Annotated in this window: 107 protein-coding genes, 3 tRNA genes, 1 other RNA gene, 1 pseudogene and 1 riboswitch (2 of these 113 only partly in view); of the genes and pseudogenes, 59 read left to right on the top strand and 53 right to left on the bottom strand. The window is 74.6% G+C overall.

The genetic code is table 11. The annotated features are described in order from the left end of the window. From J1G43_RS08485 to J1G43_RS19010, 6 genes and pseudogenes are all read left to right on the top strand, one after another. Window positions 1-1,992: the final stretch of an Ig-like domain-containing protein gene (locus J1G43_RS08485; protein ID WP_207378325.1), read on the top strand. Its footprint begins 4,176 nt before the window's first position; only the last 1,992 of its 6,168 coding nucleotides appear in the window; its start codon lies beyond the left edge, outside the window; its stop codon occupies window positions 1,990-1,992. 49 nt (window positions 1,993-2,041) lie between these two features. After that, on the top strand, window positions 2,042-2,998 hold the full coding sequence (locus J1G43_RS08490) for a MoxR family ATPase (protein ID WP_207341058.1): 957 nt from the start codon (window positions 2,042-2,044) through the stop codon (window positions 2,996-2,998). Between the two features lie 3 nt (window positions 2,999-3,001). After that, the gene (locus J1G43_RS08495; protein WP_207378326.1) at window positions 3,002-4,150 is read left to right on the top strand and encodes a DUF58 domain-containing protein; all 1,149 of its coding nucleotides are present in this window, start codon (window positions 3,002-3,004) and stop codon (window positions 4,148-4,150) included. 19 nt (window positions 4,151-4,169) lie between these two features. Beyond that, window positions 4,170-6,614 (top strand): transglutaminase domain-containing protein, encoded by a 2,445-nt coding sequence (locus tag J1G43_RS08500; RefSeq protein WP_207378327.1) that lies wholly within the window; start codon window positions 4,170-4,172, stop codon window positions 6,612-6,614. Further along, entirely contained in the window at window positions 6,611-7,852 is a 1,242-nt protein-coding gene (locus J1G43_RS08505) for an RDD family protein (RefSeq protein ID WP_207378328.1), read from the top strand. Before J1G43_RS08500 ends, J1G43_RS08505 begins: the two co-directional genes overlap by 4 nt. A 76-nt stretch (window positions 7,853-7,928) precedes the next feature. Further along, window positions 7,929-8,138, top strand: a pseudogene (locus tag J1G43_RS19010) (transposase); the annotation flags it as partial. A gap of 12 nt (window positions 8,139-8,150) precedes the next feature. Here the strand turns inward: J1G43_RS19010 and J1G43_RS08515 are convergent. Together J1G43_RS08515 and J1G43_RS08520 are read right to left on the bottom strand one after the other, a co-directional pair. Beyond that, the gene (locus J1G43_RS08515; protein ID WP_307859528.1) at window positions 8,151-8,687 is read right to left on the bottom strand and encodes a phosphoribosyltransferase family protein; all 537 of its coding nucleotides are present in this window, start codon (window positions 8,685-8,687) and stop codon (window positions 8,151-8,153) included. 44 nt (window positions 8,688-8,731) lie between these two features. Beyond that, complete coding sequence (locus J1G43_RS08520; RefSeq protein WP_207370583.1) at window positions 8,732-9,514, bottom strand: TetR/AcrR family transcriptional regulator; 783 nt, start codon at window positions 9,512-9,514, stop codon at window positions 8,732-8,734. A gap of 97 nt (window positions 9,515-9,611) precedes the next feature. Between J1G43_RS08520 and J1G43_RS08525 the strand changes: the two genes are divergently transcribed. From J1G43_RS08525 to J1G43_RS08550, 6 genes are all read left to right on the top strand, one after another. After that, window positions 9,612-9,989, top strand: a complete 378-nt coding sequence (locus tag J1G43_RS08525; protein WP_207370582.1) for a glyoxalase/bleomycin resistance/extradiol dioxygenase family protein — start codon at window positions 9,612-9,614, stop codon at window positions 9,987-9,989. A 44-nt stretch (window positions 9,990-10,033) separates the two neighbouring features. Next, window positions 10,034-11,509 carry a PQQ-binding-like beta-propeller repeat protein gene (locus J1G43_RS08530; protein ID WP_207370581.1) on the top strand — a complete coding sequence of 492 codons (1,476 nt, stop codon included), beginning with the start codon at window positions 10,034-10,036 and terminating at the stop codon, window positions 11,507-11,509. Window positions 11,510-11,744: 235 nt separating this feature from the next. After that, window positions 11,745-13,541 carry a 2-isopropylmalate synthase gene (gene leuA / locus J1G43_RS08535; RefSeq protein ID WP_372434902.1) on the top strand — a complete coding sequence of 599 codons (1,797 nt, stop codon included), beginning with the start codon at window positions 11,745-11,747 and terminating at the stop codon, window positions 13,539-13,541. Between the two features lie 126 nt (window positions 13,542-13,667). After that, complete coding sequence (recO, locus tag J1G43_RS08540; RefSeq protein ID WP_207341066.1) at window positions 13,668-14,399, top strand: DNA repair protein RecO; 732 nt, start codon at window positions 13,668-13,670, stop codon at window positions 14,397-14,399. A 56-nt stretch (window positions 14,400-14,455) separates the two neighbouring features. Beyond that, on the top strand, window positions 14,456-15,241 hold the full coding sequence (locus J1G43_RS08545; RefSeq protein WP_207341067.1) for an isoprenyl transferase: 786 nt from the start codon (window positions 14,456-14,458) through the stop codon (window positions 15,239-15,241). 31 nt (window positions 15,242-15,272) lie between these two features. Further along, a complete protein-coding gene (locus J1G43_RS08550; RefSeq protein ID WP_207370580.1) occupies window positions 15,273-15,632 on the top strand; it encodes a VOC family protein in 360 nt (119 codons plus the stop codon). A 41-nt stretch (window positions 15,633-15,673) separates the two neighbouring features. On the opposite strand, the gene J1G43_RS08555 is transcribed toward J1G43_RS08550, so the two are convergent. Genes J1G43_RS08555 through J1G43_RS08570 form a run of 4 tightly spaced genes read right to left on the bottom strand, consistent with a single transcriptional unit; the run spans window position 15,674 to window position 18,996 of the window. Further along, window positions 15,674-16,270: a DedA family protein gene (locus tag J1G43_RS08555; protein WP_207341069.1), complete on the bottom strand. Its 597-nt coding sequence runs from the start codon at window positions 16,268-16,270 to the stop codon at window positions 15,674-15,676. 31 nt (window positions 16,271-16,301) lie between these two features. Beyond that, on the bottom strand, window positions 16,302-17,267 hold the full coding sequence (locus tag J1G43_RS08560) for a metal ABC transporter permease (RefSeq protein WP_249670555.1): 966 nt from the start codon (window positions 17,265-17,267) through the stop codon (window positions 16,302-16,304). Beyond that, the gene (locus J1G43_RS08565; RefSeq protein WP_207341070.1) at window positions 17,264-18,034 is read right to left on the bottom strand and encodes a metal ABC transporter ATP-binding protein; all 771 of its coding nucleotides are present in this window, start codon (window positions 18,032-18,034) and stop codon (window positions 17,264-17,266) included. Before J1G43_RS08565 ends, J1G43_RS08560 begins: the two co-directional genes overlap by 4 nt. Continuing rightward, window positions 18,031-18,996, bottom strand: coding sequence for a metal ABC transporter substrate-binding protein (locus tag J1G43_RS08570; RefSeq protein ID WP_207341071.1), 966 nt, complete (start codon window positions 18,994-18,996; stop codon window positions 18,031-18,033). The genes J1G43_RS08565 and J1G43_RS08570 overlap by 4 nt, the downstream gene beginning before the upstream one ends. A 151-nt stretch (window positions 18,997-19,147) precedes the next feature. Here J1G43_RS08570 and J1G43_RS08575 point away from each other — a divergent pair, with 151 nt between their 5' ends. Continuing rightward, a complete protein-coding gene (locus J1G43_RS08575) occupies window positions 19,148-20,536 on the top strand; it encodes a glycine--tRNA ligase (protein ID WP_207341072.1) in 1,389 nt (462 codons plus the stop codon). 117 nt (window positions 20,537-20,653) lie between these two features. On the opposite strand, the gene J1G43_RS08580 is transcribed toward J1G43_RS08575, so the two are convergent. Together J1G43_RS08580 and J1G43_RS08585 are read right to left on the bottom strand one after the other, a co-directional pair. Beyond that, window positions 20,654-21,595, bottom strand: coding sequence for a hypothetical protein (locus J1G43_RS08580; protein WP_207378329.1), 942 nt, complete (start codon window positions 21,593-21,595; stop codon window positions 20,654-20,656). Then, window positions 21,592-22,215, bottom strand: coding sequence for a SigE family RNA polymerase sigma factor (locus J1G43_RS08585; RefSeq protein ID WP_207370578.1), 624 nt, complete (start codon window positions 22,213-22,215; stop codon window positions 21,592-21,594). The genes J1G43_RS08580 and J1G43_RS08585 overlap by 4 nt, the downstream gene beginning before the upstream one ends. A gap of 224 nt (window positions 22,216-22,439) precedes the next feature. On the opposite strand from J1G43_RS08585, the gene dusB reads away from it, so the two are divergent. Beyond that, the gene (gene dusB / locus J1G43_RS08590) at window positions 22,440-23,618 is read left to right on the top strand and encodes a tRNA dihydrouridine synthase DusB (protein WP_207378454.1); all 1,179 of its coding nucleotides are present in this window, start codon (window positions 22,440-22,442) and stop codon (window positions 23,616-23,618) included. 67 nt (window positions 23,619-23,685) lie between these two features. Then, window positions 23,686-24,780: a glutamate--cysteine ligase gene (locus tag J1G43_RS08595; protein ID WP_207378455.1), complete on the top strand. Its 1,095-nt coding sequence runs from the start codon at window positions 23,686-23,688 to the stop codon at window positions 24,778-24,780. Window positions 24,781-24,832: 52 nt separating this feature from the next. On the opposite strand, the gene J1G43_RS08600 is transcribed toward J1G43_RS08595, so the two are convergent. Together J1G43_RS08600 and J1G43_RS08605 are read right to left on the bottom strand one after the other, a co-directional pair. Further along, complete coding sequence (locus tag J1G43_RS08600; RefSeq protein ID WP_207378330.1) at window positions 24,833-26,548, bottom strand: alpha-amylase family glycosyl hydrolase; 1,716 nt, start codon at window positions 26,546-26,548, stop codon at window positions 24,833-24,835. Window positions 26,549-26,652: 104 nt separating this feature from the next. Then, window positions 26,653-27,714 carry a LacI family DNA-binding transcriptional regulator gene (locus J1G43_RS08605; protein ID WP_249670554.1) on the bottom strand — a complete coding sequence of 354 codons (1,062 nt, stop codon included), beginning with the start codon at window positions 27,712-27,714 and terminating at the stop codon, window positions 26,653-26,655. Between the two features lie 201 nt (window positions 27,715-27,915). On the opposite strand from J1G43_RS08605, the gene J1G43_RS08610 reads away from it, so the two are divergent. The 4 genes from J1G43_RS08610 (at window position 27,916) to J1G43_RS08625 (ending at window position 33,140) form a co-directional block, all read left to right on the top strand. Further along, the gene (locus tag J1G43_RS08610; RefSeq protein WP_207341076.1) at window positions 27,916-29,142 is read left to right on the top strand and encodes an extracellular solute-binding protein; all 1,227 of its coding nucleotides are present in this window, start codon (window positions 27,916-27,918) and stop codon (window positions 29,140-29,142) included. Window positions 29,143-29,261: 119 nt separating this feature from the next. Further along, window positions 29,262-30,908 (top strand): ABC transporter permease subunit, encoded by a 1,647-nt coding sequence (locus J1G43_RS08615; RefSeq protein WP_207341077.1) that lies wholly within the window; start codon window positions 29,262-29,264, stop codon window positions 30,906-30,908. Between the two features lies 1 nt (window position 30,909). Continuing rightward, a complete protein-coding gene (locus tag J1G43_RS08620) occupies window positions 30,910-31,818 on the top strand; it encodes a sugar ABC transporter permease (RefSeq protein ID WP_207341078.1) in 909 nt (302 codons plus the stop codon). A gap of 32 nt (window positions 31,819-31,850) precedes the next feature. Beyond that, window positions 31,851-33,140 (top strand): deoxyguanosinetriphosphate triphosphohydrolase, encoded by a 1,290-nt coding sequence (locus tag J1G43_RS08625; protein ID WP_207341079.1) that lies wholly within the window; start codon window positions 31,851-31,853, stop codon window positions 33,138-33,140. 7 nt (window positions 33,141-33,147) lie between these two features. Here J1G43_RS08625 and J1G43_RS08630 read toward each other — a convergent pair whose 3' ends face one another. Next, entirely contained in the window at window positions 33,148-33,489 is a 342-nt protein-coding gene (locus J1G43_RS08630) for a YciI family protein (protein WP_207341080.1), read from the bottom strand. Between the two features lie 144 nt (window positions 33,490-33,633). On the opposite strand from J1G43_RS08630, the gene dnaG reads away from it, so the two are divergent. Then, on the top strand, window positions 33,634-35,583 hold the full coding sequence (dnaG, locus tag J1G43_RS08635; protein WP_207341081.1) for a DNA primase: 1,950 nt from the start codon (window positions 33,634-33,636) through the stop codon (window positions 35,581-35,583). A gap of 41 nt (window positions 35,584-35,624) precedes the next feature. On the opposite strand, the gene J1G43_RS08640 is transcribed toward dnaG, so the two are convergent. Further along, complete coding sequence (locus tag J1G43_RS08640) at window positions 35,625-36,419, bottom strand: transglutaminase family protein (protein ID WP_207341082.1); 795 nt, start codon at window positions 36,417-36,419, stop codon at window positions 35,625-35,627. Between the two features lie 308 nt (window positions 36,420-36,727). After that, window positions 36,728-37,153, bottom strand: coding sequence for a phage holin family protein (locus tag J1G43_RS08645; protein WP_207341083.1), 426 nt, complete (start codon window positions 37,151-37,153; stop codon window positions 36,728-36,730). Window positions 37,154-37,272: 119 nt separating this feature from the next. Here J1G43_RS08645 and J1G43_RS08650 point away from each other — a divergent pair, with 119 nt between their 5' ends. Continuing rightward, window positions 37,273-37,569, top strand: coding sequence for a hypothetical protein (locus J1G43_RS08650; RefSeq protein ID WP_207341084.1), 297 nt, complete (start codon window positions 37,273-37,275; stop codon window positions 37,567-37,569). Continuing rightward, on the top strand, window positions 37,566-38,129 hold the full coding sequence (locus J1G43_RS08655; RefSeq protein ID WP_307859529.1) for a YfcE family phosphodiesterase: 564 nt from the start codon (window positions 37,566-37,568) through the stop codon (window positions 38,127-38,129). Before J1G43_RS08650 ends, J1G43_RS08655 begins: the two co-directional genes overlap by 4 nt. A 24-nt stretch (window positions 38,130-38,153) precedes the next feature. Here J1G43_RS08655 and J1G43_RS08660 read toward each other — a convergent pair. The 5 genes from J1G43_RS08660 to J1G43_RS08680 form a co-directional block, all read right to left on the bottom strand. Next, a tRNA-Asn gene (locus J1G43_RS08660) sits at window positions 38,154-38,226 on the bottom strand. A gap of 69 nt (window positions 38,227-38,295) precedes the next feature. Continuing rightward, window positions 38,296-38,802 (bottom strand): hypothetical protein, encoded by a 507-nt coding sequence (locus J1G43_RS08665; RefSeq protein ID WP_207341085.1) that lies wholly within the window; start codon window positions 38,800-38,802, stop codon window positions 38,296-38,298. 4 nt (window positions 38,803-38,806) lie between these two features. Further along, window positions 38,807-39,544 carry a phosphatase PAP2 family protein gene (locus tag J1G43_RS08670; RefSeq protein WP_207341086.1) on the bottom strand — a complete coding sequence of 246 codons (738 nt, stop codon included), beginning with the start codon at window positions 39,542-39,544 and terminating at the stop codon, window positions 38,807-38,809. Between the two features lie 20 nt (window positions 39,545-39,564). Next, entirely contained in the window at window positions 39,565-40,305 is a 741-nt protein-coding gene (locus J1G43_RS08675; RefSeq protein WP_207378331.1) for a phosphatase PAP2 family protein, read from the bottom strand. 62 nt (window positions 40,306-40,367) lie between these two features. Further along, window positions 40,368-40,441 (bottom strand) — tRNA-Ile (locus tag J1G43_RS08680). A 155-nt stretch (window positions 40,442-40,596) separates the two neighbouring features. Between J1G43_RS08680 and J1G43_RS08685 the strand changes: the two genes are divergently transcribed. The 4 genes from J1G43_RS08685 to J1G43_RS08700 all read left to right on the top strand — a co-directional run bounded on the left by J1G43_RS08685 (window position 40,597) and on the right by J1G43_RS08700 (window position 43,067). Next, window positions 40,597-41,379 carry a DUF1206 domain-containing protein gene (locus J1G43_RS08685; RefSeq protein ID WP_207341088.1) on the top strand — a complete coding sequence of 261 codons (783 nt, stop codon included), beginning with the start codon at window positions 40,597-40,599 and terminating at the stop codon, window positions 41,377-41,379. Window positions 41,380-41,458: 79 nt separating this feature from the next. Continuing rightward, window positions 41,459-41,533, top strand: a riboswitch (cyclic di-GMP riboswitch). A gap of 19 nt (window positions 41,534-41,552) precedes the next feature. Further along, window positions 41,553-41,777 carry a BldC family transcriptional regulator gene (locus J1G43_RS08690; RefSeq protein WP_089799585.1) on the top strand — a complete coding sequence of 75 codons (225 nt, stop codon included), beginning with the start codon at window positions 41,553-41,555 and terminating at the stop codon, window positions 41,775-41,777. A 151-nt stretch (window positions 41,778-41,928) separates the two neighbouring features. Further along, a complete protein-coding gene (gene def / locus J1G43_RS08695) occupies window positions 41,929-42,417 on the top strand; it encodes a peptide deformylase (protein ID WP_207341089.1) in 489 nt (162 codons plus the stop codon). 149 nt (window positions 42,418-42,566) lie between these two features. After that, complete coding sequence (locus J1G43_RS08700; protein ID WP_207341090.1) at window positions 42,567-43,067, top strand: DUF3145 domain-containing protein; 501 nt, start codon at window positions 42,567-42,569, stop codon at window positions 43,065-43,067. 122 nt (window positions 43,068-43,189) lie between these two features. On the opposite strand, the gene J1G43_RS08705 is transcribed toward J1G43_RS08700, so the two are convergent. The 5 genes from J1G43_RS08705 to J1G43_RS08725 all read right to left on the bottom strand — a co-directional run bounded on the left by J1G43_RS08705 (window position 43,190) and on the right by J1G43_RS08725 (window position 48,172). Then, window positions 43,190-44,434: a beta-ketoacyl synthase gene (locus tag J1G43_RS08705; protein WP_207341091.1), complete on the bottom strand. Its 1,245-nt coding sequence runs from the start codon at window positions 44,432-44,434 to the stop codon at window positions 43,190-43,192. A gap of 83 nt (window positions 44,435-44,517) precedes the next feature. Next, window positions 44,518-44,766, bottom strand: a complete 249-nt coding sequence (locus tag J1G43_RS08710) for an acyl carrier protein (RefSeq protein WP_089799580.1) — start codon at window positions 44,764-44,766, stop codon at window positions 44,518-44,520. Between the two features lie 68 nt (window positions 44,767-44,834). After that, on the bottom strand, window positions 44,835-45,839 hold the full coding sequence (locus J1G43_RS08715) for a beta-ketoacyl-ACP synthase III (protein ID WP_207341092.1): 1,005 nt from the start codon (window positions 45,837-45,839) through the stop codon (window positions 44,835-44,837). Then, a complete protein-coding gene (locus tag J1G43_RS08720; protein ID WP_207370550.1) occupies window positions 45,836-46,813 on the bottom strand; it encodes an ACP S-malonyltransferase in 978 nt (325 codons plus the stop codon). Before J1G43_RS08720 ends, J1G43_RS08715 begins: the two co-directional genes overlap by 4 nt. 114 nt (window positions 46,814-46,927) lie before the next feature. Beyond that, on the bottom strand, window positions 46,928-48,172 hold the full coding sequence (locus J1G43_RS08725) for a CdaR family transcriptional regulator (protein WP_207378332.1): 1,245 nt from the start codon (window positions 48,170-48,172) through the stop codon (window positions 46,928-46,930). 114 nt (window positions 48,173-48,286) lie between these two features. Between J1G43_RS08725 and J1G43_RS08730 the strand changes: the two genes are divergently transcribed. Next, complete coding sequence (locus J1G43_RS08730) at window positions 48,287-48,973, top strand: hypothetical protein (protein ID WP_207341095.1); 687 nt, start codon at window positions 48,287-48,289, stop codon at window positions 48,971-48,973. Between the two features lie 100 nt (window positions 48,974-49,073). On the opposite strand, the gene aceE is transcribed toward J1G43_RS08730, so the two are convergent. Beyond that, window positions 49,074-51,818 (bottom strand): pyruvate dehydrogenase (acetyl-transferring), homodimeric type, encoded by a 2,745-nt coding sequence (gene aceE, locus J1G43_RS08735; protein ID WP_207341096.1) that lies wholly within the window; start codon window positions 51,816-51,818, stop codon window positions 49,074-49,076. 303 nt (window positions 51,819-52,121) lie between these two features. Between aceE and J1G43_RS08740 the strand changes: the two genes are divergently transcribed. Further along, window positions 52,122-52,544: a DUF3052 domain-containing protein gene (locus tag J1G43_RS08740; RefSeq protein ID WP_207341097.1), complete on the top strand. Its 423-nt coding sequence runs from the start codon at window positions 52,122-52,124 to the stop codon at window positions 52,542-52,544. Then, on the top strand, window positions 52,541-53,014 hold the full coding sequence (locus J1G43_RS08745) for a peroxiredoxin (RefSeq protein ID WP_207341098.1): 474 nt from the start codon (window positions 52,541-52,543) through the stop codon (window positions 53,012-53,014). Before J1G43_RS08740 ends, J1G43_RS08745 begins: the two co-directional genes overlap by 4 nt. 63 nt (window positions 53,015-53,077) lie before the next feature. On the opposite strand, the gene J1G43_RS08750 is transcribed toward J1G43_RS08745, so the two are convergent. Further along, window positions 53,078-53,151: transfer RNA gene (locus J1G43_RS08750), tRNA-Val, on the bottom strand. A gap of 98 nt (window positions 53,152-53,249) precedes the next feature. Here J1G43_RS08750 and J1G43_RS08755 point away from each other — a divergent pair. Genes J1G43_RS08755 through J1G43_RS08770 form a run of 4 tightly spaced genes read left to right on the top strand, consistent with a single transcriptional unit; the run spans window position 53,250 to window position 57,130 of the window. Next, the gene (locus J1G43_RS08755) at window positions 53,250-54,299 is read left to right on the top strand and encodes a zinc-dependent alcohol dehydrogenase family protein (protein WP_207341099.1); all 1,050 of its coding nucleotides are present in this window, start codon (window positions 53,250-53,252) and stop codon (window positions 54,297-54,299) included. Next, entirely contained in the window at window positions 54,296-55,483 is a 1,188-nt protein-coding gene (locus tag J1G43_RS08760) for a Nif3-like dinuclear metal center hexameric protein (RefSeq protein WP_207370546.1), read from the top strand. The genes J1G43_RS08755 and J1G43_RS08760 overlap by 4 nt, the downstream gene beginning before the upstream one ends. Next, entirely contained in the window at window positions 55,480-56,217 is a 738-nt protein-coding gene (locus J1G43_RS08765; protein WP_207341101.1) for a zinc ribbon domain-containing protein, read from the top strand. The genes J1G43_RS08760 and J1G43_RS08765 overlap by 4 nt, the downstream gene beginning before the upstream one ends. A 58-nt stretch (window positions 56,218-56,275) precedes the next feature. Next, window positions 56,276-57,130, top strand: a complete 855-nt coding sequence (locus J1G43_RS08770; protein ID WP_307859530.1) for a histidine phosphatase family protein — start codon at window positions 56,276-56,278, stop codon at window positions 57,128-57,130. A 20-nt stretch (window positions 57,131-57,150) separates the two neighbouring features. On the opposite strand, the gene J1G43_RS08775 is transcribed toward J1G43_RS08770, so the two are convergent. Further along, the gene (locus J1G43_RS08775) at window positions 57,151-57,933 is read right to left on the bottom strand and encodes a YaaA family protein (RefSeq protein WP_207370545.1); all 783 of its coding nucleotides are present in this window, start codon (window positions 57,931-57,933) and stop codon (window positions 57,151-57,153) included. A 52-nt stretch (window positions 57,934-57,985) separates the two neighbouring features. On the opposite strand from J1G43_RS08775, the gene J1G43_RS08780 reads away from it, so the two are divergent. The 3 genes from J1G43_RS08780 to J1G43_RS08790 all read left to right on the top strand — a co-directional run bounded on the left by J1G43_RS08780 (window position 57,986) and on the right by J1G43_RS08790 (window position 59,488). Then, the gene (locus tag J1G43_RS08780; RefSeq protein ID WP_207341103.1) at window positions 57,986-58,369 is read left to right on the top strand and encodes a tautomerase family protein; all 384 of its coding nucleotides are present in this window, start codon (window positions 57,986-57,988) and stop codon (window positions 58,367-58,369) included. Between the two features lie 23 nt (window positions 58,370-58,392). Continuing rightward, window positions 58,393-58,783, top strand: an RNA gene (gene rnpB, locus J1G43_RS08785) — RNase P RNA component class A. Between the two features lie 105 nt (window positions 58,784-58,888). Then, window positions 58,889-59,488 (top strand): PilZ domain-containing protein, encoded by a 600-nt coding sequence (locus J1G43_RS08790; RefSeq protein ID WP_207341104.1) that lies wholly within the window; start codon window positions 58,889-58,891, stop codon window positions 59,486-59,488. Between the two features lie 19 nt (window positions 59,489-59,507). Here J1G43_RS08790 and J1G43_RS08795 read toward each other — a convergent pair whose 3' ends face one another. The 7 genes from J1G43_RS08795 to J1G43_RS08825 are packed head-to-tail and all read right to left on the bottom strand — an operon-like array spanning window position 59,508 to window position 67,018. Beyond that, a complete protein-coding gene (locus J1G43_RS08795; RefSeq protein WP_207370544.1) occupies window positions 59,508-60,812 on the bottom strand; it encodes a HAMP domain-containing sensor histidine kinase in 1,305 nt (434 codons plus the stop codon). Continuing rightward, window positions 60,809-61,477, bottom strand: coding sequence for a response regulator transcription factor (locus J1G43_RS08800; protein ID WP_207341106.1), 669 nt, complete (start codon window positions 61,475-61,477; stop codon window positions 60,809-60,811). Before J1G43_RS08800 ends, J1G43_RS08795 begins: the two co-directional genes overlap by 4 nt. Window positions 61,478-61,524: 47 nt before the next feature. After that, on the bottom strand, window positions 61,525-62,790 hold the full coding sequence (locus J1G43_RS08805; RefSeq protein WP_207370543.1) for a cation:proton antiporter: 1,266 nt from the start codon (window positions 62,788-62,790) through the stop codon (window positions 61,525-61,527). After that, a complete protein-coding gene (locus J1G43_RS08810; RefSeq protein WP_207378333.1) occupies window positions 62,787-64,118 on the bottom strand; it encodes a cytochrome P450 in 1,332 nt (443 codons plus the stop codon). The genes J1G43_RS08805 and J1G43_RS08810 overlap by 4 nt, the downstream gene beginning before the upstream one ends. Further along, window positions 64,115-65,149 carry an alpha-hydroxy acid oxidase gene (locus J1G43_RS08815; protein ID WP_307859531.1) on the bottom strand — a complete coding sequence of 345 codons (1,035 nt, stop codon included), beginning with the start codon at window positions 65,147-65,149 and terminating at the stop codon, window positions 64,115-64,117. Before J1G43_RS08815 ends, J1G43_RS08810 begins: the two co-directional genes overlap by 4 nt. 1 nt (window position 65,150) lies before the next feature. After that, the gene (locus J1G43_RS08820; RefSeq protein WP_207378334.1) at window positions 65,151-66,704 is read right to left on the bottom strand and encodes an NAD(P)-binding domain-containing protein; all 1,554 of its coding nucleotides are present in this window, start codon (window positions 66,702-66,704) and stop codon (window positions 65,151-65,153) included. Continuing rightward, window positions 66,701-67,018, bottom strand: coding sequence for an aromatic amino acid lyase (locus tag J1G43_RS08825; RefSeq protein WP_207370540.1), 318 nt, complete (start codon window positions 67,016-67,018; stop codon window positions 66,701-66,703). The genes J1G43_RS08820 and J1G43_RS08825 overlap by 4 nt, the downstream gene beginning before the upstream one ends. Window positions 67,019-67,080: 62 nt before the next feature. Between J1G43_RS08825 and J1G43_RS08830 the strand changes: the two genes are divergently transcribed. Beyond that, window positions 67,081-68,529: a class I adenylate-forming enzyme family protein gene (locus J1G43_RS08830; RefSeq protein WP_207378335.1), complete on the top strand. Its 1,449-nt coding sequence runs from the start codon at window positions 67,081-67,083 to the stop codon at window positions 68,527-68,529. Here the strand turns inward: J1G43_RS08830 and J1G43_RS08835 are convergent. The 4 genes from J1G43_RS08835 to map all read right to left on the bottom strand — a co-directional run bounded on the left by J1G43_RS08835 (window position 68,519) and on the right by map (window position 72,539). Then, window positions 68,519-69,427 carry a DUF817 domain-containing protein gene (locus J1G43_RS08835; RefSeq protein ID WP_307859532.1) on the bottom strand — a complete coding sequence of 303 codons (909 nt, stop codon included), beginning with the start codon at window positions 69,425-69,427 and terminating at the stop codon, window positions 68,519-68,521. The genes J1G43_RS08830 and J1G43_RS08835 overlap by 11 nt on opposite strands. A gap of 127 nt (window positions 69,428-69,554) precedes the next feature. Continuing rightward, window positions 69,555-70,652 (bottom strand): acyl-CoA desaturase, encoded by a 1,098-nt coding sequence (locus tag J1G43_RS08840; RefSeq protein WP_207341113.1) that lies wholly within the window; start codon window positions 70,650-70,652, stop codon window positions 69,555-69,557. A 175-nt stretch (window positions 70,653-70,827) separates the two neighbouring features. Beyond that, window positions 70,828-71,670, bottom strand: coding sequence for a polyphosphate--glucose phosphotransferase (gene ppgK / locus J1G43_RS08845; RefSeq protein ID WP_207370537.1), 843 nt, complete (start codon window positions 71,668-71,670; stop codon window positions 70,828-70,830). Then, window positions 71,667-72,539: a type I methionyl aminopeptidase gene (gene map / locus J1G43_RS08850; protein ID WP_207341115.1), complete on the bottom strand. Its 873-nt coding sequence runs from the start codon at window positions 72,537-72,539 to the stop codon at window positions 71,667-71,669. Before map ends, ppgK begins: the two co-directional genes overlap by 4 nt. Window positions 72,540-72,597: 58 nt before the next feature. On the opposite strand from map, the gene J1G43_RS08855 reads away from it, so the two are divergent. Further along, a complete protein-coding gene (locus J1G43_RS08855; protein ID WP_207341116.1) occupies window positions 72,598-72,783 on the top strand; it encodes an SPOR domain-containing protein in 186 nt (61 codons plus the stop codon). Window positions 72,784-72,841: 58 nt separating this feature from the next. Here J1G43_RS08855 and panB read toward each other — a convergent pair whose 3' ends face one another. Then, a complete protein-coding gene (panB, locus tag J1G43_RS08860) occupies window positions 72,842-73,666 on the bottom strand; it encodes a 3-methyl-2-oxobutanoate hydroxymethyltransferase (protein WP_207341117.1) in 825 nt (274 codons plus the stop codon). Between the two features lie 165 nt (window positions 73,667-73,831). On the opposite strand from panB, the gene J1G43_RS08865 reads away from it, so the two are divergent. The 3 genes from J1G43_RS08865 to J1G43_RS19620 are packed head-to-tail and all read left to right on the top strand — an operon-like array spanning window position 73,832 to window position 79,500. Then, entirely contained in the window at window positions 73,832-75,169 is a 1,338-nt protein-coding gene (locus J1G43_RS08865; protein ID WP_207341118.1) for a glutamine synthetase family protein, read from the top strand. A 4-nt stretch (window positions 75,170-75,173) separates the two neighbouring features. Beyond that, entirely contained in the window at window positions 75,174-78,215 is a 3,042-nt protein-coding gene (locus J1G43_RS08870; protein ID WP_207378337.1) for a bifunctional [glutamine synthetase] adenylyltransferase/[glutamine synthetase]-adenylyl-L-tyrosine phosphorylase, read from the top strand. Window positions 78,216-78,261: 46 nt separating this feature from the next. Then, the gene (locus J1G43_RS19620; RefSeq protein ID WP_207378338.1) at window positions 78,262-79,500 is read left to right on the top strand and encodes a cytochrome P450; all 1,239 of its coding nucleotides are present in this window, start codon (window positions 78,262-78,264) and stop codon (window positions 79,498-79,500) included. A 13-nt stretch (window positions 79,501-79,513) separates the two neighbouring features. On the opposite strand, the gene J1G43_RS08880 is transcribed toward J1G43_RS19620, so the two are convergent. Beyond that, window positions 79,514-80,566, bottom strand: coding sequence for a hypothetical protein (locus J1G43_RS08880; RefSeq protein WP_207378339.1), 1,053 nt, complete (start codon window positions 80,564-80,566; stop codon window positions 79,514-79,516). Window positions 80,567-80,687: 121 nt separating this feature from the next. On the opposite strand from J1G43_RS08880, the gene J1G43_RS08885 reads away from it, so the two are divergent. Beyond that, window positions 80,688-81,674, top strand: coding sequence for a TIGR03618 family F420-dependent PPOX class oxidoreductase (locus tag J1G43_RS08885; protein WP_207378340.1), 987 nt, complete (start codon window positions 80,688-80,690; stop codon window positions 81,672-81,674). Window positions 81,675-81,885: 211 nt separating this feature from the next. Here the strand turns inward: J1G43_RS08885 and glnA are convergent, their stop codons facing one another. After that, complete coding sequence (glnA, locus tag J1G43_RS08890; protein ID WP_089799516.1) at window positions 81,886-83,310, bottom strand: type I glutamate--ammonia ligase; 1,425 nt, start codon at window positions 83,308-83,310, stop codon at window positions 81,886-81,888. Between the two features lie 177 nt (window positions 83,311-83,487). Between glnA and J1G43_RS08895 the strand changes: the two genes are divergently transcribed. Next, window positions 83,488-83,991 (top strand): RDD family protein, encoded by a 504-nt coding sequence (locus J1G43_RS08895; protein WP_207341123.1) that lies wholly within the window; start codon window positions 83,488-83,490, stop codon window positions 83,989-83,991. 26 nt (window positions 83,992-84,017) lie between these two features. Here the strand turns inward: J1G43_RS08895 and J1G43_RS08900 are convergent, their stop codons facing one another. Beyond that, entirely contained in the window at window positions 84,018-84,758 is a 741-nt protein-coding gene (locus J1G43_RS08900) for a DUF4191 domain-containing protein (protein WP_207341124.1), read from the bottom strand. Window positions 84,759-84,845: 87 nt separating this feature from the next. Further along, entirely contained in the window at window positions 84,846-85,859 is a 1,014-nt protein-coding gene (gene lipA, locus J1G43_RS08905; RefSeq protein ID WP_207370532.1) for a lipoyl synthase, read from the bottom strand. A 168-nt stretch (window positions 85,860-86,027) separates the two neighbouring features. On the opposite strand from lipA, the gene J1G43_RS08910 reads away from it, so the two are divergent. Continuing rightward, window positions 86,028-86,531, top strand: coding sequence for a flavodoxin domain-containing protein (locus J1G43_RS08910; RefSeq protein ID WP_207341126.1), 504 nt, complete (start codon window positions 86,028-86,030; stop codon window positions 86,529-86,531). Between the two features lie 3 nt (window positions 86,532-86,534). On the opposite strand, the gene lipB is transcribed toward J1G43_RS08910, so the two are convergent. After that, window positions 86,535-87,224 (bottom strand): lipoyl(octanoyl) transferase LipB, encoded by a 690-nt coding sequence (gene lipB / locus J1G43_RS08915; protein ID WP_207378341.1) that lies wholly within the window; start codon window positions 87,222-87,224, stop codon window positions 86,535-86,537. 10 nt (window positions 87,225-87,234) lie between these two features. Then, complete coding sequence (locus J1G43_RS08920) at window positions 87,235-87,747, bottom strand: MarR family winged helix-turn-helix transcriptional regulator (protein WP_249670548.1); 513 nt, start codon at window positions 87,745-87,747, stop codon at window positions 87,235-87,237. 48 nt (window positions 87,748-87,795) lie between these two features. On the opposite strand from J1G43_RS08920, the gene J1G43_RS08925 reads away from it, so the two are divergent. Genes J1G43_RS08925 through J1G43_RS08935 form a run of 3 tightly spaced genes read left to right on the top strand, consistent with a single transcriptional unit; the run spans window position 87,796 to window position 92,546 of the window. After that, a complete protein-coding gene (locus tag J1G43_RS08925; RefSeq protein WP_242635525.1) occupies window positions 87,796-90,078 on the top strand; it encodes an MMPL family transporter in 2,283 nt (760 codons plus the stop codon). A 20-nt stretch (window positions 90,079-90,098) separates the two neighbouring features. Then, window positions 90,099-91,145: a Gfo/Idh/MocA family oxidoreductase gene (locus J1G43_RS08930; protein ID WP_207378343.1), complete on the top strand. Its 1,047-nt coding sequence runs from the start codon at window positions 90,099-90,101 to the stop codon at window positions 91,143-91,145. Between the two features lie 51 nt (window positions 91,146-91,196). Next, window positions 91,197-92,546, top strand: coding sequence for a hypothetical protein (locus J1G43_RS08935; RefSeq protein ID WP_207378344.1), 1,350 nt, complete (start codon window positions 91,197-91,199; stop codon window positions 92,544-92,546). Here the strand turns inward: J1G43_RS08935 and J1G43_RS08940 are convergent. The 3 genes from J1G43_RS08940 to lpdA all read right to left on the bottom strand — a co-directional run bounded on the left by J1G43_RS08940 (window position 92,518) and on the right by lpdA (window position 96,795). Next, on the bottom strand, window positions 92,518-93,435 hold the full coding sequence (locus J1G43_RS08940) for a TIGR01777 family oxidoreductase (protein ID WP_207378345.1): 918 nt from the start codon (window positions 93,433-93,435) through the stop codon (window positions 92,518-92,520). The genes J1G43_RS08935 and J1G43_RS08940 overlap by 29 nt on opposite strands. Window positions 93,436-93,562: 127 nt before the next feature. Then, window positions 93,563-95,383, bottom strand: a complete 1,821-nt coding sequence (gene sucB / locus J1G43_RS08945) for a 2-oxoglutarate dehydrogenase, E2 component, dihydrolipoamide succinyltransferase (protein ID WP_207341132.1) — start codon at window positions 95,381-95,383, stop codon at window positions 93,563-93,565. 29 nt (window positions 95,384-95,412) lie between these two features. Continuing rightward, entirely contained in the window at window positions 95,413-96,795 is a 1,383-nt protein-coding gene (gene lpdA, locus J1G43_RS08950) for a dihydrolipoyl dehydrogenase (RefSeq protein ID WP_207341133.1), read from the bottom strand. A 203-nt stretch (window positions 96,796-96,998) separates the two neighbouring features. Between lpdA and J1G43_RS08955 the strand changes: the two genes are divergently transcribed. Beyond that, the gene (locus J1G43_RS08955) at window positions 96,999-97,358 is read left to right on the top strand and encodes an oxidoreductase (protein ID WP_207370524.1); all 360 of its coding nucleotides are present in this window, start codon (window positions 96,999-97,001) and stop codon (window positions 97,356-97,358) included. Window positions 97,359-97,429: 71 nt separating this feature from the next. Here the strand turns inward: J1G43_RS08955 and J1G43_RS08960 are convergent, their stop codons facing one another. Continuing rightward, the gene (locus J1G43_RS08960; protein ID WP_207370523.1) at window positions 97,430-98,911 is read right to left on the bottom strand and encodes a leucyl aminopeptidase; all 1,482 of its coding nucleotides are present in this window, start codon (window positions 98,909-98,911) and stop codon (window positions 97,430-97,432) included. Between the two features lie 80 nt (window positions 98,912-98,991). Between J1G43_RS08960 and J1G43_RS08965 the strand changes: the two genes are divergently transcribed. From J1G43_RS08965 to J1G43_RS08980, 4 genes are read left to right on the top strand one after another with little or no spacing between them, the layout of a single operon-like run. Then, complete coding sequence (locus tag J1G43_RS08965; protein WP_207370522.1) at window positions 98,992-99,348, top strand: hypothetical protein; 357 nt, start codon at window positions 98,992-98,994, stop codon at window positions 99,346-99,348. A gap of 1 nt (window position 99,349) precedes the next feature. Continuing rightward, on the top strand, window positions 99,350-99,820 hold the full coding sequence (locus tag J1G43_RS08970; RefSeq protein ID WP_207341137.1) for a hypothetical protein: 471 nt from the start codon (window positions 99,350-99,352) through the stop codon (window positions 99,818-99,820). 5 nt (window positions 99,821-99,825) lie between these two features. Further along, the gene (locus J1G43_RS08975; RefSeq protein ID WP_207378346.1) at window positions 99,826-100,878 is read left to right on the top strand and encodes a quinone-dependent dihydroorotate dehydrogenase; all 1,053 of its coding nucleotides are present in this window, start codon (window positions 99,826-99,828) and stop codon (window positions 100,876-100,878) included. Beyond that, complete coding sequence (locus J1G43_RS08980; RefSeq protein ID WP_307859533.1) at window positions 100,875-101,090, top strand: hypothetical protein; 216 nt, start codon at window positions 100,875-100,877, stop codon at window positions 101,088-101,090. Before J1G43_RS08975 ends, J1G43_RS08980 begins: the two co-directional genes overlap by 4 nt. 3 nt (window positions 101,091-101,093) lie before the next feature. Here the strand turns inward: J1G43_RS08980 and J1G43_RS08985 are convergent, their stop codons facing one another. Then, the gene (locus tag J1G43_RS08985) at window positions 101,094-102,542 is read right to left on the bottom strand and encodes a PLP-dependent aminotransferase family protein (RefSeq protein WP_207378347.1); all 1,449 of its coding nucleotides are present in this window, start codon (window positions 102,540-102,542) and stop codon (window positions 101,094-101,096) included. A gap of 62 nt (window positions 102,543-102,604) precedes the next feature. On the opposite strand from J1G43_RS08985, the gene J1G43_RS08990 reads away from it, so the two are divergent. Next, the gene (locus tag J1G43_RS08990) at window positions 102,605-102,757 is read left to right on the top strand and encodes a hypothetical protein (protein ID WP_207370520.1); all 153 of its coding nucleotides are present in this window, start codon (window positions 102,605-102,607) and stop codon (window positions 102,755-102,757) included. Window positions 102,758-102,813: 56 nt separating this feature from the next. Next, window positions 102,814-103,638, top strand: a complete 825-nt coding sequence (locus J1G43_RS08995) for a hypothetical protein (RefSeq protein ID WP_207341141.1) — start codon at window positions 102,814-102,816, stop codon at window positions 103,636-103,638. Window positions 103,639-103,655: 17 nt separating this feature from the next. On the opposite strand, the gene J1G43_RS09000 is transcribed toward J1G43_RS08995, so the two are convergent. Continuing rightward, the gene (locus J1G43_RS09000) at window positions 103,656-104,255 is read right to left on the bottom strand and encodes a DUF3043 domain-containing protein (protein WP_207341142.1); all 600 of its coding nucleotides are present in this window, start codon (window positions 104,253-104,255) and stop codon (window positions 103,656-103,658) included. 32 nt (window positions 104,256-104,287) lie between these two features. On the opposite strand from J1G43_RS09000, the gene J1G43_RS09005 reads away from it, so the two are divergent. Beyond that, window positions 104,288-105,682 (top strand): dipeptidase, encoded by a 1,395-nt coding sequence (locus J1G43_RS09005; RefSeq protein WP_207341143.1) that lies wholly within the window; start codon window positions 104,288-104,290, stop codon window positions 105,680-105,682. Between the two features lie 43 nt (window positions 105,683-105,725). On the opposite strand, the gene J1G43_RS09010 is transcribed toward J1G43_RS09005, so the two are convergent. Together J1G43_RS09010 and nadA are read right to left on the bottom strand one after the other, a co-directional pair. Continuing rightward, window positions 105,726-106,244, bottom strand: a complete 519-nt coding sequence (locus J1G43_RS09010) for a thioesterase family protein (RefSeq protein WP_207341272.1) — start codon at window positions 106,242-106,244, stop codon at window positions 105,726-105,728. A gap of 102 nt (window positions 106,245-106,346) precedes the next feature. Next, the gene (gene nadA / locus J1G43_RS09015; RefSeq protein WP_207370517.1) at window positions 106,347-107,543 is read right to left on the bottom strand and encodes a quinolinate synthase NadA; all 1,197 of its coding nucleotides are present in this window, start codon (window positions 107,541-107,543) and stop codon (window positions 106,347-106,349) included. Between the two features lie 95 nt (window positions 107,544-107,638). Between nadA and J1G43_RS09020 the strand changes: the two genes are divergently transcribed. After that, window positions 107,639-108,847, top strand: a complete 1,209-nt coding sequence (locus tag J1G43_RS09020) for a glycerate kinase (RefSeq protein WP_307859534.1) — start codon at window positions 107,639-107,641, stop codon at window positions 108,845-108,847. A 73-nt stretch (window positions 108,848-108,920) separates the two neighbouring features. Beyond that, window positions 108,921-109,271, top strand: coding sequence for an iron-sulfur cluster insertion protein ErpA (gene erpA, locus J1G43_RS09025; protein WP_089799476.1), 351 nt, complete (start codon window positions 108,921-108,923; stop codon window positions 109,269-109,271). Window positions 109,272-109,402: 131 nt separating this feature from the next. Here erpA and J1G43_RS09030 read toward each other — a convergent pair whose 3' ends face one another. Further along, window positions 109,403-110,521, bottom strand: coding sequence for an aminotransferase class V-fold PLP-dependent enzyme (locus J1G43_RS09030; protein WP_207378459.1), 1,119 nt, complete (start codon window positions 110,519-110,521; stop codon window positions 109,403-109,405). Between the two features lie 374 nt (window positions 110,522-110,895). Between J1G43_RS09030 and coxB the strand changes: the two genes are divergently transcribed. Beyond that, the gene (gene coxB, locus J1G43_RS09035) at window positions 110,896-111,765 is read left to right on the top strand and encodes a cytochrome c oxidase subunit II (protein WP_207341145.1); all 870 of its coding nucleotides are present in this window, start codon (window positions 110,896-110,898) and stop codon (window positions 111,763-111,765) included. Then, on the top strand, window positions 111,765-113,294 hold the 5' portion of the coding sequence (gene ctaD / locus J1G43_RS09040) for a cytochrome c oxidase subunit I (RefSeq protein ID WP_207341146.1). Its footprint extends 294 nt past the window's final position; 1,530 of the gene's 1,824 nt are visible here — the first part of the coding sequence; it begins with the start codon at window positions 111,765-111,767; its stop codon lies off the right edge, out of view. Before coxB ends, ctaD begins: the two co-directional genes overlap by 1 nt.

A 113,294-nucleotide genomic window follows, 5' to 3' on the forward strand; every position in this document is an offset into this window, starting at 1 on the left:
AACCCGTTCCCGGAGAAGGGTCCGCTGACGGTCGTCGGTGCCGTCGTCGAGACCGCGGGTGCCGGGACGGCCGGCGCCTCGGCGGACTCGGTGACGATCCGGCCCGACAGCGACTTCATCGGGCCGATGGTGGTGCGGTTCCGGGTGCGCGACGTGACCGGCGACCCCGGCCGCGAGGTCGAGGGCCGCATCACGGTCCGCGTCAGCGGGGTCCCGCTGGCACCCGTGCCACCGCGCATCGGGGAGATCCGGGACCGGACTGTGGTGCTGTCGTGGACCGCGCCCGACAACCGGGGTGAGCCGATCACGGAGTACCGCGTGACCGCGTCCCCGGGCGGGATCACCCGCAGCTGCGTCAGCACCACCTGCACCGTCGACGGGCTGACGAACGACGTCGAGTACACGTTCACGGTGGCTGCGCGCAACCGCATCGGGTGGTCGGAGGAGTCGCCGGCCTCGGCGCCCGCGCGGCCCGACGCCGTGCCCGAGGTCCCCGCCGCGCCGCGCCTCGTCTTCGGCGACCAGTCCGTCACCGCGACCTGGGAGGCCCCGGCCTCGGTCGGGTCCGCCGTCTCGAGCTACACCCTCGAGATCAGCCCGGCGCCCGAGTCGGGCGCCGTGAGCCGCACGACGACCGCGACGTCGTACACGTTCGACCGGCTGCGCAACGGCGTCGCGTACGCGGTGCGCGTGCGTGCCCACAACAAGGCGCCCGAGCCGAGCGGGTGGAGCATGTGGTCGGCGACGGAGGTCCCGGCGGGTGTGCCGGACGCACCGGGCGACCTGAGGGCGACCCGGGAGGACACGCCCCTCGGTGGGCAGATCTCCGTGGCGTGGGGTGACACCCGGCCCAACGGCGACGCGATCCAGGGCTACCAGCTGGTCATCAGCGGCGGGTCGGGGGGTGGCACGTTCGCCCTGTCCGCCGACGCGCGCTCCTACCCGTTCGTCGGTGCGGCGAACGGCGTGGAGTACACGTTCGAGCTCCGGGCCCGCAACAAGGCGGGCCTCGGTGCGCCGGCCGTCGCACGTTCGATGACGTTCGGCGTGCCGGAGGGTGTGACGGGCGTCGTCGCGCGGGGCGCCGTCGGTGGCGACCCGGGCAACGGGTCCGTCGACGTCACCTGGTCCCGTGCCGGCGACCGCGGGTCGCCGGTCACGGACTACCGGGTCAAGGTCACCGTGAACGGGAACGTGAGCGAGAGCTCTGTGGGGACCGGCACATCGACCTCGGTGTCCGGCCTGCGCGGTGGTGACCCCGTCACTATCCAGGTCCAGGCCTGCAACGCCGCCGGGTGCGGTGACTGGAGCGCGGCGGTCCGCGCCGACCCGACACCGGTCACGCGCCCGACCGGTGTGAGCGGGCTGGGCGAGCCGGTGCCCGCGTGGAACGGCGACCGCCAGGTCACGTCGGTCAGCGCCTCGTGGACGGCCGTCACGTGGGGCGGCAGCGACGGCTCCTACCGCGTCGAGTTCTACGTCGACGACCGCCTCACCGAGACGCAGACGGTGACGGGCACCAGCGCAGCCTCGTCGGCGGGCATGCCCACGTTCAACATCGTCAACCGCCGGGCCACCTTCCGGGTCGTCGTCACACCCGTCAACCGCGCCGGGGAGGGCGGGCGTGCGGCGAGCGAGGTGCGCGTCACGCGTGCCAGCGCGCCGGACGACGTCCGTGGCGGGTTCGGCCTGACCGTCGCCGCCGACGGCTCCACGGTGAGCGCGACCTGGTCACCGCCCGACGACGGTGGCGCCGGCATCATCGGCTACGACGTGGAGGTGGCCGTGAACGGCACCTGGCGGTCCCTCGGGCGCGTCGCGCAGGCGTCGCTGCAGGGTGCCGTGCTGCAGACGCCCGCACCCGCGGACTCCCGCGTCAGTGTCCGCGTCAAGGCCGTGAACGAGATCGGGTCGTCGTCGCGGTGGGGCGAGTCCCAGCAGGTCACCGTCCCCGCCGCCCCCGCCCCGCCCGATCCCGGGGACGGCGGATGAGCCGCCGACCGTCCCGTCCGCACGCCACCCCCGACTGGAGCCTGAGCACATGACCCCCGAGCAGACCACCTGGTTCGCCGAGACGTTCGACGCCCTCGTGGCCAACGTGGGGCAGGCGCTCCTCGGCAAGGAGGAGACGGTCCGCCTCGTCCTGACGGCCATGCTGGCCGACGGGCACGTGCTGCTCGAGGACGCGCCGGGGACGGGCAAGACGTCGCTCGCCAAGGCGATCTCGGCGACGGTGCAGGGATCGCACCACCGGATCCAGTTCACGCCGGACCTGCTGCCGTCCGACGTCACGGGCGTGACGATCTACGACCAGTCCACGCAGCGGTTCGAGTTCCACCCGGGACCGATCTTCGCGTCCGTCGTGCTCGCGGACGAGATCAACCGCGCCTCGCCCAAGACCCAGGCTGCGCTGCTGGAGGTCATGGAGGAGGCCAACGTGACCGTCGACGGCGTCACCCACCCGGTCGGGCGGCCGTTCATGGTGATCGCCACGCAGAACCCGATCGAGCAGGCGGGCACGTACCGGCTGCCCGAGGCGCAGCTCGACCGGTTCCTGCTCAAGACCTCGCTCGGCTACCCCGACCGCGCCGCGGCGGTCGAGATCCTGGCCGGCGCCAAGGACCGGACCGCGGCCCTGCGCCCGCGCATCACGACGCAGGCCGTGGGCACCATGGCCGACCTCGCCCTCACGGTGCACGTCGACGACGTCGTGCTCGACTACATCGCGCGGCTCCTCGAGGCGACCCGGGACGACCCGCAGACCGCGCTCGGCGCGAGCGTGCGCGGCGGCCTCGCCCTCGTGCGGTGCTCCAAGGTGCGCGCCGCGGCGGACGGGCGCGACTACGTCCTGCCCGACGACGTCAAGGTGCTCGCACAGGCCGTCCTCGCGCACCGCCTCATGCTGGACTCCGAGGCGGAGTTCGCGGGCGTGACGGCCACGGAGGTGGTGGGCCGCGTCCTGGAGCAGGTCGCACCGCCCGCGCTGCGGCAGGGCTGAGGCGTGGGTCTGCGGGTCGCACCCCTCGGCTGGGGGGTGACCGTCCTGGCGCTCGGCGCCCTGGTGGCCGGGCGCCTGCTGGGGTGGGGTGAGCTCGCCGCCGTCGGGGTGGCGCTGCTCGGCGTCGTCGTGGCGTCCCTGCTGATGACGGTGGGCCGCACGCGGTACGCCGTGGTGCTGGACCTGGCCGACAACCGGGTGCGGATCGGGCAGCGCGCCGTGGGTCGCGTCGACGTGCGCAACGCCGCGCGGCGGCGGTCCCTGCCCTCGCAGGTCGACCTGCCGGTGGGGGAGCGTGTCGTCGAGCTGGCCGTCCCGAGCCTGCCCCCGGGCGGCGCGCACGACGACCTGTTCGCGGTGCCGACGGACCGACGGGCGGTCATCGTCGTCGGGCCCGTGGTGTCGCGGCGCGGCGACCCGCTGGGGCTGCTGCAGCGCCGGCTGCGCTGGACCGAGCCGGCCGAGCTGTTCGTCCACCCGGAGGTCGTGGCGCTGGGCGGGGCCAACGCGGGGCTGCTGCGCGACCTGGAGGGCCAGGCGACGCGCGACCTGTCCGACTCGGACCTGAACTTCCACGCGCTGCGCGACTACGTGGCCGGTGACGACCGGCGCTACATCCACTGGCGCACCACCGCCCGTCGCGGCGCGCTCATGGTCAAGCAGTTCGAGGACACCCGCCGCACGCTGACGTCGATCGCGCTGGCGACGGCGACCACCGACTACGCGCACCCCGACGAGCTCGAGCTGGCGGTCTCGGTGGCCGCGTCGATCGCCGTGCAGGCGATCCGCGACGAGCGTGACGTCGAGGTGCTCGCCGGCCCGGGACGGCTGCGCACCGCCACCCCGCCGTTGCTGCTCGACGACTGCTCGCGGCTGTCGTGGTCGCCGGCCGGGGCCGGTGCCGTGCTGCTCGGCCGGCGGGTCGTGCGCGAGACGCCCGACGCCTCCGTCGCGTTCCTCGTCACCGGCGGGACGCCCACGGACGCCGACCTGCGGCTCGGGGCCCGCGCACTGCCGGCGGGAACCCGCGCGGTCGTCGTGCGGTGCGCCCTGGGCCAGGAGGTCGCCGTGCGCACCCAGGGCACGCTGACGCTGGCGACCGTGGGCGCGCTCGCTGACCTGCCGCGCGCGCTGCGTCGGGTGGTCGGATGAGCCGCCACGGAGGACCGCGATGAGGCCCGGGCAGCGGATCGGGGTCCGGGAGCCCGCCGACGCCGTCCGCGACGTGCTCGTGCTGACCGTCGCGACCGCCCTCGCCCTGACGCCCCTGCTGCCGGCCTACGGCTCGTCCGCGGTGCTCCCGGCGCTCGTCGGCGGGGTCGTCCTGGGTGCGACGGTGACGGTCGTCGGTGCCCTGCGTCGGTGGTCCGCGGTCGTCGTGGTCGCCGCGCTGGTCGGTGCGTACGCGCTCGCGGGCGGTGCCCTGGCGGCCCCGACGACGACGGTCGGCGGGGTCGTGCCCACGCCGACCACCCTGCTCGCGCTCGCGCGCGGCGCCGCGTCGACCTGGAAGCAGGTGCTCACGCTGCAGCCACCGGTGGGCGCCGGCGGCACGCTGCTCGTCGCGGCCCACCTGCTGGCGCTCGTCGGCACCGCGGCCGCCCTCGCCCTGACGCTGCGCGTGCGACGGCCGGCGGTCGCGGCCCTCGCCGCTCTGGTGCCCGTGCTCGTGCTCGTCGGCGCGATCGTGCTGGGTACCCGCCAGCCGCCCGTCCCGCCCGCCGTGGCGGGTACCGCGCTGGCCGTGCTGGGGCTGACGTGGGCGTCGTGGCGGACCGGCCGGTGGCGGCCGCGACGTGTCGTCGCCACGGGCGCGCTGGCGGCCGTCGCGCTGACCGGGGGACTGCTCGGGGGGCCCCTCGTGGTCGCGGACGAGCCGCGCGTCGTCGTCCGCGACGAGATCGTGCCGCCGTTCGACCCCCGCGACTACCCGAGCCCGCTCGCCGCGTTCCGGCGCCTCGTCAAGCTCGACGAGACCGTGCTGCTGACCGTGGACGGGCTGCCCGAGGGGGCGCGTGTCCGGCTGGCCACGTTCGACCGGTACGACGGCGTGGTCTTCAACGTGGCGGGTGACGGGACCGCGCAGGCGTCCGGTGAGTTCCGGCGCGTCGGGGACCGGATCGAGGTGCCGGTCGACGGTGAGCGCGCGCGCGTCGAGGTGACCGTCGGGGCGCTGCAGGGGGTGTGGCTGCCGACCGTCGGGTACGCCGCTGCGATCGACCTGGGACGCGCCACGGGGGACCTGCGGTACAACGACGCGACCGGCGGGGCCGTGGTCACCTCGGGCCTGCGCGAGGGGATGACCTACGCGCTGGACGTCGTCGTGCCGCCGGTGCCCGGTGCGGACGACATCGGCGACGCCGGTGCCGGCCCGGTCGTGCAGCCCGCCTCGCGGGACGTGCAGGCGGTCTCCGTGGCCGCGACGGACATCGCGCGCGACGCCGGCACCGCCGTGCAGATCACCGAGGCCATCGCCGTGCACCTCGCGGAGCAGGGCTACTTCAGCCACGGCATCACCGACGCGGGCGACCACCCGTCGCTCTCGGGGCACGGGGCGGCACGACTGGCCGACCTGGTGGCCGGCGACCTCATGGTGGGTGACGGCGAGCAGTACGCCGCGGCCGCGGCGCTGATGATCCACGAGATGGGCCTGCCGGCTCGCGTCGTCCTGGGGTTCGTGCCGGGGTCGGGCGACGACGACGGCGAGGGCGTGGCGCCGACGGACGAGGACGGCGCCGTCGAGATCCGCGGGCGCGACGTCCAGGCGTGGGTCGAGGTCGCGTTCGCCGGTCACGGCTGGGTGCCGTTCGACGTGACGCCGCCGCGCTCGCGCACACCGGAGCAGGAGCAGGAGGAGACGGACACCGACCCGCAGCCGCAGGTCGTCCAGCCCCCCGCGCTCCCGCCCGACCGTGTCACGCCGCCCGACGACGACACCGAGCAGCCGCAGACGGAGGACCCCGCGCAGGACGACTCCGGGCTGGCCGTGTGGCTGCGCGTCGCGGCGTGGGTCGGCATCGGGCTCGGTGGGGTGCTGCTCCTGCTGTCGCCCGTGCTGGTGGTGCTCGCGCTGAAGTGGCGCCGCCGTCGTCGCCGTCGTCGCGCCGCGGACCCCGTGCGCCGGGTCGCCGGCGGCTGGGACGAGGTCGTCGACGCGGCGCGCGACATGGGAGGCGCCCCGCCGCCCGCCGCGACACGCCGCGAGGCGGCGCGCGCCTGGGCGCTCTCGCTCATGGCCGGGCACCCCGCGGTGGCGGCGCGCGTCGAGGCGCTCGCGCGGCGGGCCGACCGGGCGGTGTTCGCCGCCGGCACGCCGGAGCGCTCGGAGATCGAGGCCTACTGGGCGGACGTCGACGCCGCGGTCGCCGAGCTGCGCCGCACGCTCCCGTGGCGCGGGCGCGTGCGCTCGCAGGCGTCCCTCGCCTCGTTGCGCGCGGCCGGGGGCCGGCAGTCCCGCGGCCCCCGCACGCCACGGGGGGTCGACGGCCGGCCGGCGGAGGTCCCCGCCGGTGGCCGTGGGGCGGGTGGCCGTGCGTCGGCGCCGCCCGGCACCACGCGCCGCGCCACCCGTCACGGCCGTTCCCGCCGTACCCGCCGAGCCCGAGGTGAACGATGAGCCCCCGCCCCGCCCCCGCCGTCGACGACCGTCCCGCCGGCCTCGGCCGGAGGTTCCTCGCGGTCCTGGTGGACCAGGTGCTCGTCCTGGTGCTGGGCGGTGGTGCCGTGCTGGTCGCCGTGGTGCGCGCCGCGGCGACGCTGCAGGACGGCGGCGCGGTGCCGGACGGGCAGGCGGCGCCGCCCGCCGTCGCACCCGCGCTGGTGGTGACCGGTGCCGTGCTGGCGCTGGTCGTGACCGTGGTGCAGTGGCTGCTGCACGGCCGCCACGGCTGGACGCTGGGGCGCCGGCTGCTGGGCGTGCGCACGGTCGACGCGCACAGCCGACGGCCGATCGGCGCGGGCCGCGTGCTCGTGCGAGGGCTCGTCGTCGCCGCCGGCTCCCTGGTGCTCGGGATCGGCCAGTTCGTCGTGCTGCTCTCCCCGCTGTTGGACCGGACCGGCCGTGGCCGGGGCTGGCACGACCGGGCGGTGGGTGCGGAGGTGCTGCGCGCCGCCCCGGGCGGTGCGCACGTGGCGGGCGGCCGGAGCGTCCCGGCGCCGGCCGCGGCGCGCTCGGCCCGCCCGGTGTCCGCGACGCCCGACCGTGGCGGTGAGGTGCCGCGCCCGCACGGCGTGCCGGCAGCCTTCCGGGACGCGGGCGCGCGTGGCGGCGTCCCGGCCGCGCCGGACGCCGTCGCGGGACCGACCACTCCGGCGCCGCCGTCCGGGGGCCTCGTGCTCGCCCCGCTGCACCCGACGCGCTCGGCGCCCGACCTCGACACCCGGGCGATCCCGGCGGTGCGGTCCGCCCCCGCCCCCACCCTCGCCTTCGGCCTGGCGCCCGAGCTCGAGCTGACGCGCCCGGCGCCGCCGCGCACCGACGTGGTCCCGGAGCCGCGGCCGGGGACGTCGACCGGCCTGCGGATCGCGCTCGACGATGGCCGCCGGGTCACGGTCGAGCGCCTCGCGCTGGTCGGGCGCAACCCGTCACCGGGTCCGGGGCTGCAGGTGGTGCGCGTCGTCGACCCGTCGCGCTCCGTCTCCAAGACCCACCTGCAGCTCGCCGTCGACGCGTCCGGCGGCGCCTGGGTCGTCGACCGGGGCTCCACCAACGGCACCCTGGTGACGCTGCCGGACGGCGGGCAGGTGGTGTGCCCCGTCGACCACCCCGTGCGGCTGCGGCAGGGGGCCGTCGTGGTGTTCGGCGACATGTCGCTGCGCGTCGTGGCGATGCCGCCGGCGGCGGCCCGCGTCTAGGGTGTGTCTCCCATGTCTGCCGTGAGGCTCGCGGGGGTGTGTGAGGGTGACGGCGTCTTCGCGGTATCGGGTGCTCTCTGACGAGCAGTGGGCTCGCACACGGCGCGGAGCAGGCGGCGGACGGCCACGCGGACTCGACACGAACGCCTACCGCGGCCGCGACGTCGTCGAGCGCGACTTCGCCCTGACCAAGCAGTGGCGCGGCCTGGCCACCCGCTACGACAAGCTCGCCATGACCTACCGCGCCGCAGTCATCCTCGCCGCCTGCATCACCTGGTCACGGGTAGAGCCGGTCGCGCTACAGCTCACGAATGTGGAGCAGGCTGCGCAGATTCACCTTCCGTCTGACGTGGGCTCGCTCAGCGCCGTCGACGACGACGGCCGCTCCTAGCCACGTCGCCCCGCTGAGCTCGACCAGAGCATGCGCAGCCTCGACCTGAGCACCCGTCGCGACCCAGTCGTCGACGAAGAGCACCCGCTCTCCGGAGCTCAGCAGCGCCCGGCGCGCCCCTAGCCGAAGGTGCCGGTCGCGGTAGTCCGGCGGCGTCGTGACCTGCCACCACGCGTCCGAGTCGGCCGCCGAGGGGTGGTTCTTCAACAGCTCCACGAACCCGACACCAAGATGGATCGCCACCAGAGGCCCGAGGAGCGAACCTCGGGACTGAGGTCCGGCGATCACGGTCGGCGACACGTCCGAGAACAGACCGGCCAGCGCCGGGCCGAGCTGCGCCAGCAGCTCCGCATCCCGCCACCACCCCGTCATATCGGCACGGAAGTTCGGGTCCGTCCGATCACCCAGCCAACGAAACCGCTCCTGCAAGCGCTCCTGGATCACGACTGATCCTAGAAGCGGTCGAGCTCCTCATGTGTGCTCCACGCTCAGATGGGAGACACGCCCTCGCCGGCCCGGTCCGGCCCGGGCCGGTCCGGTCGGTCGTCGGCCGCGCCCACCAGGGCGTCGAGGGCGTCCAGGACCCGCGCCAGGCCGAAGCGCCACGCGTGCTCCGCGCTGGCGGGCCCGGCCATCGCCTCGCCCGCGACCGCACCGACCCGCCGCGCCAGGGCGTACCGGTCGCCGACGTACGTGGCGAGCCGGTCCGCCCACCGGGCCCACACGGCCGCGGTGGCACCTGCCGGCGGGTCCGTGCGTCGGGCGCGCGCGGACGCCCGCACGAAGTCGGCGACGAACGCCGCGGCCGCGTCGCGGTCCAGGTCGTCCAGCCCGGTGCCGTCGAACGCGTGCAGCCGGTGGTCGTAGGCGGCGACGGTGCCGGGGCCGAACGCGGTCCGCTGGTCGTCGACGTCGAGGAGCCACGGGTGCCGCCCGTACGTCGCGAGGTCGGCCTCCGCGACGGCGGTGACCCGTGCGCGCCAGCCCGTGTCCGGGTGCGCCGCGCGGTGCTGCCGGGCGTGCACGGCGTCGACCATCAGCACCAGCAGGTCGTCGCGGGCGCCGACGTGCGAGTACACGGCGTTCGGGGCGACGCCCAGCCGCGCGGCGAGCCGGCGCACCGTCACCGCGCCGACGCCCTCGGCGTCGGCCAGCGCGACGGCCGCGTCGACCACCTGGGAGGTGGTGACCCGGGACCGCGGCCCCCGGCTGCCCGCGCGGGGCGCGGCGGGGTGGTCGCGCCACAACAGGTCGAGCAGCTCGCGTGCCACGCACCCTCCGGGAACACCCGCGCGGACAGATACCTTGTACGGTGAACAAGGTAGCCGACCCGGGCCGCGACCCGGCCGCGACCCCGTGAGGAGAACCGTGCACATCACCGGATCCGCCCTGTCCCTGACCGTGGACGACGTCGAGGCGTCGGCCGACTTCGCGCGCCGGCACTTCGGGTTCACCGACGCGATGTCGGCCGACGGGTTCGTCGCGATCACCCACCCGGACCTGGGCTGGAACATCACCCTGCTGCGCACCGGCCTGCCCTCGTTCCGGCCCGAGCGGATCGCCGGACCCTCCGGGCAGGGCCTGCTGATCGTGTTCGTCGTGGACGACGTCGACGCCGAGTTCGCCCGCGTCGCGGCCGCCGGCGCCGAGGTCGTCACGCCGCCCGAGACGGAGCCGTGGGGCGAGCGCTACTGCCAGTTCGCCGACCCGAACGGGATCGTCTGGCAGCTCGTCACGTGGGTGTGACGGTCCGCCCCTCGTGCATGGCCCCCGTGGCCTAGTCTCGGCCCATGGGTGCCATGCGCCCGGCCTCGCGGATGCGGCCGGTCGAGCTGGTCGACGACGCGGACGACCGTGGTCCGCCGGCCGGTGGGTCGTCGCTGCACGGCGGCGGCCCGGGTGCGGCCGGTCCCGGGGACCCGCCGACCGGCACCGGGCCGCAGCCCCCGGGACGGCGCTGGTGGCCCTGGGCCCTCGGGGCCCTGGTCGCGGTGGTCGCCGCCGGGGCGCTCGCGACCGCGGCGACCGAGCGGGCCGCGACCGCACGCGCGGACGCCTTCGCCCGGTTCGAGGGCGTCGTCCGCCCGCTCGACGAGGCCCCCGTGGTCCGCTGGCGCACGGGGGCCGACGGGCCGACACCGGTCATGACCTCCGGCGGGGCGATCGTGACCGTGTCCGACGACGAGGGGCCCTGGGTCGTGCGCTCCTCGGACCCCGCGACGGGGGACCTGCGGTGGCGTGCCGAGGTGACCGAGACGCCCGGCGCGGGGTTCGAGTCCGTCGCCGTGGCCTGCGCGGGTGACCCCGACCCGACCGCCCTGCTGCTGTGCCTGTGGAACGAGCCGAACGTCGTGTACGGCAGTGCGGGGGAGTCGACGCCGTACGTCCCGCCCACGCACGTCCTCGCCCTGGCACCGGACGACGGCACGCGGCGCGGCACCTGGGAGGTGACGGGCCCGCTGCTCGGGGCCCTGCGCCACGAGGACGATCTCGTCGTGGCGACCGCCCTGCCCGACCGGCGGGTGCTCGTCGAGCGTCGCGCCGGCGCCGACGGCACGGTGCGCTGGTCCTGGACCTCGCCCGGCCCGCTGGTCGACGACGGCGGCGTGCGTGCCGCACCCGACCTGCGGCTCGCGGGCGACGTCGTCGCGCTGGTGGCCGTCTCGACCGTCCTGTTCGACGTCGACGACGGCCGGGTGCTCGAGGACGGCCCCCCGGGGCGGCAGATCCTCGTCAGCGCACTGCCCGACGGCGGCTTCGCGACCTGGACCTCCGGCCTCGCGGGGCAGCTGCGGGACGCGGACGGCGCGGTGCGGGCGAGCGCTCCCGGGCTGCCCGCGTCCCCCGTGGGGGACCGCTCGGTCGACGCGCTGCTGGTCGACGCGGGCAGCCGGGTCCTCGGCGTGCGGCCGACCGACGGCACCACCGTCTGGTCGCTGCCGACCTCGATGTCGCCCGTGGCCGTGGCCGACGGGGTGGTCGTGCTCGCCGGGGAGGCTTCCGTGGGGGCCGCCGACGGTGCCGACGGGCGGCTGCTGTGGGAGCGGGACCTGGTCGTCGCGCCGCGGTCGTCGCCCCTGACGGACGCGCTGCACGTGCTGGTCGCCGAGCACGAGGGCCCGGACAGCACGACGCTGGTGGCCCGTGGGCTGCGCGACGGCGTCGAGGCGTGGCGGGTGGTGCTGCCCGACGGGGTGCGCGCGGTGACGGCGGCCGGTGGGCACGTGGTCGCGCGCACCGCGTCCGAGGTGCTCGTGCTGGGCTGACGCTCGGTGCCGGACCTGATGGACCGGACGGACCGGTCGGACCCAGCGGCTCGGGTCGGGAGCCGACGGCGGGACGGGTTGCGGACCGGGGCGCCCCCGGGGGTAGGGTCGTCCCGTGCGCGCACGCTCGCTGCTTCTTCGTCGCCGCGACGGGGCCCTCTAGGCCGGCTCCTCGTCGCGGTGTGTGTCGTGCCCGGCTGACAGCCCGCCGAGACCCGCGATGAAGGACCACCCCATGAGCAGCCAGAGCCCCGCCGTGCCGATGCCCACCGCGGCCGTCGCACCGGCCCCCGCCGCCGGGCGCAACCCGCAGCAGCCCTCGGGCATGCCGGCGCACCGGTACCGCCCGTTCCACGAGCAGATCCGCGTCGATCTCCCCGACCGGACGTGGCCCGACAACCGGATCACCCGCGCACCGCGCTGGTGCGCCGTCGACCTGCGCGACGGCAACCAGGCGCTCATCGAGCCGATGAACCCCGCGCGCAAGCTCGAGATGTTCGAGCTGCTGGTGGACATGGGCTTCAAGGAGATCGAGGTCGGGTTCCCCTCGGCGTCGCAGACCGACTACGACTTCGTGCGGATGCTCATCGAGGAGGGGCGCATCCCGGACGACGTCGTCATCCAGGTGCTCACCCAGGCGCGCGAGCACCTCATCGAGCGCACGTACGAGGCCATCGCCGGTGCCAAGCAGGCGATCGTGCACCTGTACAACTCCACGTCGGTGCTGCAGCGCGAGGTCGTGTTCCGCAGCGACGAGGACGGCATCGCCGACATCGCCGTGTCGGGTGCACGGTTCTGCCGCAAGTACGAGGAGCTGATCCCGGACACCGAGGTGCTGTACGAGTACAGCCCCGAGTCGTACACCGGCACCGAGCTGGAGTACGCGGTGCGTGTGTGCAACGCGGTCCTCGACGTGCTGGAGCCCACGCCGGACCGGCCGGTCATCATCAACCTGCCCGCCACGGTCGAGATGGCCACGCCGAACGTGTACGCCGACTCGATCGAGTGGATGAGCCGGCACCTGCACCACCGCGAGTCGGTCGTGCTCTCGCTGCACCCGCACAACGACCGCGGCACGGCCGTGGCCGCCGCCGAGCTGGGCTACCTGGCCGGCGCGGACCGCATCGAGGGCTGCCTGTTCGGCAACGGCGAGCGCACGGGCAACGTCGACCTCGTCACCCTCGGCATGAACCTCTTCAGCCAGGGGATCGACCCGCAGATCGACTTCTCCGACATCGACCGGATCCGCCGCACCGTCGAGCGCTGCAACCAGATGCCGGTCGCCGAGCGGCACCCGTACGGCGGGGACCTGGTCTTCACGGCCTTCTCGGGGTCCCACCAGGACGCCATCAAGAAGGGCCTCGACGCGATGGAGGCCAAGGCCGCCCGCACGGGCCGCAGCGTCGACGAGGTCGAGTGGGCGGTGCCGTACCTGCCGATCGACCCGAAGGACGTCGGCCGCAGCTACGAGGCGATCATCCGCGTGAACTCCCAGTCCGGGAAGGGCGGGATCTCCTACCTGCTGAAGTCCGAGAAGGACCTGGACCTGCCGCGCCGGCTGCAGATCGAGTTCTCGCAGGTCGTGCAGCGCCACACCGACCAGCACGGCACCGAGGTCACGGCCGACGACCTCTGGTCCATCTTCAGCGACGAGTACCTGCCGGCCCTGCCCGAGGGCCCGTTGGAGCCGTGGGGCCGGTTCGCGCTGCGCGGGACGCGTGCCACGAGCACGGAGGGCGGCCAGGACACCCTCGAGGTGGACCTGGTCGACCGCGGCGTCGAGCGCACGCTGCGCGGCACGGGCAACGGCCCCGTCGCGGCGTTCGTGGCGGCGCTGCGCACGGCGGGCGTCGACGTGGCCGTGCTCGACTACGCCGAGCACGCGCTGTCGGCCGGTGGCGACGCCACCGCTGCCGCGTACGTCGAGTGCGCGATCGGCGACGACATCCTGTGGGGGGTGGGCATCGACCCGTCCATCACGACCGCGTCGCTCAAGGCGATCGTCTCGGCCGTCAACCGGCACGAGCGCTGACGCACCGGCGCGACGCCCGCCCGGTCCCCGCGCGGCGGGGCCCGGGCGGCGCGCGGGCGTGGCTGCCCACGACGTCACCTGCGCGCCGCGACCGGTCGTGTCGGCGACGCGGGGGACAATGACCTCGTGAGCCTCTACCGCGACGAGGCGATCGTCCTTCGTACCCACAAGCTGGGGGAGGCCGACCGCATCGTGACCCTCCTGACGCGCGAGCACGGCAAGGTGCGCGCGGTCGGCAAGGGCGTGCGCCGCACCACGTCGCGGTTCGGCTCGCGGCTCGAGCCGTTCATGCACGTCGACGTGCAGCTGAGCACCGGGCGCAACCTCGACGTGGTGACCCAGGTGGAGACGGTCGGGTCGTACGGGCGCCAGGTGTGCGAGGACTACTCCCTGTACACCGTCGGCACCGTGATGCTCGAGACGGCCGAGCGGCTGGTCGAGGCCGAGCGGGAGCCCTCGGTGCAGCAGTACCGGCTGCTGGTGGGGGCCGTGCGGGCGCTCGCGACGCGGGCGCACGCCCCCGGCCTGGTGCTCGACTCCTACCTGCTGCGCGCGCTCGCGGTGGCGGGCTGGGCGCCGAGCTTCACCGACTGCGCCCGCTGCGGTGCGCCGGGTCCGCACCACGCGTTCGCCCCGGCCGTGGGCGGCGCCGTGTGCGGCGCGTGCCGGCCGCCGGGCGCCGCGGCACCGGCCCCCGAGACGTTCGCGCTGCTCGCCGCGCTGCTGTCGGGCGACTGGGCGGTGGCCGACGCGAGCGCCGAGCGGCACCGGGCCGAGGGCAACGGTCTCGTGGCCGTGTTCTGCCAGTTCCACCTCGAGCGCCGGCTGCGTTCGCTGCCGATGGTCGAGCGGGTCTGACGCCACCGCCCGCCGCGGCGCACCGCGCCTCCGGTCGTGGGTGGCACGATGTGGACGTGCCTCGCGAGATCGTCCCGCCCTACCCGCACCCGTCCGGCGCCCGCCCGCCGCAGATCCCGCGGGAGCTGGTGCCGCGGCACGTCGCGGTCGTCATGGACGGCAACGGTCGCTGGGCCAACGCCCGCGGGCTGCCGCGCGTCGAGGGGCACCGCGCCGGGGAGGCCTCGCTGCTGGACGTCGTGGCGGGGGCGATCGAGATCGGCGTGCAGCACGTGTCGGCGTACGCGTTCTCGACCGAGAACTGGTCGCGCTCGCCCGACGAGGTGCGCTTCCTCATGGGCTTCAACCGCGACGTGCTGCGCCGCCGCCGGGACCTCATGGACTCCTGGGGCGTGCGCGTGCGGTGGGCGGGGCGTCGCCCCCGGCTGTGGCGGTCGGTGATCAACGAGCTGGAGACCGCGGAGCGGCAGACGGCGGGCAACTCGACCTGCACCCTGACGATGTGCGTCAACTACGGCGGGCGGGCCGAGATCGCCGACGCCGCGCGTGAGATCGCGCGTGAGGTCGCGGCGGGCCGGCTCAACCCCGAGCGGGTGACCGAGAGGACCGTTCAGCAGCACCTCGACGAGCCCGACCTGCCGGACGTCGACCTGTTCGTGCGGTCGTCGGGGGAGCAGCGCATCTCGAACTTCATGCTGTGGCAGTCGGCGTACGCCGAGCTGGTCTTCCTCGACGAGCCGTGGCCCGACGTGGACCGTCGGCACCTGTGGCGTGCGGTCGAGACGTACGCGCGCCGTGACCGACGGTACGGCGGCGCGGTGGACGCACCCGCCACGTCCTGACGTGTCGGTGGTCGGCCGTACCGTCGTCGCCATGGAGCTGACGATCGGGATGGTCACGGTGGACACGCACGACCCGCAGGCGCTCGCTGCCTGGTGGGCGCAGCGCACGGGCGGGAGCGTCCAGGCCCACGGCGACGACTTCGCGGTCGTCGTGCGCCCCGACGGCGGTCGTCCGGCACTCGGCTTCCAGAAGGTCGACGTCCCCACGCCGGGCAAGAACCGCGTGCACCTCGACCTCGAGGCGCCGGACGCGCAGGTCGCGGTGGCGGAGCTGGTCGCGGCGGGCGCGACGCGCGTCGCGGACCACGGAGAGCCCGACGGGTTCTCCTGGGCGGTGCTCGCCGACCCGCACGGCAACCAGTTCTGCGTGTCGACGGTGCACACCGGCTGACTGCCGGGTCCCGTGCGCGGCGCCCCGGTGGGGTGCTCGCCTCAGTGGTGCTCGGGGACGGCCGCCCGCTCGGTCTGGGCGATCTCGGGTGCCGTCGCAAGGTGCGGCTCGGCGCGCCGGCGACGGCCGACGACCACGGCGCGCGCCACCGCGAGCACGACGAGCGCCAGCGCCGCCACGCCCCACGGGGAGCCGGCGGCGAGCGACAAGGCGCCCCAGACCGCGCCGATCCCGACCGTGCCCCAGATGATCGCCCACATCACGGCCCCGGGGATGGACGCGAGCGTGAAGCGCAGGTAGGGCATGCGCAGGACCCCGGCGCCGACGAACACGGCGGTCTGGACGCCGACGGTGACGTACGCGAGCGTGACCGCGATCCACCCCCACCGGTGCACCAGGGCGACCCCACGACGGGCGGAGGGCGTCGAGGCCACACGGGCCGTGCGCTCGACCGTCCGCTGCCACCACCGCGGGCCGTGACGCCGCTCACCCTCGAAACGTGCACCGCGCTCGACACCGCGGCCCGCCCAGTACGTGAGGTGGGACCGCGCCATCACGATGCCGAAGAGGCACACGAGCGCGACGGCGACGGGCATCCCGTCGAGGCCGTACTCGGCCAGCACCTCGGTCGACGTCATCGTTCGATCGTACGTCCGGCGTCGGGCCGCCTCACCGGCCGGTGGTCCCGGTCCCGCGGGACGTCTCCGGCGCGCAGGCCGGGTCCGTCGCGGGCACGAGGACGTCGTCCGACACGTCCGGGTGCGGGTCGCGCCCGGCAGCCCGACGGCGGGCCACCAGGGGGTGCGCGACCGCCGCGGCCGCGTACAGGACGATCGCGAGCACGACGATCGTCGCGCCCGGCGGCACGTCGTTCCAGTAGGTGATCAGCAGGCCCACGACGCTCACCGTGACCCCGATGCCGCTCGCGAGCAGCATCGTGCGCCCGAACGACCGCGACAGGATCTGGGCCACCGCCACCGGCACGATCATCAGGGCGCTGACCAGCAGCAGCCCCACGACGCGCATCGAGATCGTGACCGTCAGCGCGGCGAGCGCGGCGACGACCATCGACAGCGCCCGCACGGGCAGCCCGCTGGCGCGCGCGAACTCCTCGTCGTGGCTCACCGCGAACAGCGCCCAGCGCAGGCCGACCCCGACCACCAGGACGAGCACCGCCAGCGCCGCGGTCCACCACAGGTCGCCCGTCGACACCGTGGAGATCGACCCGAACAGGTAGCTCATGAGGTTCGCGTTGGTACCGCCGGCGACCTTGATGAGCAGCACCCCGCCGGCGATGCCGCCGTAGAACATGATCGCGAGGGCCAGGTCGCCGCTGGTGCGGCCGCGCTCGCGGACCAGCTCGATGACGACGGACCCGACGAGCGCGGCGACGACCGCACCGGGCACCGCGAGGGCGTCGACGGGGGAGACCGCCGCCCAGCTGCCCACGAGCCAGCCGAGGGCCACCCCCGTGAGCGCGACGTGCCCGATGCCGTCACCCATGAGCGCCATGCGGCGCTGGACGAGGAACGTGCCCACGACGGGTGCCGCCGCACCGACGAGGACGGCCGCGAGGAGCGCACGCTGCATCAGCGGCGAGGCCAGCAGCGTGACCACCTGCTCCCACCCGGTCACGGCGTCATCTCCAGCGTCAGGTCGGGGCCGTCGGTGGGCGGCTCGGGGTCGGCGTGCGGGTGCGTGTGGTCGTGGCCGGCCTCGCCGTGCTCCCCGCGGGCGGGCGGCGGGGGGCCGTCGTGCACGACCCGCCCGTGCCGCAGCACGACCGAGCGGTCGATGAGCGGGGCGAACGGGCCGATCTCGTGCAGGACCACGACGACGGTGGTCCCCGTGTCCCGCAGCCGGGACAACGTGTCGACGAACGTGCGCTGCGTGGGCAGGTCGATGCCGGACGTGGGCTCGTCGAGCACCAGGAGCCGGGGCTCGCGCACCAGGGCGCGCGCGATGAGCACGCGCTGCTGCTGGCCGCCGGACAGCTCCTGCACCCGGCGGTCCCGCAGGTGCGCGACCCCGAGCGCGTCGAGCGCGGCGAGCGCCCGCGGTCGCCGGTCGCGGGGCGGGCGCAGCCGACGGCCGTGCAGCATCCCCGAGACGACGACCTCGAGGGCCGTGGTGGGCACGCCCCCGGCCGCGGCCATCCGCTGCGGCACGTACCCGACGCGGTCCCAGCTCACCTCCGGCCCGAGCGGTGCGCCGAGCAGCCGGATCGTCCCCGACACGTGCGGGACGACGCCCAGCAGCGCCCGGACCAGCGTCGACTTGCCGGACCCGTTGGCGCCCAGCAGTGCGAGCACCTGGCCGGTGGGCACCGCCAGGTCGACGCCGCGGACGATGGGCTGGCCGCCGAGGGTCACGTGGACGCCGGCGGCCTCGATCGCGTTCACGAGCAGGACAATGCCACGCGCAGGGCGTCGAGGTTGGCCTCGGCGATCGAGAAGTAGTCCTGCGAGTCGTCCGTCACACCCTCGATCGGGTCGAGCACGGCCGCCTCGACGCCGAGGTCCGCGGCGAGGGTCTGCGCGACCTTGGGCGACGCGAGCGTCTCGAAGAAGATCGTCGTCACACCCTCGTCGCGCACGACGTCGCCGACCTCCCGCAGCCGCGCCGGGGAGGGCTCGGCCTCCGGGTCGATGCCCGAGATGCCTACCTGCTCCAGGCCGTAGCGGTCCGCGAGGTAGCCGAAGGCCTCGTGCGAGGTGACCAGGACGCGGCGCTCGCAGCTGGCCAGGGCGGCGGCGTACTCCTCGTCGAGGGCGGTCAGACGGTCCACGAGCGCGTCGGCGTTGGCCCGGTAGGTCGCTGCACCGTCGGGGTCGATGTCCGACAGCGCGTCGGCGACCGGCCCGGCGAGGGCGGCCAGGCGTGTCGGGTCGAGCCAGAAGTGGGGGTCGAGGCCGTCGTGGTCGTGCCCGTCGTCCGCGTGCTCGTCATCGGCGTGCTCGTCGTCGGAGTGCCCGTCCTCCGCGTGCCCGTCGTCGTGCGTCGCGGCGCTGTCGAGGTCCGCCCGGTCCGCCGCGTCGACGACGTGCTCGGGCGAGGTCTGCGCGACGGCGTCGTCGACCGAGGGCTGGAAGCCGGACTGGAGGACGACGAGGTCCGCGGCGTCGAGCGCGGCGACCTGCGCGGGCGACAGCTCGACGTCGTGCGGCTCGGCGCCGGGAGGGGTCAGGGAGTCGACGTCGACCCGGTCGCCCCCGACCTCCTCGAGCACCATCTGCAGGGGGTAGAAGGACGCCAGCGCGTGCACCTTCCCGTCGTCCCCCGACGTCGACGCGCACGCCGACAGCGCGAGGACGGGCGCGACGAGCGCGGCGAGGAGGGCAGGGCGACGGTGGTGCGGGGACATGAGACCGATTCTCAATCCTGTCGAGAACCGTTGTCAAAACAGCGGCGCGACGGGAAACCGTGTGCGGCGCCCGGTCGGGCGACCGATAACCTGGGCTGCTGTGCCCCGCGGCACCCAGCCGCGGACGTCCTCGACCCAGGAGAAACCCACCGTGGCTGCCGCACCGTCCCGTCTCGAGTCCGTCGTCTCCCTCGCCAAGCGCCGGGGCTTCGTGTTCCCGAGCGGTGAGATCTATGGGGGCACCCGCTCCGCGTGGGACTACGGCCCGCTGGGCGTCGAGCTCAAGGAGAACATCAAGCGCCAGTGGTGGCGCGCGATGGTCACGAGCCGCGACGACATCGTCGGTCTCGACTCCTCGGTCATCCTGCCGCGCCAGGTCTGGGTCGCCTCGGGCCACGTCGGCGTCTTCACGGACCCGCTCACGGAGTGCCTGTCGTGCCACAAGCGGTTCCGTGAGGACCACCTCCTCGAGGAGTTCGAGGAGAAGAAGGGCCGCGCGCCCGAGAACGGCCTCGGCGACATCGCGTGCCCGAGCTGCGGCACCCGCGGGCAGTGGACCGAGCCGCGCGACTTCAACATGATGCTCAAGACCTACCTCGGCGCGGTGGAGGACGAGTCCGGCCTGCACTACCTGCGGCCCGAGACCGCGCAGGGCATCTTCGTGAACTTCAAGAACGTCTACACCGCCGCCCGCATGAAGCCCCCGTTCGGCATCGGGCAGATCGGCAAGTCGTTCCGCAACGAGATCACGCCCGGCAACTTCATCTTCCGCACGCGCGAGTTCGAGCAGATGGAGATGGAGTTCTTCGTCGAGCCCGGCACCGACGAGACGTGGCACCAGTACTGGATCGACACGCGCACCGACTGGTACGTCGACCTCGGCATCGCGCGCGAGAACCTGCGGCACTACGAGCACCCGGCCGAGAAGCTGTCGCACTACTCCAAGCGCACGGTCGACATCGAGTACAAGTTCGGCTTCACCGGCAGCGAGTGGGGCGAGCTCGAGGGCATCGCCAACCGCACCGACTTCGACCTCGGGACGCACTCCGAGCACTCGGGTCAGGACCTGTCGTTCTTCGACCAGGCCAAGAACGAGCGCTACGTGCCGTACGTCATCGAGCCGGCGGCCGGCCTGACGCGCTCGCTCATGGCGTTCCTCGTCGAGTCCTACACCGAGGACGAGGCGCCCAACACCAAGGGCGGGGTCGACAAGCGCACGGTCCTCAAGCTGGACCCGCGCCTCGCCCCGGTCAAGGCCGCGGTGCTGCCGCTGTCGCGCAACGAGCAGCTCAGCCCCAAGGCGCGTGACCTCGCTGCCGAGCTGCGCAAGAACTGGAACGTCGAGTTCGACGACGCCGGCGCGATCGGTCGCCGCTACCGCCGCCAGGACGAGATCGGCACGCCGTTCTGCATCACGGTCGACTTCGACACGCTCGACGACCAGGCGGTGACGATCCGCCACCGCGACGACATGTCGCAGCAGCGTGTCGCGCTCGACCAGGTCACCGGCTACCTGGCGCAGCGGCTCGTCGGGGCCTGACGCCGGCACGACACGACGGCGGTCCTCCCCGGAGGGCCGCCGTCGTCGTCCCCGCACCACCCGCGGACGACGCACCCCTGGCGATCGAGATGTGCGGTCTGCGCACGTCGTCCGTCCTCAGAGCGCGGCGCCCATCGCACGCAGCTCCGCGACGACCTCGTCCACCGCCGGCCCGCCGAGCCACACGCCCAGCTGGCCGGGCGTCACGGGCAGCCCGTTGACGTAGGTCGAGCCGTCGGCGCCGACGAACACCACCCAGGACGCACCCGAGACGGACCCGCCGCGCGGGACGGTCCCGGTCAGGTCGGGGAGCGACGGGTCGCCGGCCACCGCGTAGAGCTGCGCGCCGGTGCCCGAGGGGTCGGGGAACGTCGGGAGCTCGACCACGTGGCGGACCTCCCCGCCCGCGTCGGGGACGCCGTACGAGAAGGTCAGCGCCACCCGGGCTCCGGGCATCCAGGCCGGGACCGCCCCCATCGTGATCTCGAGCGCGTCGCCCGGCACCCCCAGGGACGTCGACGCCTGCGAGGGGTAGCCGTTGCCCGGGCCGTGGTCGCGCACGTCGGCCTGCGCGTCCCACTCGAGCTCCAGCGAGGCGACGCCCGCGTCGGACCCCGGGTCGCCCGCCGCGAACGGGACGCTCGTCCGGGTGCCCCACCGCACGGGCTCGTCCCCGACCACGAGGTGCTCGCCGCTCGCGGACAGGCCGGTGAGCCACCACGTCGTGCCGTCGGGCGCCGTGGTCGCGGCGGGGGACCGGGTGGCCCGGAGCGTCGGGGCGAGGGCGACGACGTCCGGGGTCGGCTGCGGGGCGGCCGTCGACGACGGGACGGGGCCGGTCGGGGCCGCGGGCAGGGCTGGTGCGCGGTCCGGCAGGGCGGTGGCCCCGACCGCGACGGCGACCACCAGCACCGCGGCGCCCCCCAGCACCCCGGCCCGCCGCGTGCGGGACCGGCGGCGCCCGAGCCGGACGGTCTCGACGGGGTCGAGCGACATGTGCGGCGCGCGGGACGCGGCCCGGTGCAGGGCGTCGGCGAGCTCGTCGGCGGCGCGGTTCATCGGTGGCTCCTCCGGGCGGCGGACGACACGGCGCCGTGCGCGCCGTCGTCGTGGGGGTCGAGGGTGCTGCGCAGGGACGCGAGCGCGCGGGACGACGTCGACTTGACGGTCCCGACGCTGATGCCGAGGTCGTCGGCGACCTCCTGCTCGCTCAGGCCGACGAGGTGACGCAGCACGACCACCCGCCGTTGCCGTGGTGTGAGTCCCGCGAGCGCCCGCACGACCTCGTCGCGGTCGTCCGGCCCCGGGTCGGGGGCTGCGCCCGCGTCGGGCAGGTCGACCGGGGAGGTGAGGACCTCACGGCGGCGCCGCCGCCACGTGTCGGTGCGCAGGTTGACGAGCGTCCGGCGTGCGTAGGCGGTGGGGTTGCCGCCGCGAACCCGCGGCCAGGCGACGTACGTGCGGACGAGCGCCTGCTGCGTCAGCTCCTCGGCACGGTGGGCGTCGCCGACCAGCAGCCACGCCGTGCGCAGCAGGTCGGGGCCCGCGGAGAGCATGAAGGCGGTGAACTCGTCGTCGTGGGCGGTGCGGACGCGTGCCGGGGACGCCGGGCGGGGCACCACCGGGATCGACTCGCCCGTCCGGTCGGCCGGGGCGGGGTCACCGGGTGGCTGGTGCACGCGTGTCGTCGTCACGACCGGTCAGACGCACGACCGGTACCGCAGGTTGCGTGGCGGGGCGCGCGGTCACCCGGACGGCTGCCGGACGCGGCGCTGGGGCATGCCCGGACGTTACCGTGCGCCCCGCGTGCGCCCCCGCGTGCGCAGCCGTGCGGACCGTACGGACGGTGCGGGCCCGCCCACGGCGGCGCGGCCTGTCGCCCGCGGGCGACAATGGTCGGGTGCTGCCCACCGAGACGACGTCCGACTCCCCGGCCTCCGTGCTCCCCCCGCTGCGGATCGGCCCGATCACCGTCGACACACCGGTCGTGCTCGCGCCCATGGCCGGCGTCACCAACGCGGCGTTCCGTCGCCTGTGCCGCGAGTCCGGCGCCGGGCTGTACGTCGCCGAGATGCTCACGAGCCGCGCGCTGGTCGAGCGCAGCCCGGAGTCGTTCCGCATCATCGCGTTCGAGCCGGACGAGGTGCCGCGCTCCGTGCAGGTGTACGGGGTCGACCCGGCCACCGTCGGTGCGGCCGTGCGCCTGCTCGTCGAGGAGGACCGCGCCGACCACGTCGACCTCAACTTCGGCTGCCCGGTGCCCAAGGTCACCCGTCGCGGCGGGGGAGCGGTGCTGCCCTGGAAGCGGGACCTGTTCGCGTCCATCGTCCGGGCCGCCGTCGACGCGGCCCGTCCCGCGGGCGTGCCCGTGACCGTCAAGATGCGCAAGGGCATCGACGAGGACCACCTGACGTACGTCGAGGCGGGCCTGACCGCGCAGGACGCGGGCGTCGCCGCCGTGGCCCTGCACGGGCGCACCGCGGCCGACTACTACTCCGGCACGGCTGACTGGGACGCGATCGCGACGCTCAAGCAGGCGGTGACGGACATCCCCGTGCTCGGCAACGGCGACATCTGGTCGGCCGAGGACGCCCTGGCGATGGTCGCCCACACCGGCTGCGACGGCGTGGTCGTCGGACGCGGCTGCCAGGGCCGGCCCTGGCTCTTCGCCGACCTCGCCGCGGCCTTCGCGGGCTCCGACGCCCGCGTGCGGCCGACGCTCGGTGAGGTCGCCCGCGTGCTGCGGCGTCACGCCGAGCTCATGGTCGACCACTTCGGCGAGGAGTCGAAGGCGCTGCGCGAGATGCGCAAGCACATGGCGTGGTACCTCAAGGGGTACGTGGTCGGCGGGGAGCTGCGCGCGCAGCTCGGGCTCGTGTCGTCGCTGGCCGAGCTCGACGACCTGCTCGCGCGGCTCGACCTCGACCAGCCGTACCCCGGCGACGCGGCCGAGGGGCCGCGTGGTCGTGCGGGCTCGCCCAAGCGCCCGATCCTCCCGTACGGGTGGCTCGACTCCCGCGAGCTGTCCGACGAGTTCCGTCGTGACCTGCACGAGGCCGAGCTGTCCGTCTCGGGCGGCTGACCCACCCCCGACACCTCTCGACGCGCGCGGAGCCGTGCAGGCCTGCAGACTGCAGCCCGTGCGGACCATGGGTGTGGAGGAGGAGTACCTGCTGGTGGACGCCGACGGCGTGCCCACCGGTGTGGCCGAGGCGGCGGTGCGCGCCCACGAGCAGGGCGGCGGGGAGGCCGCCGACGAAGGGCCCCCGGGCGGTGGCCTCGAGAAGGAGCTGCAGGAGCAGCAGGTGGAGACGGGCACGCACCCGTGCCTCGAGCTCGACGAGCTGGCGGCCGAGGTCCGGGAGGGGCGCGCGCGGGCGTCGGCGGCCGCGCTGCAGGCCGACGGCCGGCTCGTCGCCGTCGCGACGTCCCCGATGTCCGGCCCGACGACGCTGTCGCGCGGCGCGCGCTACGAGGCCATGGCGCAGGCGTACGCGCTGACCGTCCGCGAGCAGCTCACCAGCGGCTGCCACGTGCACGTCTCGGTGGCCGACGACGACGAGGGCGTCGCAGTCCTCGACCGCATCGGCCCGTGGCTCCCGGTGCTGCTCGCGCTGAGCGTCAACTCCCCGTACTGGCACGGGGAGGACACAGGGTACGACTCGATCCGGTCGCAGATGTGGAACCGCTGGCCCACCGCGGGGCCCACCGCGCCGTTCCGCACTGCCGACGCGTACCGGCGGGCCGTCGCCGGACTCGTCGAGTCCGGCGTCGCGCTCGACCCGGCGATGATGTACTTCGACGCCCGCCTCTCGCCGCGGTACCCCACGGTCGAGATCCGGGTGGCCGACGTGTGCCTGCGCGCCGACGACGCCGTCCTGGTGGCGGCGCTGTGCCGCGCGCTGGTGGAGACGGCCTCGCGGCAGGCGGCCGACGGCGTGCCGCCGTCGCACGACCGGGTCGAGCCGTTGCGCGCCGCGACGTGGCGGGCGGCACGCTCGGGCCTCGGGGGCGACCTGCTGCTGCCGCCCTTCATGACGCCCGTGCCGGCGCGCGACGCGGTGGCGCAGCTGCTCGACCACCTGCGCCCGGCGCTGGTCGACAGCGGCGACCTCGCCACGGTCCAGGAGCTCCTGGCGCAGCTGTGGCAGCGCGGGACCGGCGCCGCCGAGCAGCGCGCGTGGGCCCGGGAGGGCGGCCTGCCGGCCGTCGTCGAGAACGCCGTGGCAGCGACCATCGCCTGACGCACGCACGGCCCGGGCGGCCGCCGCCGCCCGGGCCGTCGCGCGCGGTGCGTCAGGGCAGGCGCAGCCAGGCCGTCGTCGCCGCCGGCAGCACGCCGTCGGCGAGCGGGCCGGAGGCCAGCAGCACCTCGGCGTCCAGGGGCAGCGCGACGTCGACGTCGTCGAGGTTGGCCAGCACGACGACGCGGCCGTTGCGGAACGCCAGCACGTGCTCGCGGGCCGGGGAGTCCAGCCACTGCAGGCCGCCGGCGCCGAGGTTCTCGTCGCGACGCAGCCGCAGCGCGGCCCGGTACAGCTCGTACGTCGAGCCCTCGCGGCCGCGCTGGCGGTCGACCGCCAGGTCGGCCCACTCCGCGGGCTGCGGGAGCCACGTCGCACCGGTCGGCGAGAAGCCGAGCCCCGGGGCGTCACCCTCCCAGGGCAGCGGCACCCGGCAGCCGTCGCGGCCGCGCTCGGCGCCGCCCGTGCGGAAGAACGCCGGGTCCTCGCGCAGGTCGTCGTCCAGCGCGGTGTGGTCCGGCAGGCCCAGCTCCTCGCCCTGGTACACGTACGCCGAGCCGGGCAGCCCGAGCATGAGCAGCGAGGCGGCACGCGCGCGCTGCAGGCCCAGCCCGGCGTCCGGCTGCTCGTCGCCGTGGCCGATGCCGTTCGGCCGGTGGGTCGGGTCGCCGAGCCCCATGCGCGATGCGTGCCGGACGACGTCGTGGTTCGACAGCACCCACGTGGTGGGCGCCCCGACGGCGTCGTTGGCCTCGTACGAGGCGGTGATGACGCGGCGCAGCGACGGCGCGTGCCACCCCGCGGCCAGGAACGCGAAGTTGAACGACTGGTGCGCCTCGTCGGGCCGCACGTAGCGCGCCAGGCGGCTCAGCGGCTCGACCCACGCCTCGGTGACCATGGCACGGTCGCCGTCGTAGGTGTCGAGGATGCGGCGCCAGGCGCGGTAGATCTCGTGCACGCCCTCCTGGTCGAACATCGGGCCGTGGTTGCCCGAGCCGTCCACGTCGTCGACGGCGTGCGACCCGTCGCTGCCGTCGATCATCGCGACGTGCCCGTCCCAGTCCGGCAGCCCGGGGGCCTTGACCATGCCGTGGGCGACGTCGACGCGGAAGCCGTCGACGCCCCGGTCGAGCCAGAACCGCAGCACGTCGGCGAACTCCGCGTGCACCTCGGGGTTGTCCCAGTCGAGATCCGGCTGCTTGCTGTCGAACAGGTGCAGGTACCACTGGCCGGGCGTGCCGTCGGGGTCGGTCGTGCGCGTCCACGCGGGGCCGCCGAAGATCGACTCCCAGTTGTTGGGGGGCAGCTCACCGTGCTCGCCCTCCCCGTCGCGGAAGTGGTAGCGGGCCCGCTCGGGCGACCCGGGGCCGGCCGCCAGCGCGGCCTGGAACCACGCGTGCTCGTCGGACGTGTGGTTCGGCACGAGGTCGACGATCACGCGCAGGCCCAGCTCGTGGGCGCGGGCCACGAGGGCGTCAGCGTCCGCGAGCGTGCCGAACAGCGGGTCGACGTCCCGGTAGTCCGCCACGTCGTACCCGGCGTCCGCCTGCGGCGAGCGGTAGAAGGGCGAGAGCCAGACCGCGTCGACCCCGAGCTCGACGAGGTGGTCGAGACGCGCCGTCACACCCGGCAGGTCGCCGATGCCGTCGCCCGAGGCGTCCGCGAACGAGCGCGGGTAGACCTGGTAGATCACGGCGTGGCGCCACCACTCGGTGCGGGTGTCGGGCCGGTGTGCGACGAGGTCGGGGGTGAGTGCCGCGAGGGTCACGGATGGCCTTCCTGAGGGGGCAGGGGAGCAGTGCTACGAGGAGGTGGTGCGGGTGGCCGCGGGCGCGCGGAGGCGCGGGGGCGCCCGGCCGCGGGCGCGACAGCTCAGCGTGCGGCGGACGCGACGGCGCCGGTGTCGTCCGTGGCGGGCGGGGCGCTCGCGGGCGCGGTGCCCGTCGACCCGCGCACGACCAGCTCGGGGTGGAACAGCATCTCGGTGCGCGGGGCCGCGCTCCCGGTGATCTCGGCGACGAGCGCCGAGACGGCCGCGTGCCCCATCGCGGGCACGGGCTGCCGGACGGTCGTCAGCGGCGGGTCGGTGAACGCGATCAGCGGCGAGTCGTCGAACCCGACGACGGACACGTCCTCGGGCACGCGCAGCCCCAGGGAGCGGGCGGCGCGCACGGCACCGAGCGCCATGAGGTCCGATCCGCACACCACGGCGGTGTGCCCGGACTCGAACAGCTGGGTCGCTGCCGCCCGGCCGCCCTCCACGGTGAACAGGGTGGACACGACGTGGGCCTCGGGGTCGGTGACGCCCAGGCGCTGCTCGATGAGCGTGGCGAAGGCGTCGCGCTTACGCTGCGAAGGGACGAACCGCGTAGGCCCGACGGCCAGCCCGATCGCGCGGTGACCGAGGGAGTGCAGGTGACGCAGCGCCTGATCCATCGCGGCGGTGTCGTCGGTCGACACGGCTGGGGCGTCGACGCCCTCGGCGTACCCGTTGACCAGCACCAGGGGGACACCCCGGCCGCGCAGGCGGTGGTACCGGTCCTTGCTGGCCGCGGTGTCGGCATGCAGGCCGGACACGAAGACGATGCCGTCCACGCCGTGGTCCAGCAGCAGCTCGACGTACTGGTCCTCCGTGGTGCCGCCGGGGGACTGGGTGCACAGCAGCGGGGTGTACCCGCGGTCGCTGAGCATGGTCTCGATGACCTGGGCGAAGGCGGGGAAGACGGGGTTGGACAGCTCGGGGACGATGAGCCCGACGAGGCCGGCGGAGCGCATGCGCAGCTTCTCGGGCCGCTCGTAGCCGAGCATGTCCAGGGCCGTCAGCACGGCCTGGCGTGCCTGGGCGGAGACGCCGGGCTTGCCGTTGAGCACGCGCGACACGGTGGCGGTGCTGACCCCGGCCTGCTCGGCCAGGTCCGTGAGTCGTGTGCGCACAGTCGGCAGCGTAGTCGGGGGCACCGGACCTCCTCGTCCCGTCGCGCGGTGGATCTCCGCGGCCTGCGTGAAACTGGAACCTGAAAGTTACCGTAACGACTTGCAAGGAGGGCTGCAACGCGCATACCGTTTCAGCAACGGCCGACAACGGTGATGCGCCGGACGTCGGGCAGGTCGAACGACACATCAGGAGACAACAAGATGCGACGAGGCATCCCGGCCGCTGCGTTCACGCTCGGCCTCGCGCTGACGCTCACGGCGTGCAGCGGTTCCAGCGACGAGCCTTCGGGCGACGCCACCACCGGCTCGGCCGGTTCGGGTGACGCGCTCGTGGTCTGGGTCGACGAGACCCGGCAGGCTGCGGTCGAGCAGGCCGCCGAGGCGTTCGAGTCCGAGAACGACGTCGACGTCGAGGTGGTGCTCAAGAACTTCGAGGACATCCGCGCCGACTTCCTGGCGCAGGTCCCGACCGGTGAGGGCCCCGACATCACGGTCGGCGCGCACGACTGGCTCGGCGAGTTCACCACCAACGGCGTGGTGGCCCCCATCGAGCTGGGCGACAAGACCGCCGACTTCGAGGAGGTCGCGATCGAGGCCTTCACGCAGGACGGCCAGGTCTACGGCCTGCCGTACGCGATCGAGAACGTCGCGCTGATCCGCAACACCGCGCTGGCCGCCACGGCGCCGGCGACGTGGGACGAGGCGATCGCCGCGGGCCAGGCCGCCGGCACGCTGTACCCGTTCCTCATCCAGACCGGGACCGAGGGCGACCCCTACACGTACTACCCGCTCCAGACGTCCTTCGGAGCCCCCGTCTTCGTGCAGAACGACGACGGCTCCTACTCCACGGAGCTGGGCATGGGCGGCGCGCAGGGCCAGGCGTTCGCGACGTGGCTGCAGACGCAGGGCCAGGCGGGCGTGCTGTCCACCGACATCACGTACGACATCGCCGTCGAGGCGTTCAAGAACGGTGAGTCGCCGTTCATCATCGGCGGTCCGTGGATGATCGAGCAGTTCGGCGACCTCGAGCTGTCGATCGACGCCATCCCGTCCGCGGGTGGTGAGCTCGCCCAGCCGTTCGTGGGCGTGCAGGGCTTCTACGTGTCGGCGCAGAGCGAGAACGCGCTGCTCGCGAACGACTTCCTCGTCAACTCCATGGCGACGGACGAGGCGCAGCTCGCGCTGTACGAGGCCGGCAACCGTCCGCCGGCCCTGAAGTCGGCCGCCGAGCAGGCGTCCGCGGACCCGATCACCGCCGGCTTCGCGGCCGTCGGCGCCGAGGCCGTGCCGATGCCGTCGATCCCCGAGATGGGCTCGGTCTGGGCCTTCTGGGGAGTCACCGAGGCGAACATCATCTCCGGCGCGGCCGAGCCCGTGGCCGCCTGGGACAAGATGATCGCCGACATCCAGGGAGCGATCGGCTCCTGACCCGACACCGGCCGTACCGCGGGAGCCGTCCCGCGGTACGGCCGACCCGGTCCGCGGACCGTCCGCGGGCCACCGTCCCGGCGCACCGACGCGCCGACCGACTGCACGGAAGGCGCGCGATGGCCACGCACCCCACCCTCGCCGGTGACACCACGGACCCCTCCGGGGCCGCGGGCGGACCGACCCCCGGGACCTCCGGTCCCGTGGTGACCGACCACGGGCGTCGCCCGCGGGAACCGTTCCGTGTCGGCGTGCTCGTGAAGATCGCGCTCATGGCGGTCGTCAACGCGCTGGGCGTGTACGGGATCCTGGCCGCCTGGCGCGAGGGTCACATGGGGATCCTCGCGGCCATGGTGGTCCTGGTCCTCGTCGCCGACTGGGTGTACTTCTCGCGGCGCACGCTGCCGCTGAAGTACGTCCTGCCCGGCCTGGCGTTCCTGCTCGTGTTCCAGGTCTACGTGGTCGGGTACACGGGATGGGTCGCCTTCACCAACTACGGCGACGGGCACAACTCGACGAAGGAGCAGGCCGTCGAGGCGCTGCTCATCCAGAACGAGCGCCGCGTCGAGGGCTCGGCGACCTACCCCCTCACCGTCATCGAGCGGGGCGGGCAGCTCGGCTTCGCCATCGTCGAGGACGGCGAGGCGCAGGTCGGCACGGCCGAGGAGCCGCTGCGGGTGGACGACGCCGCGACCGTGGACGACGGCCGCGTGACCGAGGTCCCCGGTGCCACCGTGCTCAGCCGGCAGGAGGTCCTCGCGCGCCAGGGTGACGTCACCAAGCTGCGGGTCCCGCTGTCCGACGACCCGGAGGACGGCTCGATCCGGACGCAGGACGCCCGCACCGGCTTCGTGTCCATCCCGTCCCTCGAGTGGGACCCCGAGGCCGACACGATGACCGACGTCACGACGGGCACGGTGTACCGCGCCACGTCGGACGGCACGTTCCGCTCCGACGACGGCCAGCAGCTCAACGTCGGCTGGCGCGTCATGGTCGGCCTGGACAACTTCAAGACCGCCTTCGCGGACGAGCGCTACGCCGGACCGTTCGTGAAGATCCTGCTGTGGACCTTCGCGTTCGCGATCCTGTCCGTCGTCTCGACGTTCCTGCTCGGGCTCTTCCTCGCCATCACGTTCAACGACACGCGGTTGCGCGGCCGCAAGATCTACCGGACGCTGCTGATCTTCCCGTACGCGATCCCGGCCTTCCTCGCCGCTCTGCTGTGGTCCGGCATGCTGAACCGGTCGTACGGCTTCATCAACCAGGTGCTGCTCGGGGGAGCGGCGATCCCGTGGCTCACGGACCCCTGGCTGGCCAAGCTCTCGGTCCTGGGTGTCAACCTGTGGCTCGGCTTCCCGTACATGTTCCTCATCTGCACGGGGGCGCTGCAGTCGCTGCCGGCCGACGTGCTCGAGGCCGCGAAGGTCGACGGGGCCAGCGCGATGCGCACGTGGCGCTCCGTCACGCTGCCGCTGCTGCTGGTCTCGACGGCACCGCTGCTCATCTCGTCGTTCGCGTTCAACTTCAACAACTTCACCCTGATCTACATGCTGACCAAGGGTGGACCGCGGTTCCCCGACGCGTCGGTGCCGCTCGGCCACACCGACATCCTCATCTCGATGGTGTACTCCGTGTCCGGGCTGGACGGGACGGCGGCGAAGAACTACGGGTTGGCGTCAGCGCTGTCCATCGTGATCTTCGTGATCGTCGCGACCATCTCCGCGATCACGTTCAAGCGGACGAAGCAGTTCGAGGAGATCAACTGACATGGCCACCACCGACGTCACGCTCCCGACCCGCACCCCCTCGAGCGCGGCGCAGCCGCGCATGCGTCCCGCCCGCTGGCTCCGTGAGCTGGGGTGGCGGCACGTCGTCGGCGTGCTCTTCGTCCTCTACGCGATGTTCCCGATCGTCTACGTGATCTCGGCGTCGCTCTCCGAGGGCGGGACGCTGACCGGCTCCAACGAGCTGTTCTCGTCCGTCAGCACCGCGAACTACGAGGCGCTCGGCGGGACGCTGTTCTGGACCTGGCTCGCCAACTCGTTGCAGATCGCGATCGCGACCGGGGTCGGCACGGTGCTCATGGGAGCGGCGGCCGCCTACGCGTTCTCGCGCTTCCGGTTCACCGGGCGGCGTGCCGGCCTGACGGCCCTGCTGATCGTCCAGATGTTCCCGCAGATGCTCGCGTTCGTCGCGATCTTCCTGCTGCTGATCGCGCTGGGCAACGTCGTGCCGGTGCTCGGCCTCAACAGCAAGCTCGCCCTGATCGCGGTGTACCTGGGTGGCGCGCTCGGCGTGAACACCTTCCTCATGTACGGGTTCTTCAACACCGTCCCGCGCGAGCTCGACGAGGCGGCGAAGATCGACGGCGCGACGCACGCCCAGACGTACTGGACGATCATCCTGCGGCTGGTCACGCCGATCCTGGCCGTCGTCGCGCTGCTGTCCTTCATCAGCACCTTCGGCGAGTTCATCATCGCCCGGCTCGTGCTGCAGTCGGAGGCGAACTGGACGGTCGCCGTGGGGCTGTACGGCTGGGTGTCCGCGCTGCTCGAGGCCAACTGGGGTCTGTTCGCCGCCGGTGCCGTCATCTCGGCGCTGCCCGTGCTCGTCCTGTTCCTCTTCCTGCAGAAGTACATCGTGGGCGGGCTGACGGCGGGCGCCGTCAAGGGCTGAGCACGCGGGCCCCGGACATCTACGCTGGGCACGTGACAGCACTCGACCACCTCGCCCCCGACGTCGACGGGTACGCCGACGCCGACCGGGAGCGGTGGGTGCACGAGGGGGTCAAGTCGCGCGAGCGCACGCCGTTCGAGCGCGACCGGGCCCGGCTCGTGCACTCCTCGGCGCTGCGGCGGCTCGGCGCCAAGACCCAGGTGCTGGGCCCGTCCTCGGACGACTTCGTGCGCACGCGCCTGACGCACACGCTCGAGGTGGCGCAGGTCGGGCGCGAGATCGGCAAGGCGCTGGGGTGCGACCCCGACGTCGTCGACAGCGCGTGCCTCGCGCACGACCTGGGTCACCCGCCCTTCGGGCACAACGGCGAGCGGGCGCTGGCCGAGCTGGCGCGCGGCATCGGCGGCTTCGAGGGCAACGCCCAGACGCTGCGGCTGCTCACGCGGCTGGACCCCAAGGTGGTCGCGCCCGACGGCCGGTCCGTCGGGCTGAACCTCACGCGCGCCAGCCTCGACGCGTCGGTCAAGTACCCGTGGCGCTACGGTCAGGGGCCGATCAGCCCCGCCAGCGGTCGCCCGACCCACAAGTTCGGGGTCTACGAGGACGACCTGCCGGCGTTCGAGTGGCTGCGCGCCGACGCGCCCGCGGGCCGCAAGTGCCTCGAGGCCCAGGTCATGGACCTGGCCGACGACATCTCGTACTCCGTGCACGACGTCGAGGACGCGGTCGTCGGCGGCCGGCTCGACCTGGGCGTGCTGACGCGCCCCGACGAGCGGGCGCGCGTCGTGGAGGCCGTGGACACCTGGTACGGGGCGCAGGTCACCGGCGCGGAGCTCGAGGCCGCCATGGACCGCCTCGTCGCCGCGCGGCTGTGGGAGGCGGGGTTCGACGGGTCGCGGCGTGCGCTGGCCGTGCTCAAGGACGCGACGAGCCAGCTCATCGGCCGGTTCGCCAAGGCGGCCCAGCAGGCGACGCGGGCCCGCTACGGCGACGGTCCGCTCACCCGTTACGCCGCCGAGCTCGTCGTGCCGCACGACACGCTCGCGGAGATCCTCGTGCTCAAGGGCCTGGCCGTCGCGTACGTCATGGCGCCCCGGGAGCTCGAGCCGCTGTACCAGCGCCAGCGCGAGATCCTCACCGACCTCGTGCACGTGCTCACCGACCGCGGGCCGGACGCCCTGGAGCCGCCGTTCGCCGCGGACTGGCGCGCGGCCGACGACGACGCCGGTCGCCTGCGCGTCGTCGTCGACCAGGTCGCCTCCCTGACGGACGTGTCGGCGGTCGGGCTGCACGCCCGGCTGGTGCACCCGCCGCGGCACTGAGCCGCCGTCAGTCGCCGGCGTCCAGCGGCCAGACGGGCCGGACCTCGATCCGCCCGGCGCGGGCCATGGGGTGCGCCGCGGCGACCGCCAGGGCCTCGTCCAGGTCCGCGGCCTCGATGACGTCGTACCCCGCGATCTGCTCACGGGTCTCGGCGAACGGTCCGTCGGTCAGGACGACCCGGTCGCCCCGGCGGCGGACCGTCGTGGCCGCCTCGACGGGACGCAGCCGGTCGCCGTGCCGCCAGATGCCGCGGGCGTCCACGTCGGCGCCCCACTGCTCGATCGTCAGGTCGTCGGGTGCGGGCTGCTCACCCTCGGGGTCGGTGCAGATGAAGAGCAGGTACTCCATGTCGGCCTCCTCGTGCCGGGCGCGGATCGCCCGTCACCGCCATGACGCGCGGCGCGCAGGACATTCGACACCATGCGGACGCCCACGGCGAGGGGCGTCCTGGACGCGTCCGGGCAGGTCCCGTGGACGCCTAGACTCACGCACGTGGCCGGACGGATTCTGCGGGAGGACGTGGAGGCCGTCCGTGAGCGTGTGCACATCGAGGAGGTCGTCGGCGCGCACGTGGCGCTGCGGCCCGCGGGTGTCGGCTCCCTGAAGGGCCTGTGCCCCTTCCACGACGAGCGGTCGCCGTCGTTCCACGTGCGCCCCCAGGTGGGCCGGTACCACTGCTTCGGGTGCGGTGAGGGCGGCGACGTCATCGCCTTCGTCCAGAAGGTCGACGGCCTGGGGTTCACGGACGCCGTGGAGTACCTGGCCTCACGGGCGGGCATGCAGCTGCGGTACGAGGAGGGCGGAGGCCCGTCGCGCCCCGGCGAGGAGCCCGGACGGCGTCGGCGTCTGCTCGACGCGCACCGCATCGCCGAGGAGTTCTACCGCGAGCAGCTCGTGCAGCCGCAGGCAGCCGCCGCCCGGGCCTTCCTCGCCGAGCGGGGCTTCGACCGCTCCGCCGCCGACGACTTCGGTGTCGGGTTCGCCCCGCAGGGCTGGGACGCGCTGCTGCGGCACCTGCGCGGGCGGGGGTTCACCGAGGCCGAGCTGACGGCCTCCGGGCTCGTCAGCCAGGGCCAGCGGGGCATCTACGACCGGTTCCGCGGCCGCCTGGTGTGGCCCATCCGCGAGGTCACGGGGGAGACGGTCGGGTTCGGCGCCCGGCGCCTCTTCGACGAGGACAACGGCCCGAAGTACCTCAACACCCCCGAGACGCCGCTGTACCGCAAGTCCCACGTGCTCTACGGCATCGACCTGGCGAAGCGGGAGATCGCCCGCGAGAAGCAGGTGGTCGTGGTCGAGGGCTACACCGACGTGATGGCCATGCACCTGTCCGGGGTGCGCACCGCGGTCGCCACGTGCGGCACGGCGTTCGGGCCGGACCACGCCCGGATCGTGCGGCGCCTCGTCGGTGACTCCGGCGGTGCCGCCGGCGTGCAGCTCGCGGGCGGCTCGTCCGTGGGCGGCGAGATCGTCTTCACGTTCGACGGCGACGCCGCCGGCCAGAAGGCCGCCCTGCGCGCGTTCGGCGAGGACCAGGCCCTCACCGCCCAGACGTTCGTCGCCGTCGAGCCGTCCGGCATGGACCCGTGCGACCTGCGCCAGGCCCGTGGGCCGGACGCCGTGCGTGCGCTCGTGTCCTCCCGGCAGCCGCTGTTCGAGTTCGTCATCCGCTCGACGCTCGCCGCGCACGACCTGCGGACCGCCGAGGGGCGCGTGGCGGCCCTGCGTGCCACGGCTCCGGTCGTGGCGGGGATCCGCGACTCCGCCCTGCGCCCGGAGTACGAGCGGCTGCTGGCGGGCTGGCTGGGCATGGACGACGTCACGGGGGTGCGCCGTGCCGTCGCCGACGCCGCCCGCCGCGGGCCGCGGCCGGGCGCGCGACCGACGGAGCGCGACGCGGGACGCCGGTCCGGGGAGGCGGGACCGACACCCGTGCCGGTGGCGCGCATGGCGGCACCGGACCGGAGGGACCCCGTCGCCCAGGTGGAGCGGACGGCGCTCGAGGTGGTCCTGCAGCACCCGACGCTGGTCCCGCCGGAGTTCGACCAGCTCGCACCGGACGCCTGCACCGCACCGGCCTACCGGGCGGTGCACGAGGCCGTGCGCGCGGCGGGGGGCGTCGCGGCCGCGCAGGGGGTCGTGGCCGCGGGCGGCGGGACGGCGTGGGTCGGGGCCGTGATCGACGAGGCCGCCGAGCCCGTGCACGCGCTGCTGACCGAGCTGTCGGTCGCGCCCCTGCCCGAGGACCGACCCGACGCCCTGCCGGCGTACGTGCGCGGCGTGGTGCTGCGCCTGGTGGACATCGGGATCACGCGCCGCATCGCGGACGTCCGGGGCAGGTTGCAGCGCCTGGGCGCCGACGCCGACCCCGCCGAGCAGCGCGCCCTGCTGGGTGAGCTCATGGAGCTCGAGGCACAGCGCCGGTCGTTGCGCAGCGCCTGACCGCGCGGTCCTGGCGCCCGTGCGGTGGTGCTGCCCGGTGCTCAGCGCAGCGCGACGAGCCCCGTGCCGTCGTCGACGACGCGCGTGTCCGTGACCGCGGTGACCGTCAGGGCGCGCAGGCGCAGGCTGCCGCCGTAGTACGACAGGAACGCCGTGTCGGTGGCGTCGCGGCCGGTCGCGATGCGCAGCAGGGACTCCCGCGGCGCCAGCCCTGTCGCGTCCACGACGTACCACGCGCCGTCGACGTACGCCTCGGCGACCGCGTGGAAGTCCATCGGCTTGAGGCCGGGCGCGTACACCGACGCGAGCCGCGTGGGCACGTCGCACGCGCGCAGCAGCGCGACGACGAGGTGCGCGAAGTCGCGGCAGACGCCGCGGCGCTTGAGGAGGGTGTCCGTCGCGCCGTCGGTCGGCAGGCTGGAGCCCGACAGGTACGTGACGTGCCGGCTCACCCACGTCACGACGGCGTCCAGCAGGTCGGTGCCGGCCAGCCCGCGGAACTGGTCGCGCGCGAACGCCAGCAGCCGGTCGGAGTCGGCATAGCGGCTGGGCCTGCGGTACTCGACCAGGTCGACGTCCTCGACCGGCGGCGTCGACGCCTGCCCCGTGACGGTGGCCTGGTAGTCCACGACCACGCGGCCGGCGGGCGCCAGGACGCGGTGCACCCGGCCGCCGTGCGCGGTCTTGATCTCCTGCACCTCGAGCGGGTCGTCGTCCGACCGTGCCATCAGCGACTCGGTGCGGTCGTGCGGGCCCTCGGCCACGGCCACGGCCAGGAGCAGCTCGAGCGGCGCGTGGACGTCGAGCGAGAGGTGGGCGGCCACGGAGCGCAGCACGACGACGCATCCTTCCCCGGCCAGACGGGCCGGACGACGGGTGGAGACAGGGGGACGGGAGAGGGGTCGACGGCGTCTCCGGACCCTGCCGGGGGACGGTCGGCGGGCGCCCGGAGGAGGGCACGGCGAAGCGGGGGCGATGCGGGGGTGAGGTCCCGTGACGAGCGGGGCCGAGGCAAGTGTGAGGCCCGCGGGGGCGTTCGTCCAGCCCCGGCGTGCAGCCCTGTGGAACCGCAGGTCAGGACGCTGATCGGGGCGTCGTGGCGACCCGCGTGGACCGGCCGTGCGCCCGGCTGTGCGCCTGGCCCTCAGCGGGGCTCGGCCTCGGTGCCCGCGGGCGTCGTCGCCGACCGCCTGCCGCCGGCGCCGCGACCCCGGGGGAGCACCAGCGGCAGGGCCACCGCCGCCAGGGCGGTGGCGGCCCACACCACCAGCGTCGCGAGAGCCCAGGCCCCTGCCCCGACGATCCGCAGACCGTCCGTGAGGACCGAGGCGAGCACGAGGGCGAGGAACGTCGAGACCAGTCCCGCACCGCCGAGGAACGCGGGGGCGTACCGCGTGCTCAGGCGCGTCACCAGCGGGGTGAGCAGCGACTGCGCGAGCGCGAACACCACCACCGCGACGACGAACCCGGAGGCCCGCAGCGTCATGTCGGGGACCACGGCCGCGGCGACCAGCAGGCCGATCGCGGCCGAGCCGAGGAGGATCAGCGTGCGCAGGGCGAGCCGGGCCATGGGTTCACGCTAGGCCCGCCGCACCCGCGCGGCGCGGCAGGACGTGTGGTGGCGGCACGCGGCCCGTGCGAGGCTGACGGCGCGCCGCGCGAGGCCCCGCGGCGCAGGAGGGACGGGGGATGGTGCGACGACCGACCGGTGCCCAGGTGGCCGCCTCGAGCACGTGGGTCGACCCCGACGGCGTGCGACGCCCCGCCGGGGACGTGCACGCGTGGGTGGGCGGCACCAACCAGACGGTCTGCGGGCTCGCGCTGAGCCGCTCCTCGCTCGGGCGGTTCCCGCACGTCGCCTGGGTGGACGCGCTGCCCGAGGTCGGCCGCCACGCGGACGCGGTGCAGCACGTGTGCGAGCGCTGCCGTGCCGCCCTGCGCCCGCGGCGCGACGCGGTCGACCGCCGCGCGTTCCGACGCCCGTGAGCACCGACGCCGTGCGCGTGTGCGCCGTCGCCGACACGCACGTGCCGGTCCGCGCCCGGGACCTGTCCGTGGAGGTCTGGCAGGCCGTCGCCGCCGCCGACCTGGTGGTCCACGCGGGGGACTGGGTCTCCACCGACCTGCTCGACCGGTTCGAGGACCGCGCGGCCCGGCTGCTGGCCTGCCACGGCAACAACGACCCGCCCGCGCTGGTCGCGCGCGTGCCCGAGGTCGCGCGCGCCGAGGTGGCCGGCGTCCGCCTCGGCGTCGTCCACGAGACCGGCGCCGCGGCCGGGCGCGAGCGCCGCTGCGACAACCGGTTCGACGACCTGGACCTGCTCGTGTTCGGCCACAGCCACGTGCCGTGGGACTCCGTGACGCCGCGGGGTCTGCGCCTGCTGAACCCGGGGTCGCCGACCGACCGGCGACGCATGCCGCGCTGCACCTACCTGACGTTCACGCTGCGCGCGGGCCGGGTGGCGGACGTCGTGCTGCACGAGCTGCCGCTGCGCCTGCCGGCACGTCCGCGCCCCGGCAGCACGAAGGCCTCCGACCCGCGGTGACGCGGGGCGGAGGCCTCGATGATGCTCCCCCGACTGGACTCGAACCAGTAACCCTTCGATTAACAGTCGAATGCTCTGCCAATTGAGCTACGGGGGATCGTGCGGGGAAAACCCTAGCAGGCTCCGGGGGGTGCGGCCGACACGGCGGGCGTGGGCCGTGGTCCCGTCAGGGCGCGAGACCGGCCTCCGCCCGGACCCGGGCCTCGGCGTCGGCCAGCCGGCGCACCATGGCGGGGTCGGCCAGGTCGACCGCGGCGTCACCGATCACCTGCGTGAACAGGTCGCCGTGCTCGTCCCGGCGCAGCGCGACCCGGACCGTGGTGGCGCCCACCGGCACGTGCTCGACGTGCACGACCGACTGCTGGACGCGCTCGCGGAACGTCTGCACGAGGTCCCACGCGTCCACGTCGGACGCGAGCACGAGGTCGGTGCGCGCGCCGTTGACCCAGTGCACCGTCAGCGTGCGGCTCTCGGCGTCGAGGGCACCGCGGTCGACGTCCGCCCAGGGCGTGCGCGCGGCTCCGGACGGGCCCACGACGTGCAGGGCGCGGCGCGTCGCCACGGCCCACCGGCCGTCGTCGAGCGGGGTCGAGGCGAGGATCGCGTCCGACCGGAGGTCGAGAGCGCGTCGCAGGTCGTCGGGCAGCCGGCGTCGCCGGGAGAACAGGGCCACGTGGTCACGGTAGTCGTGCGGGAGCGTGCTCCCGCACCGTTGCCTCGTCCGCGCCCGTCACCGGGGTGCGACGCAGGTAGTTCCACGCGATGACGGCGCAGGTGGCGCCGTTGAGCGCGCCCACCAGGACGTCGCTGAGCGAGTGCATGCCGCGGTAGGCCCGCGCCACCCCGACCGCCACCGGCACGAGCACGCACAGCAGCGTCAGCGCCCAGCGGGCGACGGGGTGGCGCACGCGCTGGGCCTGGAAGGCCAGCGTCAGGTAGAAGGCCGTCGCGGCGCCGGTGTGCCCGCTGGGGAAGCTCGAGGTCGGCGGTGCGTGGTCCAGCTGCTCGACCTCGGGCCGCTCCCGCCCGACGACCAGGGCCGACGTGAGGAAGATCACCGCCTGCACGGCCACGGCCAGGCCGGGCACGACCGCGTACCACCACTGCCGCGTCCGCCACCACGTCAGCGCGATCGCCAGGAGGCACGCGCCGATGAGGAACTCCGTCTGCCCGATCGCCGACAGCACCGTGGTGACCGCGTCCAGCGCGGGGGTGCGCTGCTCCACGAACCACGTGTTGACGCCCGCCTCCGCCGGCAACCCGCCCAGCGGACCCGTGACGAGCAGACCGAGGCCCACGACGACGCACCACAGCACGGCTGCGGGCACCAGCACGCGCCGGGCGAGGTCGCGCCGCACCTCACGGCCGTCGGGTCGTGTGCTGTCCGTCTCGTAGCGGTGCCAGAAGGCGTTCACAGGTCCTCCGGGGACGGGGCTCACGAGGAGCCGGGAGCGGGGTGCGGGATGTCGCGAGCGGCGTCGTGCGTGGCCTCGTCCTCCGTGCCGGTGCCGGTGCCGTGCGGGGTCGGGCCACGGCGCCACCCCACGTACGACGCGCCCGCCACGGCGAGGCCCAGCAGGACGCCTGCGACCACGTCCGACGGGTGGTGCACGCCGAGGAGCACGCGGTCCGCGGCCGTCAGCACCACGAGCACGCCGCCGGTCAGCGGCACCACGACGCGGCCCCGGCGCCCCAGGACGGGCCACAGCAGCAGGGTCAGCGTGACGGCCACGAGGGTCGTGTTCGCCGCGTGACCCGAGGGGAAGCTCGAGCCGGGGGCGTGGGCGACCGCGTCCTCGATGACGGGCCGCGTGCGCTGCACGATCCCCTTGGCCACGAGCTGCAGGAGCCAGCCCACGGCCACGGTCGCCGCCGCCCACCACACGCGCTCGCGCAGCCGGTGCCGACGCCACGCCCACACGCACACGGCCGGCACGAGCAGCAGGTTCAGCCACCGCGCGGCGAACAGCTCCTGCCAGACGACGAGCACGGTGCGCAGACCGTCCGACGCGCGGGTCAGGTCGGTCGCCGCCCGCACCACGGCGTGGTCGACGCGCACGACCGTGCCCGACTCCCCACGCACGGCGACGGCGAGGGCCACGACGGGCAGCACCACCACCGTGCCGAGCACCGCGGCGCGCACCAGGTCCCGGCGACGGGTCGGGGCGGTCGGCATGGCGAGGACAGTAGGGGTGCGCGGAAGTCCCCGCACGTGGAGGGCGCGACCCGGTCCGACGGTGGGCCAGGTGGGGCTTGAACCCACGACCGACGGATTATGAGTCCGCTGCTCTGACCGACTGAGCTACTGGCCCGCGCCCGCAGCCTACCGACGGCGCGGCGGGCGCCGACGATGTGGGGCGCGACGTGGCCGCCCTCGCCAGCGGATGCCGACGGCGCACGGCACTGCCACCATCACCCCGGGCGCCGACGCACGTCGGCCGGTGGGGGCCCGCGTCGAGGAGGTGACATGACCACGGTCGCGACAGGATCCCGCCAGGGGGCGTGGGAGCTGGGGGCACGGGCGGGCTACGCGGCCTCCGGCCTGGTGCACGTGCTGATCGGTGTGCTGGCGGTGCAGCTGGCCTTCGGGTCCTCCGCCGGGAGCGCCGACCAGTCCGGGGCCTTCGAGAAGATCGCGTCCTCCCCGTTCGGGGCGGTGGTGCTGTGGTTCACGTGCGTGGCGTTCCTGGCGCTCGGCGCCTGGTACGCGGCCGCGGCCATCAGCGGCGCCGCGGGCGGGACGTCGGAGCGGGCGAAGGCCGGCGGCAAGGCCGCGGTGTACGTCGCTCTCGGCGTCACCGCGTTCGCCTTCGCGCGCGGGTCGGGCTCCGGCAGCGGCAGCCAGACGTCGAGCGTGACGGGCGAGCTCATGCAGGCGCCGGGCGGCCGGCTGCTCGTCGGCGCTGTCGGCGTCGGCATCGTGGCCGTGGGTGCCTACCACGTGCACAAGGGCCTGACGAAGAAGTTCCTCGAGGACCTGCGGCGGCTGCCTGCCGGGACCACGGGACGGGTGGCGCGCCAGGCGGGCGTCGTCGGCTACACCGCGAAGGGCGTCGCGCTGGGCATCGTGGGCGTGCTGTTCGTCGTGGCCGCCGCGGACGCCAACCCGCAGGAGGCGACCGGCCTGGACGGGGCGCTGGTGGCGCTGCGCGACGCGCCGGGTGGTCCGGTGCTGCTCCTGCTGGTCGCCGTGGGCCTGATCGCGTTCGGGGCGTACTGCGGCATCCGGGCACGGTTCGGGCGCCTCTGACTTTTCACCCGCTCCGGACAGATCAGGCACGGCGGCGGTTGTTGCACAGTTGTCCAGATTGGGGCATAGTCGTTCACGTCAGCGACAACGGCAAACCCGCCGCAAGGTGGGGACGCAAAGCCACGGGGCCCACAGGGCCAGCCGAGCTACCGAACGATGAAGGAGAACCAGTCATGGCTGTTCACACGCCTGCCAACGAGGCCCCGCTCACGCAGGGCAGCCTGCTCACCCCGGGCGAGGTCGCGGTGCTGTTCCGGGTCGACCCGAAGACCGTGACCCGCTGGGCCCAGGCCGGCAAGCTCTCCGCGGTCCGCACCCTCGGCGGCCACCGCCGTTTCCACGAGGCGGAGGTCCGGCAGCTCCTGACGGGCGTCCCGCAGCAGCGCGCGGGGGAGTGACCCGAGGGGCCGTCGACGACGACGCACCCACGACACCGACGCCGGTGGCGACCTGATCGCCACCGGCGTCGTGCTGCGTCCGGCCGGTGCAGCACGCACCGCCCCGCGGGCGAAGGGCCGATGCGCCCGCGGGACGTGAAAGGATCAGGACATGGCCCTGCGTGAGATCCGCATCGTCGGCGACCCCGTGCTGCGCACCCCGTGCGACCCGATCACCACGATCGACGACCGGGTCCGCTCGCTCGTCGAGGACCTGCTCGAGACCGTCGACATGGAGGGGCGTGCCGGCCTGGCCGCCAACCAGATCGGCGTCGGCCTGCGGGCGTTCTCGTGGAACATCGACGACGAGATCGGCTACGTGCTGAACCCCGTCATCGTCGAGCTGTCCGAGGACGAGTACCAGGACGGCGACGAGGGCTGCCTGTCGGTGCCGGGGCTGTGGTTCCCGACGCACCGGGCCTGGTACGCCCGCGTGGTGGGCACGGACCTCGACGGCCGGGAGGTCGTGGTCGAGGGCACCGAGCTCATGGCGCGCTGCCTGCAGCACGAGGTCGACCACCTCGACGGCATGCTGTACCTGGACCGGCTCGAGCGCTCCGTGCGCAAGAAGGCGATGCGGGCCATCCGCGAGCAGCTCTGAGACGTCCCGCGCGTCCGCTGGACCTGCGGCGACGCATGGGGCATCCTGTGCCGTGCACGCCGCGTGCGCTGCATCCGTGCTGATGACGTTCCCGACACGGGGCGAGGTCGTTGGGGAAGGCGACCCTCGAGCCCAACCGGGAGGACGACATGGCCGGTGCCATCACCCGCGGTGTACTTTTCGTGCACTCCGCGCCGCGCGCGCTGTGCCCCCACGTCGAGTGGGCGGCAGGCAACGCGCTGGGCGCGCGCGTCAGCCTGGACTGGACGCAGCAGCCCGCCGGGCCGAGCTTCTACCGCGCGGAGCTGTCGTGGCAGGCGGCACCGGGCACCGGAGCCCGCCTGGCGTCCGCGCTGCGCGGCTGGGCGCACCTGCGCTACGAGGTCACCGAGGAGCCGAGCGCCGGCGTCGACGGGTCGCGCTGGAGCCACACGCCCGAGCTCGGCATCTTCCACGCCGCCACCGACGTGCACGGCAACGTCGTGATCCCCGAGGACCGGATCCGCGCGGCGCTCGAGCACGCCGCCGAACCCGAGCGGCTGCGTGCCGAGCTCGACCTGGCCCTCGGGCAGGCGTGGGACGACGAGCTCGAGCCGTTCCGCTACGCGGGCGCCGGCGCGCCCGTGCGGTGGCTGCACCGCGTCGGCTGACGCACCGACCGGTCGCACGACGGCGCCCGCACCCGGAGAGGGGAGCGGGCGCCGTCGTGCGACCGGGCAGGTGCGCGGTGATGGCCCGCCCGGAGGCCCGCGGACGGCGCCGCAGGCCCGCGTCAGGCGGAGGTGACCACCAGGGCGACGTTGTGACCGCCGAACCCGAACGAGTTGTTGATGGCGGCGACGGGACCGGCGGGCAGTGCGCGCGGGGTGTCGCGCACGAGGTCGAGCACCAGCTCCGGGTCGGGGTTCGCGACGTTGATCGTCGGCGGCGCCTGGCGGTCGTGCACCGCGAGGACGGTGAAGATCGTCTCGAGCGCACCGGCGCCGCCGAGCAGGTGCCCGGTCATCGACTTGGTCGCCGAGAGCGCCACGTGGTCGGCGTCGTCGCCCAGCACACCGCGGATGGAGCGGGCCTCGATGAGGTCGCCCACGACCGTCGACGTCGCGTGCGCGTTGACGTGGGTCACGTCGGCGGCTGCCACGCCGGAGTCGGCCAGGGCGGCGCGCATCGCGCGGACCTGCCCGTCGCCGGACGGCTCGGGCGACGTCAGGTGGTAGCCGTCGGCCGACAGGCCGACGCCGCCGATCCGTGCGTACACGCGGGCACCGCGCGCCGCGGCGTGCGCGGCGGACTCCAGCACCACGATGCCGGCGCCCTCGCCGATGACGAAGCCGTCGCGGTCGACGTCGTACGGGCGCGACGCCCCCGCGGGGTCGTCGTTCCGTGTCGACAGGGTGCGTGACGCCGCGAACGCGGCGATGGGCATGGGGTGGATCGTGGCCTCGGTGCCGCCCGCGACCACCACGTCGGCACGTCCGTCGCGGATCATCTGCACGGCGTACCCGATGGCCTCCGCACCGGACGCGCACGCCGAGACGAGCGCGTGCGCGCCGGCACGGGCACCGAGCTCCAGCGAGACGTACGCGACGGGCGAGTTCGGCATGAGCATGGGCACGGTCATGGGCAGGACCCGGCGACCGCCCTTCTCCCGCAGCGTGTCCCACGCGTCCAGGGTCGTCCAGATGCCGCCGATGCCCGAGGACACCACGGCGCCGAGGCGGTCGCCGTCGACCTCGGGGGAGCCCGCGTCCGCCCACGCCTCGCGCGTGGCGATGACCGCGTACTGCGCGGAGGGGTCCATCCGCTTGAGCTCGGGCCGGGGGAGCACCTGGTCCGCGGGGACCTTGACCATCGCCCCGAAGTTCACGGCGATGTCGTAGCGCTCGGCCCAGTCGTTCTCGAACGTGGCCGCGCCGGACTCACCGGCCAGCGCCGCCCGCCACGTGCTGGGGACGTCACCGCCGAGCGGCGTGGTGGCGCCCAGGCCGGTGACGACGACCTCGGGGACGGTGCTCATGGGGTTCTCCTTGGGTCAGGCGGGCGGTGCGCACGGCCGCAGGCCGGCGCACCGCCCGGGTGCCGCGGGTGCGGCGCGCAGGCTCAGGCCTGGGCGCCGGCGATGAAGCTCACGGCGTCGCCCACGGTGGCGAGGTTCTTGACCTCGTCGTCGGGGATCTGGACGTCGAACTTCTCCTCCGCGAGCGTGACGATCGTCATCATCGACAGCGAGTCGATGTCGAGGTCGTCGGTGAAGGACTTCTCGGGCAGGACGGAGTCGGTCGGCAGGCCGGTCTCCTCGCTGACGATCTCGGCCAGTCCGGCCAGGATCTCCTGCTCGCTGTGCGCCATCGTGTCTCCTCGTGTCGGGTGGTGCTGGGACGTGCTGAACGGTACAGGCGCGGTCCGCGCCGACCGGGTCAGGGCAGGACGACGACCTGGGCCGCGTAGACGAGGCCGGCGCCGAAGCCGATCTGCAGCGCGAGCGCGCCGGAGCCGACCTGCCCCTCGCGCAGCAGGCGCTCCGTGGCCAGGGGGATCGACGCGGCGGACGTGTTGCCGGTGTCGGCGATGTCCCGTCCCACGACGACGCTCTCGGGCAGCCGCAGCTGCTTGATGAGCTGGTCGATGATCCGCATGTTGGCCTGGTGCGGGACGAACGCCTCGATGTCCTGCGGGGAGACGCCGGCGGCGTCCATCGCCTTCTGGGCGACGGGGGCCATCTGCCAGACGGCCCACTTGAAGACCGACTGGCCCTCCTGGCGCAGGGTCGGCCACCCGGCGCCCTCGTCGCGGGTCGCGAGCCACGAGTGGGTCTGGCGGATCGCCTGCGCCTGGCTGCCGTCCGAGCCCCACACCGTGGGGCCGATCCCGGGCGTGTCGGACGGGCCGACGACGACGGCGCCCGCACCGTCGCCGAGCAGGAAGGAGATGGACCGGTCCGTCGGGTCGACGAACTCGCTCATCTTCTCCGCGCCGATCACCAGGACGTGGCGGGCCGTCCCGGCACGCACCAGGGCATCGGCCTGACCGATGCCGTAGCAGTACCCCGCGCAGGCTGCCGAGATGTCGTACGCCGCGGCCGGCGTGGCGCCGATGCGGTCGGCCAGGATGGCGGCCCCGGCGGGCGTCTGGTGGAAGTACGTCACCGTGGACAGGATGACGACGTCGATGTCCGCGCCGGTCAACCCGGCGTGCTCCAGCGCGGCGCGGGCGGCGCCCTCCGCCAGGTCGAGGACGTCGGTGCCTTCACCGGCGCGGCGCCGCGTCACGATGCCCGTGCGCTGGCGGATCCACTCGTCGGACGACTCGATGGGGCCGACGAGGTCGTCGTTGGGGACCACGCGCTCGCCGCGCACCGCGCCGAGCCCGAGGATGCGGGTGTGCGCGGGCCCGGTGGCCTGCGTGAGGGTCGGACGGGTCACGGCTGGCTCTCCTGGGGGGTCAGGGCGGTACCGGCGTGCCGACGGACGAGGTCGCGTGCGGCGTCGAGGTCGGCGGGGGACTTCAGGGCGAGGGTCTCGACGCCCGGCAGCGTACGACGCGCCAGGCCGGTCAGGACGCCGCCGGGGGCCACCTCGAGGAGCGCGGTCACACCCAGGTCGACGAGCGTCGCCTGGCACAGGTCCCACCGGACGGGGCGGGCGACCTGGGCCACGAGGCGGGCCACGGCGTCCGCGCCGTCCCGCACGACGGCGCCGTCGCCGTTGCCGAGCAGCGTCACGACCGGGTCGCGGGGGGTGACGTGCGCGGCGGCGGCCGCCAGCTCCTCGACCGCGGGCGCCATGGCGTCGGTGTGGAAGGCGCCCGCCACCTGCAACGGGACGACGCGGGCACGCGTCGGAGGCGCGTCGCCCAGCGCTGCCAGGGCGTCGAGCGGCCCTGCCGCGACGACCTGCCCGGCCCCGTTGACGTTGGCCGGCACGAGCCCGAGCTCCGCGAGCCGTGCGAGCACCTCCTCCGGGTCGCCGCCCAGGACCGCGCGCATGCCGGTGGGCGACGCGGCGGCGGCGCGGGCCATGGCGGCGCCACGCACGGCGACCAGGCGCAGGGCCTCGTCGTCGGTCAGGACGCCGGCGACGGCGGCGGCCGCGAGCTCACCCACGGAGTGCCCGGCGACGACGTCGACGGTGCCGCGGGCGGCCGTGGGCAGCGCGGTTCCCGCGGGGGCACCGAGCACGGCCCGCAGGGTGGCCAGGGCGGTGGCCACCAGCAGCGGCTGGGCGACCGCGGTGTCCCGGATGGTCTCGGCGTCCGACGTCGTGCCGTGCGCGAGCAGGTCGGTCCCGGTGACCTCGCTCGCGCGGTGCAGGGCGTCGACGAAGCCGTCGACCTCCGTCCACGGGGCGAGCATGCCGGGGGACTGGGCACCCTGGCCGGGGCAGGCGACGACGAGCACGTGACCACTGTGCCGTGCCCGCACGACCCCGCCCGGTCGCGCCACGCACCAACCTCGCGACCCAGCGTTGTCGGACCCGTACAAAGGTCCCGTCGCGGTGCGGCGACCTGCCGGTCAGCCCGCCGCGCCGTCGAGCCTGCCGACGGCCAGTGCCGTCTGCAGCACGTACGACTCGCGTGCGTCGAGCGGGTCCCAGCCCGTGACGTCGGCCACACGCCGCAACCGGTACCGGACGGTGTTGGGGTGCACGTACAGCGATCGGGCGGCGGCCTCCAGCGACCGGCCCCCGCCCAGGTAGGCCGACAGCGTCTCGAGCAGGGACCCCTGGCTCGCCGCCAGCGGGGCGTAGGCCCGCTCGACGAGCGCCCGGCGGGCCTCGGCGTCCCCGACGAGGACCCGCTCGGGCAGCAGGTCGTCGGCGTGCACCGGCCGTGGCGCCTGTTCCCAGCCGGCGGCCGCGGCGAGCCCCGCGAGGGCGGCACGCGCCGAGCGCGTGGCCTCGGCCAGCCCGGTGGCCGTGGGACCCACGACGACGGGCCCGGGCCCGAAGCGCGGCAGCAGCGACATCGCGGCGGCACGCAGGTCGCCCTCGCCGCCCAGGAAGACGACCAGGCGGTCCCCGAGGATGCCGACCAGCGCGTCGTCCGCCGCACGCCGGGTCGCCCGGCGCAGGTCCGCGGCCCGGACCTCGTCCATGTGGGCCGTCGTGGTGCCCACGACGACGAGCGTCGCGCCGCGACCGCTCCAGCCCAGGGCGGACACGCGCGAGCGCAGCGCGTCGTCGGCGTCGCCGCGCACCAGCGCGTCCACGACCAGCGCCTCGAGGCGGGCGTCCCAGGCGCCGCGCACCTCGGCGGCGCGCGCGTAGACCTCCGCCGCGGAGAACGCCACCTCCCGCGAGTACCGCAGCACGGCCTCACGCAGCTCGCGCTCCGCGCCCGGGGCGGCCAGCCGGTCGGAGTGCGTCTCGACGACGTCGACGACCACCCGGACCAGCTGGAGGGTGTGCTGGAGCGAGATCGAGCGCGTCAGCTCGGGCGGGGCGGTGGCGAAGATCTCACCGACGCCGTGCGGGGGCTGCGTCGGGTCGGCGTACCAGGTGACGAACGCGGTGATGCCCGCCTGTGCGACCAGGTTGACCCAGGACCGGTCCTCGGCCGGCAGCGCGCGGTACCACGAGAGGTCGGCGTCCAGCCGACGCATGGCCGCGGCCGCGAGCAGACCTGTGCCCTCGCGCACGCGCCGCTGCGTCTCGCTCTGGTCCGCGGGCGTACTGGGGGCGGCGGTGCCGCCGTCGGGGACGGGGGGAACGGTGCGACGGGGCGCACGCGCCGCCGGCGTCCGGGGAGACGTCGCCATGGCGCGAGCATAGGGGCGCTGTTGTGGGAAGTCGACAAATGTCCGGCAGCGTCGCACGCACCCGTGAGGGTCCTCGGGAAGGTGCGGCGCGGGCTGACCGGATAGGGTCTCGGCATGGCTCTTCTGCCCCGCCTGCGACAGCTCATGAGGCGACCCTCCTCGGCCTCCACGGTCGGGGCGCGTCGCCCGACGAAGGCCTCGCGACGCGGCGACACGCTCCACGAGGACGCGCTGCGGTCCATGCTGAGCGACGACCCGAACAACGAGCGCGCCTTCCAGGCCCTCGCCGAGATCGTGCGTCGCCGGGCCGCGGAGTCCGTCCCCGAGCAGGACCCGCTGACCGCGCCGAACGTCGAGCACGAGCGGCAGCACGCCGCCGACCTGGCCGTGTGGTCGCTCGGCGAGGAGCTCGCCGGCAACCCGCGCGCCTGGTTCCCGCTGATCGAGGTCGCACGGCTCTCCGTGCGCGACGACCACGAGGGGACGATCCGCCGGCTGACGACCGCCGCGGAGCGCGACCCCTCCGGTCAGGCGCTGACGCAGGCGCTGGCCCTGCTCACGGACGCCGGGCAGCCCGTCGAGGCGCTCAACCTCGGGGTCGGTCACTGGCGGCCGCGCGAGCACGTCCCCGACGTCGCCCGCGAGCTCGTCCGGGCCGCGATCGCCGCCGACCGCCCGCTCGAGGCCAAGCAGCACCTGACGTCGCTGGACCTGTACCCGGACCAGCCGACCGTCTCCGGGCTGAAGGCCGAGCTGGCGCAGGAGATCGCGCGCGCACAGCAGTCCATCCCCGGCACCTGACGCGCCGGGTCGCCCCGGCACGCCGTCCACCGCGCACCACCCACGAACGCACGAACGCCCCCGGCCGCAGGGCCGGGGGCGTTCGTCGTGCGGCGTGGCGTCAGGAGTCGCCACCCGTGTTGCCGGACGTGCCGGCGGTGACGTCGTGCAGGCGGTACCGCTCGATCGCCTGCGCCGGCAGGGACGGGTCGACCTTGCCCTCGAGCACCAGCTGCTGCAGCACCCGCACCACCGTCGACGGACCGTCGATCTTGAAGTGCCGACGTGCCGCCGCGCGGGTGTCGGAGAACCCGAAGCCGTCGGCGCCCAGGGTGGCGTAGCGACCCGGGATCCACGCCCGCACCTGGTCGGGCACGAGGTGGTCGTAGTCCGTCGTGGCGACGAACGGGCCCTCTGCGCCCTGGAGCTTGGCGGTCAGGTACGGGGTACGCACCTCGTCGCCCGGGTTGAGGAAGGCGTGCTGCTCGGCGGCCAGCGCGTCGCGTCGCAGCTCGTTCCAGCTGGTCACCGACCAGACCGCGGCGCGCACGCCCCAGTCCTCGGCCAGCAGGTGCCGGGCCTCGAGCGCCCACGGCACCGCGACCCCGGACGCGAGGATCTGGGCGCGCGGCCCGTCACCCTCGGCCGGTGCGATGAGGTGGATGCCCTTGAGGATGCCCTCGACGTCGACGCCCTCGGGCTCCGCCGGCTGCACCATCGGCTCGTTGTAGACCGTCAGGTAGTAGATGACGTCCTGGTCGCGACCGTCGGGCTCGCCGTACATCCGCTGGATGCCGTCGCGCACGATGTGCCGGATCTCGTACCCGTAGGCCGGGTCGTAGTGCACGACGTGGGACATGGTGCCCGCCAGCAGCGGCGAGTGGCCGTCGGCGTGCTGCAGGCCCTCGCCCGTCAGCGTCGTGCGGCCCGCCGTGGCGCCGATGAGGAAGCCGCGCGCCATCTGGTCGCCGGCCGCCCAGAACTGGTCGCCGGTGCGCTGGAACCCGAACATCGAGTAGTAGAAGTAGAACGGGATCAGCGGCTCGCCGTGCGTCGCGTACGACGTGCCCACCGACTGGAACGCGGCCGCGGAACCGGCCTCGTTGATGCCGGTGTGCATGATCTGCCCGGCCTCGGACTCCTTGTAGCTCAGCATGAGCTCGCGGTCCACGGCCATGTAGTTCTGGCCGTTGGTGTTGAAGATCTTCGCGCTCGGGAAGATCGAGTCCAGGCCGAACGTGCGGGCCTCGTCCGGGATGATCGGCACCAGGCGGTGGCCGAACTCCTTGTCCTTGACGAGGTCCTTGAACAGGCGCACGAGCGCCATCGTCGTGGCGACCTCCTGCGTGCCCGAGCCCTTGGCCAGGCTCTCGTACGTCTTGTCGCCCGGCAGCGTCAGCTTGGTGTGCGCGCTGCGCCGCTCGGGGACGAACCCGCCCAGCTGCCGGCGCCGCTCGAGCATGTACTTGATCGCGTCGTCCTCGGGCCCCGGGTTGTAGTACGGGGGCAGGTAGGGGTTCTCCTCGAGCTGCTCGTCCGTGATCGGGATGTGCAGCGAGTCGCGCAGGGTCTTGAGCTCCTCGACCTTGAGCTTCTTCATCTGGTGCGTCGCGTTGCGCCCTGCGAAGCCCGAGCCCAGCCCGTAGCCCTTGATCGTGTGCGCGAGGATCACCGTCGGCTGACCGGTGTGCTCACGGGCGGCCTTGTACGCCGCGTAGAGCTTGCGGTAGTCGTGCCCACCGCGCTTGAGGGCCCAGATCTCGTCGTCCGTCATCTTCTCGACCAGCGCCTTGGTGCGCGGGTCGCGGCCGAAGAAGTGCTCACGGATGAACGCGCCGCTCTCGGCGCGGTACGTCTGGAAGTCACCGTCGGGCGTGGTGTTCATCAGGTGGACCAGGGCGCGGTCCTTGTCGGCGTTGAGCAGGACGTCCCACTCGCGGCCCCAGATGACCTTGATGACGTTCCAGCCGGCACCGCGGAACTGCGCCTCGAGCTCCTGGATGATCTTGCCGTTGCCGCGCACCGGGCCGTCGAGCCGCTGCAGGTTGCAGTTGACGACGAAGGTGAGGTTGTCCAGGCCCTGCTGGGCAGCGTGCTGGAGCATGCCGCGGGACTCGGGCTCGTCCATCTCGCCGTCGCCGAGGAACGCCCAGACGTCCTGCTGGCTCGTGTCCTTGATCCCGCGGTTGTGCAGGTACTTGTTCGTCCACGCCTGGTAGATCGCGGACGCCGGGCCCAGGCCCATGGAGACCGTGGGGAACTCCCACAGCTCGGGTGCCAGGCGCGGGTGCGGGTAGGACGGCAGGCCGCCGCCGGGGTGCGACAGCTCCTGGCGGAAGCCGTCGAGCTGGTGCTCGGACAGCCGGCCCTCGAGGAAGGCGCGGGCGTACACACCGGGGGAGGCGTGGCCCTGGAAGTAGACCTGGTCGCCGCCGCCGGGGTGGTCCTTGCCGCGGAAGAAGTGGTTGAGGCCCACTTCGGTGAGGGTCGCGACGGACGCGTACGACGAGATGTGCCCGCCGACCGCCACGCCGGGGCGCTGCGCACGCGTCACCATGACGGCCGCGTTCCAGCGGATCCACGAGCGGTAGCGGCGCTCGATGACCTCGTCACCGGGGAAGTACGGCTCGTTGTGCACCGCGATCGTGTTGACGTACGGCGTGTTCAGCGACGCGGGGATCGCCACGTTGCGCTGACGGGCGTGCCGCAGCATGCTCATCAGCACGTAGCGGGCCCGCGGGCCGCCCTTCTCCTCGATCAGTCCGTCGAGGGACTCGACCCACTCACCGGTCTCCTCCGGGTCGATGTCGGGGACCTGGCTGAGCAGGCCGCCGATCAGGGGGCCCGTCTCGTCGATGGAAGCCACCGGTGCTCCTTCGCGTCTCGTGCGCGCCCGGCGCCTGGTGGCGCCCTCGGCACGCTGCGTTGCCCGCATCCGGCGCACCGCGTCGTGCGCGGGGTGCGGTTGCGGGTAGTCGCACCATTCTCGGTCCGACGGGCACAGAAAGTCACACCGTGACCGCTCCGTGGGGGCGTGACGTCCGTGACACGCCCGGGCGGACTGCCACTTGCCAGAGCCGCCGGGCCTGCGGTGGGCTAACGTGTGCCGACATCGACAGGTGGGTCCGCGGACATTGCGGCGCACCGGGGGAGAAGGGAACCGGCCGACGTGTCATCCACCGCGGACGACTCCGCGACGCAGGCTGTCGCCCGGCTCGGCTTCACAGCCGGGCAGGTGATCCAGGAGCTGGGCTACGACGACGACGTCGACAACGACGTCCGCGCGGGGCTCGAGGCCCTGACGGGGACGGAGCTCGTCGACGAGGACTACGACGACGTCACCGACGGTGCGGTCATCTGGTTCCGCCAGGAGGACGGGGACCTGACGGACGCCCTGGTGGACGCGATGACCGTGCTCGACGACAGCGGTCCCATCTGGGTGTTCAGCCCCAAGGCGGGCCGGCGCGGCCACGTGTCGCACTCGGACATCGAGGAGGCCGCGAACACCTCGGGCCTGCACGCGATGACGACCTTCGCGATCGGACCGGACTGGTCCGCCACCCGGCTGGCCACGCGCGGTCGCGGCAAGTGAGCAACGCGAGCGCCCCCGCGGTCGGGGCGCCCGCCCCGGACCTGGCGCTGCCGGACACGCACGGCACGCCGGTCACCCTGGCGCAGCTGCGCGGCACGCCGGCAGCGATCGTGTTCTTCCCGTTCGCGTTCTCGGGCATCTGCACCGGTGAGCTCTGCGAGCTGCGCGACAACATCGCGGCGTTCGACGCCGCCGGCGTGCGGCTGCTCGCCGTGTCCTGCGACCCGATGTTCACCCTGCGGGCGTGGGCGGAGCAGGAGGGGTTCACCTTCGACCTGCTCTCCGACTTCTGGCCGCACGGCGCCGCCGCCCGCGCGTACGGCGTCTTCGACGACGCCACGGGGCACGCGCTGCGCGGCTCGTTCCTCGTCGACGCCGACGGGGTGCTGCGCTGGAGCGTGGTGAATCCGCGCGGGCAGGCGCGGCCGCTGGCGGCGTACCGCGAGGCGCTGGCGGCGCTGGCCAGCTGACGGGCGGAGCCGCCGCGGCGTCCGACGCACCGATCGTCCGACGCACCGGGCCGTCGACGTGGGTGGGCCCGGCCGGTCTCGAACCGGCGACCTCCGCGGTGTAAGCGCGGCGCTCTGACCAACTGAGCTACAGGCCCCTGCGGTCGGCCAGCCTACCGGCGGCCGGGGGTTCTGCTGCACGTCGCGGCGTGGGTGCGTGGGCGCTCGCACGACGGCGCGCCGTAGGCTCGACGTCGTGCGAGCCACCGTCATCCACGGCCCCCGCGACGTGCGCGTCGAGCAGGTGCCGGACCCCGTGATCCACCGTCCCACCGACGCCGTCGTCCGCGTCGTCGCCGCGTGCGTGTGCGGCTCCGACCTGTGGGCGTACCGGGGGGTGCGACCGACCCGCGCCCCCCACCGCACCGGCCACGAGTTCGTCGGCGTGGTCGAGGAGGTGGGCGCCGACGTGCGCCGCGTCCGGGTCGGCGACTTCGTCGTCGCGCCGTTCTCGATCTGCGACAACACCTGCGCGCACTGCCGCAACGGCGTGCACACCTCGTGCGAGCAGGTCGCGTGGTGGGGCTCGCCCGACCACGACGGCCTGCCCACCGACGGCGGGCAGGGTGAGCACGTCCGGGTCCCGCTGGCCGACGGCACGCTCGTCGTCACCCCCGAGCACCCCGACGCCGCCCTGCTGCCCCACGTGCTGACGCTCACGGACGTGCTGGGCACCGGGCACCACGCCGCGCTGGCGGCCGGTGTGCACGCCGGCTCCAGCGTGGCCGTGGTGGGCGACGGGGCCGTCGGCCTCTGCGGGATCATCGCGGCGCGCCGCCTCGGCGCCGAGCGCGTCGTCGCGATGTCGCGCAACCCGGCCCGGCAGGCGCTGGCGCGGCGCTTCGGCGCGACCGACGTCGTCGAGGAGCGCGGCGACGAGGGTGCCGCGGCGGTGCTCGACCTGCTCGGCGGCGTGGGTCCGGACGGCGTGCTGGAGTGCGTCGGCACCAAGGAGTCGATGGCGCAGGCGCTGGCCACCGTGCGACCCGGCGGACGGGTCGGCTTCGTCGGGGTGCCCGCGGGCGGCCCGGAGCTGTCGGTCCAGACGATGTTCGGCGGCAACAAGGGCGTGGTCGGGGGGGTGGCCCCCGTGCGCGGCTACATCGAGGGCCTGCTGCCCGACGTCTGGGCGGGGACGATCGAGCCCGGCCTCGTCTTCGACGCGACGTTCGCGCTCGACCACGTCGCGGACGCCTACCGCGCGATGGACGAGCGCACCTGCACGAAGGCGCTGGTGCTGCCGTGACCGCGACGCTCGCGGACGTCGTCGCCGCGCTGGACCGGCGGTACCCGCCGGGCACCGCCGAGCAGTGGGACCGGGTGGGCCTGGCCGCCGGCGACCCCGACGCGCCCGTGCGTCGCGTGCTCCTCGCGGTCGACCCCGTCGCGGCCGTCGTGGACGAGGCGCTCGCGTGGGAGGCGGACCTGCTGGTCACGCACCACCCGCTGCTGCTGCGCCCGGTGCACTCGGTGGCCGCGACCACCTTCAAGGGCGCGCTCCTGCACCGGCTCGTGCGGGGCGGCTGCGGGCTGTACACGGCGCACACCAACGCCGACGCGGCGCACGGCGGCGTCGCCGAGGCGCTGGCCGACGCGATCGGCCTGGTGGGCACCGAACCGCTGGTGCCCGCCGACGCGCCGGCGCTCGACAAGCACGTCGTCATGGTCCCGGTCGACGACGCCGATCGGCTCGTGGACGCGCTCGCCGGCGCGGGCGCCGGGCACGTGGGTGCCTACGAGCGCTGCGCGTGGACGACCACCGGCGAGGGCACGTTCACGCCCCTACCGGGTGCCACGCCGGCCCTGGGCACCGTGGGGCGCCGCGAGACGGTCGCCGAGGCGCGCGTCGAGATGGTCGCGCCACGCCACCGGCGGGCCGCGGTCGTCGCCGCGATGCGCGCCGCGCACCCGTACGAGGAGCCCGCGTTCGACGTCCTGGAGCTCGCGACGCTCCCGGGGGCCACGGGCCTCGGACGCGTCGGGACGCTGCCCGCACCGCAGCCGCTGCACGCGTTCGCCGCCGCCGTGGCCCGTGCCGTGCCCGCCACGGCGCAGGGCGTGCGGTACGCGGGGGACCCCGACATGCCGGTGCGCCGGGTGGCGGTGCTCGGGGGCTCCGGCGACTCGCTGTTCGACGCGGTGCGCGCCGCGGACGTCGACGCGTACGTCACTGCCGACCTGCGGCACCACCCCGCCTCGGAGCAGCAGGAGCGGGCGGCCTTCGACGCGCGCGGCGGCGCCCCGCGCCCCGCGCTGGTCGACCTGGCCCACTCCGCGTCCGAGTGGCTGTGGCTGCCCCGCGCGGCGCAGGCGCTGCGCGACGACCTGGCGGCCGCGGGCACTACGGTGGAGACCCGCGTCAGCACGCGGCGCACCGACCCGTGGACGGGTCACGTGCCGCAGACGTCCCCGCCGGAAGGAACCACGTGAGCAGCGCCCCCGCCGCCGACCAGCGCCGACTCCTCGACGTCCAGGAGCTCGACACCCGACTCGCCCAGCTCGCGCACAAGCGGCGCAGCCTGCCTGCGCTCGCCCGCCTCGTCGAGCTCGACTCCCGCCTCGCGGACCTCGAGACCGCGCTGGTGACGTCCCGCACCGCGGCGTCGGACCTGCGCACGGAGGTGGCCAAGGCCGAGGCCGACGTGGACCAGGTGCGCAGCCGGGCGAGGCGCGACCAGCAGCGGCTCGACGGGGGCCAGGTCGGCGCCAAGGACGCGCAGGCGCTCACCAGCGAGCTGGCGAGCCTCGCGGCCCGCCAGTCGCACCTGGAGGACGTGGAGCTCGAGGTGATGGAGCGGCTCGAGGCGCACGAGTCGGTGCTGCGCGACCTGGAGCAGGCGCGAGCGGCGCTGGTCGAGGACCGCGACCGGGTCGTTGCCGAGCGCGACGCGGGCTTCGCCGAGGTCGACGCGGAGGCCGCGCGGGTGCGCGCCGAGCGCGAGCGCACGGCCGACGGGCTCGACGGCGGGCTCGTCGCCCTCTACGAGCGGCTGCGCGGTCAGCTGGGCGGCAGCGGGGCCGCCGCGTTGCGCGGCAACCGGTGCGAGGGGTGCCGGCTCGAGCTCAACCCGCTCGACCTCGAGGCGATCCGTGCCCGGCCCGTCGACGCGGTGGTGCGGTGCGAGGAGTGCGGTCGGATCCTCGTGAGGCTCACGGACTCCTGACGGCGCGCGCGGGCGCGGTGCGCTGGACCGCCGGCCGTCCACGGCGAAGACTGCAGGCGTGACCAGCACACCGCCCCGCGACGACCGGCCCGCCGACGACCGCCACGCGGCGGACGCGCACGCCCCGGACCCCTCGTCGGCCGACCCCTCGCCCGCCGACGCGCTCGCGGCGTCAGCGGCGGACCCGGCGGGCTCGGGCGCGTCGGCGGCCCCCGGCACCCGGCGGCGGGCCGACCGCCCGTCCGGCAGCGTGCCGCGCTTCGACGACGACGAGCCGACGACCGTCGTGCTGGTGCGGCACGGGCAGACCACCATGACGGTCTCGCGCGGCTACTCGGGCTCGTCCGAGCCCGGACCGTCGCTGGACGAGCGCGGCCGGCTGCAGGCGGCCGCGGCGGCCGCACTGGTCCACCGAGTCGGCCGCGACCTGTGGGGCGACATCGACTACCCGTCCGAGATCGTCGCCTCGCCCATGGTCCGCACGCAGGAGACCGCGGCGGTCATGGCGGAGCGCCTCGGCCTGTCGGTCCGCACGGACGCGGCGTTCCGGGAGGCGCACTTCGGGCACTGGCAGGGGCTGACGTCCGAGCAGATCGAGGAGCGCTGGCCCGGCCGGCTCGAGCCGTGGCACACCACGGGGCGGTTGCGGCCCCCGGGCGGCGGTGAGTCCATCGAGGACGTCGGCGTGCGCCTGCGCGCGGGTCTGGACGCGCTGCGCGCGGGCGGCAGCCGGACCGTGGTCGTGGTCTCCCACGCCGTGGCGATCCGCGCGGCGCTCGGCGTGACCCTGGGCGCCGACCCCGGCACCTGGAGCCAGCTGCGCGTGGCGCCCGCCTCGGTGAGCATCATCCGGCTGTTCGGTGACCGCCGCGACGAGATCGCCGTGGCCGGGGCGCCCAGCGAGGGCTGGTGACGGACGTCAGGTGACGGCGGTCAGGTGACGACGAGGGAGAGCGTGCGGGCGCCGCGCCGCGGCAACGGGCCGAGCTCGACGGCGTGCAGCACGTCGCCCACCAGGGTGCTCGCGGCGTGCGCGAGCTCGTCGGCGTCACGCGGATCGCGGCCGCGGCGGGTCACCAGGTGGCGCGTCAGGACCCCGCGCGTGTGCTTGGCGTGGTGGGAGACGACGGAGCGCCGCCCGTCGACCTCGCGCAGCACGCGGACGTCGACCCAGCAGGCGCCGGCCGGCGGCGTCCAGGCGGCGCGGTAGGCGGCCGAGCGGCAGTCGACGACGAGCCCGCCGTCGGCGGCGTCCCCCAGCTCGACGCCCAGGGGACCGCGCCACGCGGCCGCCAGCGGCCCGATGCCGGGCAGGTCGGTGCCCATGGACAGGCGGTAGGCCGGGACGACGTCGTCGACCGTCAGCAGGCCCCACAGGGCCGAGACGACGCGCACGCTCTCGACGGCCCGCGCCCGCGCGGTGGGCGTCAGCGCGTCGAGCCCGGCGGCTCCGTAGAGCACACCGGTGTAGACCCGCGACGCGCGGGCAGCGGGTGCGCGGCGCAGGCCGACGTTGCGGGCGACCTCGTCGGCCAGCCCGGCGGACACGCCGAGGACGTCGCACGCGTCGGGTCGGCCGCTCACCGCCACCAGCGCGTCGAGCACCTTCTCGCGCACCGGCGTCAGGCCGCCGTGGGACAGGGCGTCCAGGTCCAGCGGGGGAGCGGTCGGGGGTGCGGGCGTCTTGCCCTCCGAGGGCGGCAGCAGCACGAGCACCGCACGAGGGTACGGTGGCCGCCTTCCAGTTCCCGCGTCCCGAGGGTGTGAGATGGCACAGGTCACGGTGTACGGGCGGCGCTCGGTGTGGGCCGACCGGCGGCGCGAGGTCTCGGACGCCGTCCACGGCGCGCTCGTGGGCGCGTGGGGGCTGCCCGCGGACAAGCGGTTCCACCGGTTCCTGCTGCTCGACGACGAGGACCTGGTCGCGCCGCGGGCCCCGGAGTACCTCGTCGTCGAGGTCGTCTGCTTCACGGGCCGCAGCCCGGCGGCGGTGCGGGCGCTGATCGCGGCCTTCTTCGACGACGTGGCACCCGCGCTCGGGCTGGCGCCCGACGACCTGGAGGTCGTGATCCTCGAGAGCCCGCCGACGCACTGGGGCATCCGCGGCGTCGCGGGCGACGAGTTGAGCCTGTCGTACCGCGTGGACGTGTGACGCGGGTAGGCTGACCACGCGGATGAGTCAGCCAGGCGGCCGCGTCGGGACCCTCGGGTCCCGCCGAGGAACGTCCGGGCTCCGTAGGGCAGGGTGGTGGGTAACGCCCACCCGGGGTGACCCGCGGGACAGTGCCACAGAGAACAGACCGCCACGACGGACCGGCTCGCCGGGACGACGGGGTAAGGGTGAAACGGTGGTGCAAGAGACCACCAGCGCACCGGGTGACCGGTGCGGCTCGGCAAACCCCACCCGGAGCAAGGCCAGACAGGGAGCGTTCGAGGGTTGCCCGCCCGAGCTCCCGGGTAGGCCGCTGGAGGCGTGCGGCAACGTACGTCGTAGATGGATGGTCGCCACCCGCGCGGGGGAGACCGCGCGCGGGGACAGAACCCGGCGTACCGGCTGACTCATCCGCACCACCACCCGCTCGGCGGTAGCCCGCCGCTGTCCCGTCCGCTTACAACTGGACGGTTGACCAGCGCGGGCTCCCGGCACCGCGCGCGACGTCCAGGGGGTGGCATGCACGAGCTGGCGGTCTGCACGCTGCGGACGAAGTCCGGTGACGTCGACGGGCACGTCGTGAGCTTCGACGCCGGCGTGCTGGTGCTCGAGGTCGACGACCCCGTGGAGGACAGGGAGATCGGTGACGCCGCCTCGGTCACGGTGCTGGACCCCGTGCGAGGGCTGTGCCGGTACGTGGGGCTGCTCGGTGGCACCAGCGGGACGGCGGTGCAGCTGGTCGTGCTGGAGCGCGGGGTGCCCGACCAGCGGCGCTCGGCGGCGCGTGCCCTCTACCGCACCGCGTGCACCGGCAAGGTCGAGAGCCCGTCGGGGGTCGCCGGCGTGAGCGTCACGGTCGTGGACATCAGTGCCTCCGGCGTGCGGTTCGTGACGTCTCGGTCGCTGAGCCGCGGCGACGTCGTGCGGTTCCCCATGCCTGCCGGTGACACGACCGTCGACCTCGCCGCGCGGGTGCTGCGCGTCGAGGAGGGGCAGCACGAGTGGCGCTACGGGTGCGAGCTGGTCGACCTCGACGACCGCACCCGCGAGACGCTCTTCCGCCTGGTGCTGTCGCTGCAGCGGGCGGCGGCCCGGGAGCGCAGCCTCGCCGCCTGGTGAGCCGGCGGACGGGTGGTGCTCATCGACCGACGGGCACCACGCTGCCGCCCCGCACCGCCCCGGCGTCCTGCGGCCCGCCGCCGGCGGCCGGCACGGTCCCGGCGCCGGGGAGCCGCACCGCGAACGTCGCACCCCGCCCGCGGTCGGTGACGGCGCGGATCGTGCCGCCGTGGCTCGTCACCACCTCGCGCAGCAGCGCGAGCCCGAGCCCGAAGCGCCGGTCGTCGGCTCCCGCGCCCCGGTGGAACCGGTCGAAGATGCGCTCGGCCTCCGCGGGGTCGACACCCGGTCCGGTGTCGCTCACCACCACCTCCACGACGCGGCCCTGCTCCACCGCACGCGCACCGACCGTGACGCGACCGCCCGGCGGGGTGTGCGACAACGCGTTGCTCAGGAGCTCGGCGACGACACGGCGCAGGGCGGACGCGACGCCGAGCACGTACGGCACGTCGTCCGTGAGCGCGACGACGCTCACCCCCTGCGCGGCGGCGCGCGCCGTGTCGTTCGCGACCGCCTCCTCGACCAGGGCGGCGAGGTCGACGTGGGTGCTGTCCGGGCGCGTCGTGGCCGTGTCCTGCGCGGCCGTGAGCCTGGCGGACAGGAGCAGCTCGTCGACGATCTCCCCGAGGCGCCGGGTCGTGACGACGAGCCGGTCGAGGTCGCCCGCCTGGGCGTCGTCGTCCGCGGCGCGGGCGCGGCGTTCGAGCAGCTGGGCGCGGGCGTGCACCTGGGCGATCGGCGTGCGCAGCTCGTGGCTGGCGTCGGCGACGAACCGCCGTTGCCGCTGCAGGGCCTCGGCCAGCGGGGCGACGGCGCGCCGTCCGACGACCACGCCGCTGACGACGGCCGCGAGTGCGCCCGCAGCGGCCGCGACGCCGAACGCGATGAGCAGGTGCCGGCGGTCGGCGAGCTGGAACCGGGCGTCGAAGACGGCCTGCACGACGTGGTCGCCCTGCTGCGCGGTGCGCACGAAGTAGACGGTCCCGTCCTGCACGACGCGGGTGTCCTGGGCCACGCCGGTCGCGTGCACCTCGCGCAGCGCGTCGGTGAGCGGGAAGCCGTCCGGCGGGGCGGCGACGCCGCTGTCCACGGCGGTGCCGTCGTACGTGATGATCCAGCTGCACGCGGGCGGGCCGGCGATGGTGCCGTGCTCGACGCCCCACGCGAGCTCGCCGTCGATCTGGCGCTCCTGGCTGTGCAGCAGCAGCCCGTACGAGATGGCCCCGGCCAGGGCGAGCAGCGCCGCGATGACGAGGCCGACGAGGGCACCGATGCGCAGGCGCGCCCGCCGCAGGACGCGGTCCTCGGTCGTCGGCGGGTTCACAGCGTGCCCAGGCGGTAGCCGGCGCCGCGGACCGTGCGCACCGCGTCGCGTCCGAGCTTGCGGCGCAGGTAGTACACGTAGGTGTCGACGATCGACGCGGCCTCGGTGTCCTGGAACACCACGCGGCGCAGCTCCGCGCGCGTGTGCACGCTGCGTGGACGCTCCGCGAGCGTGCGCAGGAGCGCGTGCTCACGCGTCGAGAGGTCGACGCACCGCCCGCCGGGCAGGACGACCTGCCGGGTCACGAGGTCGAGCGACGCCTCGCCGACCGGCAGGTGGGTGTCGGCCTCGTCGACACGGCGGCACAGCGCGCGGATGCGGGCGCTGAGCTCGTCGAGCTCGAACGGCTTGACGAGGTAGTCGTCGGCGCCGGCGTCGAGGCCGGCGACCCTGTCGGCCACCGTGCCCAGCGCGGTGAGCACCAGCGCCCGGGCGCCGACGGCGTGCGACCGTAGCCGCCGCAGTAGGTCCAGGCCGTCCACGGCGGGCAGCCGGCGGTCGACGACGAGGACGTCGTAGGGGCGGGTCAGGCCGAGGTGGAGCGCCCGGTGGCCGTCGCGCGCCTGGTCGACGAGGTACCCCTCGTCGGTCAGGGTCTCGGCCAGCATGTCGTTGAGCTCGCGGTCGTCCTCGACGACGAGGAGCCGGTGGGGTCGTCCTGACATGTCCTGACAATGGCACATCTGATGTGACTTGAGTAACACTTCCGTGGTCACGATGTCACCCGCTCGGCCTCCGCTGCGGCCGGCGCGGGTTCCACGAGCGGGTGACGGCGCTCGACCCAGGACAGCAGCGGGCTGGTCATGACCGTGGTGACGAGCGCGACCAGCACGAGGACGGTGAACAGGGCAGGACCCACGATGCCCGCCTCCAGGCCGATGTTCAGCGCGATGAGCTGCATCAGCCCGCGGGCGTTCATGAGGGACGCGACGCGCAGCGCGACGCCCTGCGGCTCGCCGCGGCGCCGTGCCGCGGCCCAGCAGGCGCCGAACTTCCCCGCGATCGCCAGGACCACGCACGCCACGGCGAACAGGAGCACCGTCGGGTCCGTGAACAGCCCGAACTGCGTGTGCAGGCCGGAGTACGTGAAGAACAGCGGGACGAGCACCCCGGTCACCGGCGTGAGGGCGCCCACGACGCGGTCGGCGGCAGGCACCCGCGGGAGGGCGAGGCCGAGCGCGAAGGCGCCGAACACCGCGTACAGCCCGATCTCGTCGGTGAACCACGCCGCGCCGAACAGGACGGCCACGGTGCCGAGCAGGCGCGTGCCGTCGTCCACGCGCGGGCTCCCCATGAGGCGGCGCATGCCGGGACGGGCCACGAACACCACCACGGCCACGAACACGAGCGCACCCCCGACGGTCAGCAGCGCCGGCCCCGGGCTGCCGGTCGCCACGGCCAGCACCACCGCCAGCAGCACCCAGGCGACGACGTCGTCCACCGCACCGCTCGCGAGCGCGATCGTCCCGTGGCGGGTGCCGGCCTGCCCCCGCTCGGTGATGATCCGCGCGAGCATCGGGAACGCCGTGATCGCCAGCGCCACCCCCACGAACGCGGCGACGACACCCACCGGGACGCCGTCCGGCTGCAGCGGGACGTGACCCGCGGCCAGCAGCACGAGCGCGACGCCCAGGACCAGCGGCCCGGTGACGCCCGCGAGCGACACGGCCGCCGCCGTGCGGGCCAGGCCGTCGGAGCGGCTCGTGGTGAACGCGTACCCGGCGTGGAACATCAGCAGCACGAGGCCCACCTGGCCGACCACGTACAGCACGGGCCGCAGGTCGTCGGGGAACAGCGAGTCCTGCACGCCCGGCAGGAACAGGCCCAGCAGGGACGGGCCGAGGAGCACCCCGGCCACCATCTCGCCGACGACGGGTGGCTGGCCGACGCGGCCCAGCAGCCACGACACGCCGCGGCACACGAGCAGGATGACGACCACCGCGAGGAAGAAGCGGGGCGCGAGCTCGACCGGTGTCATGCGCGGACCTCCCGGAAGTAGGTGGTGCAGGGACGGCGTCGACGGGCGTCGAGGACCATGACGGTGCCGAGCACCAGCTGCTGCACGGACCGTCCGACGTCGGCCCACCGGTCGGCCAGCCGCATCGCGGCCAGCCGCGCCCGGCCCGGTCCGGGTGCGCCGGCCGGGGTGAGGTAGGCGGGGCCGCGGTTCGGCATCGACCGCGTGTGCGCGGCGCTCGACGTCACGTCGTAGCGGCGCAGCACCTCCCGCAGCACGGCGCGCAGCATGACGGGCGCCGACCCGCGCGCGGGGCAGGCCCGGTTGGCGGTGACGCCGAACGGGATGAAGTGCGCGTCGCGCGGTCGCAGGGTCCGCCAGCGCTCGGGGTCGAACGTGTCGTCCGGCGCGGTGCCGGTGCGCTGGTACGCGAGGTAGTTGAACAGCAGCACCGAGCCCGTCGGCAGCGTCGCGTCGCCGACGTCGATCGGCGCGGACGTGATGCGGTGCGCGATGCCGAACAGCGGGTGCACCCGCAGCGTCTCGTCGACGATCCGGTCCAGCGCCTCGTCGTCGTCGACCTGACCACGTGCCGGCCCGTACGCGCCCGCGCAGAGCAGGACGTGCGCGGCGGCCTCCGACATCTGCACGACCGCGGTGTTGAAGAACGCGCCCTGCAGGTACCAGGCGGTCTCCTGCGCGGTGAACGGCGGCGGCAGCACCACCGGGCACGTGCCCGCCTCGACCCGGTCCCGCAGGTACGCGGTGAGCCGGTCGCGTCGGTCCAGGTGGCGCAGCCCGGTGCACTTGAGGGCCGTGACGACGTCGTCGGCGTTGGCGACCACGAGGTCCCGGGCGTCACGCGGGCACGGCTCGGCGAAGACCAGCTCGTGGTAGACCTCGGCCCACACGGGCATCAGCAGGTCGCGCAGCCGCACCCGGGTCGTGCGGTCCGCCGGCAGGGCGTCCAGCGCGCGGCGGACGGCCGCGGTCGCGAGCTCGTCGCTGCGCTCGTGCCGTACCGCCAGGACCTGGCGCGTCGTGCGGGCGACGGTCCGGTAGCGCTCGCCGGGCTCCAGGTGCTCCTGGTGCATGTGCGCCCCGGGTGCCAGCCAGTACCAGAACAGGTCCGACAGGCCGGCGCCGGCGCTGCGCCCGTCCGCGGCGGGGTGGGAGTACACCGCCTCGAAGTGCTCCGCGCCGACCAGCGGGCCCGGCACGGGGATGCCCTCCGCGCCGTTGACCCACGCGAACACGCGCTCGCGCAGGCGCACGACGGCGCGCGGCAGCCACCCCGGCAGCGTCCAGAGCGCCACCGCCGCGGCGAGCACCGCGACCCCGGTCGTCACGGGACCGTCACCAGGTCGGGGGTGAGGTCCCGCGGCCGGTGCGCCCCGACGAGCGCCATGGCGTGGGCGAGCTCGTCGACGAGCTCCGTGAGCACCGACCGGACCCCGACCGCCCCGCCCTGCGCCAGCCCCCACAGCACGGGGCGGCCGACCATCACGGCGTCCGCCCCCGTGGCGAGCGCCACGAGCACGTCGACCCCGCGTCGCACCCCGCCGTCGAGCAGCACCGGCACGCGCCCGTCGACGGCGGCGACCACGCCGGGCAGCGCGTCGAGCGAGCTGACGGCGCCGTCGAGCTGGCGGCCGCCGTGGTTGGAGACCACGACGCCGTCGACGCCGTGCTCGACGGCCAGCCGCGCGTCGGCGGGGTGCAGCACGCCCTTGACCAGCACGGGCAGGGTCGTGGTGGCGCGCAGCCACGCCACGGCGTCCCACCCGAGGTCCGGGTCGACGACCAGGTCGTGCACCCGCCCGTCGGCGTCCCGGAGGTTCTCGCACACCAGACCGGCGGGCAGGTCGGTGAAACCGTGCCGCGCGTCGCGCGCGTGGCGACCGCGCACCGGGGAGTCCACGGTGAGGACCAGGGCGCGGCAACCGGCGGCCTCCGCGCGGGCGACGAGCGCCGCCGTGAACGTCCGGTCCGGCTGCACGTACAGCTGGAACCAGGTGGTCGCGCCGGTCGCGGCGACGTCCTCGACCGCGACGGTCGACATCGTGCTCACGGTGAGCAGCCCGCCGGCCGCGCGCACCCCGCGTGCGGTCGCGGCCTCGCCGTCCGGGTGCGCCAGACGGTGGAACGCGGTCGGCGCGACCACGACCGGTGCGGCGAGCCGCACCCCGCACAGGTCCGTGGTCAGGTCGGTGCCGCCCGGGCCGCGCAGCACGCGCGGCACCACCCGGCGGCGGGCGAACGCCTCCTCGTTGTCCGTCAGGGTGCGCTCCTCGCCGGCGCCGCCGGCGAGGTAGTCGAAGTGCACGGGGTCCAGGACGGCCCGGGCACCGCGCTCGGCCTCCCGCAGCGGTCCGGGCACGTCAGCGTCCCGCCAGCGCACCGGCCACGAAGCCCTCGAGCGGGGCCACGTGGGCGTCGGGCCGGTCCCACCGGTTCTCGAGGTTCTCCGCCAGGTGGTGCGTCGCGACGAGCTGCCCGCGGCGGTGGTGGCGGACCACCGGGTGCAGGTACGCCGCGTCGTGCGCGACGCCGGGCCGGTCCTGCGCGATGCGCTGCACACCGATGTCGAACGGGTCGACCTTGTCGTGGTCCGGCCCGTACTCGAGGGTCACGACGAACGCGTCGTCGTCGTGCCCGTCGGGTCCCAGCCCCACGCGCGCGTGGTAGGCGACGGGCACCTCCTCGTGGTACCGGGCGGTGCCGTCCGTGACGGCGACGACGTCCGCCAGGACACCGAACTGCTGCCACAGGGCCGAGGACCTGTTGACCCGCTCGACCACGGCGGCGGCGATCGCCTCGGGCGTCGCGTCGAGGGGCAGCGAGGGCCACGGCTCGTCGGCGTACCGCCGCTCGAGGATGCGGTGCAGGGCCCGCGTGGCGTACCGGAACCCGTGGACGAACCCGTTGGTGGAGTGCTTGAAGTCACGCTGCTGGCTGAGGGTCCCGGCGAAGAAGAGGCCCGGCACGTCGACGGACTCCCACTCGTCGGTCTGGGCGGGGAACCGGCCGCCGATCGCGAGCGCGGGCCGGCACGAGTCGTCGAACACGGTGGGGTCGAACGCGAACCCGGTGCACGCGAGCACCCGGTCGTAGTGGAGCACACGGGTCTCGTCGGCCCGGGCGAAGCGGAACGTCACGGCCAGGCCGTCGTCGTCGCGCTCGATGCGCTCGATCGTGCCGTCGAGCACCGCGTTGGCGGACTTGAGCTGGTACGTGTCGAGGAAGTTGTTGTTGACCGCGCGCAGGTTCCCCACGTAGTGGGTGCGCCACGCGAGCCGGACGGAGTCCGGGCCCGCGAGGTGGATGAGCGTGGTCGTCTCCATGAGCGCGTCGGCCGTCTCGAACCCCGAGTTGCCCTTGCCGATGACGAGCACGCGCTGGTCGAGGTAGTCGTCGGGATCCACGGGCATCGTGTCGTACCCCTCGACCAGCTCGAACCCGGGGATCGCGGGGCGGTGCAGCCGGCTGACGCCCGTCGCGACGACGACCGAGCGGGCCGTCAGGACGTCGTCGCCCACCCGCACGTCGAACAGGTCGCCGTGCCGCGACACCCGCCACACGGGTGCGCCGTACCGCACCCGTACCTTGGTGCGCTCGGCGAAGTCCGCGAGGTACTGCACCATCACGTCCGCGTCCGGGAAGTACCGGTCCGTGTAGCGCGTGAAGCGCAGGTCGGGGTCGTCGCTGAGCAGCGAGTTCCAGTCGAACCGCAGGTTCAGCTCCGGGTCGTCGCTGCCGGTGCGCGGCTTGTTGATCGAGATGAGGCGGCGGTGCCGCGGGTACCGCGTGAAGAACGAGCCGGCGGCGTCGGCGCGCTCGACGACGAGGTAGTCGCGGCGGCCGTCGGCCTCCAGCAGCGCGCCGAGCTGCAGGCCGGCAGGCCCGGCTCCGATGACGAGGTGGTCGAGGGTCACGGTCGGGCCTCCGGGTCGGTGGTGAGGACGACGCGCGCGCAGGTGCGCACGTGCGCGAGCGTGTTGTCCGCCTGGTCACGGCCGTCGGTTCTGCCGGCGAACCCGACCAGCGCGCCGAAGCCCGTCGTGCGGCCGTAGACCGTGCGGTGGGCCGCCACGGCGGCGTCGAGGAGGGCCCGTGCCGCGCCGGTGCGCTCGCGTGCCTCGGGCGGGACGACCACGTCGACCGGGCCGGCGGACGCCGCGAGGAGGTCACGGGTCCGCAGAGGGGCGGCGAGATCGACGCGGGTCGTCAGCGCGGCACGGGCTTCCATGCCCCCGACGGTAGGGACGCGATCTCAGAGCGGTGTGAGATGCGTCACCCTACGGTCGGGCCATGACGCCCGACGCGCACGACGTCGACCGGGGTGCCGGCCCTGCGGTGCTGTGGCCGCAGCCGGTGCTCGACCTGCTCGCCCGTGACCCGGGACGTCCGGTCTTCGAGGACGGGGACCGGGTCGTGACGGCGGGGGAGATGGCGCACGCGGTGGCACGCGTGGCCGCGGGCCTGCGCGCCGCCGGAGCGGGACCGGGTGCGGGTGTGGCCCTCGACCTCGGCGTGACGCCCGAGGCGTTCGCCGCCACCGTGGCCGCCTTCGCCGTCGGCGCCCGCGTGTGCGGCGTCCCGCCCGGGCTCGCGCCCGCGCAGCGCGCGGACCTGCTCACGCGCGCCGACGTCACCGTCGTCGTCGACGAGGCCCGCCTGTCCGACCTCCTCACGTCAGCACCGCACGGTCCGGTCGTCGCGGCCGGACGGCCTGGCGACGTCGCGCGGATCACCTGGACCAGCGGGACGAGCGGCCGGCCCAAGGGCTGCGCGCAGACCTACGCCGCGATGAGCGGCGCGTGGGTGCCGTTCCCGGAGCGCTGGCCCGCCGCGGTCGCGGCGCTGGCGCCGCGGCTCGCCCGCTTCCTGGTCCTCGGGACGCTGAGCAGCCACGTGATGCTCGAGTACAGCGTGCTGGCGCTCACCGCCGGTGGCGTCCTCGTCGCGGCGCGACCGCCGGGCTACCCCGATGCGATCGTGCGGCACCGGGCGACCGCCGGCGTCATCACGGTCGGACGGCTCCACCAGCTCGTGCGCGCGCAGCGCGAGGACCCCGCCGACCTGTCGACCCTGCGGGCGCTGCTGGTGTCCGGGTCCCCGCTCGCGCCGTCACGGCTGGCCGAGGCGCTCGACGTCCTGGGGCCCGTCGTCTTCCACGGCTACGGGCAGACCGAGACCGGCATGATCGCGATGGTCGCGCCCGAGGAGATGCGGTCCCCGGCCGTGCTCACCACGGTGGGGCGTCCACCGGCGCAGGTCGACGTGCGGGTGCGCGACGGCGAGGTGTGGGTCCGCACCCCGTGCCAGGCCGCGGGCTACTGGGACGACCCCGTCGAGACCGCGGAGGTGTTCGTCGACGGCTGGGTGCGCACGCGCGACCTCGGCGAGGTCGACACGGACGGGTACCTGCACCTGCGGGGCCGTGCACGGGACGTCGTCATCGTCGACGCGCAGATCGTCCACGCCGGGGCCGTCGAGCGGGTCCTCGAGCAGGACCCGGCGGTCGCGGAGGCGTACGTCGTCGCCCGGCCGGACGACCTCACCGGGGAGGCCGTGCACGCGTGGGTCGTCCCGGCGCACGGGCGTCGCCCCGACGTCGAGGAGCTGCGCCGACGCGTGGCGCACGCGCTCGGCGTGGTCGCCGTCCCGCAGGGGGTGCACGTCGTCGAGCACGTCCCGCTCGCGCCGAGCGGCAAGCCCGACAAGCGCGCGCTGGTCGAGCCGCTCGTCAGGTCCTGACGTCGCCCACCGGGTCGGGCGCCTGCGGCGGGTGCACCCAGGTCACGAGGACGACCGAGATGATCATCAGCAGGAACCACGAGACGAGCTTGCTGCCGCCGACGACGTGCCAGCCGTCGACCTGCGACGGGTACAGCCACGCGCCGGCGAACGTGGCGACGTTCTCCGCCAGCCAGATGAACCCCGCCACCAGGGTGAACGCGAGCAGCACGGGCATCCGTGGTCGGGCGGCGTGCACGCGCAGGTGCATCACGCTGCGGCCGAACACCAGGACGACCGCGGCCACCAGCACCCACCGGGCGTCCGCGACCCAGTGGTGCGTGAAGAAGTTGGCGTAGACCGCCACGGCCAGCACCGCCGTCACCCAGCGGCGGGGGTACCGGTCGAAGCGCAGCTCGAAGATGCGGAACACCCGCACGAGGTACGAGCCGACGGCACCGTACATGAAGCCGGAGAACAGGGGCACCGCCCCGACCCGCAGCACGCCCTCGGCGGCGTAGGACCAGGACCCCGCGTCGGTCTTGAACACCTCCATGGCGGTGCCGACGACGTGGAACAGCAGCACCACCCGCAGCTCCCGGACGGTCTCCAGACGCGTGAGGAGCATCCCCACCTGCAGGACGAGCGCCGCGACCGTCAGGGTGTCGTTGCGCGCGAGCCAGGCGTCGTCCGGGTACCAGAACCGCGCCGCGAGGAGCAGCGCGAGCAGCAGGGCGCCGAACAGGCACGCCCAGCCCTGCTTGAGGGTGAACACGGTGAGCTCGACCAGGCCGGTGCGGACCCGGCGGCCGCGCAGCCGTGCGAGGCGGGCGCGAGCCCAGGCGTCGACACGTTCCTCGACGACGGTGAGCTCGCGCGCACCGGCGCGCGGCAGGGTGAGGCGCAGGTCTCGCAGCACGACGCCCATCCCACCGCTGCGCTGCGGTGGGACGGGCGTCGGCCGTGGACGGGTCCGCGGGGGGACCTGTGCAGATCCTGTGTGGCACGCACGATCGGGTGCCGCACAGGTCGGCCGTTCCGCTGGGTCAGCGCGTGGAGCGCGCCCGGTACCGCTGGACCATGGGGCAGTCGAAGGGGTCGCGGGCCGACAGGCCGACGCGGTTGAGGTACTGGACCACCAGCAGGTAGCTGCGGACCAGCGAGGTCTCGGTGTACGGCATGCCGACCTGCGCGCAGTGCTCGCGCACCATGCGACGGGCGCGGGCCAGGTGCGGCCGCGGCATGCTCGGGAACAGGTGGTGCTCGATCTGCGCGTCCAGGCCGCCCATGAGCATCGTGACGGTGGTACCGCCCCCGATGTTGCGCGACGTGAGCACCTGCTTGGACAGGAAGTCCAGACGGCTGTCGGCGGGGATGATCGCCATGCCCTTGTGGTTGGGCGCGAACGACGCACCCATGTACACGCCGAACACGGCGAGCTGAACGGCGAGGAACGCGGCGGCCATGCCGAGCGGCAGTGCCCAGACGACCAGCGCCACGTAGATGCCCAGCCGGGCGGTGAGGATCACGAGCTCGAGCGTGCGTGCACGCGAGCGGGGGGAGGCCAGGAGGCTCTTGAAGGCCAGGATGTGCAGGTTGACACCCTCGAGCGTCAGCAGCGGGAAGAACAGCCAGCCCTGCCGGCGCGTGATCGCCGCCATGAGGCCGCGCTGCTTGGCGGCGTCCTCCTCGAGGAAGGAGACGGTGTCCCACTCGATGTCGGGGTCCTTGCCGACCCGGTTGGGGTTGGCATGGTGCCGCGTGTGCTTGGTCATCCACCACGAGTGGCTGATCCCGACGACGCCGTTGGCGAGGATCCGGCCGAGCCGGTCGTTGGCCGGGCCCGTGAGCAGGACCTGACGGTGCGACGCCTCGTGCGCGACGAACGCGAACTGGGTCAGCACCAGGCCGAGGCCCGCGGCGATGAGGAGCTGGAACCAGGAGTGGCCCAGCAGCACGAAGCCGGCGACGAGACCCGCCAGGGCGGTCGTCAGCGCGGCGAGCAGGGAGAAGTAGAAGCCGGGGGTGCGGTCGAGAAGTCCTGCCTCACGCACCTGTGCGGACAGCTCGTGATAGCTGCCGGTGGCGGCCGCCTGACGGGGACGCGTCGGGGCGGGGGGCGCAGGTACGGATGCAGGAGCCACATGACCTCCAGGGCTCGGATCGACTTCCCAGCCGTGGGGGGAGCGGGTGCTCGTGGTGCGGATGGCCCTACCCTACGGCACCGTAGGTTCGCTGTCTCGCGTGACCGTCGACCAGTCTCCCGCGCACGACCTGGGTGCGTCCGGCCGACGGGCCGCCCGTCTCCCGCCGCCGCGGTCAGCGGCGCTGCGCGGCCGCGAGGCGTGCGGCGCCCACGATGCCGGCGGCGTTGCGCAGACCGGCGGGCACGATCGGGGTGCGCAGGTCCAGCAGCGGCAGGAACTGCTGGTGCTTCTTGCTCACGCCGCCGCCGACGACGATCAGGTCGGGCCAGAACAGGTCCTCGACGACCGAGAAGTACCGCTGCAGACGCTTCGCCCACTGCTCGAACGACAGGCCCTCGCGGTCGCGCGCCGCGTCCGAGGCGCGCGACTCCGCGTCGTAGCCGTCGATCTCGAGGTGGCCGAGCTCCGTGTTGGGCACCAGCACCCCGTCGACGACGAGCGCCGAGCCGATGCCGGTCCCGAGCGTCACGACGAGCACCACGCCGGGCACGTCGCGGGCGGCCCCGTAGACGACCTCCGCGTAGCCGGCCGCGTCGGCGTCGTTGACCGCGACCACCCGGCGCCCGGTGGCCTCGCCGACGGTCGCGGCCACGTCGGTGCCGATCCAGGAGTCGTCGACGTTGGCGGCGGACTGGGCGACGCCGTGCAGGATCACCGCGGGGAAGGTGACACCGATGGGCACGTCGTGGTCCAGGTGGAAGGATTCGACGACCTCGGCGACGGTCCGCGCGACCGCCTGCGGCGTCGCCGGCTGCGGCGTGGGGATCCGCACGCGATCGGCCGCGAACTCCCCGGTGCGCAGGTCGACCGGCGCCCCCTTGATGCCCGAGCCCCCGATGTCGATGCCGAAGGCCGTCCTGACCGGCGGGTCGTCGTGCTTCGGGTGCCCGTGCTTCGTGTCCTCGTGCTTCGCGTGCCCGTGCTTCGTGTCCTCGTGCTTCGCGTCCTTGCTCATGGCAGCGTCAGCACCTCCGCTCCGGTGTCGGTGACCAGCAGGGTGTGCTCGAACTGTGCCGACCTGCTGCGGTCGGCGGTGACGACCGTCCAGCCGTCGTCCCACATCTCCCAGTCGGGAGTGCCCAGGTCCAGCATCGGCTCGATCGTGAAGACCATGCCGGGCTCGATGAGGGTGGCGTGCTGCGGGGCGGCGTCGTAGTGCGGCACGACGAGCCCGGTGTGGAACGCGGGGCCCACGCCGTGGCCCGTGAAGTCGCGCACCACGCCGTACCCGAAGCGTGCGGCGTACTTCTCGATGACGCGACCGATGACGTTGATCTCGCGCCCCGGTCGCACGGCCTTGATGCCGCGCTCCAGGGCCTCGCGCGTGCGCTCGACGAGCAGCCGGGACTCCTCGTCCACGTCGCCGGCGAGGAAGGTCGCGTTGGTGTCGCCGTGCACGCCGTCGACGTAGGCGGTGACGTCGATGTTCACGATGTCGCCGTCCTCGACGACCGTGGAGTCGGGGATGCCGTGGCAGATGACCTCGTTGACCGACGTGCACAGCGACTTGGGGAACCCGCGGTACCCGAGCGTCGAGGGGTACGCGTCGTGCGCGACGAGGAACTCGTGGCCGATCGCGTCGAGCTCGTCGGTGGTCACGCCGGGCACGACGTGCCGCCCGACCTCCTGCAGCGCCTGCGCGGCGATCCGTGCGGCGTGCCGCACGCGCTCGATCGTGCCCGGGTCCAGCACGTCCGGCCCGCGCCACGGCGTGGGCATCGGCTTGTCGACGTACTCCGGGCGGGCGATGTGCGCGGGGACCGCGCGCCGCGGGCTGACCTGCCCGGGGACGAGCGCGGTGCGCGGCGGGTGGACCGGCGGCATGACTGGCAGTCTACGTAGCGACGGGGTGGGACTGCCCGCCGGGACGAGAGGAGCCGCCGTGGCCGAGTACTTCTACAACACCCGGACGCACCAGGTGGAGGAGGGGCGCCAGAGCGACTGGGCGCAGCTCATGGGCCCGTACGCGACCCGCGAGGAGGCCGAGCACGCGCTGGCGCGGGCGCGGGCGCGCAGCGAGTCCTGGGACGCCGAGGGCCGGGCCTGGGAGGGCGACGACCGCTCGTGACGGCGCGCCGGCGCCGCGTCGCCGCGGCCAGGGGCCGCACGGCGCCGGCGCCGGGGCGTCAGGCGTCGAACGTGTGCGCGGCCGCGGGGAACGTCCCCGAGCGGACCTCGTCCACGTAGCCGCGGGCTGCCGCCCCCAGCGCGCGCCCGACCTCGCCGAACCGCTTGGCGAAGCGCGGTGACCAGTCGCCCATGCCCGCCATGTCCACCCACACCAGCACCTGGCCGTCGCACTCGGGGCCGGCGCCGATCCCGATCGTGGGGACCCGCACCACCTCGGTGACCCGGGCGGCGACCGGTGCGGGGACCATCTCCAGCACGATCGCGACCGCGCCGGCCTCCGTGACGGCCACGGCGTCCTCGCTGACCTGCTCGGCGCCGCCGGTGCCCCGACCCTGCACCCGCGGGCCCCCCAGCGCGTTCTCGGACTGCGGCGTGTACCCCAGGTGCGCCACGACGGGGATGCCCGCCTGTGTCAGGGCACGGATCTGCGGGACGGACCGCAGGCCGCCCTCGAGCTTGACGGCGGAGACACCGGTCTCCTTCATGACGCGCACCGCACTGGCCAGCGCCTGCTCCGGGCCGGCCTCGTAGGTGCCGAAGGGCAGGTCCGCCACGACGAACGCCCGCTCGACGGCGCCGGCAACGGCGCGTGCGGCGACCACGATCTCGTCGAGCGTCACCGGCAGCGTCGTCGTGTGCCCGTGCATGGTGTTCCCGATCGAGTCGCCGACCAGCAGCATGTCCACGCCGGCCTCGTCGAAGATCCGCGCCGTCGGCGCGTCGTAGGCCGTGAGCATCGTCAGGCGCTCACCGCGCTCCTTGGCGGCCTGGAGGTGGTGGACGCGCACGCGGCGCGGTGTCGGGGCGTCACTGGTCGGCATGCCGCGAGCCTAGTCGCGAGGCCGTCGGCGGGGGCGCGCCGGGCCGTCCCGAACGGGTTCCGCGGACCTCTGCCGGCCCCCTCGGGGGACCGCCCGGACGACCCGGGGCGTCCACCCGCGTGACGGTCGCACCGGTGCGGCCCGTCATCAGGCAGGATGTACGCCATGGACAGGCAGCAGGAGTTCGTCCTCCGGACCGTCGAGGAGCGGGACATCCGCTTCATCCGTCTGTGGTTCACGGACGTGCTCGGCATGCTCAAGTCGGTGGCGGTCGCGCCGGCGGAGCTCGAGCAGGCGTTCAGCGAGGGCATCGGGTTCGACGGCAGCGCGATCGAGGGCCTCACGCGCGTGTACGAGGCGGACATGATCGCCAAGCCCGATCCGTCGACCTTCCAGATCCTGCCGTGGCGGGGGGAGCGGCACGGCACGGCACGCATGTTCTGCGACCTGCTCACGCCGGACGGCGAGGCGTCGCTGGCCGACTCGCGGTACGTGCTCAAGCGTGCGCTCGACCGTGCGAGCGACCGCGGGTTCACCTTCTACACGCACCCCGAGGTCGAGTTCTACCTGTTCGACGCGCCGGCCGACCCCAGCCGTCCGCTGGTGCCCGTCGACCAGGGCGGGTACTTCGACCACGTGCCGCGCGGCACCGCGCACGACTTCCGCCGCGGCGCGATCACGATGCTCGAGTCCATGGGCATCTCGGTCGAGTTCTCCCACCACGAGGCCGGCCCGGGTCAGAACGAGATCGACCTGCGCTACGCCGACGCGCTGACGACGGCCGACAACATCATGACCTTCCGCACGGTCGTGAAGGAGGTCGCCCTCGAGCAGGGTGTCTTCGCGTCGTTCATGCCCAAGCCGCTGGCGGACCAGCCGGGCTCCGGCATGCACACGCACCTGTCGCTCTTCGAGGGGGACCGCAACGCGTTCCACGAGCCGGGCGCCCCGCTCGAGCTGTCGAAGGTCGCGCGCTCGTTCATCGCCGGCCTGCTCACGCACGCCGCCGAGATCACGGCGGTGACCAACCAGTTCGTGAACTCCTACAAGCGGCTGTGGGGCGGCGCGGAGGCGCCGAGCTTCGTCTGCTGGGGTCACAACAACCGCTCCGCGCTCGTGCGGGTGCCGATGTACAAGCCCGGCAAGGGCAACTCGAGCCGCGTCGAGTACCGCGCCGTGGACTCGGCCACCAACCCGTACCTCTCCTTCGCGGTGCTGCTGGCCGCGGGACTCAAGGGGATCGAGGAGGGGTACGAGCTGCCCGAGGGCGCCGACGACGACGTCTGGGAGCTGACCGACGCCGAGCGCAAGGCGCTCGGCATCGAGCCGCTGCCCACGTCGCTCGAGGCCGCCATCGACGTCATGCAGCGTTCCGAGCTCGTCGCCGAGACGCTGGGGGAGCACGTCTTCGACTACTTCCTGCGCAACAAGCGCCAGGAGTGGGCGGAGTACCGCGCGCAGGTCACCCCGTACGAGCTGCAGCGCTTCCTCCCGCTGATCTGACGCGATGAGCGCGTCCACCGGTCGTGGCACGTCGCTCGCGACACGTCTGACACGCGTGGGCGTGGCGGACGTGCCCCGGGCCGAGCGGCTGCTCACGGACGCGGCGCTGCTGTCGGTCGACCCGGACGTCGTCGAGCACGTCGTCGACGGGCTGCGCGAGGTCGGCGACCCCGACGAGGTGCTGCTCGCCGTCGCCAAGGTCGCCGGGGCCGTCCGGCGGGACCCGGAGCTGTCCGGCCTGCTACGGGAGGTGCTGGCGGACGACGGCCCGGCGCGGCGTCGGCTGCTCGCGCTCACCGGGGCGTCCCCTGCCATCGGCAACACGCTCGCCGCCCACCCGGCCAACCTGCGGGTGGTCGCGGACCCGACGCCCGGCACGGCCGTGGCCGCCCACGAGGTGCGCGCCGAGCTGCTGCGGGCGGTGGAGGCGGACCCCGATGCCGCCGTGCCGGTCGCCGGGATCGCCGGGACGCCCGGCATCGACGCGATGCGCCGGGCCTACCGGACGCGGCTCCTGCGCATCGCCGCCACGGACCTCACGGCCGACGATCCGCTGAGCCGCCTCCCGGGTGTCGGTGCGGCGCTCGCCGACCTCGCGGCCGCCGCGCTCGAGGCCTCGCTCGCGCTGGCCCGCGCGGACCTCGAGGACGAGGGCCGCGGGGTGCGGCTCGCCGTCATCGGCATGGGCAAGGCCGGTGGTCGGGAGCTCAACTACGTCTCGGACGTCGACGTCGTGTACGTCGCCGAGCCCGTCGACGGCACCCCGGAGGACGAGGCGATGGTCACCGGCGCCCGCCTCGCCGCGGGGCTCGCGCGGGCGTGCTGCGCGCCGGCGGGGGAGCCGGCGCTGTGGCCGGTGGACGCCGCGCTGCGACCCGAGGGCAAGGACGGCCCGCTGGTGCGGACGCTCGCCAGCCACCGCGCCTACTACGAGCGCTGGGCCAAGACGTGGGAGTTCCAGGCGCTGCTCAAGGCACGACCGCTGGCCGGGGACGTCGAGCTCGGGCGGGCCTACGTCGACACGGTCGGCCCGTTCGTGTGGTCGGCCGTGCAGCGCGAGAACTTCGTGGAGGACTCCCAGGCCATGCGGCGGCGCGTCGAGGCGCACGTGCCTCGCGCCGAGGCCGACCGCCAGCTCAAGCTCGGTGTCGGCGGCCTACGGGACGTCGAGTTCACGGTGCAGCTGCTGCAGCTGGTGCACGGGCGGGCCGACGAGACGATCCGCAGCCCCAGCACGCTGACCGCGCTGGCCGCGCTGGCGGCCGGCGGCTACGTGGGTCGCGAGCACGCCGCGCAGCTGGCCGTCTGCTACCGGTGGATGCGGACCATGGAGCACCGCATCCAGCTGCACCGGTTGCAGCGCACCCACCTGGTCCCGACGTCGGAGGCCGACCTGCGCCGCCTGGCGCGGACCATGGGGATGCGTGCCGAGGGGCCCGAGGGTCTGCTGGACCGCTGGCGGGCGACGCGCCGCGAGGTACGACGCCTGCACGAGGAGCTGTTCTACCGCCCGCTGCTGCCCGCGACCGCCCGGTTGTCGACCGCCGAGGCGGCCCTCGCCCCGGAGGCCGCGCGCGCACGGCTCGCGGCGATCGGGTACCGGGACCCTGCCGGCGCCGTCCGGCACATCGCGGCGCTCACCGACGGGGTCTCGCGCCGGGCGTCGATCCAGCGGCAGCTGCTGCCCGTCATGCTCGGCTGGTTCGCTGACGGCGCGGACCCCGACGGCGGGCTGCTGGCCTTCCGGCGGCTGTCGGACCAGCTCGGCACCACGCACTGGTACCTCAAGCTGCTGCGGGACTCCGGGACGGCGGCGCACCGCCTGGCGCAGGTCCTGTCGACGTCCCGGTACGTCGCCGACGCGTTGCGGCGCTCGCCCGAGTCGGTGACCTGGCTGGACGACGACGCGGAGCTGGTGCCGCGGTCGGCCGAGCGGCTCGCGGGCGAGGCGGACGCCGTGCTGCGGCGGGCGTCCGAGCCGGTGCCCGCCGTCACCGCGCTGCGCGCGCTGCGGCGCCGCGAGCTCGCCCGCACCGCCGTGGCCGACGTCCTGGGCGTCACCACGGTAGTGCGCGCCTCGCAGAGCCTGACCGTGGCCGCCGACGCCGTGCTCGCCGGGACGCTGCGCGTGGCGGAGGCCGACGCGCGCGCGGCGGCGGGCCTCGAGGAGAGCCCGACCCGGCTCCTCGTGGTCGCGATGGGTCGCCTCGGCGGCCGGGAGATGGCCTACTCGTCGGACGCCGACGTGCTGTTCGTGCACGACCCGGTACCGGGCGCCGACGGCAAGGTGGCCCAGGACTTCGCGGTGGCCGTGGCGACCCGGGTGCGCCAGCTCCTGGGGGCCGTCGGCCCGGAGCCGTCGCTGAGCGTCGACGCCGACCTGCGGCCGGAGGGTCGCAACGGGCCGCTGGCGCGGTCCTTCGACGCGCACGTCGAGTACTACCAGCGCTGGTCCTCGCCGTGGGAGAGCCAGGCGCTGCTGCGGGCCCGACCGGTCGCGGGGGACCACGCACTGGGGGAGCGGTTCATCGCGTTGATCGACCCGCTGCGGTACCCCGCCGGGGGTCTGGACGCCGCCACGGAGCGCGAGATCCGCCGCATCAAGGCGCGGGTCGAGGCCGAGCGGCTGCCGCGCGGCGTCGAGCCCTCGCGGCACCTCAAGCTGGGCCGCGGCGGCATCAGCGACGTCGAGTGGACCGCCCAGCTGCTCCAGCTGCAGCACGCGCACGCCGTTCCGGGCCTGCGGACCACCTCGACGCTCGACGCGCTCGACGCGGCGCGCGACGCCGGGCTGATCGCGGCGGACGACACGGCCGTCCTGCGCGAGGCGTGGCTGCTCGCGTCCCGCGTGCGCGACGCGAACGTCCTGTGGACGGGGCGCGCCGAGGGGGCGCACGCCGACGTCCTGCCGCACGACCGCACGGCGCTCGCAGGCGTCGCGCGCGTGCTCGGCCACCCCCCGGGGTCGGGCGCGATGCTCGAGGAGACGTACCTGCGGACCGCGCGACGCGCGCGGGCCGTCGTGGAGCGCGTCTTCTACGGCTGAACCGCCCGTGTGGTCGCCTGAACGGGTGGCCTCTACAGTCGATCGGGTGACGGCCACGGCGGACGGGCAGACGCAGGGCACGGCGGCCGGCCGCCCCGTGCGCAAGCTCGCGCAGCCCGACGACGGGCCCGGTCCGGACCTGGAGCACGTGCCGGGGCCACGCGAGCGCTGGCGCGTCCGCTCCCACGCCCTCGCCCGCGCCGTCCTGCGTCAGCCCGAGACCACGCGCCAGGCGGGGTTCGGCGCCGACACGCTCAACCAGGGGCCCGTCCGGATGCGGCCGCCGATCCTGTACCAGGAGGGGGAGCAGCACCACGCCCAGCGCCGCGCGGCGGCGCACCTGCTCGCGCCGCGGGTCGTCGCCGGGTACCGGGACTGGATGGCGGCGACGGCCGAGCGGCTCGTCGCGCAGGTGCGTACCGACCGCTGGACGGACCTCACGGCGATCACGATGCAGATGGCGGTCGAGGTCACCTCCCGCGTCATCGGCCTCGACCACGGGGCCTCTGCGCGCATGCGGGGCCGGCTCGCGGAGTTCTTCGAGCCCGTGCCGCCGGGCGGCTCGCCGCTCACGCACGCGCGGGCGGCGCTGCGGAGCACGGCGATCCTGCGGTTCTACGTGTTCGACGTGAGGCCCGCGATCCGGGCGCGGCGCCGACGGCGCGGCGACGACCTCATCAGCAGCCTGCTCGACGCCGGCTACACCGACCTGGAGATCCTCACCGAGTGCGTCACGTACGCCGCGGCCGGCATGGCCACGACGCGCGAGCTCATGACGGCGGCCGTGTGGCACCTGCTCGACGACGACGCGCTGCTCGCCCGGTACCGCGCGTCCGACCGCGACGGCCGCGTCGCGATCATCGAGGAGGTGCTGCGCGTCGAGCCCGTCGTGGGGCACCTGCTGCGGCGCACGACGGCTCCGCTCACGCTCGACGGTCCCGACGGGCCGCTCGAGGTGCCGGTCGGCACGTTGATCGAGCTCGACCTGCGGGCCGTGAACGCCGACGAGCGGGTCGTCGGTGGCGACCCGCTCGCGGTGTGCCCGGCACGGCCGATGGCGCGCGCGGTCGGCCCGGTCGTGCTCGCGTTCGGTGACGGGCACCACCGGTGCCCCGGCGCGCCGCTGGCGTCGATGGAGGCGGAGATCTTCGTCTCCGCGCTCCTGCTGCACGACGACGTGGCGACGGCCGGGGCCCCGCGGGTGCGGTGGAACGACGTCAGCCAGGGCTACGACCTGACCGCGTGGCGCGTGCGGCGCGTCGGCGCGGCCGGCTCGCCGGGCTGACGCCGCGGCCGGGTCAGGCCACGGCCACCTCGGCGGCTGCCACGGCGCGTGCGGCCTTCCGCGTGCGACGCGTGCCGATCGCGTGGACCGCGAGCCCGACGACGACCCACGCACCGAGCGTGAGACCGGCGGTGAGGCCGCCCGTGCCACCGAAGTACGCGACCGAGCGGACGAGGGTGCCGGTGGCCCCGGGGGGCAGGATCTGCCCGAACGCCCCGAGCCCGGTCGGCAGCCACGCCGCGGTGGTGGCGATGCCCGCGAACGGGTTGCCGAGGAACATCATCGACATCGCGCCGATCGTGAACCCCTTGCCGCCGAAGGCCTCCTGGAGCCCGGTGAGGGGGAACGCCATGGCGGCGATGCCCAGTGCCATGGCGCCGGCGACCGGCAGGAACGCGGAGTCGATGCTGCCGAAGGGGAACCGCAGCACGGTGGCGACGACGAGGCCACCGACCACGGAGAAGGTGAGCAGGCCCACGAGCTTCCAGGTGTTGCTGCGCGCGAAGGCGGTCCGGAACGCGACGACGGGCACGATGCCGCCGAACACGAGCGGGAAGGCCAGGCCGCCGATGCCGATGCCCGACGGGTCGGTGGTCGGCAGTGCGACGACGTCATCGGTCGTGACGGGGACGCCCATCGCGGTGCCGATGGCCTGCGCGGTGGCGGAGACGGTCTGCGCGATGGCGCCGCCACCGGCGGACGCGACGACGCTGTGGACACCGTTGGGCCCGACGACGAAGCCGCCGACGACCTCGCGCCCGCGCACCGCCTCGACCAGCGCCGCCTGGTCGGTGAACTCCTGGACGTGGTAAGCGCCGGGCGCGGAAGCCGTCAGGGCCTCCTCGAAGCGGTCGGCCTCCTGCGACGACCCGACGAGCCCGACCGGCAGGTCGGTCGGCCCGCTCTTCAGCGACGGGAGGATGAAGATGGCCAGCAGGATGGCCAGGACCGCGCCGAGGGCGACGGTCATGCCGACCAGCTTGGTCAGCTGCTTGCGCTTGCGCGGGGGAGCGACCTCGCCCTCGGGATCGCGCGGGGCGGGGGCGAGCTCGGTCGTCGCAGTCATGAGTTCCTTCATCCGGGACAAGCGGAGGATCGCCGTCCGCTTATGTGGATGATAGACCTCCGGTTAGGGTGATGGGTGTCGAGAGGCCCGCACGTCGGCATCGTCACACCGAGGAGGGGCCATGCGCGCGGACGCAGCGCGTCGTCGCGCCGCGCTCATCCGCGCGGCCCGGTACCTGTTCGCGCTGCACGGCAGTGACATCGCCCTCGACGCCGTCGCCGAGGCGGCCGACGTGGGCATCGCGACGCTGTACCGCAACTTCTCCTCGCGGGCCGCTCTCGCCGAGGAGGTGGCCCTCGCCATCCTGGACGACGTGCACACGGCGGCCGACGAGGCGCTGGATCGCATGTCGGACGACCCAGGAGCCGCCTGGCACGCGTACGTCCGCCGGCTCGTCCAGCTCGACCTGGGGGCGCTGTCCGCCGCGCTGACCGAGCACCTCACGGACGACATGTCCGCGCGTGTGCGCGCCGCGCAGACCGCGACGCTCGCCGGTGTGGGTGCCGTGCTGGGTGCCGCGCGGGCGGCCGGTCTGGTCCGTGGCGACCTGGCACCGCTCGACCTCGTGCTCGGGATCGGGCTGATCACCCGTCCGCTGCCCGAGCCCGTCGCGCGCGACGTGCCCGACCTCGTGCCGCGGATGGTCGACATCGTGCTCGCCGGGATGCGGCCCGGCGACGAGGTGGCACCGGACGCTGCGGATCGACCGGTGGGCCGGCGCCGTGGTGCCGTCACAGGGCTCGCCGAGCAGCCCTGCGTGTGGCTGACGACGCTGCGGCGGGACGGCTCGCCCCACGTCACGCCCGTGTGGTTCCTCCTCGACGACGACACGTTCTGGATCGCGAGCTCGACCGTGGACGTCAAGGTCGCCAACATGCAGCGCGACCCGCGCGTGGCGATCGCCGTCGACGGCCCGGGGGCGCGTCCGGCCGTCGCGCAGGGCCGTGCGCACGTGCACCACGACATCCACGCGCACGCCTCGCTCCTGGCCCGCTTCGCCGCCAAGTACGACGGCTGGGACGCCGCCGATGAGCGTCAGGACGGGCCGCGCGTCATGATCGAGGTCCCGGTGGACCGCTGGCTCCTGAGGCCCGACAGTCCGGTCTGAGCCGCTGCGACGGCGACGGTGCCAACCCGAGCGGTCGGCCTCTGCGTGGCGTCGATCTACGGCCGTGCCGCCGCACGCACGGGGCACGTTCGGATGGCGTCAGCAGGCAGGTCGGCCACCGACGACGGCCCCGCACCCGCCGGCCGGGCACGCCACGAGGGGCGCCCCTGACGGGACGCCCCTCGGTGCCGTACTGATCGGGAGCAGCCGATCAGCAGTCGTAGTAGAGCTCGAACTCGTGCGGGTGCGGACGCAGCCGGATCGGGTCGACCTCTGCCGAGCGCTTGTAGTCGATCCACGTCTGGATGAGGTCCGGCGTGAAGACGTTGCCGGCGGTCAGCCAGTCGTGGTCGGCCTCGAGGTTGTCGAGAACCTCGGAGAGCGAGCCCGGGACCTGCTGGATGAGGGCGTGCTCCTCGGGGGGCAGCTCGTACAGGTCCTTGTCGACCGGCTCCGGCGGCTCGATGCGGTTCTGGATGCCGTCGAGGCCGGCCATGAGCATGGCCGCGAACGCCAGGTACGGGTTCGACGACGGGTCCGGCACGCGGAACTCGATGCGCTTGGCCTTGGGGTTCGAGCCCGTCACGGGGATGCGGATGCACGCGGAGCGGTTGCGGGCCGAGTAGACCAGGTTGACCGGTGCCTCGAAGCCGGGCACCAGGCGGTGGTAGGAGTTCACCGTCGGGTTGGTGAACGCCAGCAGGGCCGGGGCGTGCTTCAGCAGGCCGCCGATGTACCAGCGCGCCATGTCGGACAGGCCGCCGTAGCCCTTCTCGTCGAAGAACAGCGGCTCGCCGTCCTTCCACAGCGACTGGTGCACGTGCATGCCCGAGCCGTTGTCACCGAACAGCGGCTTCGGCATGAAGGTCGCCGTGCGGCCGTTCTCGTGCGCGACGTTCTTCACGACGTACTTGAACAGCTGCACCTTGTCGGCCGACTTGCCGAGCGTGTCGAAGCGGTAGTTGATCTCCGCCTGGCCGGCGGTGCCGACCTCGTGGTGGGCGCGCTCGACCTGGAAGCCCAGCTCGTCGAGCTGCAGCGAGATCTGGTCGCGCAGGTCGGCGAAGTGGTCGACCGGCGGCACGGGGAAGTAGCCACCCTTGTAGGGCGTCTTGTGCCCGAGGTTGCCACCCTCCTCCTTGCGGCCCGTGTTCCAGGCGCCCTCGATGGAGTCGATGTAGTAGAACGACGCGTCCTGGCGGGTCTGGAACCGGATGTCGTCGAAGATGTAGAACTCGGCCTCGGGCGCGAAGAACGCGGTGTCCGCGATGCCGGTCGACTTCAGGTACGCCTCGGCCTTCGCGGCGACCTGGCGGGGGTCGCGGCTGTACGGCTCGTCCGTGTACGGGTCGACGATGTGGAAGTTGATGTTGAGCGTCTTCTCCGTGCGGAACGGGTCGACGTACGCCGTCGTCAGGTCCGGGATCAGCTTCATGTCCGACTCGTGGATCGCCTGGAAGCCGCGGATCGAGGACCCGTCGAACATCTGGCCGTCGGTGAAGAAGTCCGCGTCGAGCGAGGCGGCGGGCACGTTGAAGTGCTGCATCACGCCCGGCAGGTCGCAGAACCGCACGTCGACGAACTTGACGTCCTCGCTCCTGATGAACGCCAGGACTTCCTCCGGCTTGGTGAACATCCGCTGCTCCTCGGTCGATGGTGCCCGGTCGTCCCGGGCACGAGCGAGGCTAGGAGCGGGGAGTTTCCCTGCCGTGGCCCCGTGGTTTCCGGGAGGTTACGGGGGTCTGTGCCAGGTAACGATCGCACGACACGACGGGTGCGCGGGACGTCCTGGCCGCGCACGTACGCTGGACGCATGGTGACGCGTGACTCGGTCGGCTCCTGGCTCGAGGGCGGCCCCCGCGGCGACGACGACGGCCGTGCGGCGGGCGCCGCGCTCGGTCTGCCGGCGTCCGGCCCGGGGTCGATGGCGCGGCTCGGGCGGCGGCTGGTGGCCCTCGCGATCGACTGGGTCGCGTGCCTGGCCGTGTCCGCCGTGCTGCTGCCCGCGCGCTCCGACGGTGCGTTCCTGCTGCGGGGCGACTCGTTGGGCACCCTGGCCGTCTTCGCGGTCGAGAACCTCGTGCTCGTCGCGACGCTCGGGCACACGCTCGGTCACCGCGTGGCCGGTCTCCAGGTCCGGCGTCTGCTCCGACCGGCCGTCGGGCGCCCGCCCGTGCCGGCACCCGGGGCGCCCGGACCCGTCGCCGCGCTCCTGCGCACGTTCCTGCTGTGCCTGGTGCTGCCCGCCGTCGTCTGGGACGCCGACGGCCGTGGCCTGCACGACCGCGCCGCAGGCACGGTGCTCGTCCGACGCTGAGCCGACCTCGGCCGGTCCGCCGCGCGTCAGCGCCCGCGCATGCCCTTGCGGTCGGGACGTGCGCGCATCGGGTCGATGCCCTTCGGGACGGGCAGCCGCGCGCCGCCCAGCGAGGTCACGCGGCGCAGCACGACGGCCACCTCGTCCTTGGTGAGCTGGCCCTTCAGCTTGGTCACGGTGCGCGGCAGCTTGCGCAGCGGGACCTGACCGTCGCCGTCGCCCACCTGGATGAGGTGGATGGGGGCACCCGACACGACGCGCGCCGTGCGCTTGCGCTCCGCCTCGAGCAGCTTGCCGATGCGGTGCGGGGGGCCCTCGCCGACGAGCACCACGCCCGGCTTGCCGACGCCGCGGAACACGAGGTCCTGCGTGCGGGGGTCGGCCGCCACGGGCTCCTGCGTGAAGGTCCAGCCGCGCCGCAGCGTGCCCAGCGCGGCGAGCGACGCCCCCGGCTGGCCCTCGATGCGGCTGTAGGCGGCGGTCTCGGCGCGCCGCGCGAGGACGAACATGGCGCCCAGGACGGCGAACGGGATGCTGAGGACCAGCACGTACACCGGCTGGCCGATGAGCTGGCCGACCAGGACGCCGACGGCGATGATCCCGACGAGGACGCCGAGCATGATCCACGTCACGGCAGGGTCCGTCTGGCGCGTGATCTGGTACGCCTGCCAGAGCTGGTGGTACCAGCGGGTCTTCTTGACCTTCCCGCTGCCCTTCGCCGTGCTCTCGGGGGGGCTCTGCGGGGACCTGGAGCGCTCGCGTGCCATGACCCGGGAGTCTACCGGCGCGCCGGGGCGCGCACGTCCGGTCCGCCGGTCGGCCCGGCCGCGCTGATCAGGGATCCGGCGGGCTGCTCAGACGAGCGGTGTGCGTGCCAGCAGCGCGGACGCCTCCTGGCGGGCGGTCGTGGCCTCACCGAGGTGCGCGAGCGCTGCCGGGATCTCGCGGCCGCGGCGGCGCATCGCCTGCCCCCACAGCCGGCCCGCGCGGTACGACGAGCGCACCAGCGGCCCGGACATCACCCCGAGGAACCCGATGCGCTCCGCCTCCTGCGAGAGCTCGACGAACTCCTCGGGCCGCACCCACCGGGCCACCGGGTGGTGGCGCACCGAGGGTCGCAGGTACTGGGTGATGGTGATGAGGTCGCAGCCCGCGTCGTGCAGGTCCTGCAGGGCGTCGACGACCTCCTCGGTCGTCTCGCCCATGCCGAGGATGAGGTTGGACTTGGTGACCAGGCCGGCCTCCCGCGCGCGGGTCAGCACGGACAGCGACCGCTCGTAGCGGAACCCGGGGCGGATCTGCTTGAAGATCCGCGGCACGGTCTCGAGGTTGTGCGCCAGCACCTCGGGGCGCGACTCGTTGACGACGTCGAGGAGCTCGGGGGTGGCGTTGAAGTCGGGGATCAGCAGCTCGACGCCCGTGCCGGGGTTGAGCGCGTGGATCTGGCGCACGGTCTCGGCGTACAGCCACGCGCCGCCGTCGGCCAGGTCGTCCCGCGCGACGCCCGTGACCGTCGAGTACTTCAGCCCCATGGCCTGCACGGACTCGGCGACGCGGCGCGGCTCGTCGGTGTCGAGGTCGGCGGGCTTGCCCGTGTCGATCTGGCAGAAGTCGCACCGCCGGGTGCACTGGTCGCCGCCGATGAGGAACGTCGCCTCGCGGTCCTCCCAGCACTCGAAGATGTTGGGGCAGCCCGCCTCCTCACAGACGGTGTGCAGCCCCTCGCGTCGGACGAGGCCCTTGAGCTCGCTGTACTCCGGGCCCGTCGTCGCGCGGGTGCGGATCCACTCCGGCTTCTTCTCGATCGGGGTGGCGGCGTTGCGTGCCTCCACCCGGAGCATCCGGCGTCCCTCGGGTGCGATCGTCACCCCGCCACACTAGCCCGGTGGGCGTGCGACGGTGCTGACCCGGGGTGTGACGGGGACCTCTGTCCCGCGCGGTCCCGGCCAGTCCGGTCCACGCTGGGAGGAGCCACCCGCACCCGCGGGGGGCAGGCGGCCGCGGCGGACCGGCCGAGGGCTGGAGGAGGTGGCGCGATGCGCGTCCTGGTGACGGTGGCGTCGAGGCACGGCGCGACGCGCGAGATGGGCGCGGAGGTCGCGGAGCAGCTGCGCGCCGCGGGGCACGAGGTCGACGAGGTCGAGCCCGACGACGTCGAGCACGTCGACCCCTACGACGCGGTCGTGCTGGGCTCGGCGGTGTACGTGGGTCGCCTGGCGCTCGGGCTGCGGGACCTGGTGGACCGGCAGGCGGGCCAGCTGCGCGAGCGCCCGGTGTGGCTGTTCTGGTCCGGACCGGTCGGGGACCCACCGGTGCCCGAGACCGTGCCGGACGACGTCACCGAGATCGCACGGACGGTCGGTGCGCGCGGCGTCGCGGTGTTCACCGGGCGGCTGGACCGCGCGGGGCTCAACATCTCCGAGCGGGCGCTCGTCGCGCTGACCCGCGCCGACGCGGGCGACTTCCGTGACCTGGACGCGGTGCGCGCGTGGGCGCAGGACGTCGCGCGCGAGCTGCGGCAGATCGCCCGCAGCGCCTGACCCTCAGCCGACCGGGGTGGCCCGGTCGGCCGTCGCTGCCAGCAGGGGGCCGAGGGACTCCTGCAGGTGGGTGACGACCAGGGGCGCAACCTCGGCGATCGTCACGTCGCGCCCGGCCTCTGCGGTCAGGGTGGTGACGTCCGCGTCGTCGATGCCGCACGGGACGATCCGCGCGTACCAGTCGAGGGACGCGGTGCAGTTGAGGGCGAACCCGTGCATGGTCGTGCCGCGGGCCACGCGGACACCGATCGCCGCGACCTTGCGGGCCCGCCGCGGCGCCGGTGAGGTGCCGGGCTCGTCGGCCGGCAGCCACACGCCGCTGCGGCCCTCGACGCGGCCCGCGCTGACACCGACGTCCGCGCAGGTGCGGATCAGCGCCTCCTCGAGGGCGCGGACGTACAGGACGACGTCGACCGGCTCCGCGAGCCGGACGACGGGGTAGCCGACGAGCTGACCGGGCCCGTGCCAGGTGATGCGTCCGCCCCGGTCGACGTCGACCACGGGCGTGCCGTCGACCGGTCGGTCGGAGCGGGCCGTGCGCCTGCCGGCGGTGTAGACCGGCTCGTGCTCGACGAGCAGCAGGGTGTCCTCGTGCTCACCGGCGGCGACCGCCGCGTGCCGCTCGCGCTGGAGGTCCCAGGTCGGGACGTAGGGCTGCAGCCGGGTGCCGAGCTCGAGCGGTTCGACGCGCATGGGCGTCAGGCTATGCCCTCGCAGCGGGCGGCACCCCGGCGGGGGTGCCGTCGGCGGGCCGGTTGCCGGGGCGCGGGTCGGGCAGCACGTCCCACGGGGCGACGACCTCACGCAGCAGGTCGTCCAGGAGCGCCCGGCGCTCGGGCGGCAGGTGTCCCAGGACCGACTCCTGCGCCGGTCCCGGGTCGGCGCACGCCCGCAGCGCGGCCGCGCCGGCGGGGGTGATCGCCACGACGTGGCGGCGCCGGTCCTCCGCGTGCGGACCGCGGGTCACGTACCCGGTGCGGACGAGGCGCGCGACCACGCGGCTCATGGTCTGCTCGGTGACGCCGCAGGCGTCCGCCAGCTCGCGCTGCGACATCGGGGACGCGGTCACGTGGACGAGCACGGGCAGGCTCGCGTGGTTGAGGTCCCACGACGCGAGGTGCGCGTCCCAGGCTCGCTCGATGCGGCGAGCGGTGGCCGACAGCATCCGGCCCACGGGCCAGTGGTCCGCGGGAGGCGGACCCTGCTGCACACTCACGCGTCCTCCGGTTTGCCGAGTCGTTCCTGCGGGCCCATGATACTCAGCATGCTGAGGAATCCAGTGGCCCGGGCAGTGACCGTCGCCGTCGTCCTCGTCGTCTGGCTGGGGCTGGGCGGCGTCGGTGGCGCCGCCCAGGGACGTCTGTCCCAGGTGCAGACGAACGACACCGCGGCGTTCCTGCCGTCGTCGGCGCAGTCCACGCTGGCCGCCGAGGCGTCCCGCGAGTTCGTCGACACGCAGACCCTACCCGGGCTGGTCGTCCTCACCCCGGCCGAGGGGGGTGACGTCACCCCCGAGCAGCTCGCCGCCGCCGCGACCTTCGCCGAGGAGTTCCCCGACGAGCCCGTCGACGGCGGGACATGGGGGGACCACCTCACCGGCCCGGTCGTGCCGGTGCCGTCCGAGGACGGTGAGGCGATCCTCCTCGCGGTCCCGCTGGACGCGGACGACGCCGAGATCCTCGTGGGGGAGGAGTCCCTCAACAACCTGCTGGTCGAGGACCTGCGCGCCGGTCTGGCCGACCGGCTGGGCGCCACGGCGTCGAGCGCGGGCGACCTCGGGCTGGAGGCGTGGGTGACCGGGCCCGCGGGGTTCGTCACCGACCTCGGCACCGCCTTCGCCGGCATCGACGGCCTGCTGCTGCTCGTCGCCCTGGGCGCGGTGCTGCTGATCCTCGTCGTGGTGTACCGCTCGCCGTTCCTGCCGTTCGTCGTCATCTTCACGGCCGTGTTCGCCCTCGCGCTGGCCGGGCTCGTGGTCTACGAGCTCGCCGACGCCGGCGTCCTGGTCCTCAACGGCCAGGCCCAGGGCATCCTGTCGATCCTCGTCGTCGGCGCCGCCGTCGACTACTCGCTGCTGCTGGTCGCCCGGTACCGCGAGGAGCTGCGCCACCAGGAGCACCCGGCCGACGCCATGCGCATCGCGTGGCGCCAGTCGCTCGAGCCGATCGCCGCGAGCGCCGGCACCGTGGTCGCCGGACTGCTCTGCCTGCTGCTGTCCGACCTCGGGTCCAACCGCAGCCTCGGGCCGGTCGCCGCCATCGGCATCGCCGCAGCCCTGCTGGCGGCGCTCACGCTGCTGCCCGCGATCCTGCTCGTGGCCGGTCGCCGGTCCCGTGTGCTCTTCTGGCCCCGCGTGCCGCGGTACGTCGCGGCGGGCAGCGCCGGCCCGGCGACGCACGGCGAGCACGCCACCGACGTGCCTCCAGCGGCCGTCGACGCCGCCGAGGGCGACGGCCTGTGGGCCCGCTGGGCGCGGTTCGTGGCACGCCGGGCGCGTCCCGTCTGGATCATCAGCGCCGCCGTGCTGCTGCTGGCCGCCGCGTTCGTGCCGACGTTCCGCGCGGGCGGCACGAGCCAGACCGACGTGTTCCTCACGCCCGTCGACTCGGTCGCGGGGGAGGAGGTGCTCGCCGAGCACTTCCCCGCCGGAGCGGTGCAGCCGGCCCTGGTCGTGGTGGACGAGAGCGAGCTGGACGCGGTGCTCGAGGCCGCGCAGGGTGTCGAGGGCGTCGAGTCCGCGGCCGCCTACACCGGCGCTCCCGGGGGAGCGCCGGGTGCTGCCGACGCCCCGCCGGTCGTCGTCGACGGCCGGGTGCGGGTCGACGTCGTCACGCAGGCGCCGTCGGACAGCCAGGAGGCCGTCGACACCGTCGCCGACCTGCGCGACGCCGTCGTCGAGGTGGCGCCCGACGCCCTCGTGGGCGGACCCGCCGCCGAGACGCTCGACACCCAGGTGTCGAGCGAGCGGGACCTGCGGGTCATCGTCCCGGTCGTCCTGGTGGTGATCCTGCTCATCCTCATGCTGCTGCTGCGCTCGATCGTGGCCGGGCTGGTCCTCATGGCGGCCAACGTCCTGTCCTTCGCGGCGACGATCGGCATCGCGGCGCTCGTGTTCGACCACGTGCTCGACTGGCCCGACGCGGACCCGGTGGTCCCGCTCTACGGCTTCGTCTTCCTCGTCGCGCTGGGCGTCGACTACTCGATCTTCCTCATGACGCGGGTGCGCGAGGAGTCGCTGCACGTCGGCACGCGCGAGGGCGTCACGCGCGGCCTGGCCGTCACCGGTGGGGTCATCACCTCCGCCGGCCTGGTCCTCGCGACGACGTTCGCGGCGCTGGCGGTCATCCCCCTGCTGTTCCTCGCGCAGCTCGCGTTCATCGTGTCGCTCGGCGTGCTCATCGACACGTTCGTCGTGCGCAGCCTGCTGGTGCCCGGCCTCGTGCACGACCTGGGCCCGCGCACGTGGTGGCCGAGCCGGCTGTCGCGGCGCCCGGAGCACGGCACGCACGCCTCGCTGCGCAGCACGGAGCGGACGAGCGTGTCATGAACCCCTCCTAGAGTGGCGGCATGGAGCCGCTGCGCATCGGGCTGATCGGGTACGGCGCGGCCGGGCGTGGGATCCACGCCCGGCTCGCGCGCGAGACGGGGCAGCAGGTCGTGGCGGTCGTGACCCGGCACCGGGCCGAGCAGGTGGCGGCCGACTGGCCCGGCGCGCGCGTCGTCCCCGACGTCGCGGCGCTGCTGGCCGACGCCGACGACCTCGACCTCGTCGTGGTCGCCAGCCCCACCGGCGACCACGCGGACCACGCGCGCGCCGCGCTCGAGGCGGACGTCGCCGTGCTGGTCGACAAGCCGCTGGCCACGACCCGCGTGCAGGCCAGGTCCCTGGTGCGGCTCGCCGAGCAGCGTGGCGGGCGGCTCACCGTGTTCCAGAACCGGCGCTGGGACCCCGAGCAGCTCACGCTGCGCGCCCTGCTGGCCGACGGGACGCTCGGCCGCGTGCACCGGTTCGAGCGGCGGTGGGAGAGGTACCGCCCCGAGCCGCAGCACCGGTGGAAGGAGGAGGACACCGTGGGCGGCGGGCTCCTGCTCGACCTCGGTGCGCACCTGGTGGACTCGGCCGTGCAGCTCTTCGGCCCCGTGCGCCGCGTGCACGCCGAGCTGCGCGCGCTGACGACCCCGGCGGTCGACGACGTCTTCCTCGCGCTCGAGCACACGCCCGACGCGACCGGGCACCACGTGGTCTCCCACCTGGCGGCCGGCGGCCTGGTGGGCGCACCCGGTCCGCGCACGCGCGTGCTGGGCGAGCGCGGCGCGTACCTGGTGACGAGCTACGAGGGTGAGCCCACGCCGTTCGCCGTGCTCGACGCGGTCCAGGAGGACGGGCGGCGCCCCGGGGAGCCGGTGCACGAGGGCTGGCTCGTCCGCGGCGCCGAGCGGACACCCGTGCCGCGTGCCCCCGGAGGTCACGCCGACCTCTACCGGGCGGTGCAGGCGTGGGTGCTCGCCGGCGGTCCGGTCCCGGTGGACCCGGCCGACGCGGTCGCCACCGCGCGGGTCCTCGACGCGGCTCGCGTCGCCGCCTCGACCGGGGTCGCGCAGCTGCTCGACTGAGCCTGTGGACGACGCCTGCGGGTGGCGGGACCGGCGGTGTTCGATGGCGCCGTGGACACCGCCGCACCCCCGCCGGACGACGTCACCCGCCTGCTGCAGGCGCACGGGACCCGTGCGGCCGGCGCGGTGGGCACGGACGGGGCCTGGTGGGTGGCGCGCCCGGTGGCCGACGACGGGGCCTGGCTCGCGGTGCAGGTGGCCGACGTGCCCGTCGACGCCACGCTCGCCGCGCGGGCGCGCGCGCTCACCGGCCTGCACCATCCCCACCTCGCCCGGGTCGTGGCGGTGGAGCCGCTCGGGCCGGGACGGGTGGCACTGGTCTGCGCCCACGTGCCCGGGCCGACGCTCACCGCCGTCCGCGCCGCGCGGCACCCCCTGACCGACGGTGAGGTCGTGACCGTCGCCGTGCCCGTGGCCCAGGCGCTCGCCCACCTGCACGGAGCCGGGATCGCGCACGGTGCCGTGGGCGCCGACCGCATCGTGCTCGGCCCGGGCGGGATGCCCGTGCTCGTCGACCTGCGTGCCGCGCTGCGCGGCGACGGTACGGCCACGGGCGACGTGCACCGCCTCCTCGCGACGCTGCTGGGGGTCATGCCGCCGATCGACGCGCACCTGGCGGCGGGGCTGCCCGAGGAGGTACGGCTGCGCGACGCGCTCGAGGCGCTGCTGCGCACGGGCGCCGGACCGGACGAGGTCGTCGACACCGTCTTCGCCCTGGCGGCGCCCGAACCGGTGCACCTGCCGGACGAGCCGCTGCGCGACGGCCCGGGCGCCGGGGACGACGGCTCCCGCCGACCGCCGGACGAGGAACCGGTGCGCCGTCTGCGGCAGGGCCGTCGCCCGCGACGCCGCCCGTCCGTCGCAGCGGTCGCGACCGCGGCGGGCCTCCTGGTCCTGGGGGCGGCGGTCGTCCTCGGGCGGGGCGTCCTGTCGGGGGTGGCCGCGCCGGCGGTGGAGTCACCGGGTCAGGTGGTGCGTGCGACGGCGGCGTCACGGGACGCCGCCGCCGACCGCGAGGACCCCGCGGGGGCCGCGGCCGCGCTCACCCGGTGGCGCGGGGCCGCGCTCGCGGCCGCCGACCCGGCGGCGCTCACGACGGTCGCGGCGGACGGCTCACCGGCCCTGGCCGCCGACCGGGAGCTGGTCGACCGGCTCGCCGGCGCCCGCAGCGACGGCCTGGTGGTGGACGTGGTCGCGACCGCGGTCACGGGGACGACGCCGGACGGTGACGCGACCGTCGTGGTCACGTCGGCCGTGGGCGCCCACACGCGGGTGACCCCGGACGGGCAGCGTGCCGAGGTCGCGGCGACCGCGCCGCGCACCGTCGAGCTGGTGCTGCGGTGGACCGCGCAGGGGTGGCGCGTGTGGGACGTCAGGGAGCCGGCCGCCGCGACGCCCTGAGCCACCGCGCCACGTCGACCGGCGTGGCGTGGCGCGGGACGAAGCCCGTCGACGCCAGCACGGTCGGCTCCGCGCGGATGGAACCGAGCACCTCGGAGGAGAAGTCACCCAGCGCGACGCGCAGGACCGGGGCGGGCACCGGCAGGGTCACCGGCGCGCCCCACGCGCGCCGCAGGGCCCCGACCAGGTCGACGTGCCGGTCGGCGGACGCGACCAGGTTGGCCGGACCCTGCACGTCGGTCGTGAGCAGGTGAGCGATGGCGCGCACCTCGTCGAGCAGGCTGATCCAGCTCCAGAACTGCTGCCCGGACCCGAGTCGGGTGGCCACACCGGCACGCAGGGGGAGGAGCAGCGGCGCGGCCGCGCCGCCGTGCGCGGCCAGGACGATGCCCGTCCGCAGGTGCACCACCCGGATCCCGGCCGCCTGCGCGGGCACGGTCGCCGCCTCCCAGCGGCGGACCACCCCGGCGAAGAACGTGTCGCCCAGCGGCTCGTCCTCGGACAGCGGCGTGTCGCCGCGGTCGCCGTAGGCCCCGATGCCCGAGGCCTGCAGCAGCACCCGGGGCGCACGCCCGTCGTCGGCGTCCGCGAGGTCCGCGAGCGTGCGCGCGAGCAGGCCTGCGGTCTGCACCCGGGAGGAGAGCACGGCCTGCTTGCGTGCGGGCGTCAGCGGGCGCGAGGCGACGGGCACGCCGGCGAGGTCGACCACCGCGTCGCTCGCCGCCACGGCCGCGGTGTCGACGGCACCGGCCGCCGGGTCCCAGGACGCCTCGTCCGGACCGCGGGACGCGCGCCGCACCAGCCGGACGACGTCGTGGCCGGACTCGCGCAGGTGCTGCACGAGGGCGGTTCCGACCAGGCCGGACGAGCCGGCGACGAGGACGCGCATGCGGCTCACCCTAGTCAGGGGCCACCGTCACGCCACCGCCACGCGCGCCGCAGCCGTGGCGTCCCCCGCACGCGCCGCGGGGCCGCCCACCGGCTGGTGGACGGCCCCGCGAGGGAGTGCGTGTGCGTCAGAGACCGAGCTCGGACTCGAACGCGCCCTCCTCGAGACGGTTCTTCACCGCGGTGAGGTAGCGCGACGCGTCGGCGCCGTCCACCAGGCGGTGGTCGTACGACAGGCACAGGTAGCACATCGAGCGGATCGCGATGACCTCCTCGCCGTCCGGGCCCTTGACGACGACCGGGCGCTTGACGATCGCGCCGGTGCCGAGGATGGCCGACGTGCCGCCGGGAACGATCGGCGTGTCGATGATCGCCCCGCCCGAGCCGGTGTTCGTCACCGTGAAGGTGGCGCCCGACAGCTCGTCCGGCGTGACCTTGTTGGACCGGGTGCGGCCCGCGAGGTCGTTGATCTTGCGGGCGATGCCGGCGAGGTTGAGGTCGCCCGCGTCGCGGATGACCGGCACGAGCAGCCCGCGCTCCGTGTCGACCGCGATGCCGACGTTCTCCTGGCCGTGGTACGTGATGGTCTTGTCCTCGAGGATGCCGTTGACCTTGGGGTAGGTCTTCAGCGCCTCGACCGCGGCCTGCACGAAGAACGGCAGGAACGTGAGGTTGACACCCTCGCGCGCCTTGAAGTCCTCCTTGGCCCGTGCCCGGAGCTTGGCGATCCGGGTGACGTCGACCTCCACGACGGTGGTGAGCTGCGCCTGCGTGTGCAGGGCCTCGACCATGCGCTCGGCGATGATCTGCCGCAGCCGGCTCGCCTTCTCGGTCGTGCCGCGCAGCGGCGAGACCTGGGCGGGCGCGGCCGCCTTGGCGGGAGCGGGTGCTGCGGCGGCCGGTGCCGGCGCCGCCTTCGCGGCCTCGGCGGCCTTGCGGGCCTCCTCGGCCTTGGCGGCCGCCTCGAGGACGTCCTCCTTGCGGATGCGCCCGCCGACGCCCGTGCCCGTGAGGGTCGCGACGTCGACGCCCTTCTCGCCCGCGAGCTTGCGGACGAGCGGGGTCAGGTACGAGCCGCCCGCGGTGGGCTGCGGCGCGGACTGCTGCGCGGACTGCGCGGTCGGCTGCGCGGCGGCGGCCTCCTGCGCGGCCGGCGCAGGCTGCTGCGCGGCCGGTGCCTGCTCGGCCTCCGGCGCAGGGGCCTCGTGCCCGGCCGGCTGCGCGGCGGGCGTCTGCTCCTGCGCGGGCTGCTCCGGTGCCGACGGCTGCTCGGGTGCGGCGGCGGGCGCGGCGTCGCCGGATCCGACGACCGCCAGGACGGCGCCGACCTCGACCGTCTCGTCCTCCTGCACGCGGATCTCCTGCAGCGTGCCAGCGACCGGCGAGGGGATCTCGGTGTCGACCTTGTCGGTCGAGATCTCGAGCAGCGGCTCGTCGACCTCGACGCTGTCGCCGACGTTCTTCAGCCAGCGGGTGACGGTGCCCTCGGTGACGGACTCACCCAGCGGCGGGAGGGTGACCTCCTGGCCACCACCGCCACCGTTGCCACCGGCCGAGGGCGCCGGGGCGTCCTCGTGCTCCTCGACGGGCTGCTGCGCAGGCTGCTGCTCGGCGGCCGGCTCCTCGGCGGGAGCCTGCTGCTCGGCGGCCGGCTCCGCCGGCTGCTCCTGGGCGGGGGCGTCCTGCTCGGCGGAGCCGGAGTCGCCGCCCTGGCCGGAGCCGATGACGGCGAGCGACGCGCCGACCTCGACGGTCTCGTCCTCCTGGACGAGGATCTGCTCGAGCACGCCGGCGAACGGCGAGGGGATCTCGGTGTCGACCTTGTCGGTCGAGATCTCGAGCAGGGGCTCGTCGACCTCGACGGTGTCGCCGACGTTCTTCAGCCAGCGGGTGACGGTGCCCTCGGTGACGGACTCACCGAGCGCGGGAAGCTGCACGTTGTCGGACATGACCGCTCGTGTCTCCTTGGGTCCTGGGGTCAGTTGTGGGCGTGCAGCGGCTTGCCGGCGAGCGCGAGGAACGCCTCACCGAGAGCCTCGTTCTGCGTGGGGTGCGCGTGGACCAGCTGGGCGACGTCCTCCGGGTAGGCCTCCCAGTTGACGATCAGCTGACCCTCGCCGATGAGCTCGCCGACGCGCGCACCGATCATGTGCACACCGACGACCGGCCCGTCCTTCTTGCGGACGAGCTTGATGAAGCCCTGGGTGGCGAGGATCTGGCTCTTGCCGTTGCCGCCCAGGTTGTACTCGAGGACGTCGACGCCGTCGTCGCCGTAGAGCTCCTTGGCACGCTTCTCCGTGACGCCGACCGAGCCGACCTCCGGGTCGGAGTACGTCACGCGCGGGATGCCGGACTCGTCGATGAGCGGCGGGTTGAGGCCCGCGATCTGCTCGGCGACGAAGATGCCCTGCTGGAAGCCGCGGTGCGCGAGCTGCAGGCCGGGGACGATGTCGCCGACCGCGTAGATGTTCGCGACGCCGGTGTGCAGGCGCTCGTCGGTGATGACGAAGCCGCGGTCGAGCGTGATGCCCTGCTCCTCGTAGCCCAGGCCGCCGGTGTTCGGGCCGCGGCCCACCGCGACGAGCAGCACGTCGGCGTCGAAGGTCTTGCCGTCCTCCAGCGAGACGTGCACGCCGTTGTCGTCCTGCGTGACGCCCGAGAACCGGACGCCGAGGTTGAACTTGATGCCGCGCTTGCGGAACGCGCGCTCGAACGCCTTGGAGATCGCCTCGTCCTCGTTCGGGACCAGGTGGGGGAGCGCCTCGATGATCGTGACGTCGGCACCGAACGACTTCCAGACGCTCGCGAACTCGGAGCCGATGACGCCGCCGCCGAGGATGATCGCGGAGCGCGGCACCCAGTCGAGCGTCAGCGCCTGGTCGGAGGTGATGACCCGGCCGCCGATCTCCAGACCGGGCAGCGAGCGCGCGTACGAGCCGGTGCCGAGCACGATGTGCTCACCGGTCAGCGTGCGGTCGCCCACCTGGACGGTGTTCGGGCCGGTGAGCTTGCCGTAGCCCTCGACGACCTCGATCTTGCGGGACTTGATGAGACCCTGCAGGCCCTTGTAGAGCCGGCCGATCACGTTGTCCTTGTAGGTGTTCACGCCAGCCATGTCGATGCGCTCGAGCGTGCTGTGCACCCCGAACTGCGCGCCCTCGCGGGCGTTGTCGGCGAGCTCGGCCGCGTGCAGGAGCGCCTTGGTCGGGATGCACCCGCGGTGCAGGCAGGTGCCACCCACCTTGTCGGCCTCGACCAGGGCCACGGTCTTGCCGAGCTCGGCGGCGCGCAGCGCGGCTGCGTAGCCGCCACTGCCTCCGCCCAGGACGACGATGTCGAAAGCGGTGCCGTTGTCGGCCACGTGCGCACTCCTCGGAGGGTCTGGGATCTGCTGCGGCCCCATCTTGTCATCCCGTCCACTCCGCGACGAACCGTCTACCACAAGTGCGGGTGTGAGCCCCACGACAGACGTCCCATGACCTGCGGCGTCGTGGCGGACGAGGACGCACGATCCGGCGCCGCGCCACCCAGGCCGTGTGCAGGCTGCATCGGTAGGGTGCGCGCATGGGTCTCTTCTCCCGACGACGGTCGGCGCGCGCGGAGTCGTCGACGGACGTGCCGGCCGGCCGCAGCGCACGCGCCGAGACCCTCGCGTACCTGCGCGAGTTCGTCGCGACGCGCGTCGGGGTCGAGGCGTACGTCGAGCCGCGGACCAACGTCACGCCCACGACGCTCATGCTCGTGGCGACCGACGGGGAGTGGACGCGCCGCAAGGTGCCCGACGAGCGGACGGCCGCCGCGCTCGCACGTGACCTGCAGATCCCGGTCTACGACGTCCAGCGGACCGGGTACCCGCAGCGGGTCCGGGACTGGAACTCCCGGCAGCGCATCGAGCGCCGACGCCGCGCCACCGAGCGCGGCTGACGCAGCCGCCCGCCGGGGGTCGAGGGCTGCGGCCCGCCGTGCGGGTCGGACCGCAGCGCCCCGGCCGTCGGTCAGGAGGCGCGCTGCTCCAGCAGCCGCAGCAGCGTGCGGACACCCACGCCGGTCCCGCCGACGGGGGTGTAGCCGAACGGGGTGCGCTCGTTGAACGCCGGGCCGGCCACGTCGAGGTGCGCCCACGGGGTCGTCCCGACGAACTCCTGCAGGAAGATCCCGGCCGTCAGCATGCCGCCGAACCGGTCCCCGATGTTCGCCAGGTCCGCGACCTTCGACTTCAGGCCCGCGCGCAGGTCGGCCGGCAGCGGCATCGGCCAGAACTGCTCGCCCGCGCCGTGCGCGGCGTCGACCAGCTCGGCGCGCGCCTCGTCCGTGCCCATCACCGCGGACACGCGGTGGCCGAGGGCGACCATCTGCGCACCGGTGAGCGTGGCGATGTCGACGACGAGGTCGGGCTTCTCCTCGACCGCCGCCACCAGGCCGTCGGCCATCACGAGCCGGCCCTCGGCGTCGGTGTTGAGGACCTCGACGGTCTTGCCGCCACGGATCGTCACGACGTCCGAGGGGCGCTGGGCCGTGCCCGACGGCATGTTCTCGGCCAGGCAGAGCCAGCCGGTGACCGCCACCGGCAGGCCCAGGCGCGCAGCCGCGACGACCGTGTGCAGCACGGCGGCCGCACCGGCCATGTCCGACTTCATCGCCTCCATGCCGGCCGCGGGCTTGATCGAGATGCCGCCGGAGTCGAACGTGATGCCCTTGCCGACCAGGGCGACGTGACCCGACGCCTTGGACGGGGAGTACGCGACCTTGACGAGCCGCGGCGGACGCGCCGAGCCCTGCCCGACGCCGACCAGGCCGCCGTAGCCGCCGGCGGCGAGCGCCTTCTCGTCGAGGACCGTGATCTTGAGCGACCGGGTGCCGGCCGCCTTGACCGCCGCCTTGGCGAGGTCCGCGAACGCGGCGGGGTACAGGTCGTTGGGAGCCGTGTTGACCAGGTCGCGCGTGCCGTGCACGGCCTCCGCGAGCACCTCGGCCCGCGCCAGCGCGGCCTTGGCCGCCTTGTCCTTCACCGCGGGCGTGACGAGCTCGATGCGCCCGACCGGGGCGTCCTGCGCGTGGTAGCGGGCGAACCCGTAGGCGCCGAGCAGGGCGCCCTCGGCCACGGCGGCCACCGCGTCGGCGTCCTGCGCGGGCAGCGCGAGCGCCACCGAGTCCAGGCCGGTGAGCTCGCGGGTCGCGGCACCGGCCGCGCGGCGCAGCAGCTCCGCACCCGCCGGCGTGCCGGCGTCGGTCGGGCCGTCGCCCAGGCCGGTCACGACCAGCATGGCCGCGCGCAGCCCGGTGCCGGGGAGCCGGCGCACCTCGTCGACCGCTCCGGTGATGCCGAGGCGTGCACCGTCCTGCGTGATCTGGCGCGTCAGCTCGGCGGGGAGCCAGTCGGCGGCGACGGGGACGACGGACGTGCCCTGGGCCTGGACACCCACGACGACGGCGTCGACGTCGAGCTCGGCGGGGGAGGAGGAGGTCAGCGAGATCACGTACCCGATGGTAGCCGCGCCCGGACCGGGTCCCGGCGGACGTGCGGCCCGGTCGGCGGTGCGCGGTAGGTTGTGGCACCGTGTTCCTCCCTCTCGCGCTGCTCGTCGCCGCCCTCTGCCTCGCACTGGCCGGATGGGCCGGGTGGTTCGTCGTGGCCGACCGTCCGGTCGTCCTGCGGCAGCTCTGGGGCGGCGCCGTCGTCGAGGGTGTGCTGGTGCTGCAGGGCGTCGTCCTCGCGGTCGTGCAGGCGACGGGTGACCAGGACGTCGACGGCGTGCTGCTGTGGGGCTACGTCGTGACGCAGCTGGTCGTGCTTCCCGTGGCCGCCGCCTGGGCGTTCGCCGAGCGCACCCGGTGGAGCTCGGTCGTCCTGCTCGTCGCCGTGCTGACGGTCGCGTTCCTCGAGCTGCGTCTGCTGCAGATCTGGGCGGCCTGACGTGACCGGGTCGGGCCGCACCGCACCGGGTGCCACGCCGTCGCACCGCGCGACCGGGACCGGCGGCGGGCGACTGCTCGTCGCGGTCTACGGCGTGCTCGCGATCGCGGCGACGGCGCGCGGCCTCTACCAGGTCGGCACCAAGCTCGACGAGGCGCCCGTCGCGTACGTGCTGTCGCTGGCCGCCGGCATCGTCTACGTCGTGGCGACCGTCGCGCTGGCGCGCGACCGGCGGGCCACCGCCTGGGTCGCGGTCGTGTTCGAGCTGGTCGGCGTGCTCACCGTGGGGACGCTGTCCGTGGTCGACGTCGGCGACTTCCCGGACGAGACGGTCTGGTCGCGGTTCGGCGCGGGGTACGGCTACGTCCCGCTGGTGCTGCCGTTCGTCGGGCTGTGGTGGCTGCGGCGCACCGGGGACCGCGGCGCCGCCGTGGACGGCCGGACCCCGAGCGACCCGCCGGCCGTAGGGTGATCGGCGTGTACCGGCTCCTGTTCGACCTGGTCTTCCGTCGCATGGACCCCGAGCGGGCGCACGAGCTGGCGTTCGCGCTGATCGGCGCCGTGGGGCGGGTGCCGGGGCTGCGGTCCCTCGTGTCGCGGGCACTGCGGGTGCCCCGCGGCGGCGCGGGCGCCGTGCGCGTCTGGGGACGCACCCTGCCCGGCCGGTTCGGCCTGGCGGCGGGCTTCGACAAGAACGCCCGCGCGGTCGAGGGCCTGGCGATGCTCGGCTACTCCTTCGTGGAGATCGGCACCGTCACCGCGGAGCCGCAGCCCGGCAACGAGAAGCCGCGACTGTGGCGGGTCCTCGACCAGCGAGCGCTGCGCAACCGCATGGGCTTCAACAACGAGGGGTCGGCAGCGGTCGCCGCACGGCTGCGCCGGCTGCGGGCCACACCGCACGGCCGCTCGCTCGTCGTCGGGGTCAACATCGGCAAGACGAAGGTGACCCCGGCGGCCGAGGCGCCCGCCGACTACGCGACCAGCGCCGGACGCCTGGCCCCGTACGCCGACTACCTCGTGGTCAACGTGTCGTCGCCCAACACCCCGGGCCTGCGCGACCTGCAGGCCGTCGAGTCGCTACGGCCCGTGCTCACCGCGACGCGCGTCGCCGCCGACGAGGCGACCGTGCGGGCCGGGCGCCCCGTCGTCCCCGTGCTGGTGAAGATCGCGCCGGACCTGTCCGACGCCGACGTCGACGCGGTCGCCGAGCTGGTGGCCGAGCTCGGCCTGGACGGTGTCGTCGCGGTCAACACCACCGTCGGGCACACCCTCGGCCCGGGTGGGCTCTCCGGTCCGCCGCTGCTCGCCCGTGGGCTCGACGTCGTCGCACGGCTGCGCACGCGGCTGGGCGAGGAGGCCGTCATCATCGGCGTCGGGGGCATCGCCTCGCCCGCCGACGCGCGCGAGTACCTGGCGGTGGGGGCCACGCTCGTGCAGGCCTACACGGCGTTCGTCTACGAGGGACCGGCCTTCCCCGCGCGCGTCTCGCGCGCGCTCGCGGACGACGCCCGCCGCGGAGGTGCGCGGTGAGCCTGGTACGCGCCCGCTGGCAGTGGCGGCTCGAGGACGCGGGTGGCCTGACCGTCGACCGGCCCGGCAGCCCGGTGTTCCTCGCGCGGTTCGAGGCGGAGCAGTGGCTGGGCGAGCACTGGCGCGCCCTGGCCGGTCAGGGTGTCCGTCGCGTCGTGCTGCAGCTCGGCGAGGACGACGTGCCGCCGGTCATCGAGCTGCCCGCCGGCTGACGGTCACACCAGCGTCGGCTGACCCCCTGCCACGCGCGCCGACGTCCGGGTGCCCAGGGCCGCCCAGGCCGCGGCCAGGCCGTCGACCGCGCGGCGCAGGGTGGCGGCGTCCTGCGAGAACGGCACGCGCAGGCGGTCCTCGAAGGTGCCGTCCACGCCGAACGCCGGACCGGGCGCGACGCGCACGCCGTGGCCGTGGGCCAGTGCGGCGAGCGCCGTCGAGACCGGGGCCCCCAGGTCGACCCACGTGGACAGCCCGCCGTGCGGGACCGCCACCTGCCAGTCGGGCAGGTCACGCGCGAGCATGCCCAGCAGGGCGTCGCGCTGGGCGCGGACCGTCGCGCGCCGCTCCGCGAGGATCTCGTCGGCCCGGTCCAGCAGCCGCAGGGTCACCAGCTGGTCGAGCACCGACGTGCAGAGGTCCACGTGCGCACGGCGCTGTCCCAGTGCGGCGACCACGTCCGGGTGCGCCCTGACCCACCCGACCCGCAGACCACCCCAGAACGACTTCGACGCGGATCCCACGCACACGACGTACCGGTCGACACCCCCGCCGCCCGCGAACGGGGCGGGGTCCGCGCCGTCGAGCGTGAGGTCCGTGAGCGTCTCGTCGCCGACCACCACCGTCCGGGTGCGGCGGGCCAGGTCGCGCACGCGCTCACGGTCCTGGTCCGGCAGCGACGTGCCCGTCGGGTTGTGGTGGTCGGGGACCAGGTAGACGAGGCGTGGCGAGGCCTGGCGCAGGGTGGAGGCGAGCAGGTCCAGGTCGGTGCCCTGCGTCGTCACGGGCACGGGGACGGGACGTGCGCCGACGGCCCGGACCGCGTCGACCGCGTGCGGGTAGGTGGGGTGCTCGACCACGACCCGGTCGCCGGTGCCCGCGAACGTGCCGGCGAGCAGGTGGATCGCCTGCTGACCGCCCGTGGTGACCAGGACCTGGTCCGGGGTGGTGCGCACGCCGCGGCGCGTGTACCGCTCCGCGATCGCTGCCCGCAGGTCGGGCAGGCCGAGCGGCAGGTACCCGGCGCGGGCGGTGTACCGGGGCAGGGCGTCGAGTGCGGCCGCGCACGCGGCCGCGAGCTGCGGGGGTGCGGGCGGGGCCGCGGCGGACAGGTCGACGAGCTCGTCGTCCACGGTGCCCAGACGGGCCGGAGCCCGGTCGCCCGCGTGGTCCGGCAGCGTCGTGACCGTGCCGGACCCGCGCCGGCTGACGAGGAAGCCCTCGTCGCGCAGCAGGTCGTAGGCCGCCGTGACGGTGGTCCGCGACACCCCGAGCGCCTCGGCCACCTCCCGCTCGCCGGGCAGCCGTGTGGCCAGCGGCAGCGTCCCGGAGCGGGTCAGGCCGCGCAGCGCGTCGGCGAGCGCCTGGTAGGCCGGGCCGTGGTGGTGCCACGAGCCGAGGAGGGTGCGCAGGCGGGCGCCGTTCACGCGGCGGTCGGCCGTCGGGGGCATGTGGCCACTCTTGCCGAAGTGGCACTGGAGGACAAGGCCACCGGCACGCCACGGTAGGGGCCATGTCGCTCCCGGTCGTGCTCCTGGCGTCGCTCGCCGTCGTCGCGCTCGGCGCCCTCCTCGTGCGCACCGTGCGCCGCGACGGCCTGGGGCACCGACCGCCGCCGCCGTCGCGGCACGACGACACCGCGGCACCTGGGCGGACGCTGCCCTGAGCGGTCCGCCGGACGGTAGCCTGCGGCCAGGTCGACGAGGGTGCCGGAGGAGGACGATGTACGCGGTCGGTGCGGTGGTGGACGGCTTCGAGCTGACCGGCTCGGGGGAGTGGGTGCGGCTCTCGCCGACGGCCGGCTCGCCCTACCGCCTCGGTGACGTCGTGGACGGGCACATGCTCGACGCGGACCTCACGTGGGTGGCGCTGCGGCGCGATCCCTCACCGCCGTACGCCGCGGGCGACGTGGTCGACGAGCACGTCCTCACGCCGGACGGCGAGTGGGTGCCGCTCGCGGAGCGGGTGCGCGCCCGTGCCGCCTCCGCGTCGGCACGGCGGGGTGCCGGACGCCCGGCGACCGGCGCCGGTGCCGGACCGTCCACCGCGGAGCGGACCACGTCGGAGCGCCCCACCCCGGAGCGGTCGGCGGCCGAGCGGTCCGCGCAGCGGGCGACCGAGCGCCGGCTCGCCACGGAGCGCGCCGCCGCGGAGCGCCGCGCGGTCGCCCACGAGGCGTCCGCGGACCGGCGGGCGGTCGAGCACCGGGCGGCCGACGCCCGGGACGCGGCGAGCCGTGCCGCCGAGCGCACGGCGGCGCAGGCCGCGGCGTCCGCGCCGGCGCAGCGCACCTACCGGGTCGGCGACGTGGTCAACGGGCACGTGCTGCTGCCGGACCACCGCTGGGTGCCGGTGCCCACCGGCTCGGGCCTGCCCTCGTCGGTGCAGCGCCACGGCGGGCAGCCGACCGAGCGGCAGCCCTCGGCTCGCCCCTCGTCCGCCACGGCGGGCGACCCGGCGGCGCCCCGCCGCAGCGGGGTGCCGCCCGTGGTGCCGCTGGCCGTCCTCGGCTTCGTCGTGCTCCAGGTGGTCCGGGCCTGCGGCTGACGGCCCGGCCCGGCCCGTCAGGCCGGGCGCTGCCCGTGCTTGACGAGCGGCTTCGGCAGCCGCGACGGACGCACCTGGAACGCACGGAGGACCGCGTACATGGTCAGACCGCGCGGGAGCTTGTCCTCGCCGAACTTCGCGACGAGGCGCTTCTTCAGCCCGCGCCACATCAGCCAGGCGTCGACCATCGACGCGATGATGTAGACGTACAGCAGCAGCAGCGTCGCGAAGGCGACCACGGGCGCGTTGCGCGCGGTGACGAACTGCAGGACCAGGAACACCGCCGCGAGCGGCAGGAAGAACTCGCCGAGGTTCCAGCGCGAGTCCACGCTGTCGCGCACGTAGCGGCGCACCGGTCCGCGGTCTCGCAGGGGCATGTGCCGCTCGTCGCCCGTGCGCATGGCCTGGTACTCCAGGTCGCGCAGCGCCCGGTTCCGGGCACGCGCCTCGCGTGCGGCGGCCCGGCGGTCCGTCGGGACGAGGGGTCGCTTGTTGCGCGCCTCCGCCTCCTTGCGCTTGGGCGTGGGGCGGCCCTTGCCCGTGGGCTCCGGCTGCGGCGGCTCGTCGACGAGGGGCGCGTCGACCGTCGGCGGGGGGTCCTGCTTGCGTCCGAACACCCTCCCAGGGTAGTCGAGTAGCGTCGGACGACGTGACCACCATCGACCCCGTCCCCACCCCGACCGACGACCGCGTCGCCGTGCTCCGGGCGCGCGTCGCCGAGCAGTTCGCCGGCGTCCGCGCGGACCTCGAGGCCCTCGTGCGCATCCCGAGCGTCTCGAACACCGAGTTCGACCGGGCGCACGTCGAGGCCTCCGCCGCCGCTGTCGCCCAGCTGCTCTCCGACGCGGGCATGCCCGAGGTCCAGGTGCTGCGCGTCACGGGCGCCGACGGCACGCCGGGGGCCCCCGCGGTGGTGGCGCGCCGACCGGCCCCGGACGGCGCCCCGACCGTGCTGCTCTACGCCCATCACGACGTGCAGCCGCCCGGTGACGACCGCCACTGGTCGTCCGCGCCCTTCGAGCCCACCCAGCGCGGCGAGCGCCTGTACGGCCGCGGCGCGGCGGACGACAAGGCGGGCGTCGTGGCCCACGTCGGTGCGCTGCGCGCACTCGGTGACGAGCTCGGCGTCGGCGTGACGGTCTTCGTCGAGGGCGAGGAGGAGATCGGCTCCCCGACGTTCGTCGACTTCCTGCACACCTACCGTGACCTGCTCGCCGCGGACGTCATGGTCGTGGCGGACTCCTCCAACTGGAAGGTGGGCGTGCCCGGCCTGACCACGTCCCTGCGGGGTCTGGTCGACCTGGTCGTCGACGTCGAGGTGCTGTCCCACGCGGTCCACTCCGGCATGTTCGGCGGCCCGGTGCTCGACGCCCCGACGCTGCTGGCCCGCCTGATCGCGACCCTGCACGACGAGCACGGGGACGTCGCGGTCGCGGGACTGGTCCACGCCGACGACCCGACGGTCGACTACGACGAGGCCGAGCTGCGCGCCGACGCGGGCGTGCTGCCCGGCGTCCGGCTGGCCGGCACCGGCCCGCTGACCGCGCGGCTGTGGACGCGGCCGGCCATCGGCGTCATCGGACTGGACGCCCCGCGCGTCGCGTCCGCCTCGAACACCATCACGCCGCGCGCGTCCGCGATGATCTCGGTCCGGCTCGCACCGGGGCAGGACCCCGCCGCGGCCATGGCGGCCATGCGCGAGCACCTCCTGGCGCACGCGCCGTTCGGTGCGCGGGTCACCGTGCACGAGGGGGAGCAGGGGAGGCCGTTCCGGTCCCCGGCCGACTCCGCGGGCATGCAGGCCGCCCGGTGGGCGATGCGCACCGCGTGGGGCACGGCGCCGGTCGACATCGGCGTCGGCGGGTCCATCCCGTTCATCAGCGACCTGCTCGACGTCTACCCCGACGCGACCATCCTCGTGACGGGCGTCGAGGACCCCGACTCGCGTGCGCACGGTGCCGACGAGTCGGTGCACCTGGGCGAGCTCGAGCGGGTCGTCCTCGCCGAGGCGCTCCTGCTGGAGGTGCTCGCACCGACGGCATGACCTCCGCACGCCGGCCCGCCCGCCGCGGCGGCGGGCCGGCGGCTCAGCGGTGGGCGACGTCGACGGCGCGCGCCCAGGCGGCGACGTCCTCGGGCAGTGCAGGGCTCTCGCGCAGCCCGGCGTCGATGGCGGCGATCACGTCGGCCGGCGCGATGCGGTCACCCGCGCGTGACAGGAAGCGCCCGGCGACCCAGCCGCGGGCCACGAGAAGCCCGTCGCGCTCGACCACCTGCTCCAGGTAGACCACGCGGCCGTCCCACCCGAGAAGGCGCGTCGTCACCGTGAAGCGCTGCCCGAGGGTCAGCGAGCGGCGGTACTTCACGGTCGACGCGGCGACGACCGGGTACCACCCGCGGGCCGACAGCCGGCCGAAGGCGCCGAGGTCGGCCAGGTAGTTCGACCGGCCCAGGTCCATGTACTGCAGGTACACCCCGTTGTTCACGTGGCGGTACAGGTCCAGGTCGCCCGGGCGCACGCGCAGGCGCGTGACGGACGGGGCGAGCGGGTCGAAGCCGGGCAGGGCGCGCCGGGGGCGCAGGGTGGCGAGCGTCAGCTGCAGCATCCGGGACACGGCGCCGAGGCTACCGGCGGGTACGCGTGCTGTGTCTCAGGGCGCCACGGCGGGGTGGCCGCGACGACCGGGAAGCCGGACGACCGGCCGGCGTCAGTGGCCGGGCAGCGCCAGCATCTGGTCGAGGGCCGCACGCGCCCACCGCGCGTCCTGCTCGCCGACGACGATGCGGTGCGGGACGCGTCCGGCGACCAGCTCCTCGAGCGTCCACACCAGGTGCGGCAGGTCGATCCGGTTCATGGTGGAGCAGAAGCAGACCGTCGAGTCGAGGTAGTGCACCGAGAGCTCGGGGTGCTGCCGCGCCAGCCGACGCACCAGGTTGAGCTCGGTGCCGATCGCCCACGACGAGCCGGGCTCGGCGGCGTCGAGGGCCTTGATGATGTACTCGGTCGAGCCGACCATGTCGGCCGCCGTGACGACCTCGTGCGTGCACTCGGGGTGGACGAGCACGGTGACGCCGGGGACGGCGGCACGCACGTCCGCGACGTTGCGCGCCGAGAAGCGGCCGTGCACCGAGCAGTGGCCGCGCCACAGGATCATCCGGGCGTCGCGCAGCTGCTCGGCCGTCAGGCCTCCGCCCGGCCGCCGCGGGTCGTAGACCACGCAGTCGTCGAGCGACAGGCCGAGCTGCGTGACGGCCGTGTTGCGCCCCAGGTGCTGGTCGGGCATGAAGAGGACCTTGCCGCGCCCCGCCAGGCCACCCACCCGGTCGAACGCCCAGCGCAGCGCCACGTGCGCGTTGGAGGACGTGCACACCGTCCCGCCGTGGCGGCCGGTGAACGCCTTGATGGCCGCGGTCGAGTTCATGTACGTCACGGGCACCGTGTCCTGCGCGACCCCCGCGTCGACGAGCACGTCCCACGCGTCCTCGACCTGGTCGACGGCCGCCATGTCCGCCATCGAGCAGCCCGCCGCCAGGTCCGGCAGCACGACCTGCTGGGTGTCGGACGTCAGGATGTCCGCGGACTCCGCCATGAAGTGCACGCCGCAGAAGACGACGAACTCGGCGTCGGGGCGCGCGGCCGCCTCGCGTGCGAGCTTGAAGGAGTCACCGGTGACGTCCGCGAACGCGATGACCTCGTCGCGCTGGTAGTGGTGCCCGAGCACGAAGGCGCGGTCGCCGAGTGCTGCCCGGGCGACGCGCGCCCGTTCGACCAGTCCGGGGTCACCGGGCTCGGGCAGCGCGCCGACGCACTCCACACCGCGCTCGGAGGACAGGTCGACGCCGCGCCCCAGCAGCAGCAGGGCGGACGCCGCGGGCTCGGTGAACGTGCCGGTGGGGGTGCTCACGGCGGCATGATCGCACAGGGGTCCCCGCCACCCGCGGACGCGCCCGGCCCGTGGCACGGTCCGGGGCAGGGGCCGGCACGTGCCACCATCGGGGCGTGCGCGTCCTCATGGCCCCCGACGGGTTCGGCACCCACCTCACGCCCGCCGAGGCGGCCGCCGCCCTGCGCGCCGGCTGGTCCGACGGCGCACCGCACGACGCGGTCGACGTCTGTCCCCTGGCGGACGGCGGGCCGGGGTTCGTCGCCACGCTGCACGCCACGCTCGGTGGCGACCTCGTGCCGGTGACGGTGGGCTCGCCGCTGGGCGAGCCCGCGCCCGCGGCGATGCTGCGCGTCGGCACGACGGTCCACCTGGAGTCGGCGCACGCGGTGGGCCTGGGGCTGGTGCCGGTCGGGCGGCGCGACCCCACACGGACCACGAGCCGGGGGGCCGGGGAGCTGGTCGCGGCCGCACTGCCCGGGGCACGTCGGGTCGTGGTCGGCCTGGGCGGGTCCGCCACCAACGACGCGGGCGCCGGCCTGCTGCTCGCCCTGGCGCAGGCCCTGCTGCCGCCCGGCACCGTCGACGAGGACGTCGCCGCCCGGTTGGGCGGCGGGGGTGGCGCCCTCGGTGGGCTGCACGCCGACGACCTGCGGTGGCTGCCCGCCCTGCGGACCGCGCTCGCGGGCGTCGACCTGCTCGCCGCCGTCGACGTGGACGTGCCGCTGCTCGGCCTGACCGGCGCCTCGGCGGGCTTCTCGGAGCAGAAGGGCGCCACCGCCGAGCAGGCCCAGGACCTGGAGCGTGCCCTCGGCTCGTTCGCGCACGCCGCCACGACGGCCCTGGGAGCCGTTCGCACCGGCCCGGGCGCCGACCTGCTCGGCGCGTCAGACGTCCGTCCCGCCCGGCCGGCCGCGCTGCCCGGGGCCGGTGCCGCCGGTGGGCTCGGCTTCGCCCTGGCGCTGCTGGGCGCGCGCCTGCTGCCCGGGGCGCGCCTCGTCGCGGACGCCGTGGACCTGCCTGCGCGCATCGCCGCGCACGACCTGGTGGTCACCGGCGAGGGGCGCACCGACTGGCAGTCGCTGCACGGCAAGGTCGTGGCCGAGGTCGCCGCGCGGGCGCTCCCGCTCGCGGTACCCACCGTGGTGGTGTCCGGGGAGGTGCTCGTCGGTCGACGCGAGCTCTCGGCCGCGGGCGTGACTGCCGCGTACCCGGTGGCCGAGGGCCCGGACGCAGTCCGCGTCGCGCTCGCGGACCCTGCGGGCACGCTGCGTGCACGGACGGCCCGCGTCGCGCGCACGTGGTCGCCGGCGCGTGGCGCGTAGGCTGGTCGGGAACAACGGACCGGCCGACGGTGTTGGCGTCGTCGAGGAACGTTCTGGCGAACCCGGGAGTGACATGAGCGAGACCACCGAGACCACGACGCACGGCGTCCAGCTCACCGACGTGGCGGCCGACAAGGTGCGCAGCCTGCTCGAGCAGGAGGGTCGCGACGACCTGCGGCTGCGTGTCGCCGTGCAGCCCGGGGGCTGCTCCGGCCTGATCTACCAGCTCTACTTCGACGAGCGCCTGCTCGACGGCGACGCGACCCGCGACTACGACGGCGTCGAGGTCGTCGTGGACCGCATGAGCGTGCCGTACCTCGAGGGTGCGACGATCGACTTCGCCGACACGATCGAGAAGCAGGGCTTCACGATCGACAACCCGAACGCGGGCAGCGCCTGCGCGTGCGGCGGCTCCTTCAGCTGACACCGGGATCCCGCACACCGGGCCCGCACCCGTCAGGGGTGCGGGCCCGGTGCGCGTCCGGGGTCCCGTGCGGGACGGGTCCCCGCGCCGGTGCCGTGCGGGTCGGGCCGTCCTGCCGGGCGGGCCTGCCGTCAGGCGCCGAGTGACGCGCGCACGGCGGCGACCGCACCGGGCAGCACGTCGCAGAACCGCCGCACCGCGTCCGTGGTGACGTCCGCCGGCAGCGACAGCCGCACGTTGCCCTGCGTGAGCGCCCCCATCGCCGCCAGCACGTGGCTGGGCTCCAGCGAGCTCGACGTGCACGCCGAGCCCGAGCCCACGCCGAGGCCCGCGCGGTCGAGGGCGTCGACGATCGCCTCGCCCTCGACGTAGAGGCAGGAGAACGTGACGACGTGGGGGAGACGGTCCACGGGGTCACCGACGACCTGGGCGTCCGGCACCGTCGCCGCGACGCGACGGCGGACCTCGTCCACGAGGGCGCGTCGGTGCGCGTCGGCGCGGTCGCGGTCCGCCGCCGCCTCCTGCAGCGCGACGGCGGCCGCCAGCGCCAGGGGCACCGGGACCCCGCCGGGCGACCACCGGTCGTCGTCCTCGGGCCAGTCCGGGCTGCGGCGCACGCCGGTGCGCGTGACCGTGACCCCCAGGGGCGGACCGCCCCAGTCGCCGGCGTCGGCGACGAGGACGTCCCCGCCGGCGGGCGGCGCCAGGTGCCCCGTGCTCGCTCCGACGTCGACGACGAGGGGCACGCCGGTGCCGCGCAGCGCGGCGTGCACCGCCTCGACGGGCTGGCACGTCCCGACCTCTCCGTTGGCGTGCTGCAGGACGGCCAGCGCCGTGCCCGCCGTGCGGGCCAGGGTGACGAGCTCGTCGGCGTCCACCCGTCCCAGCCGGTCGACGCCCACGGGCTGCACGCGCCCGCCACCGCGTGCCGCGGCGAGCTCGGCGGCGTGCTGGATCGCGGCGCGCTCGACGGTCGGCACCACCACGTCCGCGCCGACCCGCCGCCGTCCCCGAGCGACCCCGAGCACGGCGTTGTGCAGGGCGAGCGTGTGGCTGGGCAGCAGGTCGACCTCGTCGGGGCGGGCGCCGAGCTCCGCGGCGAGCGCCTCGCGCGCCCCGTCGAGCAGGAGGCGGGCGCGCCGCCCCTCGGCGTACAGCCGTCGCGGGTCCGCCCAGCCCTGGTCGAACGCCTCCAGCAGCGCGGTGCGCGCGCCCGGCCGCAGCGGGGCGTGGCCCGCGACGTCCAGCACGGCCCGCGCGGGGGCTGCGGCAGGCCGGGCGACGTCCGGGACCGTGCTCGCGGACGCCGGGCCGGTCGCTGCGGTGCGCGTCGCCGCAGGGGGCAGGGGATCGGTCACCCCGGCACGCTAACGCGCGGAGCCCTTGCCCCTGCCCTCACCGCTGTCGCCGCTGTCGCCGCCGAGCGCGCGAGCGCTCGTGACGGGCACGGACGTGCGGCCGGGCCGCGGGTGTGACGGTGCTGACACCATGTCGTCAACCGTGTGCCGCGGCACGTGAGCGCCGCCACGGCGCGCTACGCTGACCCGGTCGAGGACGAAGGTCCCACACGGCTGCCTGCACATGGCGGGATGCCGTCCGGTGGGACGCGAGTGGAAGGTTCCCCGTGCACCCGGTTCCCCCCCGCCGTACCCGGCGCGTGTCCGTCGCCGTGCTGGCCACGGCGCTCGTGCTCGCGCTCAGCGGCTGCTCCGAGACGGTCCAGCGTGGCTGGCTCCCCGGCTTCTCCGACCAGGAGGTCACCGACCAGACCGGTCGCGTGGTCTCGCTGTGGGTCGGGTCGTGGATCGCAGCCCTGGCCGTCGGCGCCATCACCTGGGGCCTGATCCTGTGGTGCGTCGCGGTCTACCGGAAGCGCAAGGACGACGACACGCTGCCGGTCCAGCTCCGGTACCACGTGCCGCTCGAGATCATGTACATCCTGCTGCCGGTGGTCATGGTGGGCGTGCTCTTCTACCACACCAACGAGGACACGCTGGCGATGCAGGACACCTCGGCGGAGCCCGACGTGCGCATCCAGGCGATCGGCAAGCAGTGGAGCTGGGACTTCAACTACCTCGACGACGAGGTGTACGAGACCGGGCAGCAGGCGATCGACATCGGCACCGAGCCGGCCGCGCTGGACGAGCAGGTGACGCTCTACCTCCCGGTCGACCAGCGGGTCGAGTTCACGCTGGACTCGCGGGACGTCATCCACTCCTTCTGGATCCCCGACTTCCTCTACAAGCTCGACATGATCCCGGGGCACACCAACACGTTCCAGGTGACCCCGACGCGTGAGGGCGTCTACCGCGGCAAGTGCGCGGAGCTGTGCGGCGAGGAGCACTCCTCGATGCTGTTCAACGTGGCCGTGGTCTCGCAGGACGAGTACGACGCCCACATGGAGGAGCTGCGCGAGCGCGGCCAGACCGGAGCCCTCGGCCTGGAGTACAGCCGGCTGCAGGACCTGAACGACGTGGCAAAGGACGAGCACTGATGGCGGCGAGCACCGAGGTCATCCCTGGCCTGTCCCCCCGGCGGCAGTCGCTCGGGCGGACCGTGGTCAAGTGGATCACCTCCACGGACCACAAGACGATCGGGTACCTGTACCTGATCACCTCGTTCATCTGGTTCGCGGTCGGCGGCATCCTCGCGCTGCTCATCCGCGCCGAGCTGTTCCAGCCGGGCATGGACCTGTTCCAGTCCAAGGAGCAGTACAACCAGGCGTTCACGATGCACGGCACGATCATGCTGCTGCTGTTCGCGACCCCGCTGTTCGCGGGCTTCGCCAACATCATCATGCCGCTGCAGATCGGTGCGCCGGACGTCGCGTTCCCGCGGCTCAACATGTTCGCGTACTGGCTCTACCTGTTCGGTGGGCTCATCGCCGCCGCCGGCTTCCTCACCCCGCAGGGTGCGGCGTCGTTCGGGTGGTTCGCGTACGCACCGCTGTCGAACCAGATGTACTCACCAGGCGTCGGGGGAGACCTCTGGGTCTTCGGCCTGGCCCTGACCGGCTTCGGCACCATCCTCGGTGCCGTCAACTTCATCACGACGGTCGTCACGATGCGCGCGCCGGGCATGACCATGTTCCGGATGCCGATCTTCACCTGGAACATCCTGGTGACGTCGCTGCTCGTCCTCATGGCGTTCCCGCCGCTCGCAGCCGCGCTGTTCGCGCTGGGCGCCGACCGGCGCCTGGGCGCCCAGGTCTTCAACCCGGACAACGGCGGTGCGCTGCTGTGGCAGCACCTGTTCTGGTTCTTCGGCCACCCCGAGGTCTACATCATCGCCCTGCCGTTCTTCGGCATCGTGTCCGAGATCCTGCCGGTGTTCAGCCGCAAGCCGATCTTCGGCTACAAGGGCCTGATCTACGCCACGATCGCGATCGCGGCGCTGTCCGTGACGGTGTGGGCGCACCACATGTACGTCACCGGGGCCGTCCTGCTGCCGTTCTTCGCGTTCATGACGATGCTGATCGCGGTGCCGACCGGTGTGAAGTTCTTCAACTGGATCGGCACGATGTGGCGGGGCAAGCTCACCTTCGAGACACCCATGCTGTGGTCCATCGGCTTCCTGGTGACCTTCCTCTTCGGTGGGCTGACCGGCGTCATCCTGTCCAGCCCGGCGCTCGACTTCCACCTGTCCGACACGTACTTCGTGGTCGCGCACTTCCACTACGTCGTCTTCGGCACCGTCGTGTTCGCGATGTTCGCCGGCTTCTACTTCTGGTGGCCGAAGTTCACCGGCCGCATGCTCGACGAGCGGCTGGGCAAGATCCACTTCTGGGTGCTGTTCGTCGGGTTCCACATGACGTTCCTCGTCCAGCACTGGCTCGGCGTGATCGGGATGCCGCGGCGGTACGCGGACTACTCCCCGGCGGACGGGTTCACCTGGATGAACCAGCTCTCCACCGTGGGGTCGGCGATCCTCGCGGCGTCGACGCTGCCCTTCCTCTGGAACGTCTACGTGACGTGGCGCAACGCCCCCAAGGTGACGGTCGACGACCCGTGGGGCTACGGCGGC

Source organism: Cellulomonas sp. zg-ZUI22, assembly GCF_017353535.1.
Lineage (GTDB): Bacteria > Actinomycetota > Actinomycetes > Actinomycetales > Cellulomonadaceae > Cellulomonas > Cellulomonas wangleii.

Coding starts and splice junctions, on each gene's coding strand:
- J1G43_RS08490 (WP_207341058.1), top strand. CDS start 2,042: ATGACCCCCGAGCAGACCACCTGGTTCGCCGAGACGTTCGACGCCCTC.
- J1G43_RS08500 (WP_207378327.1), top strand. CDS start 4,170: ATGAGGCCCGGGCAGCGGATCGGGGTCCGGGAGCCCGCCGACGCCGTC.
- J1G43_RS08505 (WP_207378328.1), top strand. CDS start 6,611: ATGAGCCCCCGCCCCGCCCCCGCCGTCGACGACCGTCCCGCCGGCCTC.
- J1G43_RS08530 (WP_207370581.1), top strand. CDS start 10,034: ATGGGTGCCATGCGCCCGGCCTCGCGGATGCGGCCGGTCGAGCTGGTC.
- leuA (WP_372434902.1), top strand. CDS start 11,745: ATGAGCAGCCAGAGCCCCGCCGTGCCGATGCCCACCGCGGCCGTCGCA.
- J1G43_RS08550 (WP_207370580.1), top strand. CDS start 15,273: ATGGAGCTGACGATCGGGATGGTCACGGTGGACACGCACGACCCGCAG.
- J1G43_RS08555 (WP_207341069.1), bottom strand. CDS start 16,270: ATGACGTCGACCGAGGTGCTGGCCGAGTACGGCCTCGACGGGATGCCC.
- J1G43_RS08570 (WP_207341071.1), bottom strand. CDS start 18,996: ATGTCCCCGCACCACCGTCGCCCTGCCCTCCTCGCCGCGCTCGTCGCG.
- J1G43_RS08580 (WP_207378329.1), bottom strand. CDS start 21,595: ATGAACCGCGCCGCCGACGAGCTCGCCGACGCCCTGCACCGGGCCGCG.
- J1G43_RS08595 (WP_207378455.1), top strand. CDS start 23,686: ATGGGTGTGGAGGAGGAGTACCTGCTGGTGGACGCCGACGGCGTGCCC.
- J1G43_RS08610 (WP_207341076.1), top strand. CDS start 27,916: ATGCGACGAGGCATCCCGGCCGCTGCGTTCACGCTCGGCCTCGCGCTG.
- J1G43_RS08615 (WP_207341077.1), top strand. CDS start 29,262: ATGGCCACGCACCCCACCCTCGCCGGTGACACCACGGACCCCTCCGGG.
- J1G43_RS08620 (WP_207341078.1), top strand. CDS start 30,910: ATGGCCACCACCGACGTCACGCTCCCGACCCGCACCCCCTCGAGCGCG.
- J1G43_RS08630 (WP_207341080.1), bottom strand. CDS start 33,489: ATGGAGTACCTGCTCTTCATCTGCACCGACCCCGAGGGTGAGCAGCCC.
- J1G43_RS08645 (WP_207341083.1), bottom strand. CDS start 37,153: ATGGCCCGGCTCGCCCTGCGCACGCTGATCCTCCTCGGCTCGGCCGCG.
- J1G43_RS08650 (WP_207341084.1), top strand. CDS start 37,273: ATGGTGCGACGACCGACCGGTGCCCAGGTGGCCGCCTCGAGCACGTGG.
- J1G43_RS08675 (WP_207378331.1), bottom strand. CDS start 40,305: ATGCCGACCGCCCCGACCCGTCGCCGGGACCTGGTGCGCGCCGCGGTG.
- J1G43_RS08685 (WP_207341088.1), top strand. CDS start 40,597: ATGACCACGGTCGCGACAGGATCCCGCCAGGGGGCGTGGGAGCTGGGG.
- J1G43_RS08690 (WP_089799585.1), top strand. CDS start 41,553: ATGGCTGTTCACACGCCTGCCAACGAGGCCCCGCTCACGCAGGGCAGC.
- def (WP_207341089.1), top strand. CDS start 41,929: ATGGCCCTGCGTGAGATCCGCATCGTCGGCGACCCCGTGCTGCGCACC.
- J1G43_RS08700 (WP_207341090.1), top strand. CDS start 42,567: ATGGCCGGTGCCATCACCCGCGGTGTACTTTTCGTGCACTCCGCGCCG.
- J1G43_RS08705 (WP_207341091.1), bottom strand. CDS start 44,434: ATGAGCACCGTCCCCGAGGTCGTCGTCACCGGCCTGGGCGCCACCACG.
- J1G43_RS08710 (WP_089799580.1), bottom strand. CDS start 44,766: ATGGCGCACAGCGAGCAGGAGATCCTGGCCGGACTGGCCGAGATCGTC.
- J1G43_RS08725 (WP_207378332.1), bottom strand. CDS start 48,172: ATGGCGACGTCTCCCCGGACGCCGGCGGCGCGTGCGCCCCGTCGCACC.
- J1G43_RS08730 (WP_207341095.1), top strand. CDS start 48,287: ATGGCTCTTCTGCCCCGCCTGCGACAGCTCATGAGGCGACCCTCCTCG.
- J1G43_RS08780 (WP_207341103.1), top strand. CDS start 57,986: ATGGCACAGGTCACGGTGTACGGGCGGCGCTCGGTGTGGGCCGACCGG.
- J1G43_RS08790 (WP_207341104.1), top strand. CDS start 58,889: ATGCACGAGCTGGCGGTCTGCACGCTGCGGACGAAGTCCGGTGACGTC.
- J1G43_RS08800 (WP_207341106.1), bottom strand. CDS start 61,477: ATGTCAGGACGACCCCACCGGCTCCTCGTCGTCGAGGACGACCGCGAG.
- J1G43_RS08805 (WP_207370543.1), bottom strand. CDS start 62,790: ATGACACCGGTCGAGCTCGCGCCCCGCTTCTTCCTCGCGGTGGTCGTC.
- J1G43_RS08825 (WP_207370540.1), bottom strand. CDS start 67,018: ATGGAAGCCCGTGCCGCGCTGACGACCCGCGTCGATCTCGCCGCCCCT.
- J1G43_RS08830 (WP_207378335.1), top strand. CDS start 67,081: ATGACGCCCGACGCGCACGACGTCGACCGGGGTGCCGGCCCTGCGGTG.
- ppgK (WP_207370537.1), bottom strand. CDS start 71,670: ATGAGCAAGGACGCGAAGCACGAGGACACGAAGCACGGGCACGCGAAG.
- map (WP_207341115.1), bottom strand. CDS start 72,539: ATGCCGCCGGTCCACCCGCCGCGCACCGCGCTCGTCCCCGGGCAGGTC.
- panB (WP_207341117.1), bottom strand. CDS start 73,666: ATGCCGACCAGTGACGCCCCGACACCGCGCCGCGTGCGCGTCCACCAC.
- J1G43_RS08865 (WP_207341118.1), top strand. CDS start 73,832: ATGGACAGGCAGCAGGAGTTCGTCCTCCGGACCGTCGAGGAGCGGGAC.
- J1G43_RS08870 (WP_207378337.1), top strand. CDS start 75,174: ATGAGCGCGTCCACCGGTCGTGGCACGTCGCTCGCGACACGTCTGACA.
- J1G43_RS08880 (WP_207378339.1), bottom strand. CDS start 80,566: ATGACTGCGACGACCGAGCTCGCCCCCGCCCCGCGCGATCCCGAGGGC.
- J1G43_RS08885 (WP_207378340.1), top strand. CDS start 80,688: ATGCGCGCGGACGCAGCGCGTCGTCGCGCCGCGCTCATCCGCGCGGCC.
- glnA (WP_089799516.1), bottom strand. CDS start 83,310: ATGTTCACCAAGCCGGAGGAAGTCCTGGCGTTCATCAGGAGCGAGGAC.
- J1G43_RS08895 (WP_207341123.1), top strand. CDS start 83,488: ATGGTGACGCGTGACTCGGTCGGCTCCTGGCTCGAGGGCGGCCCCCGC.
- J1G43_RS08900 (WP_207341124.1), bottom strand. CDS start 84,758: ATGGCACGCGAGCGCTCCAGGTCCCCGCAGAGCCCCCCCGAGAGCACG.
- J1G43_RS08910 (WP_207341126.1), top strand. CDS start 86,028: ATGCGCGTCCTGGTGACGGTGGCGTCGAGGCACGGCGCGACGCGCGAG.
- lipB (WP_207378341.1), bottom strand. CDS start 87,224: ATGCGCGTCGAACCGCTCGAGCTCGGCACCCGGCTGCAGCCCTACGTC.
- J1G43_RS08925 (WP_242635525.1), top strand. CDS start 87,796: ATGCTGAGGAATCCAGTGGCCCGGGCAGTGACCGTCGCCGTCGTCCTC.
- J1G43_RS08930 (WP_207378343.1), top strand. CDS start 90,099: ATGGAGCCGCTGCGCATCGGGCTGATCGGGTACGGCGCGGCCGGGCGT.
- J1G43_RS08940 (WP_207378345.1), bottom strand. CDS start 93,435: ATGCGCGTCCTCGTCGCCGGCTCGTCCGGCCTGGTCGGAACCGCCCTC.
- sucB (WP_207341132.1), bottom strand. CDS start 95,383: ATGTCCGACAACGTGCAGCTTCCCGCGCTCGGTGAGTCCGTCACCGAG.
- J1G43_RS08955 (WP_207370524.1), top strand. CDS start 96,999: ATGGGTCTCTTCTCCCGACGACGGTCGGCGCGCGCGGAGTCGTCGACG.
- J1G43_RS08985 (WP_207378347.1), bottom strand. CDS start 102,542: ATGCCCCCGACGGCCGACCGCCGCGTGAACGGCGCCCGCCTGCGCACC.
- J1G43_RS08990 (WP_207370520.1), top strand. CDS start 102,605: ATGTCGCTCCCGGTCGTGCTCCTGGCGTCGCTCGCCGTCGTCGCGCTC.
- J1G43_RS08995 (WP_207341141.1), top strand. CDS start 102,814: ATGTACGCGGTCGGTGCGGTGGTGGACGGCTTCGAGCTGACCGGCTCG.
- J1G43_RS09010 (WP_207341272.1), bottom strand. CDS start 106,244: ATGCTGCAGCTGACGCTCGCCACCCTGCGCCCCCGGCGCGCCCTGCCC.
- erpA (WP_089799476.1), top strand. CDS start 108,921: ATGAGCGAGACCACCGAGACCACGACGCACGGCGTCCAGCTCACCGAC.